At 70.6% G+C, this 110,628-nt stretch carries 115 protein-coding genes and 5 pseudogenes (2 of these 120 running past the window's edge); 72 read left to right on the forward strand and 48 right to left on the reverse strand.

Features of this window, described 5'->3' with window-relative positions; all coding sequences use genetic code 11:
- Nucleotides 1-509 carry the final stretch of a hypothetical protein gene (locus BS83_RS41725; protein ID WP_051942963.1) on the forward strand. Its footprint begins 871 nt before the window's first position, so only the last 509 of its 1,380 coding nucleotides appear in the window; the start codon falls outside the window, past its left edge; its stop codon occupies nucleotides 507-509.
- A gap of 67 nt (nucleotides 510-576) precedes the next feature.
- Complete coding sequence (locus BS83_RS12285) at nucleotides 577-1,296, forward strand: DUF5677 domain-containing protein (protein ID WP_037603775.1); 720 nt, start codon at nucleotides 577-579, stop codon at nucleotides 1,294-1,296.
- Between the two features lie 217 nt (nucleotides 1,297-1,513).
- On the opposite strand, the gene BS83_RS12290 is transcribed toward BS83_RS12285, so the two are convergent.
- Nucleotides 1,514-2,694 (reverse strand): IS3 family transposase gene (locus BS83_RS12290; protein WP_157596645.1). Its coding sequence is split into 2 segments (ribosomal slippage): nucleotides 1,514-2,424 and nucleotides 2,424-2,694, totalling 1,182 coding nucleotides; the frame shifts between segments, so codons are not numbered across the junction.
- Between the two features lie 69 nt (nucleotides 2,695-2,763).
- Between BS83_RS12290 and BS83_RS45365 the strand changes: the two genes are divergently transcribed.
- Nucleotides 2,764-3,018, forward strand: a complete 255-nt coding sequence (locus tag BS83_RS45365; protein ID WP_232248232.1) for a hypothetical protein — start codon at nucleotides 2,764-2,766, stop codon at nucleotides 3,016-3,018.
- A gap of 34 nt (nucleotides 3,019-3,052) precedes the next feature.
- Here BS83_RS45365 and BS83_RS48570 read toward each other — a convergent pair whose 3' ends face one another.
- From BS83_RS48570 to BS83_RS43835, 3 genes are all read right to left on the reverse strand, one after another.
- On the reverse strand, nucleotides 3,053-3,268 hold the full coding sequence (locus tag BS83_RS48570; protein WP_332262328.1) for a hypothetical protein: 216 nt from the start codon (nucleotides 3,266-3,268) through the stop codon (nucleotides 3,053-3,055).
- A gap of 40 nt (nucleotides 3,269-3,308) precedes the next feature.
- A complete protein-coding gene (locus tag BS83_RS48575) occupies nucleotides 3,309-3,491 on the reverse strand; it encodes a DUF6086 family protein (RefSeq protein ID WP_332262329.1) in 183 nt (60 codons plus the stop codon).
- A gap of 36 nt (nucleotides 3,492-3,527) precedes the next feature.
- Nucleotides 3,528-4,339, reverse strand: a protein-coding gene (locus BS83_RS43835) for an IS5 family transposase (RefSeq protein WP_157597147.1) whose coding sequence is annotated in 2 segments (ribosomal slippage) — nucleotides 3,528-3,997 and nucleotides 3,997-4,339 — 813 coding nt in all. Because the reading frame shifts where the segments join, the coding sequence is not laid out codon by codon here.
- A 275-nt stretch (nucleotides 4,340-4,614) separates the two neighbouring features.
- Here BS83_RS43835 and BS83_RS12320 point away from each other — a divergent pair.
- The 4 genes and pseudogenes from BS83_RS12320 to BS83_RS12330 all read left to right on the forward strand — a co-directional run bounded on the left by BS83_RS12320 (nucleotide 4,615) and on the right by BS83_RS12330 (nucleotide 6,855).
- Entirely contained in the window at nucleotides 4,615-5,484 is an 870-nt protein-coding gene (locus tag BS83_RS12320; protein ID WP_037603777.1) for an IS5 family transposase, read from the forward strand.
- Nucleotides 5,485-5,608: 124 nt separating this feature from the next.
- The gene (locus BS83_RS12325) at nucleotides 5,609-5,956 is read left to right on the forward strand and encodes a hypothetical protein (RefSeq protein ID WP_037603778.1); all 348 of its coding nucleotides are present in this window, start codon (nucleotides 5,609-5,611) and stop codon (nucleotides 5,954-5,956) included.
- Nucleotides 5,957-6,061: 105 nt separating this feature from the next.
- A pseudogene (locus BS83_RS43840) lies at nucleotides 6,062-6,184 on the forward strand (IS21-like element helper ATPase IstB); the annotation flags it as partial.
- An 86-nt stretch (nucleotides 6,185-6,270) separates the two neighbouring features.
- Nucleotides 6,271-6,855 (forward strand): SMI1/KNR4 family protein, encoded by a 585-nt coding sequence (locus BS83_RS12330; protein WP_037603779.1) that lies wholly within the window; start codon nucleotides 6,271-6,273, stop codon nucleotides 6,853-6,855.
- 173 nt (nucleotides 6,856-7,028) lie between these two features.
- Here the strand turns inward: BS83_RS12330 and BS83_RS12335 are convergent, their stop codons facing one another.
- Together BS83_RS12335 and BS83_RS12340 are read right to left on the reverse strand one after the other, a co-directional pair.
- On the reverse strand, nucleotides 7,029-7,343 hold the full coding sequence (locus BS83_RS12335; protein ID WP_037603780.1) for a hypothetical protein: 315 nt from the start codon (nucleotides 7,341-7,343) through the stop codon (nucleotides 7,029-7,031).
- Between the two features lie 146 nt (nucleotides 7,344-7,489).
- Entirely contained in the window at nucleotides 7,490-8,230 is a 741-nt protein-coding gene (locus BS83_RS12340) for an ArsR family transcriptional regulator (protein WP_232248234.1), read from the reverse strand.
- A gap of 263 nt (nucleotides 8,231-8,493) precedes the next feature.
- Between BS83_RS12340 and BS83_RS12345 the strand changes: the two genes are divergently transcribed.
- The 4 genes and pseudogenes from BS83_RS12345 (at nucleotide 8,494) to BS83_RS12360 (ending at nucleotide 14,981) form a co-directional block, all read left to right on the forward strand.
- Nucleotides 8,494-8,946, forward strand: coding sequence for a hypothetical protein (locus tag BS83_RS12345; protein ID WP_157597148.1), 453 nt, complete (start codon nucleotides 8,494-8,496; stop codon nucleotides 8,944-8,946).
- A 1,082-nt stretch (nucleotides 8,947-10,028) separates the two neighbouring features.
- Nucleotides 10,029-11,182: pseudogene (gene mobF / locus BS83_RS47435) on the forward strand (MobF family relaxase); the annotation flags it as partial.
- Nucleotides 11,183-11,242: 60 nt separating this feature from the next.
- On the forward strand, nucleotides 11,243-14,281 hold the full coding sequence (locus tag BS83_RS12355; RefSeq protein WP_232248689.1) for an AAA family ATPase: 3,039 nt from the start codon (nucleotides 11,243-11,245) through the stop codon (nucleotides 14,279-14,281).
- A gap of 301 nt (nucleotides 14,282-14,582) precedes the next feature.
- Nucleotides 14,583-14,981, forward strand: coding sequence for a hypothetical protein (locus tag BS83_RS12360; protein ID WP_037603784.1), 399 nt, complete (start codon nucleotides 14,583-14,585; stop codon nucleotides 14,979-14,981).
- 147 nt (nucleotides 14,982-15,128) lie between these two features.
- Here the strand turns inward: BS83_RS12360 and ku are convergent, their stop codons facing one another.
- The gene (ku, locus tag BS83_RS47440; protein ID WP_051942966.1) at nucleotides 15,129-17,138 is read right to left on the reverse strand and encodes a non-homologous end joining protein Ku; all 2,010 of its coding nucleotides are present in this window, start codon (nucleotides 17,136-17,138) and stop codon (nucleotides 15,129-15,131) included.
- A gap of 604 nt (nucleotides 17,139-17,742) precedes the next feature.
- On the opposite strand from ku, the gene BS83_RS12375 reads away from it, so the two are divergent.
- From BS83_RS12375 to BS83_RS12385, 3 genes are all read left to right on the forward strand, one after another.
- Entirely contained in the window at nucleotides 17,743-17,994 is a 252-nt protein-coding gene (locus BS83_RS12375) for a DUF5133 domain-containing protein (RefSeq protein WP_037608745.1), read from the forward strand.
- Nucleotides 17,995-18,140: 146 nt separating this feature from the next.
- Nucleotides 18,141-18,488: a PRC-barrel domain-containing protein gene (locus BS83_RS12380; RefSeq protein ID WP_037603786.1), complete on the forward strand. Its 348-nt coding sequence runs from the start codon at nucleotides 18,141-18,143 to the stop codon at nucleotides 18,486-18,488.
- Nucleotides 18,489-18,605: 117 nt separating this feature from the next.
- Nucleotides 18,606-19,322, forward strand: coding sequence for a DUF1345 domain-containing protein (locus BS83_RS12385; RefSeq protein ID WP_037603787.1), 717 nt, complete (start codon nucleotides 18,606-18,608; stop codon nucleotides 19,320-19,322).
- A gap of 111 nt (nucleotides 19,323-19,433) precedes the next feature.
- Here the strand turns inward: BS83_RS12385 and BS83_RS12390 are convergent, their stop codons facing one another.
- Nucleotides 19,434-20,603 (reverse strand): site-specific integrase, encoded by a 1,170-nt coding sequence (locus BS83_RS12390; protein WP_037603788.1) that lies wholly within the window; start codon nucleotides 20,601-20,603, stop codon nucleotides 19,434-19,436.
- 327 nt (nucleotides 20,604-20,930) lie between these two features.
- On the opposite strand from BS83_RS12390, the gene BS83_RS12395 reads away from it, so the two are divergent.
- The 3 genes from BS83_RS12395 (at nucleotide 20,931) to BS83_RS12405 (ending at nucleotide 23,407) form a co-directional block, all read left to right on the forward strand.
- Entirely contained in the window at nucleotides 20,931-22,334 is a 1,404-nt protein-coding gene (locus BS83_RS12395; RefSeq protein ID WP_232248235.1) for an APC family permease, read from the forward strand.
- Between the two features lie 177 nt (nucleotides 22,335-22,511).
- Nucleotides 22,512-22,874, forward strand: a complete 363-nt coding sequence (locus BS83_RS12400) for a hypothetical protein (RefSeq protein ID WP_037603789.1) — start codon at nucleotides 22,512-22,514, stop codon at nucleotides 22,872-22,874.
- A 62-nt stretch (nucleotides 22,875-22,936) separates the two neighbouring features.
- The gene (locus BS83_RS12405) at nucleotides 22,937-23,407 is read left to right on the forward strand and encodes a hypothetical protein (RefSeq protein ID WP_037603790.1); all 471 of its coding nucleotides are present in this window, start codon (nucleotides 22,937-22,939) and stop codon (nucleotides 23,405-23,407) included.
- Nucleotides 23,408-24,129: 722 nt separating this feature from the next.
- Here BS83_RS12405 and BS83_RS12410 read toward each other — a convergent pair.
- Nucleotides 24,130-25,923: a chloride channel protein gene (locus BS83_RS12410; protein ID WP_084713399.1), complete on the reverse strand. Its 1,794-nt coding sequence runs from the start codon at nucleotides 25,921-25,923 to the stop codon at nucleotides 24,130-24,132.
- A 149-nt stretch (nucleotides 25,924-26,072) separates the two neighbouring features.
- Between BS83_RS12410 and BS83_RS12415 the strand changes: the two genes are divergently transcribed.
- Together BS83_RS12415 and BS83_RS12420 are read left to right on the forward strand one after the other, a co-directional pair.
- Nucleotides 26,073-26,912, forward strand: coding sequence for a universal stress protein (locus BS83_RS12415; RefSeq protein WP_037603791.1), 840 nt, complete (start codon nucleotides 26,073-26,075; stop codon nucleotides 26,910-26,912).
- A 65-nt stretch (nucleotides 26,913-26,977) separates the two neighbouring features.
- Nucleotides 26,978-27,490: a MarR family winged helix-turn-helix transcriptional regulator gene (locus tag BS83_RS12420; protein ID WP_037603792.1), complete on the forward strand. Its 513-nt coding sequence runs from the start codon at nucleotides 26,978-26,980 to the stop codon at nucleotides 27,488-27,490.
- Nucleotides 27,491-27,518: 28 nt separating this feature from the next.
- On the opposite strand, the gene BS83_RS12425 is transcribed toward BS83_RS12420, so the two are convergent.
- The 7 genes from BS83_RS12425 to BS83_RS12455 all read right to left on the reverse strand — a co-directional run bounded on the left by BS83_RS12425 (nucleotide 27,519) and on the right by BS83_RS12455 (nucleotide 32,255).
- The gene (locus BS83_RS12425) at nucleotides 27,519-28,787 is read right to left on the reverse strand and encodes a polysaccharide deacetylase family protein (RefSeq protein ID WP_037603793.1); all 1,269 of its coding nucleotides are present in this window, start codon (nucleotides 28,785-28,787) and stop codon (nucleotides 27,519-27,521) included.
- A 340-nt stretch (nucleotides 28,788-29,127) separates the two neighbouring features.
- Complete coding sequence (locus BS83_RS12430) at nucleotides 29,128-29,694, reverse strand: nitroreductase family deazaflavin-dependent oxidoreductase (RefSeq protein ID WP_198035223.1); 567 nt, start codon at nucleotides 29,692-29,694, stop codon at nucleotides 29,128-29,130.
- A 328-nt stretch (nucleotides 29,695-30,022) separates the two neighbouring features.
- The gene (locus BS83_RS41740; RefSeq protein WP_051942968.1) at nucleotides 30,023-30,352 is read right to left on the reverse strand and encodes a J domain-containing protein; all 330 of its coding nucleotides are present in this window, start codon (nucleotides 30,350-30,352) and stop codon (nucleotides 30,023-30,025) included.
- Nucleotides 30,342-30,662, reverse strand: coding sequence for a hypothetical protein (locus tag BS83_RS12440; protein ID WP_037603796.1), 321 nt, complete (start codon nucleotides 30,660-30,662; stop codon nucleotides 30,342-30,344). Before BS83_RS12440 ends, BS83_RS41740 begins: the two co-directional genes overlap by 11 nt.
- A gap of 240 nt (nucleotides 30,663-30,902) precedes the next feature.
- Complete coding sequence (locus BS83_RS12445; RefSeq protein WP_037599706.1) at nucleotides 30,903-31,337, reverse strand: Hsp20/alpha crystallin family protein; 435 nt, start codon at nucleotides 31,335-31,337, stop codon at nucleotides 30,903-30,905.
- A gap of 118 nt (nucleotides 31,338-31,455) precedes the next feature.
- Entirely contained in the window at nucleotides 31,456-31,722 is a 267-nt protein-coding gene (locus tag BS83_RS12450; RefSeq protein ID WP_198035080.1) for an STAS domain-containing protein, read from the reverse strand.
- A gap of 89 nt (nucleotides 31,723-31,811) precedes the next feature.
- The gene (locus BS83_RS12455; RefSeq protein ID WP_084712994.1) at nucleotides 31,812-32,255 is read right to left on the reverse strand and encodes an Hsp20/alpha crystallin family protein; all 444 of its coding nucleotides are present in this window, start codon (nucleotides 32,253-32,255) and stop codon (nucleotides 31,812-31,814) included.
- A gap of 123 nt (nucleotides 32,256-32,378) precedes the next feature.
- Between BS83_RS12455 and BS83_RS12460 the strand changes: the two genes are divergently transcribed.
- The 5 genes from BS83_RS12460 to BS83_RS12480 all read left to right on the forward strand — a co-directional run bounded on the left by BS83_RS12460 (nucleotide 32,379) and on the right by BS83_RS12480 (nucleotide 36,781).
- On the forward strand, nucleotides 32,379-33,062 hold the full coding sequence (locus tag BS83_RS12460) for a hypothetical protein (protein ID WP_037603798.1): 684 nt from the start codon (nucleotides 32,379-32,381) through the stop codon (nucleotides 33,060-33,062).
- Entirely contained in the window at nucleotides 33,059-33,439 is a 381-nt protein-coding gene (locus BS83_RS12465) for a hypothetical protein (RefSeq protein ID WP_037603800.1), read from the forward strand. Before BS83_RS12460 ends, BS83_RS12465 begins: the two co-directional genes overlap by 4 nt.
- A gap of 49 nt (nucleotides 33,440-33,488) precedes the next feature.
- The gene (locus tag BS83_RS47445; RefSeq protein ID WP_037603802.1) at nucleotides 33,489-33,950 is read left to right on the forward strand and encodes a hypothetical protein; all 462 of its coding nucleotides are present in this window, start codon (nucleotides 33,489-33,491) and stop codon (nucleotides 33,948-33,950) included.
- Between the two features lie 49 nt (nucleotides 33,951-33,999).
- The gene (gene htpG / locus BS83_RS12475) at nucleotides 34,000-35,949 is read left to right on the forward strand and encodes a molecular chaperone HtpG (protein WP_037603804.1); all 1,950 of its coding nucleotides are present in this window, start codon (nucleotides 34,000-34,002) and stop codon (nucleotides 35,947-35,949) included.
- A gap of 190 nt (nucleotides 35,950-36,139) precedes the next feature.
- Nucleotides 36,140-36,781, forward strand: a complete 642-nt coding sequence (locus BS83_RS12480; protein WP_037603806.1) for a hypothetical protein — start codon at nucleotides 36,140-36,142, stop codon at nucleotides 36,779-36,781.
- Between the two features lie 235 nt (nucleotides 36,782-37,016).
- On the opposite strand, the gene BS83_RS12485 is transcribed toward BS83_RS12480, so the two are convergent.
- A complete protein-coding gene (locus BS83_RS12485; RefSeq protein ID WP_037603808.1) occupies nucleotides 37,017-37,355 on the reverse strand; it encodes an RNA polymerase-binding protein RbpA in 339 nt (112 codons plus the stop codon).
- 528 nt (nucleotides 37,356-37,883) lie between these two features.
- Between BS83_RS12485 and BS83_RS12490 the strand changes: the two genes are divergently transcribed.
- Together BS83_RS12490 and BS83_RS48290 are read left to right on the forward strand one after the other, a co-directional pair.
- Nucleotides 37,884-38,894: a DNA-directed RNA polymerase subunit alpha gene (locus BS83_RS12490; protein WP_037603810.1), complete on the forward strand. Its 1,011-nt coding sequence runs from the start codon at nucleotides 37,884-37,886 to the stop codon at nucleotides 38,892-38,894.
- A gap of 258 nt (nucleotides 38,895-39,152) precedes the next feature.
- On the forward strand, nucleotides 39,153-39,281 hold the full coding sequence (locus BS83_RS48290; protein ID WP_269664850.1) for a hypothetical protein: 129 nt from the start codon (nucleotides 39,153-39,155) through the stop codon (nucleotides 39,279-39,281).
- Nucleotides 39,282-39,305: 24 nt separating this feature from the next.
- On the opposite strand, the gene BS83_RS12495 is transcribed toward BS83_RS48290, so the two are convergent.
- Complete coding sequence (locus tag BS83_RS12495; RefSeq protein ID WP_157597150.1) at nucleotides 39,306-39,671, reverse strand: CBS domain-containing protein; 366 nt, start codon at nucleotides 39,669-39,671, stop codon at nucleotides 39,306-39,308.
- Between the two features lie 323 nt (nucleotides 39,672-39,994).
- Here BS83_RS12495 and BS83_RS12500 point away from each other — a divergent pair, with 323 nt between their 5' ends.
- Nucleotides 39,995-40,405, forward strand: a complete 411-nt coding sequence (locus BS83_RS12500; protein WP_084713405.1) for a DUF5994 family protein — start codon at nucleotides 39,995-39,997, stop codon at nucleotides 40,403-40,405.
- Nucleotides 40,406-40,484: 79 nt separating this feature from the next.
- On the opposite strand, the gene BS83_RS12505 is transcribed toward BS83_RS12500, so the two are convergent.
- The 10 genes from BS83_RS12505 to BS83_RS12550 all read right to left on the reverse strand — a co-directional run bounded on the left by BS83_RS12505 (nucleotide 40,485) and on the right by BS83_RS12550 (nucleotide 50,613).
- Nucleotides 40,485-40,745, reverse strand: coding sequence for a hypothetical protein (locus BS83_RS12505; protein ID WP_037603813.1), 261 nt, complete (start codon nucleotides 40,743-40,745; stop codon nucleotides 40,485-40,487).
- Between the two features lie 65 nt (nucleotides 40,746-40,810).
- Nucleotides 40,811-41,080 carry a hypothetical protein gene (locus BS83_RS12510; protein WP_037603815.1) on the reverse strand — a complete coding sequence of 90 codons (270 nt, stop codon included), beginning with the start codon at nucleotides 41,078-41,080 and terminating at the stop codon, nucleotides 40,811-40,813.
- Nucleotides 41,081-41,145: 65 nt separating this feature from the next.
- Nucleotides 41,146-41,454: a hypothetical protein gene (locus BS83_RS12515; RefSeq protein ID WP_157597151.1), complete on the reverse strand. Its 309-nt coding sequence runs from the start codon at nucleotides 41,452-41,454 to the stop codon at nucleotides 41,146-41,148.
- Between the two features lie 104 nt (nucleotides 41,455-41,558).
- Nucleotides 41,559-41,900, reverse strand: coding sequence for a CBS domain-containing protein (locus BS83_RS12520; protein WP_051942970.1), 342 nt, complete (start codon nucleotides 41,898-41,900; stop codon nucleotides 41,559-41,561).
- Nucleotides 41,901-42,026: 126 nt separating this feature from the next.
- Nucleotides 42,027-43,505, reverse strand: a complete 1,479-nt coding sequence (locus BS83_RS12525; RefSeq protein WP_084713407.1) for a DEAD/DEAH box helicase — start codon at nucleotides 43,503-43,505, stop codon at nucleotides 42,027-42,029.
- 361 nt (nucleotides 43,506-43,866) lie between these two features.
- Nucleotides 43,867-44,070 carry a cold-shock protein gene (locus BS83_RS12530; RefSeq protein WP_037603820.1) on the reverse strand — a complete coding sequence of 68 codons (204 nt, stop codon included), beginning with the start codon at nucleotides 44,068-44,070 and terminating at the stop codon, nucleotides 43,867-43,869.
- Nucleotides 44,071-44,996: 926 nt separating this feature from the next.
- The gene (locus tag BS83_RS46425; RefSeq protein ID WP_198035224.1) at nucleotides 44,997-45,953 is read right to left on the reverse strand and encodes a hypothetical protein; all 957 of its coding nucleotides are present in this window, start codon (nucleotides 45,951-45,953) and stop codon (nucleotides 44,997-44,999) included.
- A gap of 35 nt (nucleotides 45,954-45,988) precedes the next feature.
- Nucleotides 45,989-46,876: a replication-relaxation family protein gene (locus BS83_RS12540; protein ID WP_051942972.1), complete on the reverse strand. Its 888-nt coding sequence runs from the start codon at nucleotides 46,874-46,876 to the stop codon at nucleotides 45,989-45,991.
- Nucleotides 46,873-49,497, reverse strand: a complete 2,625-nt coding sequence (locus BS83_RS12545; RefSeq protein WP_051942973.1) for a P-loop NTPase family protein — start codon at nucleotides 49,495-49,497, stop codon at nucleotides 46,873-46,875. The genes BS83_RS12540 and BS83_RS12545 overlap by 4 nt, the downstream gene beginning before the upstream one ends.
- Nucleotides 49,498-50,064: 567 nt before the next feature.
- The gene (locus BS83_RS12550; RefSeq protein WP_198035225.1) at nucleotides 50,065-50,613 is read right to left on the reverse strand and encodes a hypothetical protein; all 549 of its coding nucleotides are present in this window, start codon (nucleotides 50,611-50,613) and stop codon (nucleotides 50,065-50,067) included.
- A gap of 526 nt (nucleotides 50,614-51,139) precedes the next feature.
- Between BS83_RS12550 and BS83_RS48885 the strand changes: the two are divergent.
- Nucleotides 51,140-51,355: pseudogene (locus tag BS83_RS48885) on the forward strand (ISKra4 family transposase); the annotation flags it as partial.
- A 1,023-nt stretch (nucleotides 51,356-52,378) separates the two neighbouring features.
- Here BS83_RS48885 and BS83_RS12555 read toward each other — a convergent pair.
- The 4 genes from BS83_RS12555 to BS83_RS12570 are packed head-to-tail and all read right to left on the reverse strand — an operon-like array spanning nucleotide 52,379 to nucleotide 55,678.
- Entirely contained in the window at nucleotides 52,379-52,600 is a 222-nt protein-coding gene (locus BS83_RS12555; protein WP_037603822.1) for a hypothetical protein, read from the reverse strand.
- Complete coding sequence (locus tag BS83_RS12560; protein ID WP_037603823.1) at nucleotides 52,597-53,814, reverse strand: glycosyltransferase family protein; 1,218 nt, start codon at nucleotides 53,812-53,814, stop codon at nucleotides 52,597-52,599. Before BS83_RS12560 ends, BS83_RS12555 begins: the two co-directional genes overlap by 4 nt.
- Nucleotides 53,811-54,512 (reverse strand): hypothetical protein, encoded by a 702-nt coding sequence (locus BS83_RS12565; protein WP_232248236.1) that lies wholly within the window; start codon nucleotides 54,510-54,512, stop codon nucleotides 53,811-53,813. The genes BS83_RS12560 and BS83_RS12565 overlap by 4 nt, the downstream gene beginning before the upstream one ends.
- Entirely contained in the window at nucleotides 54,509-55,678 is a 1,170-nt protein-coding gene (locus BS83_RS12570; protein WP_037603824.1) for a glycosyltransferase family protein, read from the reverse strand. Before BS83_RS12570 ends, BS83_RS12565 begins: the two co-directional genes overlap by 4 nt.
- 154 nt (nucleotides 55,679-55,832) lie before the next feature.
- On the opposite strand from BS83_RS12570, the gene BS83_RS12575 reads away from it, so the two are divergent.
- The 3 genes from BS83_RS12575 (at nucleotide 55,833) to BS83_RS41750 (ending at nucleotide 58,406) form a co-directional block, all read left to right on the forward strand.
- Nucleotides 55,833-56,810 (forward strand): helix-turn-helix domain-containing protein, encoded by a 978-nt coding sequence (locus BS83_RS12575; protein ID WP_037603825.1) that lies wholly within the window; start codon nucleotides 55,833-55,835, stop codon nucleotides 56,808-56,810.
- Nucleotides 56,807-57,376 (forward strand): peptide deformylase, encoded by a 570-nt coding sequence (locus BS83_RS12580; protein ID WP_157597154.1) that lies wholly within the window; start codon nucleotides 56,807-56,809, stop codon nucleotides 57,374-57,376. Before BS83_RS12575 ends, BS83_RS12580 begins: the two co-directional genes overlap by 4 nt.
- A gap of 310 nt (nucleotides 57,377-57,686) precedes the next feature.
- Nucleotides 57,687-58,406: a hypothetical protein gene (locus BS83_RS41750; RefSeq protein WP_051942974.1), complete on the forward strand. Its 720-nt coding sequence runs from the start codon at nucleotides 57,687-57,689 to the stop codon at nucleotides 58,404-58,406.
- Between the two features lie 214 nt (nucleotides 58,407-58,620).
- Here the strand turns inward: BS83_RS41750 and BS83_RS12590 are convergent, their stop codons facing one another.
- Nucleotides 58,621-58,938 (reverse strand): hypothetical protein, encoded by a 318-nt coding sequence (locus BS83_RS12590; protein ID WP_037603826.1) that lies wholly within the window; start codon nucleotides 58,936-58,938, stop codon nucleotides 58,621-58,623.
- A 325-nt stretch (nucleotides 58,939-59,263) separates the two neighbouring features.
- On the opposite strand from BS83_RS12590, the gene BS83_RS12595 reads away from it, so the two are divergent.
- The 12 genes from BS83_RS12595 to BS83_RS12650 all read left to right on the forward strand — a co-directional run bounded on the left by BS83_RS12595 (nucleotide 59,264) and on the right by BS83_RS12650 (nucleotide 70,932).
- Nucleotides 59,264-59,944: a hypothetical protein gene (locus BS83_RS12595; RefSeq protein WP_157597155.1), complete on the forward strand. Its 681-nt coding sequence runs from the start codon at nucleotides 59,264-59,266 to the stop codon at nucleotides 59,942-59,944.
- Between the two features lie 296 nt (nucleotides 59,945-60,240).
- Nucleotides 60,241-60,879: a hypothetical protein gene (locus tag BS83_RS12600; protein ID WP_051942975.1), complete on the forward strand. Its 639-nt coding sequence runs from the start codon at nucleotides 60,241-60,243 to the stop codon at nucleotides 60,877-60,879.
- Between the two features lie 26 nt (nucleotides 60,880-60,905).
- A complete protein-coding gene (locus BS83_RS12605) occupies nucleotides 60,906-61,562 on the forward strand; it encodes an SAF domain-containing protein (protein ID WP_037603829.1) in 657 nt (218 codons plus the stop codon).
- On the forward strand, nucleotides 61,562-62,410 hold the full coding sequence (locus tag BS83_RS12610) for a hypothetical protein (RefSeq protein ID WP_037603830.1): 849 nt from the start codon (nucleotides 61,562-61,564) through the stop codon (nucleotides 62,408-62,410). The genes BS83_RS12605 and BS83_RS12610 overlap by 1 nt, the downstream gene beginning before the upstream one ends.
- The gene (locus BS83_RS12615) at nucleotides 62,403-63,968 is read left to right on the forward strand and encodes a CpaF family protein (RefSeq protein WP_232248238.1); all 1,566 of its coding nucleotides are present in this window, start codon (nucleotides 62,403-62,405) and stop codon (nucleotides 63,966-63,968) included. The genes BS83_RS12610 and BS83_RS12615 overlap by 8 nt, the downstream gene beginning before the upstream one ends.
- Complete coding sequence (locus BS83_RS12620; protein ID WP_232248239.1) at nucleotides 63,965-64,927, forward strand: type II secretion system F family protein; 963 nt, start codon at nucleotides 63,965-63,967, stop codon at nucleotides 64,925-64,927. The genes BS83_RS12615 and BS83_RS12620 overlap by 4 nt, the downstream gene beginning before the upstream one ends.
- Complete coding sequence (locus BS83_RS12625; protein ID WP_051942978.1) at nucleotides 64,924-65,820, forward strand: type II secretion system F family protein; 897 nt, start codon at nucleotides 64,924-64,926, stop codon at nucleotides 65,818-65,820. The genes BS83_RS12620 and BS83_RS12625 overlap by 4 nt, the downstream gene beginning before the upstream one ends.
- Before the next feature lie 56 nt (nucleotides 65,821-65,876).
- Nucleotides 65,877-66,086 (forward strand): hypothetical protein, encoded by a 210-nt coding sequence (locus BS83_RS12630; protein ID WP_037603831.1) that lies wholly within the window; start codon nucleotides 65,877-65,879, stop codon nucleotides 66,084-66,086.
- A 51-nt stretch (nucleotides 66,087-66,137) separates the two neighbouring features.
- Nucleotides 66,138-66,605, forward strand: a complete 468-nt coding sequence (locus BS83_RS12635; RefSeq protein ID WP_051942979.1) for a TadE/TadG family type IV pilus assembly protein — start codon at nucleotides 66,138-66,140, stop codon at nucleotides 66,603-66,605.
- Nucleotides 66,602-67,162, forward strand: a complete 561-nt coding sequence (locus tag BS83_RS12640) for a TadE/TadG family type IV pilus assembly protein (protein ID WP_063774156.1) — start codon at nucleotides 66,602-66,604, stop codon at nucleotides 67,160-67,162. The genes BS83_RS12635 and BS83_RS12640 overlap by 4 nt, the downstream gene beginning before the upstream one ends.
- Nucleotides 67,143-67,589, forward strand: a complete 447-nt coding sequence (locus tag BS83_RS12645; protein ID WP_232248240.1) for a hypothetical protein — start codon at nucleotides 67,143-67,145, stop codon at nucleotides 67,587-67,589. Before BS83_RS12640 ends, BS83_RS12645 begins: the two co-directional genes overlap by 20 nt.
- A 1-nt stretch (nucleotide 67,590) precedes the next feature.
- Complete coding sequence (locus BS83_RS12650) at nucleotides 67,591-70,932, forward strand: LysM peptidoglycan-binding domain-containing protein (protein ID WP_037603832.1); 3,342 nt, start codon at nucleotides 67,591-67,593, stop codon at nucleotides 70,930-70,932.
- Between the two features lie 185 nt (nucleotides 70,933-71,117).
- Here BS83_RS12650 and BS83_RS12655 read toward each other — a convergent pair whose 3' ends face one another.
- Both BS83_RS12655 and BS83_RS12660 read right to left on the reverse strand, forming a co-directional pair.
- Nucleotides 71,118-72,389 (reverse strand): DUF2637 domain-containing protein, encoded by a 1,272-nt coding sequence (locus BS83_RS12655; protein ID WP_063774348.1) that lies wholly within the window; start codon nucleotides 72,387-72,389, stop codon nucleotides 71,118-71,120.
- A 174-nt stretch (nucleotides 72,390-72,563) separates the two neighbouring features.
- Nucleotides 72,564-73,376: a uracil-DNA glycosylase family protein gene (locus BS83_RS12660; protein WP_037603833.1), complete on the reverse strand. Its 813-nt coding sequence runs from the start codon at nucleotides 73,374-73,376 to the stop codon at nucleotides 72,564-72,566.
- A gap of 153 nt (nucleotides 73,377-73,529) precedes the next feature.
- On the opposite strand from BS83_RS12660, the gene BS83_RS12665 reads away from it, so the two are divergent.
- Nucleotides 73,530-75,164: an amidohydrolase family protein gene (locus BS83_RS12665; RefSeq protein ID WP_037603834.1), complete on the forward strand. Its 1,635-nt coding sequence runs from the start codon at nucleotides 73,530-73,532 to the stop codon at nucleotides 75,162-75,164.
- 660 nt (nucleotides 75,165-75,824) lie between these two features.
- The gene (locus tag BS83_RS12670) at nucleotides 75,825-76,832 is read left to right on the forward strand and encodes a DNA-directed RNA polymerase subunit alpha (RefSeq protein WP_037603835.1); all 1,008 of its coding nucleotides are present in this window, start codon (nucleotides 75,825-75,827) and stop codon (nucleotides 76,830-76,832) included.
- 432 nt (nucleotides 76,833-77,264) lie between these two features.
- On the opposite strand, the gene BS83_RS12675 is transcribed toward BS83_RS12670, so the two are convergent.
- Complete coding sequence (locus BS83_RS12675) at nucleotides 77,265-77,813, reverse strand: RICIN domain-containing protein (protein ID WP_157597156.1); 549 nt, start codon at nucleotides 77,811-77,813, stop codon at nucleotides 77,265-77,267.
- A 217-nt stretch (nucleotides 77,814-78,030) separates the two neighbouring features.
- On the reverse strand, nucleotides 78,031-78,231 hold the full coding sequence (locus BS83_RS48295) for a helix-turn-helix domain-containing protein (protein WP_456300478.1): 201 nt from the start codon (nucleotides 78,229-78,231) through the stop codon (nucleotides 78,031-78,033).
- A 117-nt stretch (nucleotides 78,232-78,348) separates the two neighbouring features.
- Here BS83_RS48295 and BS83_RS12680 point away from each other — a divergent pair, with 117 nt between their 5' ends.
- Nucleotides 78,349-78,723, forward strand: a complete 375-nt coding sequence (locus BS83_RS12680; RefSeq protein ID WP_037603837.1) for a hypothetical protein — start codon at nucleotides 78,349-78,351, stop codon at nucleotides 78,721-78,723.
- Nucleotides 78,724-78,994: 271 nt separating this feature from the next.
- Here BS83_RS12680 and BS83_RS12685 read toward each other — a convergent pair whose 3' ends face one another.
- The 6 genes from BS83_RS12685 to BS83_RS12710 all read right to left on the reverse strand — a co-directional run bounded on the left by BS83_RS12685 (nucleotide 78,995) and on the right by BS83_RS12710 (nucleotide 86,163).
- A complete protein-coding gene (locus tag BS83_RS12685; protein WP_037603838.1) occupies nucleotides 78,995-80,476 on the reverse strand; it encodes a hydrogenase large subunit in 1,482 nt (493 codons plus the stop codon).
- A gap of 2 nt (nucleotides 80,477-80,478) precedes the next feature.
- Nucleotides 80,479-81,978, reverse strand: coding sequence for a proton-conducting transporter transmembrane domain-containing protein (locus BS83_RS12690; protein WP_037603839.1), 1,500 nt, complete (start codon nucleotides 81,976-81,978; stop codon nucleotides 80,479-80,481).
- On the reverse strand, nucleotides 81,978-82,637 hold the full coding sequence (locus tag BS83_RS12695; protein ID WP_037603840.1) for a hypothetical protein: 660 nt from the start codon (nucleotides 82,635-82,637) through the stop codon (nucleotides 81,978-81,980). Before BS83_RS12695 ends, BS83_RS12690 begins: the two co-directional genes overlap by 1 nt.
- A 4-nt stretch (nucleotides 82,638-82,641) precedes the next feature.
- On the reverse strand, nucleotides 82,642-83,595 hold the full coding sequence (locus BS83_RS12700) for a respiratory chain complex I subunit 1 family protein (RefSeq protein ID WP_037603841.1): 954 nt from the start codon (nucleotides 83,593-83,595) through the stop codon (nucleotides 82,642-82,644).
- 121 nt (nucleotides 83,596-83,716) lie between these two features.
- Entirely contained in the window at nucleotides 83,717-85,747 is a 2,031-nt protein-coding gene (locus BS83_RS12705) for a proton-conducting transporter transmembrane domain-containing protein (RefSeq protein WP_037603842.1), read from the reverse strand.
- Nucleotides 85,744-86,163 (reverse strand): NADH-quinone oxidoreductase subunit B family protein, encoded by a 420-nt coding sequence (locus BS83_RS12710; RefSeq protein ID WP_232248241.1) that lies wholly within the window; start codon nucleotides 86,161-86,163, stop codon nucleotides 85,744-85,746. Before BS83_RS12710 ends, BS83_RS12705 begins: the two co-directional genes overlap by 4 nt.
- A 448-nt stretch (nucleotides 86,164-86,611) precedes the next feature.
- On the opposite strand from BS83_RS12710, the gene BS83_RS12715 reads away from it, so the two are divergent.
- From BS83_RS12715 to BS83_RS47450, 18 genes and pseudogenes are all read left to right on the forward strand, one after another.
- Entirely contained in the window at nucleotides 86,612-86,815 is a 204-nt protein-coding gene (locus BS83_RS12715) for a hypothetical protein (protein WP_037603845.1), read from the forward strand.
- 5 nt (nucleotides 86,816-86,820) lie between these two features.
- A complete protein-coding gene (locus BS83_RS12720) occupies nucleotides 86,821-87,171 on the forward strand; it encodes an ArsR/SmtB family transcription factor (RefSeq protein ID WP_037603847.1) in 351 nt (116 codons plus the stop codon).
- A gap of 65 nt (nucleotides 87,172-87,236) precedes the next feature.
- On the forward strand, nucleotides 87,237-88,889 hold the full coding sequence (locus tag BS83_RS12725; RefSeq protein WP_084714920.1) for a SulP family inorganic anion transporter: 1,653 nt from the start codon (nucleotides 87,237-87,239) through the stop codon (nucleotides 88,887-88,889).
- Nucleotides 88,886-89,317, forward strand: a complete 432-nt coding sequence (locus BS83_RS12730) for a pyridoxamine 5'-phosphate oxidase family protein (protein ID WP_051942981.1) — start codon at nucleotides 88,886-88,888, stop codon at nucleotides 89,315-89,317. Before BS83_RS12725 ends, BS83_RS12730 begins: the two co-directional genes overlap by 4 nt.
- Nucleotides 89,318-89,346: 29 nt before the next feature.
- On the forward strand, nucleotides 89,347-89,550 hold the full coding sequence (locus tag BS83_RS12735; protein WP_037603852.1) for a hypothetical protein: 204 nt from the start codon (nucleotides 89,347-89,349) through the stop codon (nucleotides 89,548-89,550).
- A complete protein-coding gene (locus BS83_RS12740; RefSeq protein WP_051942982.1) occupies nucleotides 89,547-90,032 on the forward strand; it encodes an ATP-binding protein in 486 nt (161 codons plus the stop codon). The genes BS83_RS12735 and BS83_RS12740 overlap by 4 nt, the downstream gene beginning before the upstream one ends.
- An 11-nt stretch (nucleotides 90,033-90,043) precedes the next feature.
- A complete protein-coding gene (locus tag BS83_RS45380; protein WP_157597158.1) occupies nucleotides 90,044-90,220 on the forward strand; it encodes a DUF6126 family protein in 177 nt (58 codons plus the stop codon).
- A gap of 21 nt (nucleotides 90,221-90,241) precedes the next feature.
- Nucleotides 90,242-90,637, forward strand: coding sequence for an STAS domain-containing protein (locus tag BS83_RS41755; RefSeq protein ID WP_051942983.1), 396 nt, complete (start codon nucleotides 90,242-90,244; stop codon nucleotides 90,635-90,637).
- Between the two features lie 294 nt (nucleotides 90,638-90,931).
- Nucleotides 90,932-91,264 (forward strand): hypothetical protein, encoded by a 333-nt coding sequence (locus BS83_RS12750; RefSeq protein WP_037603854.1) that lies wholly within the window; start codon nucleotides 90,932-90,934, stop codon nucleotides 91,262-91,264.
- Between the two features lie 892 nt (nucleotides 91,265-92,156).
- Nucleotides 92,157-92,615, forward strand: coding sequence for a pyridoxamine 5'-phosphate oxidase family protein (locus BS83_RS12755; RefSeq protein ID WP_037603856.1), 459 nt, complete (start codon nucleotides 92,157-92,159; stop codon nucleotides 92,613-92,615).
- Nucleotides 92,616-92,788: 173 nt separating this feature from the next.
- The gene (locus BS83_RS12760; protein ID WP_037603857.1) at nucleotides 92,789-93,091 is read left to right on the forward strand and encodes a hypothetical protein; all 303 of its coding nucleotides are present in this window, start codon (nucleotides 92,789-92,791) and stop codon (nucleotides 93,089-93,091) included.
- Between the two features lie 76 nt (nucleotides 93,092-93,167).
- Nucleotides 93,168-93,755: a carboxymuconolactone decarboxylase family protein gene (locus BS83_RS43855; RefSeq protein ID WP_198035226.1), complete on the forward strand. Its 588-nt coding sequence runs from the start codon at nucleotides 93,168-93,170 to the stop codon at nucleotides 93,753-93,755.
- A 5-nt stretch (nucleotides 93,756-93,760) separates the two neighbouring features.
- Nucleotides 93,761-93,952, forward strand: a complete 192-nt coding sequence (locus BS83_RS12770) for a hypothetical protein (RefSeq protein ID WP_037603859.1) — start codon at nucleotides 93,761-93,763, stop codon at nucleotides 93,950-93,952.
- Between the two features lie 11 nt (nucleotides 93,953-93,963).
- On the forward strand, nucleotides 93,964-94,098 hold the full coding sequence (locus tag BS83_RS48300) for a hypothetical protein (protein WP_269664851.1): 135 nt from the start codon (nucleotides 93,964-93,966) through the stop codon (nucleotides 94,096-94,098).
- Nucleotides 94,099-94,305: 207 nt separating this feature from the next.
- Complete coding sequence (locus tag BS83_RS12775) at nucleotides 94,306-95,280, forward strand: GlxA family transcriptional regulator (RefSeq protein WP_037603861.1); 975 nt, start codon at nucleotides 94,306-94,308, stop codon at nucleotides 95,278-95,280.
- Between the two features lie 106 nt (nucleotides 95,281-95,386).
- Nucleotides 95,387-96,133 (forward strand): MBL fold metallo-hydrolase, encoded by a 747-nt coding sequence (locus BS83_RS12780; RefSeq protein ID WP_037603862.1) that lies wholly within the window; start codon nucleotides 95,387-95,389, stop codon nucleotides 96,131-96,133.
- A 205-nt stretch (nucleotides 96,134-96,338) separates the two neighbouring features.
- Nucleotides 96,339-96,716: a cupin domain-containing protein gene (locus tag BS83_RS12785; RefSeq protein WP_051942986.1), complete on the forward strand. Its 378-nt coding sequence runs from the start codon at nucleotides 96,339-96,341 to the stop codon at nucleotides 96,714-96,716.
- A 63-nt stretch (nucleotides 96,717-96,779) separates the two neighbouring features.
- Nucleotides 96,780-96,926 (forward strand): annotated as a pseudogene (locus BS83_RS47450) (recombinase family protein); the annotation flags it as partial.
- Between the two features lie 54 nt (nucleotides 96,927-96,980).
- Here the strand turns inward: BS83_RS47450 and BS83_RS12790 are convergent.
- The 3 genes from BS83_RS12790 to BS83_RS12800 all read right to left on the reverse strand — a co-directional run bounded on the left by BS83_RS12790 (nucleotide 96,981) and on the right by BS83_RS12800 (nucleotide 100,912).
- A complete protein-coding gene (locus tag BS83_RS12790) occupies nucleotides 96,981-98,063 on the reverse strand; it encodes a LuxR C-terminal-related transcriptional regulator (protein ID WP_037603863.1) in 1,083 nt (360 codons plus the stop codon).
- A gap of 10 nt (nucleotides 98,064-98,073) precedes the next feature.
- Nucleotides 98,074-98,505 carry an ester cyclase gene (locus tag BS83_RS12795; RefSeq protein WP_037608785.1) on the reverse strand — a complete coding sequence of 144 codons (432 nt, stop codon included), beginning with the start codon at nucleotides 98,503-98,505 and terminating at the stop codon, nucleotides 98,074-98,076.
- Between the two features lie 253 nt (nucleotides 98,506-98,758).
- On the reverse strand, nucleotides 98,759-100,912 hold the full coding sequence (locus BS83_RS12800) for a SpoIIE family protein phosphatase (RefSeq protein ID WP_084713413.1): 2,154 nt from the start codon (nucleotides 100,910-100,912) through the stop codon (nucleotides 98,759-98,761).
- Between the two features lie 238 nt (nucleotides 100,913-101,150).
- Here BS83_RS12800 and BS83_RS47455 point away from each other — a divergent pair.
- From BS83_RS47455 to BS83_RS12810, 3 genes and pseudogenes are all read left to right on the forward strand, one after another.
- Nucleotides 101,151-101,464: pseudogene (locus BS83_RS47455) on the forward strand (NF041680 family putative transposase); the annotation flags it as partial.
- Nucleotides 101,465-101,568: 104 nt separating this feature from the next.
- Complete coding sequence (locus tag BS83_RS43870; RefSeq protein ID WP_232248248.1) at nucleotides 101,569-103,224, forward strand: serine/threonine-protein kinase; 1,656 nt, start codon at nucleotides 101,569-101,571, stop codon at nucleotides 103,222-103,224.
- Nucleotides 103,225-103,234: 10 nt separating this feature from the next.
- Nucleotides 103,235-103,450, forward strand: coding sequence for a hypothetical protein (locus BS83_RS12810; RefSeq protein WP_037603864.1), 216 nt, complete (start codon nucleotides 103,235-103,237; stop codon nucleotides 103,448-103,450).
- Nucleotides 103,451-103,669: 219 nt separating this feature from the next.
- On the opposite strand, the gene BS83_RS12815 is transcribed toward BS83_RS12810, so the two are convergent.
- A complete protein-coding gene (locus tag BS83_RS12815) occupies nucleotides 103,670-105,010 on the reverse strand; it encodes a cytochrome P450 (RefSeq protein ID WP_037603865.1) in 1,341 nt (446 codons plus the stop codon).
- Nucleotides 105,011-105,869: 859 nt separating this feature from the next.
- Here BS83_RS12815 and BS83_RS12820 point away from each other — a divergent pair.
- The 5 genes from BS83_RS12820 (at nucleotide 105,870) to BS83_RS12840 (ending at nucleotide 110,260) form a co-directional block, all read left to right on the forward strand.
- Nucleotides 105,870-106,967 (forward strand): tryptophan dimethylallyltransferase family protein, encoded by a 1,098-nt coding sequence (locus BS83_RS12820; RefSeq protein ID WP_269664890.1) that lies wholly within the window; start codon nucleotides 105,870-105,872, stop codon nucleotides 106,965-106,967.
- The gene (locus BS83_RS12825) at nucleotides 106,964-107,602 is read left to right on the forward strand and encodes a hypothetical protein (protein ID WP_198035227.1); all 639 of its coding nucleotides are present in this window, start codon (nucleotides 106,964-106,966) and stop codon (nucleotides 107,600-107,602) included. Before BS83_RS12820 ends, BS83_RS12825 begins: the two co-directional genes overlap by 4 nt.
- The gene (locus tag BS83_RS12830) at nucleotides 107,599-108,447 is read left to right on the forward strand and encodes a hypothetical protein (protein ID WP_157597159.1); all 849 of its coding nucleotides are present in this window, start codon (nucleotides 107,599-107,601) and stop codon (nucleotides 108,445-108,447) included. Before BS83_RS12825 ends, BS83_RS12830 begins: the two co-directional genes overlap by 4 nt.
- Before the next feature lie 571 nt (nucleotides 108,448-109,018).
- On the forward strand, nucleotides 109,019-109,219 hold the full coding sequence (locus tag BS83_RS12835; protein ID WP_037603866.1) for a hypothetical protein: 201 nt from the start codon (nucleotides 109,019-109,021) through the stop codon (nucleotides 109,217-109,219).
- A gap of 150 nt (nucleotides 109,220-109,369) precedes the next feature.
- Nucleotides 109,370-110,260, forward strand: a complete 891-nt coding sequence (locus BS83_RS12840; RefSeq protein ID WP_232248249.1) for a transposase — start codon at nucleotides 109,370-109,372, stop codon at nucleotides 110,258-110,260.
- 40 nt (nucleotides 110,261-110,300) lie between these two features.
- Here the strand turns inward: BS83_RS12840 and BS83_RS12845 are convergent, their stop codons facing one another.
- Nucleotides 110,301-110,628 carry the 3' portion of a GTP-binding protein gene (locus BS83_RS12845; protein ID WP_051942989.1) on the reverse strand. Its footprint extends 302 nt past the window's final position, so only the last 328 of its 630 coding nucleotides appear in the window; its start codon lies off the right edge, out of view — the gene reads right to left on this strand; its stop codon occupies nucleotides 110,301-110,303.

The following is a 110,628-nucleotide window of genomic DNA, read 5'->3' on the forward strand; positions in this document are numbered from 1 at the left end:
CGCTCCCATGGCGCTGCATTCACCACCCGTGCGGCCGTGAGGTCACGGCGCGGCTCGCCTCGGTCCGGCAGGGGCACGGCTGTCGCGCGGCGTGCGCTTCCTACGGCTTCGACACTGCCGCTCCGGCCGTCGTGTACGTCCTCCACGACCCGACGCTAGGCGTCGTGAAGGTGGGGATCACGGCCGCGACATCGGACCGCGTCGCCCGCTTCGTGAAGATGGGCTTCACGGTCGTCGGGACGCTGCCTTTTGGGGCCGGCCAGCACGCCCGGAATGTTGAGCAACAGGTTCTCCGGCACGTCCGCACGCAACTGGGCCTGACGCACGCGCTGACCGGAGCGGACACCGGAAGCATCGGCGGTTGGACCGAGACGTTCAGCGCCACCGACCTGCCACCGCTCAAGCTGTGGGAGCTGGTGACAGACGCTGGTGGGTCCATGGCCAATGCAGGGCAGCCTCGGGACCAGGCACGGACGCCCTCCGACTCGCTGGACGGGAAAAGGACGTGAGACCTGCGGGACTGCACGGGCAGAATCGACACCTCACCGCCCTACAACCGTCCAGCAAGGAATGCTCATGGCGAGTGTCAGCCGCCAGCAGTACCGCGCAGCCGTAGAGAAGATGCTGGCCAACTATCGCGACGCCGAGCCCATCGAAACAAAGCAGCGGCTGTACCGCCCCGTGCTCATCGCGCACGGATGGTGTGCTGAAGTGCACCGCCTCGCGGAAGCCGCGCTGAAGCTGCTCGACCTCGGCTACGGCCACGAAGCGACGATCCTCCTCCGCACGATGTTCGAGACCACCATCAGCCTTCATTGGCTCTACCAGAAGGGCGAGGCTGGAGCCGAAGGCGTGGTCACTGAGGGCGCCAGGCAGAACCGGGCAGCCGCGGAGGATATGGAGACCGCGTTCGCGCCGCCGCCAGACGTCATTGACGCGATCAAGAAGACGCCGGTCATCCAGACAGAGGAGAGCCGGACCTTCAGCAAGGTCATGAAGCAGTGCGATGCGATCGACCCGACGAAGGCGCTCTATTCCATCTACCGCTATCTCTGCCGCTTCGCCCATCCGACCGCAGCCAGCGCGGACGCGTTCATCGAGGAGAGTATGAACCCGCCCCACGTGCGGCCTACCCCGAAGGACCGCGAGTCCATGGTGGAAGTCACCTCCGCCATGTGCCTGCTTTGGGCCGGCCGGGCATTCGACGAGATGCTGAACGGCAAGCCACGGAAGCGGTTCCTGCGCGCCGTCGCCAAGGAAGTCCAGCTGGCGCCCATCCTGCCCTACATCCACTAATACGCCGTTTCATTTGGCGGTGACCATGGAGATGTCACCACCTGGAACGCATGTCAGATCGATGTGAGAGCCTCCCGGGCATGACCTACGACTTGGCTGTCTGGGAGGGCGATCGGCCGGCGGATGACACGACCGCCGGCCAAGTCTTCACCGAGCTCTACAACCGCTACATCGACGGGGAGGTGGGGCGTTTCCCCGGGTTCGTGGACACCGGTTGTCATGCGGCAACGACCAGCGTAGTTGATCGTTGTTCGTAGGTGACCGGGCTGATCTGGCCGAGGCTGGAGTGCCGCCGCCGGGTGTTGTAGCGGGTCACCCACCGGAAGACGGCGAGTCGGGCTTCGCGGGCCCCGTTCCACCGTTTCCGTCCCTGGAGCGTCTCGCGTTTCATGGTCGCGTTGAAGCTCTCCGCGGCGGCGTTGTCCGCGCTGGTGCCCACTGCGCCGCGCGATCTGGTCACGCCGAGCTCCGCGCAGACGTGCGCGAAGTCCCTGGACCCGTACTGGGCCCCGTTGTCGCTGTGGAAAATCGCCCCGCGCAGTCCGGCTGCGCCGCGGGCGGCCGCGGCGGCCCGCAGGGCGTCGGTCACCAGGGACGTGCGCATGTGGTCGGCGATCGACCAGCCCGCCAGCCGTTTCGAGCACAGGTCCAACACCGTGGCCAGGTAAAGGAACTGGCCGCCACCGATGGGCAGGTAGGTTATGTCGCCCACGTACCTGGTGTTCGGCCTGGCCGCGGTGAAGTCACGGTCCAGCAGGTCCGGCACCGGTGTCGCCGACGGCTCGGGGATCGTGGTGCGGACCTTCTTGCGCAGGTGCAGCCCGACGATGCCGAACGTGCGCATCACGCGTTCCACGCGCTTGTGGTTAATCCGGTCCCCGGCATCCCGCAGCTCGGCGGTGACGCGCGGAACCCCGTAGGTCCCGTCCGAGTCGGTGTGGATCCGGGCGATCCGCTCGGCAAGCTCCGCGTCCGCCCTCGCCCGTTCCATGCGCGCGTCCGCGCCGGCCAGCCACCGGTAGAACCCGGACCGCGAGACCTGCATCATCCGGCACAGCCGCTTCACGCCGTAGGCGTCCCGGTGATCCTCGACGAACTGAAAGCGGCTGCTCACCAGCTGGTCTCCCGGGCGAAATACTTCGCGGCCCTGCGCAGGATCTCCCGCTCGAGCTCGAGCTCCTTCACCCGCGCCCGCAGCTGCCGGTTCTCCTTCTCCATCGCGCTCGCCTCACCGGCCCCCGGCCGGGCAGCCGCCTCCGCATCACGCACCCAGATCCGCAGCGTCTCGTGGTTGACGCCCACGTCCTGGGCCACCGACGCGTACGTACCGCCCGGCGTGGCGTGGTACAGCGCGACGGCATCGGCCCTGAACTCAGGGCTGTACTTCGACGTCCCCAACGGGAACTCCTGTTCTACGGATCCTCGCGATCCAATGATCAGGGTGTCCACGACCTGGGGGAAGCGCCCGTGGACGTACCGCCGACGGAGCGGATTTCGGCCTACGTTGCAGCCCTTCTTGAGCGGTGGTGTGACATGACCGAGGATGTGGAGGACTCGTCGCCCTGGTCGACCGGCCCCCTGATCGACGAGGCCAGCGGACCGCTGATCTACTTCGCGATGCGGTGGAGCATGGCTGAGGAGGCTTCGGCTTATGCGGCTGACCTGGCGCGCTCAATGGACCTGGTCTGTTTCGATCCGCAGGGGGACCGGCTCAGGACCTGACCGATCTCGTCAGTCGCCTGTGGGGCGTGTCTGTTCAACGAACCATGAAGCGGCTCAGCTCGCGGGACTCAGCGCGGAGCCGGTTCGGTCGCGTGCGTGCGATGGCGGTGTCCGATGCAGGACTCGGCACCTGGACCTCCTTGTTGGTGTCCCAGGTCGCTGGGTTGCCAGCTGGCCAGGCGAGTTCGATGCCGGCCTGTTGGGTCAGGGCCAGCATGGTCGCAACGAAACCTTCGGAGAGGGCGATCATGACCGCATGGCTCGTTCGCAGGTGCTGCTCCAGCAGAGCCTCAAGGAAGGAACGTCTTCAGGGCCGCGGGGTCGATCTGGCACTCGTCATCGCGCATCTGACCGAGACCGGAGGGCAAGCCGAGTTCCGCCTCGAAGACAGAGACCTGCCTCAGGAACAGCCTGGCCGCCCCATTCGATGGGTTCCAGATGGTCTGCTCGCCCAGGTTGAAGTACTGGCTCACCGCTGCCTCTCCCTGCTGTACATGGCGGAATCGTAGTCAGGCTGCGGCGAGTCGCCGGAAGCAAATGAACGCGGCGGCGATACCGACGAAGCCGAGGAAGTGCTCGGCCTTGCGCTCGTAGCGGCGGTGGAGCCGTCGGCATCCGGCCAGCCAGGACACGGTTCGTTCCACCACCCAACGATGCCGGCCGAGTCTCTGGGAGGACTCGACTCCCTTCCGGGCGATCCGTGGAGTGATGCCACGGCTGCGAAGCCACCGCCGGAGGCCGTCGTAGTCGTATCCCTTGTCGGCGTGGAGCTTGCCGGGGCGTCGGCGTCGTGGTCCGCGGCGGGAGCGGATCGGTGGAATGCCTCGGATTAGCGGCTCCAGGGCCTGGCTGTCGTGCAGGTTTGCGCCGGAGATGCCCAGCGATAGAGGTAGCCCGTTTCTGTCTGTGACCAGGTGGATCTTCGATCCCAACTTTCCCCGGTCGGTCGGATTCGGTCCCGTCAGCTGCCCCCCTTTGCCGCTCGAAGGCTCACGGAGTCGATCGCGCATCTCGACCAGTCCAGCTGGCCGCGGGCACCCAGCTCGTCGAGGATCACCCTGTGGAGGCGAGCCCACACTCGATCGCGGCTCCACAGGGCGAAACGCCGGTAAACCGTCTGCCAGCACGGGCCGAACACTGGCGGCAGCTGCCGCCAGGTGCACCCGGACGTGGCCACGAAGATGATCGCGGTCAGTACCTCGCGGTCACCTGCACGACGTCGGCCGCCGCCCTGCGGGCGCACCACTTCCGTCGGTGGAACCACCCGGCGGAACAGTTCCCACAGTTCGTCAGGCACCAGATGCTCAGCAAGGCTCGCCACGTCCTGTCAACGAGCGCCACGACCAACAGAAACGACGTCTAAGAGGAGGTTTCAACCTCATTTAGCCTGGTGGAAGGCGGTTTTGAGGCCGCTCTGGCACGTCGCGCGAGTGACGGTCGAGGCGTAGGCGACCATGGTGGCGCCTGACGGGTAAATCGTGTCCGTCCGGTGCCGGATGCTCCTGTCTCAATCGAGGATGGGCGGACCTGAGCTGGTCTGTTCCGTGCTCCGGTGCGCCCCTGGTGGGGGATTCCGGAACGCGGTACGCCGAAGTCATGGCGGAACGCAAACCCTATCCCAGTGACCTGTCCGATGCCCGTTGGGCTTTGGTGGAGCCGGTGCTGACGGCATGGCGGGCCAAGCGCCGGGAGACGGCGATCGCGCACGGGCGCCCACCCGAGCACGCACTACGGGACCTGCTGGACGCGATCTTGTACGTGGACCGCACCGGCATCCCCTGGCGCTACCTGCCCCACGACTACCCGCCTGCGCAGAGCGTCTACCACTACTTCGCGTACTGGCGCGACGAGGGCATCTTCGAGCAGCTCAACGGACTGCTGCGCCGCCTGGTACGCACGCAGGCCGGACGGAACGAGGAGCCCAGTGCGGGCATCATCGATGCCCAGAGCGTGAAGACCGCCCACACCGTCCCGACTGCCGAACAGGGCATCGACGCGGCCAAGAAGATCGTCGGACGCAAGCGCAGCGTCCTGACCGACACCCTCGGCCTGCTGCTGTTGGTGCTGGTCACCGCCGCGAGCGTGCAGGATTCGGTCGCCGGCACCCAACTGCTCGACCAAGCCGCCGAGCGCCACCCCGGCCTGCGGAAGATCTGGGTCGACGGCGGCTACCGCCAATACGCGGTGGAGCACGCGGCGAGACTGGGGATCGACCTCGAGATCGTCCTCCGCAAGCCCGGGACCAGGGGCTTCTCCGTGATTCCACGCAGGTGGCCGGTGGAGCGGACCCTGGGTTGGTTCATGCTCCACCGGCGCCTGACCCGTGACTACGAGAGCCTCGCCACCAGTTCCGCGGCCATGATTCAGCTCGCGATGATCGACAACATGACCCGAAGACTCACCGGCGAATCCACCCCAACATGGCGAGACCCGACATCACAGGATCAGACACCACCCGCAGGATGAAGCCTCCTCTAAGGGACAGGGCAGAACAGAGAGCTAACGGAGCCTCCGACGGGCCACCCAAGGCGGAGCCCCAGCCATGTCATCGCGCCGTGACCGCGACCGCGACGTGATCGTTTCATCGGGTATGACCACCACCGCGAAGCGCGCCGCCGTGACGGCCGCCCTCCTCGCTGCCACCCTCGCCGCAGCAACGCCCGCCGCCAACGCCGACGCCCAGTCAGCCGACCGCGCCCAAGGCGCATCCAAGAGGTTCTTCGGGCCAGGCGGCCTCTTCGGGGGCGGCGGAATCGGGGGCGGCGCGGCCGATATCGTCGGAGGCGTTGCGAACAGCGCAGGAAACATCATCGACTGCGTCATCCCCATCTTCGGAGGCGGCTGCGGGGGGTACCGCAACCCGTTCATCGCGCCCCAGCCCCACCCCACCGTGATCGTCTACCCCCCGGGCCATCCGCTCCACAAGGGAAACCTCTAGGGCACAGCCCCGCCCACCCCGGCCGGCGCCACGCCGGCCGGGGAAGGCAAAGCGCCTCCGGCGGGCCCACCCAAGGAGATGGCCCCGGCCTGTGCCGAGCGTGACACCGACCCCCGCATCTGTGCGGGAATCGTCGACCGCCTCACCTTCAACGGCGCGAATATCCAGACCGGCACCGAGTCCTACCGCCTCGCCCACACCCGCGCACAAGCCGAACGCGCCAGCTGAGGAATGAGCGACTCGGGGCGGTCCTACTCGGTGGTCGAAACGCATCCTCACCGTTAGGCTTCGGGGCCGAACGAGAGAAGATCAGTATGGACCCCCGCCTGCCCCACCTGCGTCGGAAGCTCGCACAGATACCCTTCAGTCCTCTTCGCAGCTACTCCTTCGGCGAGGAGAAGCACCGCTTCCAGCTCGGACCGTCCGTCAGCCCGGCGACGCTCGACGCCTTCGAGACCGACCACGCAGTCGTGCTTCCGGCCCCGTACCGCGACTTCCTGACGTTCCTCGGCGCGACGGGAGCTGCCCCGTTCTACGGGCTTCTGCCCCTGAGCAGGTGCGAACTGTTCACGATGGACCCGAAAGGGCCAGATGACAGGGCTCCGCGCGGCTTCACCCCGGTCGAGGACCGGGCACGACCAGGCGACAGGTTCCTGCACATCATCGAAGCAGGATGCAGCGATGTGGTCCTGCTGGGACTCACGGGACCGCTGACCGGGCGCATCCTTACGGGCAACTCCGATGGGTTCTGGGGCCCCGCCCTCTCGCCGGCACCGGACTTCCTCGCCTGGTATGAACTCTGGCTGGACGAGATGGCGGCAGGCCACGACAACCGGGCACTCGAACTGACCTCTCCCGCCAGCCGCAGCGCTCAAAGGCGCGGGCGTCCCACCTCTTAGCTGCCCCGACGCATCCGAGCGACATCGGTTCTCACTGGCATTGATCAAGAAAATCGTGCGCCAGTGACTCCCGAAATCACTTCGGAACGACATCCACGACGAGTGACATAGCCACCCGCTCGCCGTCGTCTACTGGGTCAAACGCTACCGCGAGCGGCTACTCGTGATCGACATCAACCGGCGGTGCGAAGACCCAGGCCGACACCCCGCCGCCACCCGGCAAGACCGGCACCGGAGCGCCCTACCGCCACCGCCAGAACGTCCTCGCCTGGGATGCCCAGCGCCCCGCCGTCGGCGCCGCCCCCGGCCACGGCCGCCCCAAGGGCGCCGCCGACAAGAAGCCCCGCAACCTCGACACCGTCGAAGCCCACCAGACCGCCGAGCGCCGCCGCGCCCGAACCCGCGAACTCCTGCAGCAAGCCGCGCAGTCCGGAACCGACCTGCTCCCCGCACAGCTCGCGCTGGACCTGGAGGTGACGGTCCGCCACGCCGGACGCCTGATCGCAGAGGCCCGCGGGCAGGGCGGCGGCCGACCTGCGGAATAGCGCACGGTGACCAAGCAGTTCGCGCCCAGGCCGTGCGGCCAGTCATGCCCGGGGAAACGTAGCTGGGCGCAGTTCGCTTCGAGGGAGGTTCAGCACGGGCGTGCCTCCCAACTCGTTCCTTCCGGCTGCGTCAGGTGATAGCCCAGCGGCGTTGCGACGTGTTTGACGGCCTGCCCAATGCGCAGGCTCCGAATCAGACCGGCGCGCCGTAGCGCCGAGGCGCACCGACTGGCCGCTGCGTTCGATACGCCAAGCCGCGAGGCCAAATGCTGTCCGGTGATTCCTCCGGACATGACGATGGCATCGAGCGTCTCTGCTCTGCCGGCGCCCAGCAGGGACCGAAGTGCTGCCAGTTGGTCCGGCTCGACCCGCGGAGGAGTTCCGGCGGGGATCCGGATGGTCAGGTGGTCGTCGGCAGGCTCGGCCAGCGACACCCGTCGGTTGAGAGCTACTGCCTGGAGCCGAAGCGAGCGCTCGCCGAGTTCAAGGTCCGCATCGAAGACCGTCGGCACCTCCAGTACGCCGCGGCGGAGCCTGATGTCGTGTCCGAGTCCGTGGAGCATCGTCGAGGCTCCGCTATTGACGTAGATGTGTGAGAGGGCGGCCGCGCGGGCGGCGACCGCTGCGCGGATGCCCGAGAGGCGCGGCTCGATGGCGGTGCTGCGCAGGTGGTCGACGGACGCGGCCAGGACGCGGTGGGCTCGATCGTTTCCCTCAGCGAGGGCTTTGGTGAAGGGCGTGGGAGCGCGGCGGGCAAACAGGTGGGCGAGGTAGCGGTGGCTGACACCCTCGGCGAGATCCGGCGAGAGGCTCCGCGAGTAGAGCTGCACCAGAGGCTCGGTGGGTCGGCCGTCGTGGGCATGGGATGTCCCGGCCGCTGTCAGTTCGGAGTCGAAATCGGGGAGAGCAGAGATTCTCACATTGCCTAAGCCATCGGTCCCGAGATGAATGCGTATCAAAGATCGCCCCCCCTGGTCTTGACGCCCTCATCAGGGCTTTTGCGCCTACGTGACGAAAGCTACCCGTCTTCGGGCGGGGCCGAAAGGATGTGGACGCACAGGGGCCCGACCGCTGGGCCCCCAAGACCTCAACCATGGGAGATGCCGTGCGCCTACCCGGACGCAAAGCCCTCACCGCAATCACCCTCGCCGCCACGCTCAGCGTCGGCGTCATCACCGCCGCCGCCCCTGCACACGCGGCAAGTGGGGGCGGCTGCCGGGCCTGGTACGACTATCGCCCCGGCTACGACATCGACGTGCAGGTCAGGCCGTGCATCAGCGCCAGCGGCGACGCCATCAACGGCAGCGGCTACCTCCTGGGCGGCATCCCAGTGGACTTCGTCATAGTCCAGTTGCTCGAGGACGGCAATCCGGTGGACCCGCAGTACTTCGCGTGCGGCGATCTGCCGGCCGGAGAGTGCACGGTCGCCGACAACACGACGTTCGGGTCCTACTGGCCGAAGGGCCACCAGTGGTCCGTCGAGATGTTCGTCAACGTTGGAGGGGAGGACTACGGGCCGATCCAATCGCCGATCCTGTACCGCTGACCCGGGCTCGTCTGCAGCCTCAGGGCACTGCAAGTGAGGACCTCTGTCCGGCGGGCCGGACGCGCGACTGTCGCCGGCAGCGATCGGGGGAGCGCGTCCAGGCCCGGCCGATAACCGACCCCCGCCCCGATGACCGCCCGACGCGGCTTCGGCGGGCGTCGCAGCCGCGCCCGCCGAAGCCACGGGTAACCGTCCTTTCGCCGCCCGGCTGGCGGGACCGAGAGGGCGTCCAGGTCCCTGAAGGCCGCTCACGCCCCCGTCCTGGCAACTCAGGTGCCCGCCGCCACCGGTACGTCCTCTGCCTGCCCAGCCTGCTGCGGCACCTGAGCCGGCGCTGGCATCGGCACGTCCTGACCAGAGGAGGCGGCCGCTTCCACGACCCTTTCGCGCTCCCGCTTGGCCCGGCCGACCTCGGCCGCGGTGATTCCCAAAGCGTCCGGCCGCCTCCTGCTGGCTGACGCCCGTTGCCAGCAGCTCCACCACCAGGCCGTCCGCGCCCTGGCGCAGCTCCGACAGCGGAGCCTCCAGCTGGACCCGCAGCTCCTCGACCTTCTGCTCCAGCTTGGCCCGCTCGGCGGCCAGCCGCCGCTCGACCGCGGCCTCCCGGCCGGCGATGTCCTCGCGCGTCATCAGGAACCGCATCGCGATCTCCTGACGCTCACTCTCCCGCGCCGTGTACTGCGCTGCCCGCAGCCTGGCCTGCTCCCGCGCCGCGACCTGCCGCGACCCGCGGCGCTTCGTCTGCGCGCTGTCCTGATTGTCGGTCATCTATGAGGCTCCCTTCGTCGACGATCATTGTGACCTCCCGACGCCTCCGCCCCGAACCTGGCGGTTTCGGTTCAACCGGCCGTCCGGCCCTGGCCCGCCCCGCCGAGCGGGCGTGTACGGCTATCCACAGAGGTGCTCGGGGAGCACCGCTGTGGATAGCCGCCGACTACGTCGTGACTGTCTTGATCTTGACGTGGTGTCAGCCTGTCGCATACTTCGCTGCGCTCACTGACGCGACAGACTGACACCACGTCAAGATCAAGACAGTCCATCTCATGCATTACGAATGATCTCGGGGGTATCGTCGCTACATGATGACCATCCACAAGCTCAGCGCTGGGGATGGGTACCGCTATTACACGCGCGAGACAGCGACCGCCGACGTCGCCCGTCAAGGCGCCCGGGAGCTCGGCGACTACTACACCGCAGGCGGCAATCCGCCTGGCGTCTGGGTCGGCTCCGGTGCCCCGCTGCTGGGCGTTTCCGGCACCGTCGCCGAGTCCCAGTTGAAGGCCCTGTTCGGCGAAGGACTTCACCCTGACACCGAGCAGATCGTCGCCGAACGCCTCGCTGCCGGCGACAAACCCAAGCAGGCCCTTGCCGCCGCACGGCTGGGCCGCCGGTACTACCAGTACGAGGCCAAGGACGGCGAGTTCGGCCGCCGCCTGGGCGCGGCGATGGCCGACCTGGAGCGCCGCGAGCACCGCCCGGTCAGCCCCGAGGAGCAGACAGCACTGCGCGGCCGCGTCGGGGCACAGATGTTCCGCGAGCGCCACGGCCGCAATCCGATCAGCCGAGCTGAGCTCGGCCAGTTCATCACCGCCCAGGGCGGCAAGGGATCCGCGGCCGTCGCCGGATTCGACCTCGTCTTCTCCGCGCCCAAACCGTCTCGGTGCTATGGGGCCTGGGAGACGAAGCCACCCGGAACGCCGTCGAGCAGGCCCACGAGCAGGCCATCGCCGACACTCTCGGCTGGATCGAGCAGCACGCTCTCATGACCCGCACCGGCGTCAACGGCGTGGCCCAGGAGGACGTCCAGAGCGGAGGGATCGCCACCCGGTTCCGGCACTACGACAGCCGGGCCGGTGACCCGATGCTCCACGACCACGTCGTGGTCGCCAACAAGGTCAAAGGCGAGGACGACAAGTGGCGCTCCATCGACGGAACGCTGCTCATGCAGATGAACGTCCCGGCGTCCGAGTTCTACAACCAGCGCGTCATCGAGCACGTCGCCACGGCCCTGGACCTGGCCACCGAGGCCCGCGAGGTCACGCCCGGCAAGCGCCCCGTGATGGAGCTGGCCGGCGTCGACGCGGACCTGATCGAAGCCCACTCGCGGCGCTCCACCGACATCAACGCGCGCATGGACGAACTGCTACAGGCGTACATCGCCGAGCACGGCTACGAGCCCTCCGACAAGGCCAGGCTGCGACTCCTGCAGCAGGCCACCCTGGACACCCGTCCCGACAAGGAGCACGCGAAGTCCCTGGCCGAACTGCGGGCCGGATGGCGCGCGGACGCGGTCGCCATGTTCGGCACCGAGCGCGTCGAACAGCTGCTGCAGCGCGCCCAGGAAGCGGCCGCCCCGGCGCGCTCGGCTCGGACCACCGTGGACCTCGACCAGCTCGCCGGCACCGTCCTGGAGACCGTCTCCGACCACCGAGCAGTCTGGCACCGCAGCCACGTCCTGGCCGAGGCCCGCCGCCAGGTGACCGCCGCGACCAAGGGAGCCTGGCGCTCCGACGACCTGGCCGAGCAGATCACCGACCGGGCCCTCTCGCAGCTCAGCATCGACATCACCCCGCCCGACCCCAACCCCGTCTTCGCGCCGCTGACGCGCGCGGACGGCACGTCGGTCTACCGGCGCAAGGGCAGCGAGCTCTACACCTCCGCGGCCGTGCTGGCTGCCGAGGACACCGTCGTCGCCGCCGCGAAGACGGCCGCGATCCCCGCCGTCTCCGGCGACGTGTTCGACCAGGTCCTGGCCGCGCACACGGGCCCGCTCGACCCGGGACAGCAGCGCCTGGCCCGCGCGTTCGCCACCGGCGAGCAGCTGCTGGTCGCCGGCATCGGACCGGCCGGTGCGGGCAAGACCTCCGCCCTGCGCCTGGTCGCCGACGCCGTGCGCGCCCAAGGCGGTCGCGTAATCGGCCTGGGCCCCTCCGCGCGCGCCGCGCAGGTCATGTCCGCCGAGATCGGCACCGACGCGTTCACCGTCCACGAGTGGCTCGCCCAGCGCGAACGCGCCGCCGGAGCACGCGTCGAGGACCGCTACCGCCTGCACCCCGGAGACGTCGTCATCGTGGACGAGGCCGGGATGGCCGGCACCCGCCGCCTGGCCCACGTCGTCGACGAAGCCCGCCGCGCCGGTGCTCACGTCCGCCTGATCGGCGACCCCGCCCAGCTCGCCGCGATCGAGTCCGGCGGCGTGCTACGCCTGCTCGCCCAGCAGGGCCAGGTCGTCGAGCTGGAGAGCGTGCACCGCTTCCAGACCCCCGGCGAGAGCGCCGCGTCGCTGCTGCTGCGCGACGGCGACCCCGAACAGGCCTTCGCCTGGTACCGGCAGCACGGACGCATCGTCGGCGGCACCTACGAGCAGATGGTCGACCAGCTGTTCGCCCGCTGGCAGCTCGACACCGAGGCCGGGCAGGCCGCAATGATGATGGCCGAGGACAACATCACCGTCGCCGACCTCAACACCCGCGCCCAGGCCTGGCGCATGAGCCGCGGACAGCTCGACCCGGCACACGCCACGCCGCTGCGCGACGAACAGCACGCCTACGCGGGCGACCTGGTCGTCACCCGCCAGAACCGGCGCACGCTCACGCTGCGCGGCGGCAAGGACTTCGTCAAGAACGGCGACGTCTGGACCGTCGAAGCGGTCAACCGGGACGGCTCCGCGACGGTCCGGCACACCGACCACGGCGGCCGGATCCGCCTTGATGCCGCCTACCTGCGCGACCACGCCCAGCTCGGCTATGCCTCCACCGGACACCGGGGCCAGGGCGCCACCGTCGACGCCGGCGGCGGTCTCGCCTCGGGCCGGACCAGCCGCGAGAGCGCCTACGTCATGCTCACCCGCGGCCGCGGCGACAACCGGCTCTTCCTCGTCCTGGACAAGGGCGAGAGCGTCGACGACGCGCTGGCGCGGATCGCCCGCCACAGCCAGGCCTCCCGCTCCGCCCACGAGACCATCCGCGCCGAGCAGGACCGGGCCTGGGGCATCGGACAGCTCGCCGCCGAGTACACCGACGTCCACGCCCGCGCGCTCGGCCAGCGCTACCAGGCTCTGGCCCGCCACACGCTGGGCGACCAGCGCGCGGAGATGTTCATCGCCGCCGAGGCCTGGCCCGCCGTCGAACGCGCCCTGCACGACGCCGAACTCTTCGGCTTCGACCCCGCCACGATCCTCACCATCGCCGTCGGCGAGCGCGGCTTCACGGGCGCCGAGGACAACTCCGCCGTGCTGTCCTGGCGCATCGACCGCCGCGTCGAGGAAGGCGTCGAGGCGCGGCAGCGCGCCGCCGCGCAGGAGGCTGAACGGCCCGGCGCCAGGCCGCTGGCCGACTACGCGCCCGACCGGCTCGCCGAACTCGGCGACCAGACCCGCGCCCAGCGCGCGCAGGCCCTGCTGGCGCTGCAGCAGGCCGAGGCCCGCGTCGCCGGCCACCCGCGCCCGGTCACCGCGTTCGGCCTGCCGCACCCGGCCTGGCCCGACCGCCGCCACGGCGGCCTGACCCGCGCCGAGCTCGCCGACCAACTTGCCCACGCCCGACGCGACGCCCGCCGCCCCAGCGACGTCAACCAGACCCAAGACGCCGTCCGCCTAGCCGCCGAACTGCGCACCGAACAGCGGCTGCGCCGCGCCCTGCCCGCGCTCGACCGGGCCCCCGAGGACTGGCAGCGCGAAGTGTCCGCCGAGTCCTTCGAGATCCCCAAGCGAATCACCCAGCTCCACGACGTCGACCGCGCCCACGACGCCCTGCAGCGCGCCGAGGTGATCGCCGACCAGGTCGCCGCCGAGCAGCGGCTGCGCACCAAGCTGCCCGATCTCCCGGCCGACGCACCCGCGCTCCAGGCCGACCACACCGGACCGGTCCCGACCTGGCTCGCCCCCGTCCAGGCCCAGACCGACCCCCGTCACACGCCCGCCGACTGGCGCGACCACCTCGACCAGCGCCGCGACGTAATGGACGCGCGCCTGCGGCAGACCGGCCAGGCTCTCGCCGCCGACACCCCCACCTGGGCGCGGCCGCTCGGACCGGTGCCACCGGCCGACCACCCGCTGCGCGACCGCTGGCAGCACACCGCTGCCCTGGTCGACGCTTGGCGTGTGCGCTCCCAGACCCCCGCCACCACCGCAGGCCTCGGTGACGAGCCCGCCGACCCCCGCCAGGCTGAGGCCTGGCGCGCGCTGCAGGCCGAGGTCGACGACGTCGGCCGCCGCGCCCGCGGCATCGCCGCCGCGCAGCAGCGCCGCGACGGCCTCGACCCCGACCAGGTCCAGGCCGCCCCCGCACCCGAGGCCTCGGCGACTCCCGACGCCGCCGACGGCCCCGAGCAGTAGCCGGCCCGCACCGGCGGCTGGCGCTCCTTCGCGTCGGCCGCGCCCACGTCCACCACCGAGACGCCCGCCGGATCCTGGCGTACCGCTGGCCAGAACGCCCCGGAACGGGACCGAGAGCGCCGACGCCGCGACGACGAACAACAGCAGGACCACGACCAGGCTCCCGAACGCTGACCGTCCCGTTCGCAGCCGGGTTGTCCACAGGTCCCCGTTATCCACAGAACCGCAGCCGCCGGGTCCGCCGTCGACACAGTCGGTCGGCACACTGCCCGCAGCCGAACCCGCCCATCAGGAGGTCGCGATGAGCACCCTGGACAGCCTCGCCGCCGCGCTGCGGCAGCCCGCCCCGGCCGACGTCGAGCGCTTGGCCTGGGACACGCTGACCCTGGCCGCCGACCTCGCCGACGCCCTTGCCTGGACCGACGGTGTCAGCCCGGAGACCGCGATTGCCGCCTCCGGCGCCGCGATCGCCGGCCGGGACCTGCTCGCCATCCCAGCCGAAGGCCCCTCCCCGCTCCTACCCGAACCGGTCGCACGGTCTCAGGCCGGCCAGCTCGCCGATCTGCTGGACCGTGCCCGTCTCCTGCTCGACCAGGCCGGCCGCGCCACCGCCGACCCCGACCAGGTCCACCGACTCCACGCCTGCGCCGACCGCGCCGCAGAAGCCGCCGCGGGCCTGCGCCACCTGGACGCCCCGTGACGGCGACGCTGGCGGACTTCCTCGATCTGGCCCGTCACCGACTCGACCTCGCCCGGCGAGCGGTCCCCGACCGACGCCTGTCCCCCAGCGAGCGCACCGCGCTGATCGCGCTCGTTGATCCTGTACTGCGCGAGATCGACCGTCACCTCACCGACCACGGCACCGCAGGCCGCTTCGCCCACCTCGCCACCCCCGACGCCCAGCGGGCAGCCCTCGCCACCCGCCACAGCATCGACCCGCCACAGCATCGACCAGGCCCGCAGCGCACTGCGCCGCGCACCCCGATCCCAGGTATCCGCCCGCCCCCCAGCCGGCGCGAGCGCCACCGTCGACGACGCGGCCACCTACCTCACCGACGCCCGCCGCTTCCTCGCCGTGGCGCACGATCTGACGGCCACCCACCACAGCGGACCCGCCGGCCAGCCATCCAGCTCCTACGCCGCCGTGCTCGACGCGCCCGGCGGACAGCGCTACCTCACCGCGCAGATGGCAGACCTCACTGATCTGGTGCGCCGCTTCGTCGCGACCGTCGCCGAGCACGGCGATCCGAACGCCAGCTGACCACCGGCCGGAACCTCGCCGACGCCCAACAGCGCCTCGCCAAAGCCTGGCCACGGCGCGGCCAGTCTGAGGACCTCGACCCGGCTGTGACCTGGGTCGTTGTGCCGCCAAAGGCTCAGCAGGTGTTTGATGTCCGGCACTCAGGCCGCGTGCGACTTGGCCGTCCGGTTCGCTTTCCTCACTGCGTCGGCGAGCTGGTCGCGGGTCATGGTGGAGCGGTGCGCGATGTCGAGGTCCGTGGCGCGTTTGTACAGCTGGGCCTTGGTCAGGTCGTCGAGGTTCTCGCGCGCGATTGCGGTGCGCTTCTTCGCCGCCGGGGCCTTCTTGGCGGCCTGGCGTGAGGTGGCGGTCCCGGCGCCTGGTTTCGGCGACCGACTCGCCTTCGCGCCGGGTGCGGGCGGTGTCGATGCTGGCCTTGAGGGCGTCCATGAGGTCGACCACGTTGGTGGCCTGGGCGGGAGCTCCCTTGGAGACGGCGATCTCGCGGCCGGCGGCCTTGTCCTTGACCAGCCGGCGGACCTGTTCCTCGAAGGTGTCGTGGTACTGGCCAGGGTTCCAGTCGATGCCGAGCATCCCGATCAGCTGCTCGGCGGTGTCCCGTTCGGCCGTGCTGACCTTGGTCTTGCCGGTGGGCAGGTCGTCGATCTCGTCCCGGGGCTCGCGGATCTCGTCGGCGAAGTGCATGGTGTGCAGCTCCAGCAGCCCGTGCCGGGCGCGTACCGCGGTCAGGTATTCCTTGCCGCGCATCGCGAACAGGCAGATCCCGGCCCGGTCGGTGCGTTCCAGGGCCTCGGCGAGCAGTTTGTAGATCTTGGTGTACTCCTCGCCCTTGGGTCCGAGGTAGTAGGTGCGGTCGAAGAAGATCGGCTCGACCTGCGCGAGGTCGACGAAGCCGGCGATGTCGATGGTCTTGGAGCGCGAGGGGCTGATCTGGTCCAGCTCCTCGGGTTCGACCACCAGGTACTCGCCGGGCGCGATCTCGTAGCCCTTGACGATGTCGCCGTAGTCGACCTCTTTGCCGGTGCGTTCGTTGACGCGCTTGTTGCGGACCCGGTCGCCGGTGCCGCGCTGGAGCTGGTGGAAGCGCACCGTGTGGTCCTGCGTCGCCGTGTACAGGAGCGCCACGACGGTCAACACCTCCACCGCCTGGGTGGCCCCCGACACGGCGCTCTGCAGCAGCGTGGAGCGGTGCGCGCTGACGAACGAGCTGATCTTGGCCTGCAGGCCCGTCAGCGCCTCGGGCCGCACGTGCCAGGGGGCGCCCTCCAGCCAGCGCTCCAGGCGGCCGACGCCCGCGTCGAACTGTGAACCCACCTGGGGGGCCTGGTGCGCGATCAGGAACCCGAGCCCGGTTAGCAGTCCGCCGACCGCCATCACGACCAGTACGAAGGAGCACAGCACCGCCAGCGAACGCGGCATCACCGCCGAGCACAGGTCGGCCAGAGGCCGCAGCAGCGCGGTGACCACCAGGCCGAGGAACACGGCGACAACCACCGGCAGGAACCGGTCCAGCAAGGTGAATACCGCGTAGCCCACGACGCCCAGGACCAGCAGGCGCCACGACCACCCCGCGGCCGCCCGCAGCGAGGCGGGCACCCCGGCTCCGGGCGCGGGCCGCACCCGACGGTCGAACGTGGCCGGTAGCGCACCGCAGGCCGTGGGGTGGCCCGGCGGCGGCTTGCCCTGTTGGGCCGTGGTCCGCGTCGCGCCAGGCGCACCCGTGCAGCCACTTTCCGCGCCCGACGCCAACCCACCACCCGAAACACCTTCCTGTCCGGCCAGTCATCCTCGCGGCTTGCTCACATCCACCACGCCCCGCTCCCTGCGGGATGGAAAAACAGCGGCGTATCCGCATTCGCGCACGCCGCCTGTTCCTGCCACGACCACGCCCCCACCATCGCCCCGGGAAGGTCCGGCTTACGCCGCATCCGCTCCTGCCCCCTCCGCAGACCCACGCCGCTACATCCACGGCCCCGGACTCCCGTAGCCGGCGATCAGCGACCACTCCCGCCGCGCCACCATGGCCACGCCTCACACAGCACGCCTGCCCCGGACCCTGTGATCCACGCACCCTGTCGCTTGAGCCGATGGTGGGAACGATCAACCGACTGTGCATGTACACCACAGGGAGGGGGCATGCGCAGCGTGCGACACGGCAGGGTCGCTTCAAAGGCTTGAGGTGGGATACGAGGTGGTCGACGTGCTGATGGCGCATCCGACGGTGCTGAACAATCTGATCAAGGAGTACGCGGCCCTGGCCCTACTCGGGGCCGACCACGGGGACCAGCAGGCCCGCCGGCGCCTGGAGGACGTCACCTACACCCTGTGCGTGGCCACCGGCACCCGCGACATCGACAGCGCGCTGGCCGCCGCCCGCTACCGGCTGCCCGGGGCCCGCCCCCACGACGATTCCCTGCTCGCCCCCGAGCGTGCGGACCCAGCCGTCGCCTGACCGACGCCACGCTGCCCCGGTGTCCCGGTGGCTTCCGATGCCGGCGCATGGGCGCCGGGAGAGCGGTCAGGAGCTCACGGAGGGCCGGTTCGACCGTTCTTCGGTCGACGCCGGGTCGATTCCGTCTCCTGCGAAAGGGTGTTCTCGTGGACAACGGCATGTGGGGCTACCAGGCCGACTCCGGCTACCAGGCCGGTATCGACCTCACCGGCTACCGGGTCGAGGCGACCGACGGCCATATCGGGAAGGTCGACGAGCACTCCGCCGAGGTCGGCGCTCAGTACCTCGTCGTCGACACCGGGCCGTGGATCTTCGGGAAGCACGTCCTGCTCCCCGCCGGCACGATCATGTCCGTCGACGCCGTGAACCGGAGCGTCCAGGTCGGCCGCACCAAGGACGAGATCAAGGACTCCCCCGAGTACCACCAGGACAAGCACGCCGGCGACGCCGACTACCGCAACGACATCGGCGCCTACTACGGCCGCACGCTGTAAACCCGCTCCCCAGCACCGCATCGGGGTGGTCCGCGCAGGAGAACCGCGCGGACCACCCCGATGCCGTCCGGAAGCGCCCCCAGGGCACATCCTCGAGAACAGGAGACCGACAGCCCCATGGCCTCAAGCCGCGCGCAGGCCCGCACCCGGCACCCGCGCCACCAGCGGCGCGGCGAGGCCCGACTGCCCGCCGTCGCGGCCACGCTCGTGGCCGTCGCCCTGTACCTGCTGCTGCCGCAGAACCTGCTCCTGGGCCCGCGGTTCGTGCTACCCGCCCTGGAGGTGCTCCTCCTCGTCCCCCCGCTCGTGATCAACCCCCGGCGCATGACCCGCCAGAACCGGACCTCCAGGGCCCTCTCGCTGGTCCTGGTCGCCATCATCGCGGGCAGCAACCTGTTCGCCCTGGGACTGCTGGTCCACGACCTGGTCTCCGCCGGTATCAAGGACGGCGGCGCGCTGCTGGTGGCCGCCCTGCAGGTCTGGGCGACCAACATCATCGTGTTCGGGCTTGCCTACTGGGAACTGGACCGCGGCGGCCCCGTCGCCCGCACCCAGGCCGCGCGCGAGGAACTGCCCATGGCCGACTTCCGCTTCTCACAGGACGAGAACCACGGCGCAGTCCAGGAAGTCGCCGACGGCTCCAGCATCAACGCCGACTGGATCCCCACCCTGGCCGACTACCTCTACGTCTCGGTCACCAACTCCACCGCGTTCAGCCCGACCGACACCATGCCCCTGTCGACCCGCGCCAAGCTCATGATGAGCGTCCAGGCCATCGCCGCCCTCATCACCTCACTCCTGGTCATCGCCCGCGCCGTCAGCATCCTGCACTAACCTCCCCGCACCATCACCGCCCACCGCCGCGCAGGAGAAGGGGAGACAGACCGGGAGAGCGGAGGCCTGCTCGGCCCTGACTTCACCGTCGATCTCACCGTCCGGGATCGACTACTGACCCGCGCGAGGGAACACGGAGGCGAATGGGTCGGCCTCGTCGTCCTCGATCGGCCGCACGTACACGTTCTCCGGCACAGTCGACGTCTCACGCCAGCGTCCGGCCCGCCGCAGCGCCCGGCCGCCCGCACCGGCCTCGGCCAGATCGGTCGCGCCGCCCGCCCGGATCCCCTGCGAGGTGATCTTCGCGGGCTTGGAGACGCCGGCGCGCTCGGCCAGAACCTGGATCCGCTCCCCGACGGCCGCCGGGGACAGCCGCGCCTGCGGCCCGGCGGAGAGGGCGCGGGCGGTGAGCCGGTCGCCGGTGGACAGCTGCCGGAACAGCGGACCGGCGATGACTCCCTGGCCCTTGAGCCAGTCCCGCCAGGCCCGGACCCGGCGCACCGGCCGCAGGTCGGGCCGGTCGTGCAGCCGGATCAGCTCCAGCCCCTCCCCCGACTGGTGGTTCTTGTCGGCGGCGAGGTCGATGACGACCTGGTCGTGCAGCAGCTGGGTGTACTCGAGGTCGATGTCCGGGATCTCGCTGCGCCGGGCCAGCATCAGGTACATCACCGCCAGCAGCGCCGCGTCCCGCTTCCCGGTCGCGGTCGTCTCGTCGACGGCGGCGAGCATCGCCAGCACGTCGGGCAGACGCAGCGCCGGGGCCTGCCGCTTCCGGGAGGCGCGCGGGTTCTCCCGCCGGTAGGTCTCCAGCAGCTCCAGCGTCTCCAGCCGGTCCGGCCGCAGCCCGGCGGGCTGCCAGCGCCAGAGGTGGCCCAGGTAGATGCCGATGGTGTCGGGCTTGAGCCGCGGCTGCCGCCGCATCAGATGCCCGGCGTACTCCAGGTACGTGGCGTCGGTGCACGGCCGGGCGACCCGGCCCTCCCCCGCGCACCAGGCTTCGAACCGGCGGATCGTGGCGTCGCGGTTGATCCGGGTGTTGTCCGCCCCGGCGCGGGCGCGGCGCTGCGCGGTGTCCGCGCTGATCCGGAAGTCCGCCTCGGAGTAGCGGGGCAGCTCCTCCATGGTGGGTGGCATCTCCCCGGGACCGAGCACGGTGTGCCGGTCGACCAGGTAGCGCGGCCCGTGGCCGCGAGGCCGGGCCGGGACGAGCGCGGCGGACCAGTCGGGCCCGTCGTCGACGAGCTCGGCGTCGACGACGTCTGCGGCTGGTTCTCGGGTCACGGGGTACCCCCTGGGGGTGTGGCGGACAGAGGTCGGATTCCTTGATCGAATCTTCCCTCTATTACGGCACTGATCACGTAGCTGGACGCCGGCAGCTTGTCTCGCCACGGGTGCCTTGCACGTGATTCGGTGGTTCGCGGGGGGGCGGGCTGCCTCGCGCGGGTGCGTCCGGCCGCGGGCAGCCGTCTGGACGATGGCCGATCTTGACGAGTTCTTGACGTGCATCCAGCGGTTTCTTAGCTAGGCTCCGGATCTGGTGTGCCGGGAAGTCTGGTCGGCGGTGCAGTCCGTTCGTCCCCCTTCCCATGAGAAAGCAGCTCACGCCTCGTGACGACCCATATGACGCCTCAGCCCGCCGCAGGGCCCCCACGCTGGCGGTCGCTGCTGCACGCGCGGCCGGTGCTGCTGATCGCGTTCGCGTTCGCGGTGATGGCCGACCCGGTGTCCTCGGTCGCGTACGCGATCGAGGCCGCGTTGCGGGCTCTGCACGGGGACCTTGAGCTGCTGCCGACCATGGGCCTGGTCGTTGCACTGATCGCGCTGGTCATCGTCAACTACCACCAGCTCGTCGCCCGCTACCCGCAGGGCGGCGGAGCCGCGGCCGCCGCCGGTGACGCCTTCGGGGAGGCTGCGGCGTTCGTGCCGATCGGCGCGCTCATCGTCGACTTCGTCCTGACCATCGCGATCTCCTCTGCTGCGGGTGCATCGGCGATCATCGCTTACCTGCCCGCCGCCGCACCCTGGCGCATCCCCCTCGCGCTCGCGCTCACCGCGCTGGTGGCCGGGCTGACCTGGTTCGGGCACCTGGGCCGCGCCATCTTCGCGCTGATGACGCTCGTCTTCATCGGTGTCACCGTCGCCGTGCTGTGGGGCGGCCTGAGTGCCCCGGTGCATCCCAGCGGCACCATCAGCCACAGTGCGGGCCGCTGGGCTCCCCTCGCGGTCGCGGTCGCCTTTCCCGTCGCGATGGCACTGGCGACCGGGGTCGAGGCCCCCTCCTCCGCCATCGCGCAGCTCGGTCAGCTCGACGACGCCGGACGCCGCCGCTTCGGCCGTATCACCTTGTGGCTGACCCTGCTGCTGGTCGGCGGAATCACCCTGGGCCTGACGGCGGAGGCTGTCCACCTGCGCATCGGCATCCCCGCCCCGGACAGCACCCAGATCGCGGACCTCGCGCACGCCGCCGCGTCCGGCCCGCTGTACGCCCTGTTTCAACTGCTCACCGCGCTGCTGCTGCTCTCGGCCGCATCCTCGTCCTTCGCTGCGGGCCCTGGCCTGCTCAAGGCCCTCGCCCGGCACCAGTGCGCCGACGGCGGCGAGGCCGGCATCCTCCCGGCGCTGTGGGGCCGCACCAACAAGCACCACACGCCCTACTGGGGCGTCGTCCTATTCCTGGCCGTCTCTGCCCTGGTGATCGTCGCCGCTGGCGGAGACGATCAGCGGCTCGTGCTCTTCTACGCCGTATCGGTCTTCATGGCCTTCCTCGCCGGCCTGGTCGCTATGGCCCGCTTCTCGCTGAGCGAGCGGCAGTTCGGCCACGCCGTGGTGAACCTGGTCGGCGCGGTCGCCGTCACCTTCGTCTTGGTGGTCAATCTCTCCCGGGGCGAGCCGATCGCCTCGCTCGCTGCTGCGGTGCTCATCGCGGGCGGGCTGTACCGGATGTGGGTCAAGGCCGGACGCCCCCGGGGCATCCGCGACGTGGCAGCGGAGGCCGAGTCGGAATCCAGGTGACCCCGCCGCCGCGGCCATCGGTGACCGGGTGCGCCGTCCGGTCCCTGCTCCGCCTCGCTCGGCGGGCGCTTCGCCGCCTGGAGACCGCACCGCAGCTTTTTTGCATGGTGCAAATTTTGCTCTATGCTGGATATACGACGGCCGCCCCCGCGAGCCGCCTCCGAAAGGAGGGTCACCGTGCTGCCCCTGCACCACGAAACGGAGCTGACCAGCAACGCCGTTGACGCGCCGGCCGGTGGACATCACGCGCGTGCTGTCGCCCTCGCGTCGGTGCGGTCCGGTGGAGCACCTGCCCTGGCGCGACTGCTGCTGCACGTGAGGCCGGACAGCCCGGAAGCGGCTCTGGAGATGGGCGCACTGCTGCGTTCGCTCCCCGGCGTCGGACCGCTGGGTGCCAGGGACCTGCTGCGCCTTGCCCGGGTGAGGGACTCCGACACGTTGGGCCACCTCACGTCTGACCAACGCAGGAGGCTCTCGCCCGTGCTGGCGCACGTGCCGTACATCCTGGGCTCCAATACCGTCGGCACGCCGGGGCCCTGAGGCATTCGGTCAGCAGATCGTACGGTGGAACTGGGCCGACAGGCGGTCAGGAGAGATGGGCGATGGCGCGATGGATCATCCGGCCGGAGCGCGCGCTGCGCCGCATCGGAGTCGCCGTCTTGCTGCTCTGCATGGCCGAGATCGTCGCGCTCGTGGCCGTGTCCGGGCGGGAGCGGCCGATGGTCGCTGGTGCGCTGGCGGGCGCGGGCCTGACGCTGGCGATCATCGTGCGACTACGCCACATCGTGGATGCACGTACCGGCACGCCCGCTGACGGACCATGGGCGCAGCCATGGGTGCTGGCGGCCATGCTGGACGGGTTCCCTGTGGACCAGCTGCGCCCGGCGCTGCTGGCCGCACCGGAGGGGTCCGACCTGGACCTGCTTTACAGGGCTTGGGCGTGCGCCGTCATGGGACGTGACGCGGGATGGCTTGAGGCGCGGTTCGCACTGGACCCTTGGATCGCCGACCTGCTGGTGTCGGCGTCGGTGAGCAGCTCTTCTGGAGGCTCTGGTACCCGTCCCGAGGCGTGACCGGGGTTCCGGCGCCGCCGCCACCTTGGCCTTTTCGCGGCCACGGCAAGCCGCCCGCTCTTCGTTGTCATGCGCGGTCGGCGATTTAGGTCTTGGGGTCGTCCGGCGCGCCGTTCGCGTACTGATAGGCGGCGTCGAGCGCTTGGTAGCGGTCGGTGTGTCCGCGTACGTCGGTGATCTTTCCGTCGGTGATGCGGAAGATCTGGTAGAGGCGCGGCTTGGCTGCTTCATCGGCCGCGAGGCCGAGGACGACCGCGTCGGGGTAGGGGTGAAGACCTCGTCGAGGGCGGGTCGGGCCCGGTTCTCGCGTACCGCGGCGTACCAGGTCAAGACGGCGGCGCGGCCTGGCGTGCTGGGGTCAGCCCCGGGGGTGGGCGCCCAGGTGACGTCGGGGGCCAGCAGACCGAGCAGGAGACGGAGATCGTCGCCGTCCAAGGCAGCGCGCAGCGCGGAGGTGACCTGGGCCGGTGTCATCTGGTGCTGCATGCGGGCCTTTCAGTTCGACGCCCCCTGGGGGCTGGCGGGTTCAGGGGGATGGGTTGCCCCGGGGTGGCAGCCTCTGGAGCGGCTGCCGATGTGCGTGGCCGGGCGCGGGGACCAGGCCAGGCCGTGCAGGAGGACGAACGCGATCCGGCTCACTGGCATGGATAGCCACTTGGCGGAGGGGCAGTCCGGCGTCGTCGGGCCGCTGTTCGCGTCCCTGGTGGTGGACGCGTGCCCGGTCAGTGGGCTTGGGCCATGGCCTTCGGATGATTGGTTCGGGGCGGGTGGTGGAGGGCGTGGAGGATGGCGCTGTGGTCGAGCCAGCCGACTAGGACGCCGCCGGGGCGGTCCAGGACGGGCAGTCCGGTCGTGTGCGAGGAGGTGAGCAGGTCCCGTGCGGTGGCGAGCGTGGCGTCGGGTGTGGTGGTGGGCTGGGTGTCGTCGGCGAACTTGCCGATCGGTGCTTGCAGGTCGACGTCGTCCGCCAGTGCCCGGATGAGGTCGTGGGTGTGGACGGTGCCGCGGTACGCGCCGCCGGGGCCGGTGAGCGGGACCACGCCGTGGTGGTGGTGCGTCAGAGCCTTTGGCGCCTGGGCGATGGGGGTGGTGTCGCCGAGCGCGTGGGGTGGGGCGGTCATGGCCTGGGAGACGGTGAGGTTGTCGGCGGGGTCGACGGGGGCGTCGAGGTCGATGCCGCGGCGCATCAGCTTGGCGGTGTAGATGTTCTCGTAGCTGAGCAGGTGGCTTACGCCGGTGGCGAGGACGATGGCGGCCATGAGCGGCAGGATGATGCTGTATTCGCCGGTCAGCTCGAAGAGGATGACGACGGCGGTGATCGGGGCGCGGGCGGCTCCGGCGAAGACGGCTCCCATGCCGACGATGCCGTAGGCGGCGGCCGATCCGGCGATTGACGGCATGAGCTGGTGGGCGCCTTGGCCGAAGGCGGAGCCGAGCATGGCGCCGATGAACAGGCTGGGTGCGAACACGCCGCCGGAGCCGCCGATGCCGATGGTCAAGGAGGTGGCGATCATCTTGCCGGCGAGCAGGGCGAGCAGGAACAGCAGCGCGTAGCCGCCGGCCAGGGCGTGCTCCAGGACGGGGTAGCCGACGCCGTACATCTGCGGCAGGGCGAGCAGGAGCAGTCCGAGGAGCAGGCCGCCGACGGCGGGTCGGGCCCATTCGGGGCCGCGCCAGATCGCGTCGCAGGCGTCCTCGATCCGGTACAGCACCTTGTTGAAGCCGACCCCGACCACGCCCGCGAGCAGGCCCAGCACGGCGAACAGGGCGTACTGGGCGATGTGCTGCACTTGGAAGGCCGGCAGGGTGATGAAGGCGGTGTTGCCCAGGATCGAGCGGCCGATGACGGAGGCGGTGACGGAGGAGAGCACGACCATGCCGAAGGACTCGGCGGCGAAGTCGCGCAGGATCAGCTCCATCGCGAAGAAGACCCCGGCCAGCGGGGCGTTGAAGGTCGCGGCGATGCCCCCGGCCGCGCCGCACGCGACCAGCATCTTGATCCGCGACTCCGACAGCCTGGCTAGCTGGCCGAGGGTGGACCCGAGGGCGGAGCCGATCTGCACGATCGGGCCCTCGCGGCCGACCGAGCCGCCGCCGCCGATGCACAGCGCGGACGCGAGCGTCTTGACGCCCGCGACCTGGGGTGCGATGCGCCCGCCGCGGCGGGCGACGGCGTACATGACCTCGGGGACGCCATGACCGCGGGCCTCGCGGGCGAACCGCTGCACCAGCGGCCCGTACAGCAGTCCGGCGACGACCGGGGCAAGGAGCACGAACCAGGGGCCGAGGAAGGGCACGTGCGGGTTGGCGGCGTGCCCGGCGGCGGCGTAGTCCGTGTGCCCGGACAGGGCTTGCGTGAAGGTCTTGATCAGCCAGCGGAACACCACGGCCCCGAGCCCGGCGCCGGCGCCGATCACGAGCGCGAGGACGGCGAGTCCTCCCTTGGACGAGCGGAGGAACGTCGTCGCCCGCTGGACCGCGGAGGTCGGCGGGGCTGCGGCGAGCTGCGGATTCATACTTTGCATTATGCAATGCTTGCATCATACTAAAAAGAGTGGGATTGCCCACTGAGACGCCGCCCCCGTCCGCCGCTCCTAGTCGCGGACCCGCGGGCGGAACGTCGGGCAGCGCGCACAGGGCCTCGGACATTCCAAGAGGAGTTCGAATGACCAGTGACGGCATTCCCGCTGTGGCGGTGAGCGTCGACCGCCCGGCCGACCCCTGCCGCGCCCTGGACTGGGCCGCCCGAGAGGCAATGGTGCGCGACGCTCCGCTGCTCATAGTCACCGTCTCGACCGGGGTCGTAGGCTCCAGGAGGGACAAGGCGCACCTACTGCTTCAGCAGTGCGCGCAGCGCACAGAACGATCGCACCCCGGCCTGCGCGTGACCTGGGAGGTCATGGACGCCGAGGCTCGCCGGACGTTCGAGCGGCGCGGGCAGGACGTGCAACTGCTCGTCGTCGGCGCACGGAGCACCCATCGGCTCAACGAGCGCCTGTTCGGGTCGACCGCCGTACACACCGCCGCCGCAGCGGTATGTCCAGTCGTGGTCGTCCCCGAAAATCCGCAGGCCAGTTGGCCAGCGCGCGGCCAGGGACCGATTGTCCTCGGCCTGGACGAGGAGACCGACCACGCCCGTGCCGCGATGGCTTTCGCGTTCGAGGCGGCGGTGCGTGAGGACGCCGAACTGCGCGTGGTGCATGCCTGGCAGCGGTCCCTCACCGGCGCCGACGGCGCCACTGCGCTGATGATGGCCGCCGAGCAGGACATGCGCCTGCACCGGACGCTCGCTCCCTGGCGGGCACACTATCCCGAGGTGGATCTGCAGGCCGAAGCCGTGTACGGCGGTACCCGCCGATACCTGCAGGAGATGTCGCAACAGGCCGGCCTGGTCGTCGTTGGCCGCCGCGGTCGGCCAACGGGACCACTGGCCCGACTGCACTCCGTCGGCCAGAGCGTCCTGCGCCGTGCACGTTGCCCCGTCGCCGTCATCCCCGCGGCCTGAGCCGCACAGCCGCTGATAATCGCCGGATGTCAACGCCGAAGCGTTGAGACGGTAGAAAGGGACCTATGCCCGACGATCGCCGCTCCCCCCGAACCGCCGTCCCCGCTCCCACCGCCGAGGAGGAGGACCTGGTGACCGCCGTCCTGACCGCCTCCCGGGTCCTGGTGTCCATCTCCGCCCGCTCCCTGGGGACGGTCGCCGAGCAGCTGACCCTGCCTCAGTTCCGCATGCTCGTGCTGCTCCACTCCCGCGGCGCGATGAACCTGTCCCGGCTCGCCGAGCAGCTGGCCGTCAACCCATCCACCGCCATGCGGATGATCGACCGCCTCATCGCCGCCGGCATGGTGGTCCGCGAGACCAACGCGCAGGACCGGCGCGAGGTCGCCATCGAGCTGACCGGCAAGGGCGCGGGCACCGTCGTCGAGGCCACCGAGCGCCGCCGCGCCGACATCGCCGCGATCGTGGGCCAGATGCCGGCCGAGCAGCGCACCGGCCTGGTCCAGGCCCTTCGTGCCTTCACCGAGGCGAGCCAGGAGCCTGACGCGGTCCAGCGCCAGCTCGACCTGCTGGGCTGGTAGACCCGACGCTTCCACATGCCCGGGCGGGTCACGTCCGCGCGGGAGTCCTGGCGGGGGCGGGAGCGGTCGGCGTGCCGCCGGTGTAGTCCCGCCAGTCTCCCGGTGCCTGGCCGGGGGCCAGCGTGCGGAGTTTCGCGAGGACGGCCGGGTCCTGGGCCTCCAGCCACGCGACGAGCTGGCGGAAGGAGACCAGGCGCACGTCGGGCTTGGCGGCGATGTCGCGCAGCGCCTGTTCGACGGCCTTCATGTAGATGCCGCCGTTCCAGGACTCGAAGTGGTTGCCGACGAAGAACGGCGCGCGGTTGGTGGTGTAGGCGCGGTTGAAGCCCGCCATGTAGGACCCGTAGGCCTGCTGCTGCCAGTAGGGGCGCTTGGACGGGTCTCCCTTGGGTGTGCCTCCGGTCTGGTTGGCCAGCATGTTGTAGTCCATCGACAGCACCTGGAAGCTGTGCCCGGGGAACGGGATGGACTGCAGCGGGAAGTCCCACAGACCCAGCTTCTTGCCCGGCCACATCTGCAATCCGCCCGGGGAGCTGGCGTCGTACTTCCAGCCCATCGCCGCCGCGGTCGGCAGCAGCTGGTTCTGCCCGAGCAGGCAGGGCGTGCGGCCGCCGATCAGCTCCTTGCGGTAGTCGAACGGCAGCGGGTCCATGTCGTGGTAGCCGGTGTTGGTCTTCCACTTCTCCACGAAGCCGATCGCCTGCTCCAGCTCGCTGCGCCACTGCGCCGGCGTCCAGGTGCCCACTCCGGTGGTGGGGCTGCAGAAGTGGCCGTTGAAGTGCGTGCCGATCTCGTGGCCCTCCAGCCACGCGAGCCGCACCTGCTCCAGGGTCATCTTGACGTGATCGTCGGCGAGGTAGCCGATGTCGGAGGCTCCCGGTTCGTGGCCGGGCGGCAGGTAGAGGTCCTTCTTGCCCTCGGGCAGGACGTAAATCCCGGACAGGAAGAACGACATCGTTGCCTTCGTCTCCTGGGCGACGGCGCGGAAATGGGAGAACAGCTTCTTGCTGTCCTCCCCCGCACCGTCCCAGGAGAACACGACGAACTGAGGCGGACGCTGCCCCGGCTCCAGATGCTGCGGCGTCGGCTGGAACGGCTGCGCGCCGGTGTCCGCCATCGACCCGTCGCCGATCAACGCCGTCGGCCGGGCGGGCATCCGCCCCCTCGCGTCGCCGCCCGGGGCGCTGGGCCGCGCCGGCCGGGGAGGAGTCGCGGTCACCCCGCCGCATCCGGAGACCAGGGTCGTGGCGGCGGCAGCCGCGGCGGCCACCACTCCTCGGCGGGAGAAATGGGCCATGATGCTCCTTGCTTCGTTACCGGCGCGCGGGCATGACACACCGTCGGCCGGTCCGCCTGCGACGTCACGCCATGCCATCCTCATGCAAGGTTTGCATGGTGCAATGAACCTGGCAGGGTGAATTCCGCCAACCGGGCATCGCCCCAGGTCCTGGCCCCGCACGCTGACGAGTCGCCGAGCGGGCGGCGTGTCGCGGCGCCACGCCCCCATTGCTGGAGCGCCCATGCGGTCGCGACCGCTGGCCACCGTGCTCGCGCGATCAAGAGCTGGCCCCGGGCGCAGGGCGAGGGATCGGGGACAGGCCGCGCGGCCACGAGCTGCAGGTGGCCAAGGCCGCCCTTCAGATGAACCGCCGAACCACGCGCGGCTGCGAGTCGCCGTCGCGGTGGCCCGTTGGCCGCCGCAGCTCTCCCACCAGCGACGACCCCGTCGGCGTCAGCGCCACGAAGGGGATGAAGTCGTGGCCGACCTGATAGAACTCGGCCGCCGTGGCCTCCGCCTCAAGGCCGCACAGCCGCAGCAGTTGCAGCGCGGCGCGCGGGTGCCGCGACGCGTACAGCGCCATCGCCTGCCCCGACTCGTCCGGCGTGAACGGCCGGGCCAGCGCCTCACTGCTACGCCGCCCGACCCGCACGTGGACGCGGGCGTCGTGGCAGATGTTGCGGTACCACTGCGACGCCTGCCCGAATCCCGACGCGACGAGAATCGCCCCCGTCTCCGGGTCACGTCCCACCACCTCCAGCACCGTCTGCCGCGACAGTCCACTACTGCGGCCGGTGTGCGTGGGAAGGCAGAACCGGGACCCGAACAGCCAGCCCAGGTGCCACCGATACAGCTTCACCGGCGCACGGAACAGCACACGCCGCCACCCCGTCGGCCCGGCCGACGGGCGGACCCGCTTCGCCATGCGCCCTCCGTGGATCATCATTCTTTGGACAGTGCAATCTTTGTAGGACGCAATCTCAACTGTAAAGCGCCAGCTCCGGCCTCCAGCCGCCGTGGACGCCGGGATATGGCAGTGAAACGGCAGCCGTATGGCATACCCACGCCGGATTTTGCCGACGACTGTTCTTCCCCTCGTAGCGTGGAGTCGTGACCCAATAAGGAGTTGAGTGGCGCTGGACATCGAAGTCGACGCTCCACTGCCGCCAGCAGTGCCCGCAGGAGAACTCCACGCGCTCCACGGCGAGTTCGGTGATCGTATTTCTCACCTCCCGCCCCTGGGCGGGCTGTCCTCAGGTGGGGGAGGCGGGCCGGTGCACGCGCACTGGCCCCGCCACCACCGTCGCGCCCCGCGGCCGCGGTGGTCCGGGGGCCACACGAGTCGGCGGATCGTCACGGGCGGGTCCGCCCCGGTCGGCCGCGGGGGCGTCGTCGTGCTGCAACTGCCGGTAGGCGTCCACGACGCGGGCGAGGTGTTCGGGCGCGTCGGGACTGGGGTTGGTGTCCGGATGCCAGAGCCGGGCCAGAGCCCGGTAGGCGCTGGTGATCTGGGCCCGGCTGGCGTCCGGGCCGATCCCGAGGACCCGGTACGGGTCGGACGGTTTGGGCTTTTCACGCGTCATCACGGCCTCCGTCCCGTGCCAGGGGTGAGGTGGGCGGGCCGCGGACCGTGCCCGCCGCCACGGCCGGGACGCCACGCCCGCAACCGCGAATGCCTCGGCCCGCGATAGGAGGGGCCGACCGGTGCGCCCGCTGGGGGCCGCCGGATCCGGGTCGGTCCGCGGGCGGCAGACGCCGTCGGGGCGGACCTTCGGGTTCGGCGAGGGGGGCGAACTGGGCCGCGGCCAGCTCCGGATCGGCCAGGATGATGTCCCAGAACGTCTCGTCCACGGAAGCGGCGGCCTGGACGGCCTCGGTGGTCTGCGTGGTCATGGGAGTGCACCTCGCAGGTGATCGGGGTGCCGCGCGGCCCGGGGCCCCGGGGAGAAGCCCGCGGGTGCCGCGCGGCACCCGCCCCTCTTCCTTGCGTTCCAGACCCGAGTGCCTGGTCCGGGTCTGGAGCTCATGGCCCCGGCTGGGCGGGGCGGTTGTCGGGGTGCCGCGCGGGCGGCCGGGGGGAATGTGTTCCGTCCGCGCGGCACCGGTTCCTTCGGGGTACCAGGCCCGATGGGGTCAGGCCTGGAGTTCCTTGCGGTCGTCGCCGCCGCTGATCTGGATCTTGCGGGGCTTGGCGGTCTCGGCGACCGGGATCGTCAGGGTGAGTACGCCGGCCTCGTAGGCGGCGCTGATCTTGTCGGTGTCGAGGGTGTCGCCGAGGAACAGCTGCCGGGAGAACACTCCCAGCGGCCGTTCGGAGACCTGGACCTCGGCGCCGTCGCCGCGTTCGGCCGGGCGGCGTTCGGCCTTGACGGTCAGCACGTTCTGTTCAACGTCCAGGTCGATCGCGTCCGGGCTGATGCCAGGCAGGTCGAACTGGACGTAGAACGTGTCGCCGTCACGCCAGGCGTCCATCGGCATCGCGGACGGGCGCGACCAGGTGCCGGTGGTTCCGAACATCTGCTGGGTGATCCGGTCCAGCTCGCGGAAGGGGTCAGTGCGCATCAACATCGTCGAGCACCTCCTGATCGAATCAACGGGCGAGTATCGACGCGCTCACACATCCGTCATAACACGTAACCCTTTCAGCGACAAGTTCCACCTGTCGCCTATTGGGTGACTCGGATGGTCAGGCGTCCTGAGGGAACAGGGCATAAGTGCCGGTGGCCTTCAGGAGTCGGGTCACCGGGGGCGGGGTGCCGCGCAGCTTCAGCCGGCGCCCGAGTTCGGCGGCATGGTTGCGGGCGGCGATCAGCGTCCCGAGCGCGGCGCAGTCGGCGAACGTCACCCGCGTCAGGTCCACCACCACGCCGCCGGGATGCGACTCCAGCTCACGCTGTAGTCGGGCCCGCAGAGCAGGCGTGGTGGCCCAGTCGAGCTCACCTGCGGCGCGCACCACTCCCATCCCCGCGCCGCCGTTTGGTCGGCGGTTTCGGCGGGAGTGTGGGTCGAGGGAGCGCCGCCGGGGCATCGTTGCCTGGGGACTCATGCCGCTGCGGGAACGGCCTGGCCGGACTCGTCCGCCGCCCGGTGCGAGCGACTGTCCTGCCCGGCGTGGACGGTGATCGTGCGGCGGCGGGAGGCCTGGGCGATGGGGACGGTCAGGGTCAGGACGCCGTCGGCCAGGTGGGCCTGGATGCGGGACGCGTCCAGGGTGTCGGCCAGCTGGATCCGGCGTTCGAGCACCCCGTGCGGCCGCTCGGCGACCTGTGCGGGGGCTCCCTGCCCGCGCGGGGCGGGACGGCGCTGCGTCCGCACGGTCACCATCTGACCGTGCGCCTCGAGGTCGATCGCCTCGATCGGGATGCCGGGCAGGTCGAGGGCGATCACGAAGCGATCGGTCTCGCGCCAGGCGTCCATCGGGATCGGCCTCGGTCGTGCCCCGGATCCGGGGGGCGCCTGGTGGTTCACCGCAGTGCGCATGGACATCGTCGGACACCTCCGGTCCGGGCAGGTCTCTTTCGGGGTTCGCACCGGTGTGGTGCGGACGACAACTGTTGTAGCATGTCGTCTAGGCGATGACAAACACTGGGTCAGCGAAAGAGTGACGATATGGATGTGCAGGATCCCGACCGGGCCGCGGGGGTGGGCCCGGCTTCGTTCCTGGCCGCAGCTGCGGCGCTGGGCATGATGGACGCCGCCGCCCGAACCGCCCGCCACGCCCCCGCCGACACCAACACGCAGGACGACCCGCGGCAGGCACTGGCGGCGCTGATGACGCTGCGTCACGTGCGGGAAGAACTCGCGGGCTGGGAGACCGGACTGATCGAAACCGCCCGCACCGCAGGGGCCACCTGGGCCGACCTCGCCGAACCCCTGGGAGTCCAGAGCCGGCAGGCCGCAGAGCGCCGCTACCTGCGCCTGCGCCCCAACGCCGACGCGGGCACCGTTGCCGGCAGCACCGGCGAGCAACGCGTCCAGGCCGCCCGCGACCAGCGCGCCGCCGACCGCGCGGTCACCACCTGGGCCCGCGACAACGCCGCCGACCTGCGGCGCCTCGCCGGGCAGATCGGCGCCCTCGACGACCTCGGAGCCGGCGCCGCCCCCGCGATAGAGCGCCTGCTGGACGCCCTCGGTGACAACGACCCGGCCCGTCTCCTCGCTCCCCTCGCCGAAGCCCGCCCCCTCCTGGAAGCTGACCACCCGAGGATCGCCGACCGCCTCGACGAACTCACCGCCCGCACGGACCGACTGCGCGCCGACAGCGACCGCCAACGCCGCACCCCCACACCATGACCACCCCCACGACCGATGTGACCGGCGAAGCACTCCACACCGTGGACCCGTTCACCACCGGCAGCCTGACCGCGCTCACCTGGTTCCTGCGCGACCGCGTTCGCGACGCTCACGCGGCCGGGCACCCGGGCGCCCAGCAGTTGCAGGACAGCGTGGAGGACGCGGCGCGAGGCATCCTCACCTACGTCGACCAGGCGGCCCGTACCCCCGACCCGCAGGCGATCGCCCCCGCACGGGTCCGCGCCCACGCGTTGTGGACCGGGCTCGAGACCGCCGCAAGCTTCTGGCACGACCACCCCGCCCATCCCGCCCACGCTCGCCCCGCGGACCCGCGCAGCGCCTGGCGCGATCCCGCCCGCTACACCACCGCCCGCTGACAGCAACCAGTGCGACGACGCGTTGTCGTCCCCGACCCCCGCCGACGCCATGACTCCAGCCAACCTCCAGCAACTGCTCATCGAGCGTGCCCCGACCATTCCCCGCATCACCGACGCCGGCAAGCGCGACGACGACAGCCCCTACGGACTGACCGTCACCCTGGCCAGCGGCGGCCAGGTGTGGTGGGCCATCACCGGTGCCAGCGGACCCGCCCCTGCAGCAGATGCCGTCTCAGGGGAGGCGTTGGAGGTGCCGGATCTTACGGGTCCATCGGTCCCTGTGGCCCTGGTCGAGCAGGCATTGGTCGCCACGGCGGTCGGCGCCGACGACCCGACCGGCGGGGTACTGCGTGCCGACCGGTACAGCATCCGCCCGAACCCGCCCGCGGTCCGGTACGGCGCGACGCTCGAGTGCCGCGACGGCTGGAAACTCTTCCTGTCCTGCTACGGCACCGCGCGCCACGGCCACGCCCGCCCCGAAAAGCCCTACCAGCCCCTCAGCCACATCTGATCGCACCCCGCGACCCCGACAGCCCACCCTCACGAAGGAGACAGCCCCCGTGGCCGGTACGACCGAGACCCTGGAGTTCCAGGCGGAGACCCGCCAGCTCCTGCAACTGGTGATCCACTCGATCTACTCGAACAAGGACATCTTCCTGCGCGAGCTGATCTCCAACGCCTCCGACGCCCTCGACAAGCTCCGCCTGGAGTCCCTCACCCGCACCGACCTCGACGCATCCGACCTGCAGATCACCCTGGAAGTCGACCAAGATGCCCGCACCCTGACCGTCCGGGACAACGGCGTCGGCATGACAAGGGACGACGTCGTCGACCTCATCGGCACGATCGCCAAATCCGGCACCGCGAGCCTTCTCGCGAAGATCAAGGAAGCCAAGGACGCCGACGCGGCGCAGCATCTGATCGGGCAGTTCGGCGTCGGCTTCTACTCCGCGTTCATGGTCGCCGACAAGGTCACCCTGCACACCCGACGCGCCGGCACCGACCAGGGCACGATGTGGGAGTCCGACGGTGAGGGCACGTACACCATCGCCGACGCCGAGGGTCTGCCCGCCGGTACCGCCGTCACCCTTCACCTCAAGGCGGAGGACAGCGAGGACGGACTGGGTGACTACCTGGCCGCCTGGAAGATCCGCCAGATCGTCAAGCAGTACTCCGACTTCATCCGCTGGCCCATCCGCATGGCCACCGAACCCACCACCACCGAGGCGGCCGAAGTCGCCTCGGGCGCCGAGGGCGAGTCCCAGGCCAAGGCCGTGGGTGCGCTGGAAACGCTGAACTCGATGAAGGCGCTGTGGGCCCGGTCACGCAGCGAGGTGACCGAGGCCGAGTACAGCGAGTTCTACCAGCAGATCAGCCACGACTGGGAGCCCCCGGCCGAGACGATCCACATGCGGGCGGAGGGCACCTTCGAGTACGAGGCGCTGCTGTTCCTCCCGTCCCGCGCCCCGTTCGACCTGTTCTCCCGCGACACCAAGCGCGGTGTGCAGCTGTACGTCAAGCGGGTGTTCATCATGGACGACTGCGACGCGCTGATGCCGAACTACCTGCGCTTCGTCAAGGGCGTCGTCGACGCCCACGACCTGTCCCTGAACGTGTCGCGGGAGATCCTGCAGCACGATCGGCAGATCACCGCCGTGCGCCGGCGTCTGGTCAAGAAGGTCCTCGGCGCGGTCAAGGACATGCAGGCCACCCGGACTGAGGACTACACGAAGCTGTGGGAGCAGTTCGGGCGGGTGATCAAGGAAGGGCTGATCGAGGACCGCGACAACACCGACGCACTGCTGGAGCTGGTCTCCGCCGCTTCGACCAACGATCCGGTCGAGACGACCACGCTGCGCGACTACGTCTCCCGCATGAAGGACGGCCAGAACACCATCTACTACCTGACGGGCGAGAACCGGGCGACCGTGGAGCACTCCCCGCACATGGAGGCCTTCGCCGCCAGGGGCTACGAGGTCCTCATCCTCACCGACCCCGTGGACGAGGTCTGGACCGAGCAGGTCCCCTCCTTCGACGGCCACCGCTTCCAGTCCATCGCCAAGGGCCAGGTCGACCTCGACCAGACCGACGACGAGAGCGACGAAACGAAGGCGGCCAAGGCCCAGCAGGAGCAGGACTACGCCGCACTCCTCACCTGGCTGCAGACCACGCTCGCCGAGCACGTCAAGCAGGTCCGCCTCTCCACCCGCCTCACCACCTCCGCCGCCTGTCTGGTCGGCGACGCCCACGACCTGACCCCCACCCTGGAGAAGATGTACCGGGCCATGGGCCAGGACCTCCCGAGCGTGAAGCGGATCCTCGAAATCAACCCCACCCACCCGCTGGTCACCGGCCTTCGTGAGGCCCACGGCGCGAACCCGGACGATCCGGCGGTCGCCGAGGTTGCAGAACTGGTCCACGGCGGCGCACTCCTGGCCGAAGGCGGGGACCTGCCCGACCCCGCCCGCTTCACCCGTCTCCTCACCGACCACCTCACCAAAGCCCTGTAACCCACCGTCGGGTGCGGCCGGCCGCGGGGTTCGCCGGCCGGCCGCAACCGGCCCGACAAGCCACGACGGGCCGCCGGACCGTGTGCGCCGCGCCCGCTCCCACGCCGGCGCACACACAACCCAGCACTCGGCACCCTGAACGGAACCGGCCGCTGCCGACGGCCACCGACACCACCACGGAGAGCGAAACGTGTACCAGTACACCGACCGCAAGAACCGCACCCTGGCCGACCGCGTCGACGACGTGGCAGCGCGCCGCCCGAGCCACGGCACCGAGCAGGACAAGACGGCCGCAACCGCCCTGCTCGCGGACATGCTCCAGGCCGCCGCGAAGCACGGCATCAACCTGGACAACCTCGACATGGTCACCGACCTGCCGGGCGGCTGCTACCGTGCGGTCTCGAAGAACAACGATCTGGACGAACGCATCAACGCCGCCGCCGCCCGGCGCGCCGTCCCCGGCACCGAACAGGACAAGGCCGCTGCGACGGCTCTGCTCACCGACATGCTCCAGGCCGCCGCGAAGCACGGCATCACGCTCGACACCTTCGACTGGGTCACCGACCTCCCCGGAACCTGCTACCGCGCCGTCGCCCGGCACCGCGAACTGACCGCACGCATCAACGAAGCCGCCGAACGCCACAGCACCCCCAGCACCGAGGAAGACAAGGCCGCCGCGACGGCTCTGCTCGCGGACATGCTCCAGGCCGCCGCGAAGCACGGCATCAACCTCGACGCCTTCGACTGGGTCACCGACCTCCCCGGCGGCTGCTACGCCGCCGTCGCCGCCAGGCACCGGAACCGAGCCGTGCAATGGGCCACAGCCAGCTGAGCCGAGCGGTCGGCCGTCCACGCTCGCCGTGCACTGCCGCCTTTCGCCCCGCGACGCGCGGCCTGGCATGCGCGTCGGTGGGGAGTCCCGCTGCGCGGACCGAGCACCTCACACCGGACCGATCCTCCAGGTCAGGTGCGCGTCCAGCCTGCGGCCGCCCACCCTTGGGGCGCCCGGACTCGCTCATGCCGTCGACCGACGATGACGCACGCGCTCGCCACAGTCGCCCGATAGGTCAGCTGGTCCCGCGCAGCTTGGCCAGTGCCTCGTTCAGCAGGGTCTCGCCGTCTTCTTGGGAGCGGCGCTGCCGGACGTAGCCCATGTGAGTCATGTAGGGGGCGTGGCCTTCGGCGACGGGCACGTCGTCGCGGTCCCGCCCGGCGGGCAGTCCGCACCGCGGGCAGTCCCACGTCTGCGGGACCTCCGCCTCGATCGCGAAGTTCCGCTGCGTCTGGTGCCCGTTGCTGCACCAGAACGACACCGTCGTGCGCGGCGCGAGGTCACCGCGCTCCGGCTCGCCCAGCGGCCCGGACCCGATCCGCGCGCCCCTGATGTTGCTGCTTCCCCGCGCCACGATGCTCTCCCTCGGCCATGATGTCCACGCCTCGGATGTGCATGGGATAAGCCCAGCGTACGGGCACCCTCCGGTAGAGCATTCCCCGGCCAGCCCCTGCACACTCGACGGACCGCCCGGGACGGAAGCTCAGGTCACTCCGGCCGGGGGCAGCGGCACACCGGGTCCGGCGGTCAGGGCTCGGCCGGCGACTGGGAACGGCGGCTGCGAATACCGCGGTGAGCCCGGGCGCCACTGGGGACGGTCGTCGCGGTGATGGTCATACTGGACCGCCAGCAGGCGAAGCTGTTGCCCGGCGTTCCGGCCTCCCCAGGGTGCCCTAGGTACGGCCCGGATGGTGGAAGCGAGCAACTGCTCCACCGCCTCGTGCCCGCGCAGCTTCGACTCGCCGTGCTACAGCAGTGACTCCGGGCTGACATCGAGGCCGAGGCCGTCGGGCGGTGCGGGCCTCTTGTGACGTCGATTACCGATACCGTGCGGGTCTACGGCGTCAGATAGTGGGCGCCAAAATCTGGAGGCACCAGCCCCATGCTGATTGCTCAGCGTCCTTCGCTGACCGAAGAGGTCGTCGACGAGTTCCGCTCCCGGTTCGTGATCGAGCCGCTGGAGCCGGGCTTCGGCTACACCCTCGGCAACTCGCTCCGCCGTACGCTCCTCTCCTCGATCCCCGGCGCTGCTGTCACCAGCATCCGGATCGACGGTGTCCTGCACGAGTTCACCACCGTGCCGGGCGTCAAGGAGGACGTCACCGACCTCATCCTGAACATCAAGCAGCTGGTCGTCTCCTCGGAGCACGACGAGCCGGTCGTGATGTACCTGCGCAAGCAGGGTCCGGGTCTGGTCACCGCCGCCGACATCGCGCCCCCGGCCGGTGTCGAGGTGCACAACCCCGAGCTGGTCCTCGCCACGCTGAACGGCAAGGGCAAGCTGGAGATGGAGCTGACCGTCGAGCGCGGTCGCGGCTACGTCTCCGCCGTGCAGAACAAGCAGTCCGGCCAGGAGATCGGCCGTATCCCGGTCGACTCCATCTACTCGCCGGTGCTGAAGGTCACCTACAAGGTCGAGGCCACGCGTGTCGAGCAGCGCACCGACTTCGACAAGCTGATCGTCGACGTCGAGACCAAGCCCGCCATGCGTCCGCGCGACGCGATGGCGTCGGCCGGTAAGACCCTGGTCGAGCTGTTCGGTCTCGCGCGCGAGCTCAACGGCGACGCCGAGGGCATCGACATGGGCCCCACCCCGGCGGAAACCGCGTTCGCCGCCGACCTGGCATTGCCGATCGAGGAGCTGGAGCTCACGGTCCGCTCCTACAACTGCCTCAAGCGCGAGGGCATCCACACCGTGGGTGAGCTCGTGGCCCGCTCCGAGGCCGACCTGCTCGACATCCGCAACTTCGGTATGAAATCGATCGACGAGGTCAAGGCGAAGCTGGCTGACATGGGCATGGGCCTCAAGGACAGCCCTCCCGGATTCGACCCCATCGCCGCCGACGCCTTCGGCAATGCGGACGCGAATTTCCTCGAGACCGAACAGTACTGAACGCTGCGCCGGGTCGCGCGGTCCGGAAGACGCCTCCCGGACCGCACGACCAGGTTGCGGGAAAGACCACCCGCTCCAGGATCTCCGGCTAGGCCCAGAAGGTGACCGGCGACCGGAAGCTGCGCAAGGCAAGAAGAAGGCCCCGCCACCAGGCTGCCCGCCCTATACACCGCCGCACATGCCTGCCCCGACGGACACCTCGGTCACGCCCTGGACGACGGAGGCGACCTCCAGGCCGCCGCGTTCTGCTCCGTGCCCGTGGACCAGGTCGTCGAGCACATCGACGTCCTGGTCGCCTCCGGCTGGCTCACCGGTACCGCCATCCGCGACGGCCGCCTGTCTGGTCGGCTCACCGAACGCGTCTTGCTGCTTGGCGGGCTCCTGTAGTGCCTGCCGCAGGCACGGCAGGCACTACAGGTTCCTGCCACCGGTGCGGCGGGCGGTCAGAACACCCAGGAGGAGGCCGTCGTCGTCGACGACAGGCCATACCCGCAGGTGCTTGGATCGCATCGCTCGTGTGGCGAGTTCGAGATCCATGGCGGGCCGGGCGAAGGGCCCGCGCTGGTGGGTGATGTCGCGGATGGCGGTGCGCTCGGTGTACCGCGAGCGTGCCATGAAGACGTGGAGGTGCGACCGGCTGACCAGGCCTTCGCAGCGGCCAGCCTCGTCGTGGACCAGCAGGTACGCAACATGGGGGTCGTAGAAGAGGTCGCCTGCCTGGTCGAGGGTGGTGTCGTCGGCGACTTGGTTCGGATGCGGTGCCATGGCGTCGGCCACGGTGAGGAGCGTGCCTGCGGGGGGAGGTCGGCTGGCCACGATGGCACCTGAGCCCGTCCCCGAGCGGCTTTGCCGCCGCCCGGACCTTTGGTGATCCCAGGACGATGCCGGAACGAGGACCGGATACGAAGTGCCCTGGGCGCCTCCCAGGCTACTCCCGGTCGGGAGGGGGAGCTGCGGGCAGTTTGAGGCGTACTGTGGAGGTAGCCGAGTAAGCGTCTTCCCATCAGCACTTCGCTGGTGCCGCCCTGGGTCATCATAGGTTCGCTCGCGGACCGGACGGGCGGCCTGCCATGGCGCCGGCTCCTCTCTCCTTTCCTCCTATGCGCGTGGACGCGCTCGGCGCCCCGCTGTTGCCCCGACTGCTGCTGGAACCGACGATGTCGCGGACCGGGATGTTCGACGGCGCCTGGTGGCCGCACTCGAACCGGATCCGGGTCGAACTGCCGGACCTGATCACTGCCCTGACCGCCCACCTGGGCCCCATCGCGCGAGTGGGTCTGGACATCGTGCCTTGGGACGACGTTCCGCGCACCGTGATGGCCGACGGGCGCCTGATCCGGATCAGCTGGTTCGCCAGCAGTGACCGGACCATCAGCATCACCCGCGGCTTCCAGGACCACTTCCTGCTTTTGGTCATCCCACCCAGCACCGACGCGCGCACCGCCTCGGACGCCATGACCGCGGCCGCCGCACAGCACAACCACACCGCCGCCGGCGAACTACTGCCGTAGCGACCCGTGCGGCCATGTTGTCCGGCGCGTGGGCCACGCACCGGTAGGCGCTGGACCGGCGAGGCCCGCAAGCTGTTGATCACTGCGGGGCGGCAGCACAGGTCTCGGAGCAGAAGCGGTGGCGGGCACTGCTGCTCCAACGCTCGTGCGCGGTGCCGCAGCGAGGGCATCGGGTGACCCCGCCTACGGTGGGATCGATCAGGTCCAGAGTGTTGAGAAGGGCCCGGCAGTCCTCCGCGTTGTCCGCCTGCGAGGCCACGAGTAGGCGGGCCTGTTGGCGGGTGTGTCGGTCGTGAGCGGTGAAGAGGTCGTAGTCGCTCGAGCCGTGGGGTTTCTGCATGGTGGACCTTCCCTTGCGTGCTGCTGTCGGATCTTCGTTCACGAGTTCTCGCGTACAGGGCTCGCTCAGGGGGCCGCGGTGGGCCTCTGTGGTTGCGGCGTGCGGTCACCAGTCCCGGCGACCACGGGCAGCCAGTCCTGCCCGGGCTGATCGGCGGCGAGTGCGGTGGCGGCGGTGAGCGCGAGCGTGGCGTGAACCTGCGCTTTCAACAGGTCCGTCTGTGACGGTGCCCAGTGGTGTGTGCCGCCAGAGCCGCGGTCACGGTCTGCGGCGGTTTTCTGCGGGCCGGCGAGCAGGCGTTCAGCCGACAGGTAGTGCTCGGGGCCGGTGGCCACGGCGGGTCTCCTCGATGCTCGGTGCTTCGGGTTGTTGACTGTCCGGTTGCTCGTCCGACGCTGCTTCAGCGTGCGCCGTCGCGGATGTCCCAGCTGTCGCAGCCCGGCAGCTGGGGTGGCTTGAGCTTCTCCAGGTGAGCGCGCAGCCAGGCGATGCGGCGCTCGGCGCCTGCGCCGCGGATGCCGAAGGTGATGCTGTTTCGGCGTCCGCGGTTTCGGCATTCACGGTCGCCGGCAGCTTCGTCGAAGGTGTCGAGGACCCGCTCGTACAGCAGCGCGTCCTCGTTGCCGCACGGGGCCAGGTTGTCCACGGTCAGGAAGCGCCACCCTCGGGCGATGTCGCCGGCCTCCGCCGCGATGAGCTGCTCGGCCAAGCGCTGAGCGTCGTCCCGGCGGGTCACCGCGCTGCCGCCGTACGCCGGGCTGGCGGCGTTCCGGCCGCGTTGCGGCCTGCCTTCCCGTCGTGTGTCGGCCCAGGTCATGGCCGGCTCTGGAGGCGGAGGAGGCCGACGGCGTGGCCGTCGTGGTCGACAACCGGCCAGGAGGCCAGGCCGCGCGAGCGCATGTGGGCAGCGGCGGTGTCGGCTGCCATGTCGGTGGTGGCGAACGGGGCGCGGTCGAGTGGGGCGTTGCGGACCGGGGTGCGTTCGGTGTACCAGGAGCGGGACCGGAACGGCGTGAGGTGCTGGCGGGTCAGCAGCCCGGCGCATCGGCCTTCGTCGTCTCGGACCAGGACGTGGTCCGCTCCAGAGCTGTGCAGGATGTCCATCGCGGCATCGACGGTGACGTCGTCGCTGATCTGCAGGTCCGGGCGTGTCATGAGGTCGCCGACCGTGGCGGTGGTGGTGGGTTCGATGGTGAGGGAAATGGCGGGCTCCTTCGTGCTGTTGATTGATGACTCCTGCTCGGGGCGGTGCTGACCTTCGTGGCCGAGCGCCGGTCGTCGCTAGGCGGCGGGGGCGGTGCGTCTGGGCACTGCCGCGCTGCGGGAGGTGTTGGCGCTGTGCGGGTTGCGGCCGCGGTAGGCGGGGCGGCCCCAGCGGCTTCCGCTCGCGGACGGGTTGCGGCGGGGGCGTTCGATGACGGGCTCGGGGATCACGACGGGGATGCCGCTGGGGACGCGGGCTCCGGTGATGCGGACCAGTTCCGCGTCGTGGGAGCGGACCTTGGAGGAGGCGGGGGTGATGCCGGCGGTCGCCATCATGCGTTCCATCGCGCGGCGCTGGCTGGGCAAGACGAGGGTGACGACGGTGCCGGACTCCCCGGCTCGCGCGGTGCGGCCGCCGCGGTGCAGGTAGTCCTTGTGGCCGTTCGGTGGGTCCAGGTTGACGACAAGGTCGAGGCCGTCGATGTGGATGCCGCGGGCGGCGACGTTGGTCGCGACCAGCGCGGTCACCTGGCCTGTGCGGAACTGCTCCAGAGTGCGGGTGCGCTGGGGCTGGGACTTGCCGGCGTGCAGGGCCGCGGCCCTCACCCCGTTCGCGAGCAGGTTCTCCACCAGCTGGTCCGCGTCCTGCCGGGTGTCGATGAACATGATCACTTTGCCGTCGCGGGAGGCGATGCGGGTGATCGTGGCGTCCTTGTCCCTACGGTCCACGTGCAGGAGGTGGTGCTCCATCGTGCCGACCGTCGCCGTGGAGGGGTCCACCGAGTGCGTGACCGGATCCGTGAGGAAGCGCTCGACCAGGCGGTCGACGTTGCGGTCCAAGGTGGCGGAGAACAGCATCGTCTGGCCGCCTTCCGCGACCTGCTCGAGCAGTTCGGTCACCTGCGGCAGAAAGCCCATGTCGGCCATCTGGTCGGCCTCGTCCAGCACGGTGACCGAGACCGCACCGAGGTGGCAGTCGCCGCGCTGAATCAGATCCTTCAGACGTCCCGGCGTGGCGACCACGATCTCCGCGCCACGGGTCAGTTCCCGCGCCTGACGGTTGATCGACATCCCGCCCACCACGGTCGCCATCCGCAACCGCACCGCCTCCGCATACGGGGTGAGCGCCTCGGTGACCTGCTGCGCCAGCTCTCGCGTGGGCACCAGGACCAAGGCCAGCGGCCGACGCGGCCGGGCGCGGCGCCCGGCGGTGCGGGCCAGCACGGCGAGGCCGAACGCGATGGTCTTGCCCGAACCCGTCCGGCCACGGCCGAGCACGTCACGGCCGGCCAGCGCGCTGGGCAGCGTCGCGGCTTGGATCGGGAACGGCGAGACAACGTTATTGCGGGTCAGCACCGGCAGCAGTGCGCTCGGCATGTCCAACTCGTCGAACGAACCGACGGCCGGGAGGACCGGGGTGCTGCTGGCCGTGTTCGCGAACTCGCTTCGCAGCGACAGTCCCGAAGGCGCCTTCTGATCCGAGGGCCGGTCGTTGTAGTCCCCCATGCGCTGGCCCGAGACGGCGTGATGGTGAGCGGGGCGATCTGAACGATTCATGGGAAACCTTCCTCAGGGCCGGCACGTCACGAGGAAGGCACCGCGGCGCGGGCGCCGCCGAGGGCCACAGGGGTGCGGGCCGAAACAGTCACGGATGCAGCGTGGACGGTGGAACCGTGCGGTACGGCACCTGCGGCCGGCGCTCACCCCGATGGCCGGGAGCGAAGCAGAATCGTGGACCCGCGGCGGTCGGGGCGGTGAGACGCGGACGGGAAGCCGTGCGCCCGATGGGTACAGCCAATCGGGCAAACAGAAGGCCTGAACAGGCCGGATCATGCATGGCGCAATACCAAGGGGCCCGCACCGGGCATGAAACGCGGTGCGGGCCCCACGCTGCTAGGCGGGTGCCACGGCAGAAGAACTACAGCGGACGAATGTTCTCGGCCTGCGGGCCCTTCTGGCCCTGCGCGACGTCGAACTCGACCTTCTGGCCCTCGAGCAGCTCACGGAAGCCGTTGGCGTTGATGTTCGAGTAGTGGGCGAAGACGTCCGGGCCGCCACCCTCCTGCTCGATGAAGCCGAAGCCCTTTTCCGCGTTGAACCACTTCACAGTGCCATTAGCCATAAAAATAATCTCCTTCAAGGGGCTGTCCGCAGCGTGCACACTGCAGGCTACGAGTCGCCGCGATGAGCACCCATCCGGGCATCAAGCCGGGAAACAAAAATGCGCCTGCATACACGAGCAGGCGCACACAAAGTTCATGGGAACCACTACTGCAACTACTCACACCCTAACAGGCCGCAGGCCGTCCTGCCGGGAAATTTCACCTACCAATTTCCGCGAAGACCGCCCGCAGGCATGACTGCGGTGGCCATAAGCATGAAAACGCCTTGAAGCAAGGAGAGTTGGGGCGAGCTGCGCATCGTCCGCGTGACCAGCGGCCGCGCCCGCAGGGTGACGGAATCGGATCACCACCCGGGGCTCTCGGCTCCGGCCCGGACGCCCCCGGCACTCATATGTTCGGGCCATCTGAATTCGAGCCCTCCCGAACGCGGTCTGTGGTGGGCCGGTCAGGCCGAGGTGGCTGACCCAGTTGTGGAAGGGCGCACGGCGGATCCTGGCAAGCGGAGGCTGTGACGAACCCGGCCAGCCAGAACACGAGCGGGCCCAGGAGGATCAGAAGGCCATCGGCGCGGCTGGCGGCGTCCGAACGGATGATTTGCGAAGCGCCCTCTCTCCCTCGATGCGCGCCCGCCCCGCCCCTTCCCCTACTCCCTCCATAAGGCGAGGCGGGCGCGCAGAGGGGGATGTCATGACGTAAGAAGCACTCAGCAAGCCATGTGAGCACCTGTTTTACGCGGGACCGCCGGACGGGCCGGTCGCTGAGCGGCGGGGCGGACGGCGAGGCGCAGGGCCGACTTGACGACGCGGTGTGTGACGGGGCGTACGGCGGGACCTCGAAGAACCTCCGCCATTCGGCTGATCAAACAGGGCATTCGCGAATCTCGCTTGCCTCGGTACGCGGTCGCTCCCCGCCACGGTCAGCGGTCTCACTCGATCGGCGTGGCTTCGTGTTCGGCGCAGGTCCGGCACAGTGTCTGGCTGGTGCGCAGGGGGCGGCCGCACAGTCCGTCGTCTCCTGGGCATTCGTGGGCGACGGGCCGGTCGCGTTGGTGTTGTGGGTCGTGGGCGGTCGGGGTCGCGGCGGGTGTGGGGGTGGCCAGGAGGTCGTCGATGCGCCAGGTGATCACGCTGCGGGGGTGGGTGAGGCCGTCGGTGTCGACGGTCAGCGCGGTGGTCACGCGCCTGGGTGTCCAGCCGCGGCGGAGCAGTTCGTCCACTTTTCCACCGAGCGCGCGGACGGTGGCGGCGGGCAGGTTGATGGCCGGCACCGCGTCGCAGACCTGCCACAGCAGTTGCTGGCCGGCTGTTGCTTCACCGGGTGCTGCCGGAAGCGGTGGGTTCGCCTTCGTCCCGGTCTCCCCACCACTTCCTTTCCTGCTCGCGTCAGCAGACTGCGCCGGTTCCGGGGGCAGGAGGGGGGAGGTGGGGTTGGTGTTCTTCCGGCTGGTGTTCTTCTTCTTGTTGTTCTTAGGGGTGCGATTAACCGCGTGCGGATGAACCGCGTGCGGATATCCGGTAACCGGCTGCGACCTGCGGCTTTGTGCGTCCTCGCAGGTGGGGGCCGGTTGCGGGTTTTCGGCTACCGGTCCTGAGCTGGGGGTTTGCTCGATCGGCATGTCGGTGATCAGGTACTCGACCTGGCCCATGGTGCCGTCGGGGCGGCGCTGCTGGTCGCGCACGAGGTAGCCGAACTGCTCGAGTTCCTTCAGGCCGGCGCGGATGGCGGACAGGCCGTCGGTGGACTGGGCGGCCAGGCGGCGGGGGTTGATGCCGTAGCCGTCGCGGTGGGTGGAGATCAGTCCGAAGAGGCCCTTGGCCTTGAAGCTGATCCGCCCGTCGCGAAAGAGCCGGTTGGAGATCTGGGTGAAGGCGTCCGCGGCCATCGGGCCGCGGCGGATGGTGGCGTAGGCGGGCGCGGTCACAGCTCGGACCACCCTCGCCTCGTCAGGTCGTCTCCGGCCAGCGGCGTCCAGACCGGTGCCGACGGGCCCTGCTCTTGGAGGTCCTCAAGGATGGCTGCGCCGAGCGGGACGACTTGGGCCAGGCGGGCGGCCAGCGGGTTAGCGACGGCCATCGCCTGCAGGTCCGCAACCCGACGCTCCATCACGGTGCGCGAGGCACCGGTCAGCACGAACAGGACGCGCGGATAGACCGGGTAGGAGCGCTGCCAGACCGGGACCTGCGCGGCCGTGGTCTGGCGGCGGCGTGCCGCACCGACCGGGAGTGGGGCGTAGTCCAGGAAGCGCCCGTAGGCCATGAGTTTTGATGCGAGGCGTTCGCTGGACATGGTGGCGCGGTCGACTTCGACGAAGGCCCGCAGTTGTCGGCGTGAGCCGCTTGGGCCGTTGATGGTGTAGCGCATCAGCGCGTCCGCAATGACGGCGTCGGCGCGCTGGTCGGACAGGCGGTGGTAGACCTCGGGTTCCCAGTCCAGTGGCCCGTACTCGTCGCCGCGCTGGCGGGCCTCGGCCAGGAAGGCCAGGTGGGTGCGCAGGACGTCCAGGCTGTGGGGTGCGCGGCGGCGCAGATGGGTGCCCTGGACCAGGGGGTACTCGCGGCCGCGTACCTCGGGCATGGCCTGGCACAGGTCTCGGCCGGCGGCGGTGAGCAGCCACAGCTTGGTGCGGCCCGGCCCGGGAAGGTTGACCGAGATGACCAGCTCGTCAGCTGCCAGTTCGCGCAGCAGGCGGCGGGTGGCGGCTTGCTGGCGCGCGATGCCCACCAGGTGGTGCAGGTGCGCGGTGGTGGCCATGCGGTGCAGGTAGAGGCAGGCCAGCACCGTGTACGGGACGTCGATGTCGGTCATTCGAACTCCGTGGTCGTGGTGGGCTTGGCCAGCTCCACCCGGGCGGCCGTTTTAGTCGTGCGGGGTGTGGCCGTAGGGCGGCGGAGGAAGTCCGCGACCTTCTGGTCGTGCTGGTCGGCGATGCGGTGCAAGGTGGCCGCTGCACGGGCACCGAGGGCACGGGCGCTGGCCTGGGTGAGGTCGCCGAGGTGCTTGTCGCTGCGCAGGGCGGCGAAGACTTCTCCTGGTTGGGGGCCGCGCACGGTCAGCGGGCCGCGCTGTGTGCCGCCGGCAGTGAAGGAGAGGGCGTGGTGGTAGCGGGGCAGTTCGGCGACCTGCCGTACCGAGAGAGCGCCGTGCCACTGCTCGGTGACGGCCCGGACGGAGTCGAGGGAGCCCGCGGTGGTGGAGAGCATGGACGCGTTCTGCAGGAGAGAGGCGCGGGTGCCTGCGTTGATGCGCTCCAGCAGCTGGACCAGGACATGGAGGCGGATGCCGAACTTGCGCAGCTGCTCGGTGATGTCCGCGATGGTGGAGCCGGCGCCGGCCTGGTCGAGGGAGATCATCTCGTCCAGCCAGACGTGGAACGGCTTGCGCTTCGTCTCCGGCAGGTCGCCGCGGGAAAGGCCGGCGCGGAAGACGTCGCGCAGCAGGAGGTTGACCAGGAGGCGCTGAGTGGGGCCGGTGCCGCCCAGGCACAGCCACACAATCCGGCGGCGGTCCATGGCCGCACGCGCGTTCCATTTGCCGGTGGGGGCGCCGAGCAGGGCGCGGGCGACCGGGTCGGCGGCGAGGCGGTCCAGGGGGTTGAGGACCGGGGCGAGCGCGTCGTAACCGTAGCCGGTGAAGGTGGTGGTCCACCACGCCTTCGCCGCAGCAGGGAGCTTGGCGAGGACGGCTTCGCGGAACGCCGGGTCGGTGAGCAGGGTGCGGACCTGGAACACGGTGGCCTGCGCGGCCGGTTGCCCCGCTTGGGCGGCCAGCCGGTTGATCTCGACCAGTGCCTCGAGGGCTTTGAAGAAGATGGTGGTGGCGCGCGGTGCGGTGTGGTCGTCCCAGCCGAGGACGAGTCCGAAGGAGTCCACTGTTGCGCGCACCACTTCGTCGGCGCGTTGGCCGGCGTCCATGCCGAGTGGGTTCCACGAGGGCAGGCGGGCGGTGTCGTGGCGGCCGGTCAGGTCGATCCGCCATACCCGATCCCGCAGTTGGTCGTGGGCGAGGAAGGGTGCGGCTGCGGTCCAGGAGTCGGCGTGCGGGTCGACGAAGAAGACGCCGTCACCGGCGAGTGCGACGGCGATGGCCTGGACGACGGCGCGGGTGGTCTTGCCGTAGAAACTCTTGCCGACCGACACCGAGAACAGTGACTCCGAGAGCGGTGAGGCAATGAGCCGGGTGGTGCCGTCGGGGCTGCGGTACCAGCCCTGGGGCATCAGCGGCTCACCCAGTTGGTAGACCGGCAGGGCTGCGGCGGTCAGCGGTTGGCGGCAGTGGACGGTGGGGGGCTTGAGCCATCCGGCGAGTTCGTGGATGTTCAGCCAGGAGTCCGTGTGAGGGTGGAGCCGCCCGGTGTTCCAGCGGCGGTCGAAACCGCGGCGGCGCATGGTGTGGTTGGCGCTCCACTGCCACGGGCCCAGGCGGGTGCCGTCCACGCGCAGGCGGGAGCGTCCGGCGTAGAGGTCCATCGCAGCAGTCAAGGTTTTGAGGGCGCGTTCGGCGCGGCCCTTGTGGTCGGAGGCGCAGCGGACCAGGAGCTGGAGGCGGACCAGGCCGATGTCGTCGGCCAGGCGGCCCCAGACCTGGCGGGTGTCGACGGGGCGGGGCCGGACTGGCATCGTCAGGCGCCGAGCGGGAACGCCGGTGCCGAATCCGCTCTCGAGGAGGTGGGCGAGTTGGTAGGTGACCGAGTCCCTCGCCGTGTCGGTGTCCGCGATCGCACGCCGGGTGGCCTTGCGGGCCTGCGCTTGGGCGCGGGCCCGGGCTGCTGCGGCGAGCTGCCAGCGCTTGAGTCGCAGGCGCCAGTTCGGGACCGGCTGCAGGTCCAGGACGACCTCGGCCAGGTCGCCGAGGTCGGCGCGGACCGCGGCGACGGCATCGACGATCGGCTGCAGCGGGTCGGGCTGCAGCGGCACCTGGCGCAGCGTTGCGGCGGGATCGCCTGCCAGGGCGAACTCGGCGCGCAGGGTGTGCTGTCGCACCCGGTCCCGGACCGGGCGTCCCCGTTGGACGGTGACCTGGTCGTAGGGGGTGGTGGACAGCAGGTGCCGGGCGCTGACATGCCCTTCGACGCTGTAGGCGAGCGGGGCATCCGTGGTGCCGTCGGCGCGCATCCGGATCCGGACCGCCTTCGCGCACGCCGGCGCCCACCACGGTCCCGAGCGTGCGGCCCGCAGCAGCACTGCGGCACCGCGGATGATCTCCTCGGCGCAGGGGTCGAACGAGCGCGCGGGCTGGAGGATGTAGCGCACCCGGTGGTCGAGGATCTTGGCGGTGAGCCGCTCGCGCAGGAACCAGGCGGCGCTGACCAGTGGCAGCGCGCAGATGGTGATCACGACCAGGTGCCCGGACAGCCACGCGGGGGTGTGCCCCAGCAGGACCGCGAAGCGGATCAGCAGCCGGAACAGGTCCTTTGTCAGCCCGGTCACCGCGCACGCTCCCAGTTCGTGGGGGCGGTGACGGCATGGAGGGTTGAGTCGATGTGATGCACAGTCGCCTTCCAGGGAATCGGTGGGATCCGACACGGGAAGCAGACCCGGGCAGGGTCACCGCTACGGTCTCCAGAACCGCCCGGCCAGCTCACGACGCGATAACAACCACCGGTATCCAGGGGGGGCTGACGGGTCACCAGGGTGGCCTGGGCCGTGGCAGCGAAGGTGGACCGGTGGTCGGTGCTGATGGGCCCATCCGAGAGCAACGCCGCAGGCGCCTTCACCGGCGCCGGCCGGGAGACCAGGGAGCGGATCGAGGCCCTCACCGAGGAGATGGTGGTACCCGGGGTACCAGGTGCTCAGCAGGATGGGCTGGACGAGCGGGTCTTGCAGCTCGAGGCGATCGCCGCCGCGGTGAGGGCGGTCAACGACGGAGCGGGCATCGGGCTCGCAGGAGGGTGGCCACTCGGACAGCAAGGTGAACAGGTCCTCGCGAGGCAGTCGTGGCCAGGCAGCGCCAGCCAGAGCAACTCAGCGCTCACAATGCCGAGGTCACGACCCCCTCTACCGCCCACAGCTCGGCACACCTGTGCGCGCGAAGAGCCGGGTGAGCGAAGCGACTTGCAGCGCGGTGGCCGGGTGCGTCGTGCCAGCTGCGCGGACACCGGACCACAGGGCACGTGCCCGGTCGTAAGCCGCTCGCGCCTCCCAGTGCCCGGCGCCGAAGTTCTGTGCCCACCCGTGCGCGGCGCGCGCGTACAGCTGGACGGCTCGCACGTCGTCGCCGATCTCGTGGCACACGTGCGCAAGCAGTTCGGTGGCGTGCCACAGCTGGCTGCTGTTCGGCCCGAAGGCGCGTTCCGCGTCCCACAGCAACGTGCGGGCAGCCCAGGCCGCCTCCAGCAACCGGCGTTCACCGAGTGCGTCGACGACCCGGGCGGCGGCAGCCTGCGTCCAGTCTGGCTCTCTCCAGGCGGAATCCTCCTCGGCGCCGACCGTGGCCGTCTGCGCCAGGTACACCGGCGGGTCCAGCGCCTCCTCCTCGCAGCCCAGCACCGTGTGCAGGGGAAGCTGCGTGCGGACCGGGTTGCGCAGGGCTGAGCGCGAGCGCACGCGCTGCGCTTTCCAGCGCCTGGCTGCGGTCCAGGCCACAGGTGCCGGCCACAGGACGATGCCCGCGAAGACCGTCAGGGCCGCGAGAAGCACGCGGGCAGGTCCGGGTCCGAACCCGTCACGCCCAGGGTGGGCGAGGCGTTCTGGCAGTGGTGCCCCGGCCCGGGCGAGGAACAAGAGCCCACCGGACACGTAGAGGACGGTCCCCGCGAAAGGCAGGTCGGGGTGGGGTAGCAGCGGAAGGTCGGGCACATGTCCTCCTCCAGGGATGTGCCAGCAGCCAACGCCACACCGGTCACCGCCACGGTCTCCAGTTGCGCCGACGGTGGACTCAATGCCGTAACAGGCTCCGTCCGGCCGTGCGCTGAAGGGGTATCGGCGGGCACCTATCCCCGGGGTGACGTGGTGTGCATGGGGTGCTGGCCTGCGGTGGATACCTTTGCGGTGACCGGGTGCGAGGAGTAACCAGTCGGTCTGAAGGTGGGGTGCTCTCATGTTGTCCCCGCGGGCGTGCGAGCCTGCCGCCTGCCGCCGCACCTTGACCGGGCATCTCGACCAGCTCCGCTACGACACCGCCCTCGCCGGCGACTGGGCGATCCCACCGGCGCCGTTGCAGGCGCCTGCCGCCACTTGCCGACTGGCTCGACCTCACCGGGCCCGCGGGGGCCTTCCTGGGGCCGAAGCCGTCCTCCGCGCGGTCGTCGCCAACGGCGACTTCGACCTCTACTGGCGTCACTACGCGCGCGCATCCATGCCGACGGTTACTGCGCAATCGGTGCGCGCAGAACCGCTCTGCGCTGCGCGTGCGCATCGCTCCCTCCGCCGGTGGCCGAAGTGCGCGGCGATCTGGTGCGCACCCTTCAGTGCGCAGTCGGCGGTGATGCGCAGGAGCAGGGCGGCGCGCATGTCCTCTCGATCGGTGCGCGGTGGGCGAGCGCCGCGGCTCGTTGGCCGGGTTGCGTCGCGCGTGACGCAGGGGGTGCTCGGTGATGGACATGGCACTGCTGCAGCGTTGGTGACGGCCGATCGCATCGGGGTTGGGGTGGATCGCGTTGCCCTGGGTGGTGCCGGCTGGGCGGACGCAGCCGGCCAAGGCGGACTCCGCCAACACCTCGATCCGGCGGGCAGGCGACGGCAGGCGCCGTGCCGCGATGCCTGGCGCGCGGGCGGCAGGCGAGTGGATTGGGTCTCACTCAAGTGCGCCTGGGCGGACGGATGGTCGGGGTCTGGCGCGAGCTGCCTCGGGCGGGAGGAGTTACTGGTTACCCAGTCCACGCAAAGGTCACCAGAAAGGTCACCAGTGCGGGTCAACAGCTGTGTCGTGCCGTCAACCCGAGCTCGATGCCGGGTACTGGTTATTTCCGTCCGCGAAGTGCTGGTTACTGGTGACCTTCCTTTCGTGACGTTCTCGTGATCGCGCCGGGTGGATCTGGAGACCGTAGTGGTGACCCTCCCGGGGTTTGGTCTGGGCACAGGATCCGACCAAGTCCCGGAGGCAGACCCGATGTCCCGCTCCCCCGCGCCGACGCCCGACTTCGCCCATGACGACGTGAACGTGGTCGACCCGGCTGATGCCGGCCGTGCCTGGCGCCAGGGCCGGCTGCGCCGCCTCGCGGTGTGGGCCGCGCTCGCTGCCGGCCCGCTGGGGCTCTTCGCCTCCTGCGCCTCCGTTCGCACCCCGGCACACGCTCCCGCCCGAGTCGGGAGCGCCGCGGCGGCCCCAGTTGTCGCGCAGGACCCTTCCGGGTTTGCGCAGCTGTTCGTGTCACTGTGGCTGCGCACCGACGGCAGCGCTGACGATGCGCACCTGGCTGCGCTGCGCGCGCTCGCGCCGAACGTCCAACTGCGCACCGCGCATGATGCGCCCTCGGGCGGCACCGGACTGGTTGCGCAGTGCGCGTCCGTGCGCAGCACCCGGGTCCGGGAGCAGTTCGGGTTCGACGGGACCGATCACGGCGATCACCGGCGGGCTGGGCGGTGTGGTCATCGGGGCTCTCCGGGCTGGCGGTTGGTCAGGAACGCGACCTGGTCGGCCGCTGTGGGGATGCCGAGCAGGACGGCGGCGTCCGGACCGGGTGGCGGCAGCGGCTGGTCGGCGAGCTGGTCGAGCAGCGCGGCGAGCTGGGCGGGGTCGCCGACGGGGTAGGTGCGGGCCCACGGCTTGCCGGTGAGCTGGCGAGTGAGGTCGGGCCGGTGCTCGGAGCACAGCAGGGGGAGGCCGAAGCGGATCGCGTCGGCGACCAGGCCGGACTCCTTCCCGACGCCGCGGTGCCGGGAGACCAGGACGGCGTCGGCCGCCGCGTAGAGCTCGCGCACTTCCCGGTCGCTGGCCGGCCCTGGGATCAGGTGGACCCGAACACCGGGCAGGGCGTGCCACTGGTCGATCCGCTGGTGGTCCAGCGGGTAGCCGGTGACCAGCAGGTCGACCGGGCGGGTGAGCTGGGCCAGCGCCCGGTCCACGGTCAGCAGGTCCTTCTCGGGCCACCAGCCGCCGACCAGGGCGACGGCGGTGTGACGGCCGGTCAGCCCCCGGTCGGCGCGGGCCTTGGCCCGCTCGGTGGCGCTGACGCGGTCCGTGGGGTCGGCAACGGCGTAGGGGCGGACCTGTACCGGCAGGCCGGGGAAGCGTGCGGTGATGTCGTCCTTGACCGGGCTGGTGGGGGCCAGGACCAGCACCCTGGCCCGGCCTGGGCGGGCGAGATGGCCGATCAGGCGCAGCGGGAGGTCCTCGGTGGTGGTGATCTCGTGGACGAAGCGCAGGTGCCGGCCGCCGAGGAGGCCGACCAGGGCGTGAAGGCCGGGTGCGGCGGTGAGCACCACGACGGCCGTGCCGGGGCGCAGTCGGTGGGCGGTGCGGACGGCGGCGGCCTCGCGCAGGGCGGTGGCCAGCAGCGCCAGCTGGTGGGTGAGTCGGCGCATTCGGCGGGGCCAGCGCCGGGAGTGGAACAGCGCGCCGACCGCGGTGGCGGCGTCGGCCGTGTGGCGTGCCGCCGCGTGCAGCACGGCTGCGGCGGTGCCGTGTGGCCGAACCGCGACGTGGGCGCCAGCCGTCCCGAGCTGTTCGGCCAGGGCGGTGGGGGTGAGCGGTGGGAGGACCGCGAGGGCGTCGCCGTCGGCCTGGGCGAGCGCGAGCAGGGTGCGGGTGTAGTGCCCGTCGGTGCGGTCGGCCCGGGGCTCGACCAGGGCGAGTGCGGGGGTCATCCGACGACCGCCTGCTCGCCGTGGGCGGCCATGAACCGGGCCTGGAGCCAGTCGGGGTCATTGAGCTGGTCGAACTCGTGCGGGCAGCGGGCGAAGTCGGCGGCGAACGCGACCCCTTCACGGGCGCCGGATACGGCGTACTGGGCGAAGTCGCCCCGGTCGCAGCCCTTCCAGGCGGTGATGCGGTCGGCCTTGCCCTGGTCGCTCATGCCGTACTCGCTGCCGCGCGCGAGCATGGCGCACTCGCGGAACGCGGCCTTCCAGGCGTGGTACGGGCTCTGGTTGCAGCGGGTGGTGCCAGCGATCTCGCTGGTGAAGTCGACGCGGCCCGGCAGGGCGGCAAGCACGTCGATCGCGTGCCCGAGGTCGCGCAGCGCGGAGCGGCGGATCAGCTTGAGGCCGCCGTAGCCGTAGATGAGGCCGTTGAGTGGGTTCCTCGCCCGCCACACTCGCATGGAGACGTCGTCGGCGAGCGGCTCGACGGCGGTGATGTCGAACTCGGTGGCGATGACGAAGTCGCCGTCGGCGAGGAAGAACACCTCGCGGTCGACCAGTTCGGCCGAGAGCTGGTAGGCGCGGCGCATGCCGCGCACTCCGTGCAGGCGCTTGGCCTGGACGCCCAGGACGCGCTGCAGGCGGGCGTGGAGCTTGTCCGCAAGCGGTTCGTCGTAGGAGAGCATGACGGCGTCGGGAATCACGAGACGGCCTCCAGGTAGCGGGCGGCGACCAGGGCGGGGTGGAAGTCGGCGGTGGAGGCGAGGGCCCGCTTGGCGTGCTCCAGGTAGAAGACCGGGTCCGTGGCCAGGCGCTCGACCAGGGCGAGGGCCTGCGTGCTGGTGGAGAACAGCAGCTCGTCGTCGATGTGCTCGGCGAACCAGCCAGTCCGCGGGGCGATGACGGGCAGCCCCATGCCCTGGCAGTCGACCACCGACATCGCCCACGGGCAGCCCGGCCGGAACGGGGCGAGGGCGAAGTTCGAGGTGACCAGCAGGTTCCGGTAGGCGGTTCGGTCGCCGCCGTCGGTCAGGATGTCGACGCCGGGCGTGGCCGCGAGCTGGTCGCGCATCCGCTCGGGGCTGTCGTCCAGCGCGATCCGCTCCGGGCTGCGCTGCCCAAACAGGTCCATCACCCGCAGCCGCACCTGCACTTCGGCCTCGCTGGTGAGGCGGTCGGCGAGCTTGACGAAGCGAGCGGTGCCGTAGTGCGCGTACAGGCGGTGGTTGTACATGCCGGTGACCGGCTCGCCGGGGGCGGGTGCGGTGAGTTCGCCGGCGTCGCGGACCAGGCGCTCGTCCCTGGGCGCGGGCACGACCCGCAACCGCTCGGTGACGTCGGCGCCGGCGCGGGAGGCGGCGGCGCTGACCGAGGACGCGGCGGTCGCGGAATGCACCAGGACCCGGTCCAGCGCGGCGAGGCCGGCGGCGAAGGCGAGGTGGACCGGCAGGCCCAGGCCGCGGTCGTCCATCGCCGGATCGATCCGCAGCTGGCCGCCCTCGGCGAAGGAGAACGGCAGGTAGTGGCAGTAGCCGGCCAGCAGCGCGGGCGACTTGGCCTCCAGTAGTGCGGCCCGGATCGCGGGTGCGGCCTCGATCTGGTTGGCGACCACGACGTCCGGGTTCGTGCGGCGGATCACCCCGACCAGGTAGTCCATGCCCGGGTCGAAGCGGACCCGGTACTTCGACGCCGGCACGGGCATGCGCTGGAAGTGGGCGCGCTCGTCGGTGACGCGGGCGGGGGCCGCGACCACCAGCTCGGTGCCCTGGTCGATGAGCGCGGGGGCGAGCAGATCGGCGAACTGCCAGCCGGAGTCGGCGCTGAGCTGGCTCGGGTTGGAGATGTTCAGCAGGTACAGGATGCGGGGCACAGCACGGGTCCTTCCTCGTGTCGGCGACCCGCCGAACAGGAGGGTGAATCCGGGCCGCTGATGGAAGAAAAGCCCGCACAGGTGCCGTGACGGAGTGGTGAACTGGACTCACTCACGGTTCATTCATCCTCATCACGGGCGCGGGGGCAGGCAGGTGCACCAGCAGCAGCCGACGGACGAGCTCACCGTTGAACAGGCGCACGAGGACTTCGCCGCCGAGGTGTCCTACTGGCGCGAGGTGCGCGGCGACTCCAAGCGCGGACTCGCCCTCAAGATGGGCTTCGACCCGTCCTACGTCAGCCACATCGAGTCCGGCCGCCACAAGCCCACCGAGGAGTTCGCCCGGCAAGCCGACAAGCACCTGCAGGCGGGCAACGCGATCTGGCAGCGCTACCTCGCTTACGAGACCGCGCGCCGCACCGGCGGCGGCACCGCCCAGCCAGTCCCCGCCCAGCGGCACGACATGCCCTATGCGACCGGCTCCGCGCTGGTGGTCGAGCACGACCAGGCGCGCCTGGACTACGACGGCTCCAGCTACCGGGCCACCATGCGCCGTCGCCTGCGCAACACCGGCAGCGAGCCGATCACGCGGTACCTGATCCGCATCAGCGTCGACCGCTACCCCGGCGACCCCGAGCTGTCCAACGCCCACTACCGCGCCAACCCGCTGACCTGGGATGAACTCACACTCACGGCCACCTGCCGGGGCGAGGAGATGGTCTGGAGCGCGAAGCACGACCGCGACGCGTTCAAGGAGGTCTGGCTGGTCTTCGAGAACAGCCGCGGACGCTTCCCGCTCTATCCCGGCGAGAGCGTGTGGATCGAGTACGCCTACACCGTCTCGGACACCAAGTGGGGCTGCTGGTTCCAGCGCGCGGTCCGGCTGCCGACCCAGCACCTCCAGGTCCAGCTCGCCTTCCCCGCGCGCCTCGACCCGGTCGTGTGGGGCACCGAGACCTCGATGACCGCCGAGGCGTCACCGCTGCGGACCCCTCCGGTCCGCAGCGAGGAGGACGGGGCGAGGATCTTCACCTGGTCCACGGCTGCCCCCGCCCTGCACGCCCGCTACCGTCTGGAGTGGAGGTTCCGGGCCAGGCCCGAACCGCAGGAACAGGTGAGGGAGTTCGGGTGATCCAAGTGCAGCCCAGCCAGCAGATGCGCGACCTCGGCGTGGTCCAGTACGGCGAGGAGGTCCTCACCCGGCCCGCCCGCCCGTTCCGTCTGCCCGACGAGCGCGACCAGGCCGACACCGTCGTCGACCAACTCCTGGCCGCGATGGAACCGATCAGCCGAGTGCACTCCTTCGCCAAGGGCATGGGCATCGCCGCACCCCAGATCGGCATCGACCGCGCCGCCGCGGTGGTCCAGCCCGCCGAGGCCGGCGCGCCCGCCATCATCCTGCTGAACCCCCGCATCACCGACCACTCCCCCGACAGCGACGAACAGTACGAAGGTTGCCTCAGTTTCTTCGACGTTCGCGGCCTGGTCCCACGCCCGCTGGCCATCACCGTGGAGACCACCACGCTGGACGGCCAGACCATCTGCACCGTCTACGAGCGCGGCCTCGCGCGGCTGATCCACCACGAGATCGACCACCTCGACGGCCTGCTCTACCTGTCCCGGATGCGCCCGGGTGTCGAACCGCTGCCAGTGGAGCAGTACCGGCAGACCGGCCGGTCCTGGTCCTACGAGGCCTAATTGACATCACGATCCCCAGCCCCGGCCGCGTCCCGCCCCATGGGCGCGCCGGGTGTACCGTCTCAGATAAGTCGAGCCACCGCGACGCCGTGACCTGCGGTGGCCCAACTTGAGTGAGACGCGAACCAAAGCCGTCGTCTCGCACAAGCCGGGCCAACCCTCTCGCGCTTGACCCCGCTGCAGCGCCGCCAACTGCGACGTCTCAGTCAACGTGGACCACCAAGGGCGGATGATCCGGAACGCGTGAGACTGGCCCGACTTAGCTGAGACGGGACACCGGGGGCGGACCTGCGTCTTGCACCTCAAGCCCATGTCTATCGACTTCGACGGCATCGTCGCCCGGTACGGCGTGTCGCCGGAGCGGCTGCGTTGCATCGTGGCCCGTGCGTCGGAGACCGGGTTCCCCGCTCCGCGCTCGGATGAGCAGTGGGACGCGGAGGCCGTTGAGGCCTGGATGGGCGATCTGGTCCGAGCTTCCCACATCGCGGTGCTTCTTCAGCTGAAGCGCGAACAGACGGTGACGGCCTACGTCGCCAAGCCGGGCTACTTCCCGGAGCCTGACGAGCTCGAGGTCACGCCGGCCGGGTACAAGCGCAAGCAGTGGCGTCGGTCCGTTGTGCTGGCCTGGGACGCCGGACGCTCGGGGCGTGGCAACCGGGCGCCTGGCAGGGGGCGCTCCGTCCCGCAGGACACGGCCGGTGTCGACGTGAGTCAGCCGACGCTGACGTCCCGTGAGGTGGCCGCGGTCCTCGGTTTCGCGGACACCGCCAGTTTCGCCTCCGCTCACGCGCAGGGCCGGCTGGACGGCCTGGGTGAGCCGATCGAGCCTGCGGAGGCGAGCGGTCCTCCGCGCCCGAGCCGGCGGTGGGACACCGTCGCGGTGCTGGCGGAGGCCGAGCGGCGCCGCGGTGCCTCCGACGGGCACCGGGCGCGGGTCAGCGTTTGCCTGCGCGCACTGGAGGAGGCTGCCTGCGGGCCGGTATCGGCGGTCGCGCTGCAGGCCGGCGACGGGAGCGGCGCGCCGCTCTAGCAGTGGCAGTCCGCGCTGGCGCAGGCGCGCCGCCAGTCCAAGCGCGGCTGAACCGGCCGCACCACCCGCGGAAAGGGCAAGCGGCCGGTTCCACGTTCCCTCACGGGATCGTGGTGGGAGGTTGGCTTCCTCCCCCGGCCGCACTCTCCGGCCGACTGGGACCGCTGGACCCTTACCGGAGGTAGACCCACTCTACCGGGTTCCCTTCCTCGGGCTACGGCTTTTCGACGTGGTGCGCGGGTCCGGCGCAGGTGCGGCACAGGGTCTCGCCGACGGTGAGCGGGCGGCCGCACAGGCCGTCGTCGCCGGGGCATTCGCGGTGGACTCCTTGGTCGGCGGGACGCTGTGGCTTGGCTGCCGGGTGCACCGTCTCCTGCGGTACGGGTGTGGCGAGCAGGTCGTCGATGCGCCAGGCAAGCGCTCCTCGCGGATGGGTGAGATCGTCGGTGTCGGCGGTCAGCACGGTCAGCAGCCGGCTCCTGGACCAGCCCCGGTGCAGCAGCTCGTCGGCTTTCGGGGCCAGGCGGCGCACGGTGGCGCCGGTGAGGGTGAGGTGCGGGATACGGTCAGCGGCTTCCCACAGCAGGGCCTGACCCGGCGTCGGGGCCCGCGGCGAGGCGGTCGGTTCGGCTGTGTTCGGCTGCCGGGAGTTGACGCTGCGGTCTGGTGGTCCCCGATTGCAGGAATGGAGCAGGTGTGGCAGCAGCTCGGTTGCGGTATGGAACGCGCGCGAGGGGTGTCATGTGCCAAGAACGCTTGTCACCCGACAAGGTGATTTTGGCCAGCCGCGGGAACCGCCCACCAGGGCAGCCTGCTGAACACCAGCAGGCTGACAGCCCTGCACGACCCCGGGCCGATTGACCAACACACGACAATCAGTCACGCAAAAGCAGTACGATCCGTTCAAGATCGCTCGCTCCACGCTGAGTAAGGGGGACCCCACCGTGCAGCAGAATCAACCTCCGTTCGCACCCGCACGAGCCCGACACCGACACTTGGTCGCCTCCGCTGTCGCAGCGAGCTGCCTACTCCTCAGCGCATGCGGGACCTCGGCCAAGCACGTCGCCACATCGACCGACACCACCCTCCCGACCCCCAGCGCCTCCCCCTCGCCCAACGCCACAGACGCGGCAAGGACGAAGCTGCTCACGGCCTACCAGGGCTTCTGGAACATCCAGGTACAGGCCTACTCCACGGGAAGTCTGCAGGGCCTGCCAGTGAACACCTATGCACTCGGCCCGGCCTTCTACGACATCGAACAGACCCTGCAGTACTACAATTCGCAAAATCTCGTGATGCGTGGGCGTCCGCAGCTTTCCCCACAGGTCGTTGCGATCAGTCTCGCGAAGCAGCCTTTCACCGCAACGATCAATGACTGCATCGACACAACCAACTTCCTCCCCTACGACAAGTCAACCGGGAAGCCCGCCCCGCTCACGGATCAGGTCTTCCGTCACCCGTGGACGTTCACGGCATCCTTCGACAACGTTCAGTGGCGAATCACGGACGGGAAGATCAACCGGAACAAGACATGCTGAGGGGACGGGTCGCGGGAGCCTTAGCGGCCGCCGTGGCTCTGGCCATCTGCTTCCTCCCGAGCCGGGCAACCGCGGACGGTGGCGGAGGCGGGGGCGTCAGCTGCGGTCCCTATGCCGGCAACTGCCGCGTTTCCGCGAGCAGTTCCCCAGCGCCCGGAGGCGGAGGCAGCGGGGGTTCCGGTGGTGGCGGCTCAGGCCGAGGTTCCGCCTCGTGCTCGTTCCATGGACACTCATTCCCCTGCTACGACCAGCTGTTTGGCTGGTTCGACGAGCAGGACGGCTGCTACTACAAGCTGATGAGCCCCCAACCTGACGCCAGCAGCACCCTCTGGCAGGGCCACAAGCCGGGCGATGGAGCCGTCTACGCGGCCGAGTGCCCACTGATTTCGGGCACGGGCCTGGCTGGCGGCACCGCAAAGTGGTTCCAGAACCCTCCTCCCGGCTTCGGCGGGGCCGTGAACGTGCAGGCTCTGGCGCAGCAGGCGGTTTCGCAGATGGCGCTGGTGGGTCCTGCGGTCGGGATCGCTCCACCGCCCGGGTCGAAGGGCGTGGTGGGTCTGCCGGTGTGGTTGTGGGACAACGTTTCGCCAGCGACGTGGGGCCCGAACACGGCGGCGGCGTCGGCCGGGGGCGTGACGGTGACCGCGACGGGCTCGGCGACGCAGATCGTGTGGTCCATGGGCGACGGGTCGACGGTCACGTGCGACAACCCTGGGGTGGCCTACCAGGCCTCTTTCGGCGCGCAGGTGCCGGCGTGCGGTCACATCTACACGGCGACCTCCGACAAGGAGCCGGGCGGGAAGTACGCGATCACCGCGACGAGCACGTGGGTCGTGGACTGGACCGCGACCACCGGGCAGACCGGGCAGATCACCGTGACGCGGCAGTCCACCTCAGCCGTGGAGATCGGCGAGCTGCGCAGCGTGAACAACTAGACGACAAGCGGGATCGAGGACAGACGATGGTGACGAAACCGCGCACCGCGCCCGACTCCGGCGTGCTGCCGGTGCCGGGCCTGCCGGACGCCCCGCGCCGGGCGCGGCGGCCGGTGCTGATGGCGGCCGGGCTGGCGCTGGCCGCGGTCGGTGGTCTGGGCGCTTACGCGATGGTCAGTCAGGCCGGGGACCGGATGCCTGTGCTGGCGTTGGCCCACGCGGTGCCGAAGGGGCAGGTGATCGGCCGCTCGGATCTGGCAGTGGCGCAGGTCGCCCCGGACCCGGCGCTGGCGCCGATCGCGGTCGCCGATGACGGTGAAGTGCTGGGCAAGCAGGCCGCGATGGATCTGCCGGCGGGCTCGCTGATCACGCTGGCGTCGGTGACAAGCAAGGCACCCTCGAGCGCGGGGAAGACCGTGGTGGGGGTACTGGCGAAGCCGGGCCAGGTGCCCGCCGGGCTGCTGCAGCCCGGCGACAGCGTCACGGTCGTGGAGACCCCCGCGGCCGGTGCGACGAAGGTCAGCCCGGTCCCGGAGACGGTCACCGCGGTGGTCGTGTCCGTCGTGGGTCCGGACGCCAACGGCGCGCTCGTGGTGAACCTGGCCACCGATGCGGGCAGTGCTCCGCAGCTGGCCGAGTGGGCGGCACTGGGGCAGGTCGCGATCACCGTGCAGGGGCACTGATGACGGTCGTCGCGTTGGTGTCGGGAAAGTCCGGTGCGGTCACGGTCAGCGCCCTCGCGTTGGCGTTGGCGGCGCCGGCAAGGTCGGTGCTGGCTGAGCTGGACCCGTCGGGGGGAACGGTCCGCCCGGGGTTCCAGCAGGGATACGGTTCCACGGCCGCGATCGGGTTGCACCGGCTGGCGACCGCGGAGCGCTCGGGGACTCTGGGGCAGGTCTTCGACCAGCATCTGGTCCCGCTGCACGGTGGCGACATGTCCCGCCGGCTGCTGCCTGGGCTGACCGATCCGTCCCAGGCGTCGGCGATGGCCGGGGTGTGGGAGCAGCTGGTGCGCGCGTGGCCCGTGCTGGAGAGTGATGGCGCCGATGTGGTGGTCGACGCCGGCCGTGCGGTGGTGGACTCCGGCGAGCTGAGCGCGGTCCGCTCTCCCGCGGCAGTGCTGCGGCGGGCGGACGTGGTGCTGCTGGTGGTCCGTCAGACTCTCACGCACGTGGTCGCCTCCGCCCCGGTCGCCGCCCTGATGGCCAGGGATCTGCAGCAGCACGGAACGGGCGCCGACGCGCTCGGTTTACTGCTGGTGGGCGAGGAAAAAGCCCCGCCCGCCAGCGAGATCAGTCAGCATCTGCGCTTGCCGGTGCTGGCCCACTTCGACTGGGACCCCGCCACCGCCAGAGCCCTGGCGCACGGGCCCCGCTCCGGCCGTGAACTGTCCTCGCGTTCGACGCTGCTGCGGCAGGCGCGCTCCAGCTGGGACCAGATCGGTGCGCTGGCCAACTGGCGCCGGGTCCAGCTCGCCCCCGCCGCTGCCCCGTTCGGGTCGGTCTACCAGGGCGGGGGCTTCGGTGGCTGACACTCTGCCCCGCGGCACCGCCCCGAGGGACCCGAACGAGCACCTGCGGGCCCGCTTCGAGCAGGCGCTGCAGCAGTCGCGCCCGGCTCCCCCGCCCACTCTCCTCCCGCCACCGCCGGCCCGCTCGGGCACATCGGGGCCTGCGGCACTTCCCGTCGCCGCCCTCCCAACGGGCGGTGGGGCCGGGCTGTTACCGGTCGACTTCACTGTGATCGGGGAGCTGCGCGGGCAGGTCGCCACCCAGCTGGCGGCCCGCACGGCCGAGGCCGGTGCGCTGGAGGTCGAGGACCGTGAGCAGCTGGGCTGGCAGCTGGTGGTCGAGACGGTCGCGCGGTGGGGCACCGACTACGCGGCCACGACGAAGCCGCTGAGCAAGGCGCAGGAGAGCGAGGTCGCGCAGGCGGTCTTCGATGACCTGTTCCGCGCCGGCCGTTTGCAGCCGCTGCTGAACGACCCCGGGGTGGAGGACATCCGGATCTGCGGCAACGACCCGGTCGAGGTCATCTACCAGGACCGCCCCCGAGCTGTCCTGCCGCCGCTGGTGGCCACGGACGCCGACCTGGTCACGCTGATCAACCAGCTGGCGCGCACCCAGGGACAGGGCGAGCGGACCCTGTCACCGGCCGGTCCGACGTTGAACATGCGCCTGGTCGACGGCTCCCGGCTCGCGGCCGCCTACCTGGTCACCCCGCGACCGCAGGTCGTCATCCGCAAGCATCGCCTGCGCTCCACCCACCTGGGCGATCTGGTCGGCTGGGGCACCCTCGACAGCGTGCTGGCGCAGTTCCTGGCCTCCGCCGTCCGCGCTCGCAAGAACATCTTCGTGGTCGGCGGCCAGGGCGCGGGCAAGACGAGCCTGTTGCGCGCGATGTCCCGCGAGATCGCGCCCGGGGAACGTATCGGAACGCTGGAGTCGGAGTTCGAGCTGTGGCTGCACGAACTCGAAGGCGGCCCCCAGGTCGTCCCGTTCGAGGAACGCGAGGGCAACGGCGAACGCGACGCCCAGGGCCGGCTGCTGGGCCAGATCAGCATGGCCGACCTGTTCCCCCAGCTGCTGCGCATGTCGCTGCGCCGCGTCATCGTCGGCGAGGTCCGCTCGGTGGAGGTCGTGCCGATGCTGCACGCCATGAACGAGGGCGAGGGCGGGTCGATGTGCACGCTCCACGCCCGCACCGCCCGCTCCGCGATCGACCGCGTCGTCACCCTGTGCCTGGAATCCGGCATCGGGATGACCACCGAACTGGCCTACCGGCTCATCGCCCAGGCCGTCGACTTCATCGTCTACATCCGCCAAGTCGACGAGACCGAGATCGGCGGCGTCAAGCACCGCTTCGTCGAAGAGGTCCTGGAAGTGACAGGCATCGGCGAAGGCGGCCGCCCCGCCGTACAGCGGATCTTCGCACCCCGCGGCGACGGCGAGGCCCGCGACCCCCGCGGCGTCCCCCACACCACCCCGCTGTGCATCGACGACCTCGAACGCGCCGGCTTCAACCGCCAGTGGCTCCACAACCCGGCCGGCGCCTGGGGCCCGAAACCGCAGACAGTGAGGCCCCTGTGACTCCTTCGTTGATGGCCCTGATCGCCGCGGCCGCCGGCGGCGCGGGCGCGATCGGACTGCTGGTGGCCGTCGCCGCGTGGGCGGGATGGCTCGAGCCCGCTGCCCCCCGTCGGCGTGGCCGCGGCGAGAGGAAGCTGCGGGCTCTTGCCGGGGTGGACGGCGGCGCGGGACGAGCTGCCTGGTGGGCCGGCCGGCGCACCAGGGTGCTGACCGGCTCCCTGGTGCTGGTGGTGGTGTGGCTGGCGACGGGCTGGCCGATGGCCGGGCTGCTGTCGGGGATCGCCGCGGCAAACATCAGCTGGCTGTTCAATCCGGGCCGCGAGCACGCCGAGAAGATCAACCGGCTCGAGGGGCTGGAGGAGTGGGTGCGGCGCATGTCCGACATCCACACCGTCGGCCTCTCCCTCGAGGGTGCGGTCATCCGCTCGGTGGCCACGGTCCCGGATTCGATCGCCGCGCCGGTCCGGCTCCTGGCCGGAAGGCTGGGGGCCGGCTGGCCGCCCGATGGCGCCTACCGGGCCTTCGCGGACGACCTGGACGACGTCACCGCCGACATGATCGTCGCCCTGATGCTGCTGCACGTCCAAGACCGCGGCGCAGGCCTTGGCAAAGCCCTCAAGGACCTGTCCACGTCGGTGGCCGAGGAGGTACTGATGCGCCGCAAGGTCGAGGCCGACCGGGCCAAGCCGCGCGCCAACATGCGCTGGATCACCGTGTTCTGCCTGGTCGTGTTCGGGCTGTCGACGTTCTCCGGCGCCTACACCCGTCCCTACAGCAGCGTCGGCGGACAGCTCGCGATGATCGCCTTCGCGGTCGTGTTCGTGCTCCTGCTGGTGTGGATGCGCCGGATGGCGAACCTGCGCCCGGTACCGCGCTTCCTGTCCCGCGCCGACCGCACCCTCTCCCCCGCGGAACGCGCCCACGCCGCCGACGAGCGGACCGGAAGGAGCCGGAAGTGATCTCCGTTGTCCCGGCCGTTGTGGCCGGCACCGCCGCCGGGGCGGGTATCGCGATCGCGGTCGCGGCCGCGCTCCCCGGGCGTTCCGACCTGGGGGACGTCCTGGCCCGCCTGGACGCCTCCCGCCTGGACGTCATCGCCCCACCCACCCAGGCCAGCACCGCGCACGGGGTGTACGAGCGGATCGGCTCAACAGTCTTGGCCCGGTTCGGCACGCTCGGGCTGCCGCGGCGCGAGCTGGAGATCCTGCGCGAGTCGCCGGCCCTGTGGCTGGGCCGCAAAGTCGCCGTCGCCCTGTACGGGCTGATGCTCCCGCTGCTGGGCGGCGCGGTGCTGGCCGCCATGAACGAGCCGCTGTCCTTCACCGTCCCGGGAGCGGCGGGGCTGGTGTTCGCGGCGGTGTTCTGGTTCCTGATGGACGTCCGCATCCGGCAGCTCGCCGCCGAGGCCCGCCTGGAGTTCCGCGTCGCGGTCGCCTCCTACCTCGAGCTCGTCGGCCTCGAACGCGCCGCCGACGCCGGTCCCACCGAAGCCCTCAAACGCGCGGCTGCCGTCGGCGACGGCTGGGTGTTCGAACGGATCCGCGACGCCCTGCTGCGAGCCGAACTCGCCGGCATCGCCCCCTGGGACGGCCTGCGCCACCTCTCGCAGGAGATCGGCGTGCCCGAGCTCGGCGCCCCCGCGGACATCATCGCCGTGGCCGGCGAGGAGGGCGCCTCCGTCCACTCCACCCTGCAGGCCCAGGCCCGCTCGCTGCGCGGCGTGCTGCTGACCGATCAGCAGGCCCAGGCCAACACCGCCTCGGAAAAGATGGTCGTCCCCGTGGCAGCCCTCGTCATCCTCATGACCGTCTACATCGCCTACCCGGCCATCGCCCGCATCATCAACAGCTGACCCGCACCCACACGACCTCTTCCCCGTCTTCATCCACGCCGCCCGGGAGGCCCGACGTGTTCACCGACCCCGCCGTCCACGCCCTCGTCCACCTGCTCCGCATACGCGCCCGCCGCGTCCGGGCACTGCACGCGGATCCCGACCGGGACCGCGGTGCACTGTCGATCGAACTGGCGATCCTAGTGGCCGCGCTGGTCGTCATCGCCGGAATCATCGTCGTGATCGTGACGAACAAGGCCACCCAGAAGGGCAACGCCATCCCCTAGCCGCCCCAGCCGACGCCTTTCCCGTCGTCCTCACCGGAGCGCGCCTCACCCATGACCTCCTTCCCCTCTCCGAGATCCTGCGGCGGCGCCGCACGCCCGTGGCGTCTGCGGCGTGCCCACCAGCGGCTGCTGCGTGCGCATCGACGGCCGCAGAAGCGCACGGAGGCGGGGGCGCTGTCGCTGGAGCTGGCGATCCTGGCGCCGGTGGTCATGCTGCTGCTCTTCACCATCGTGCAGGCAGGGTTCTACTACTACGCCCGCGACGCGGCCCTTACCGCCGCCCAGCAAGGCGTTGAGACCGCCCGCCTGCGGGGCGCGACGCTCGCCGATGGGGAAACGCAGACCTGGGACCTGCTCAGTCGCACCGGCGGCAGCATCACCGGCCCGGCCGTGACCGGCAGCGACAGCGGCCAACTGGTCACCATCACCGTCACCGGACAGGTGCCCTGCTGGCTCCCCGGCGTCTCCTTCACGGTCAGTCAGACCGCCACGGCAGCGAAGGAGCAGCCCGGGCCATGACCGTTCACAGCCACCCCGCATCGACCGTACGCAGCCCACGCCGTGACGGCCCCTGCCGCTGCCGCGACGCTGGTGCGCTGTCGCTGGAGCTGGCGATCCTGGCGCCGGCCATCTTGATGTTCCTGGCGCTGATGGTCGTGTGCGGGCGGATCTACCTGACCGGCAGCACCGTGGACGACGCCGCGAGAGACGCCGCCCGAGCCGCGTCCCTGCAGAACAACCCGAGCGCCGCGCGGACCATCGCGCTGCAGGTTGCCAGCCAGTCGCTGGCCGCCCAGGGACTGCACTGCCTGGCCACCGACGTCCAGGTCCCCACCGCCGCGTTCGCCACGCCGCTCGGCCAGCCCGCCGCGGTAACTGTGACTGTCACCTGCCGGGTCAACCTGTCCGACGTCGGCTTCCCGGGCCTGCCCGGCAGCAAGGTCCTCACGGGCTCCTTCACCAGTTCCCTGGACGAGTTCAGGCCCAGGACCGCCCTTGGCCGCGGCACTCCCGGTACCTGCGGCATCCCGTCTCGCACCTCAGGAGGGGAAGCGGATGCGCCCGCCACGGCCTGACCGAAGCAGCAGCCGGCAGCGAGACCAACGCCGCCAGGAGCATGAGCGGGGCAGTCTCTCCCTGTTCACGGCGATCGTCATCCTCGCGGTCCTGGCCGTTCTGGCCCTGGTCGTCGACGGCGGCGGCCGGCTCCAGGCCCTGGCCAAGGCCGAAGGCACCGCGCAGGAAGCCGCCCGCACCGGAGCCCAGTCCCTCAACGCCGCAGGCGCGCTGACCGGGCACGGCTTCACCGTCGACAACACCGCAGCCGTCGCCGCTGCGAACGCCTACCTCAAGGCGGCCGGCGTGTCCGGCACCGTCACCACGGTCGGCAACCGCATCGAGGTCACCGTGACCGCCCCGTTCACACCGCTGTTCCCACTGCTGGGCGCCGGGACCGTCACCGGCCACGGCAGCGCCCTGCTCCTCTACCAGCCCGGAGGCTGAGATGGCTGCCACCAAACTCGTGCGCGCCGCGGCCGCCCTGGCCGCGATCGCGCTCCTGGAACTCGGCATCCCCACCGCCCTGCTGGCCGTCGGGGTCCTGCCGTCCTGGGCGCAGCTGACGGGGGCGCTGACCGGGCCGGACAACGGCACCCTGTTCCTGGGCGCGCTCACCCTCCTCGGCTGGGCTGCCTGGGCCGCGCTGACCCTAAGCTTCACTGTCGAGGCCGCGGCCGTGCTGCGGCACCGCAGCGCACCCCGGCTCCCGGTCCTCGGCGTCACCCAGCATCTGGCCGCGTCCCTGGTCGCCGCGATCGTCGTCCTGCTCCCCTCCACCGGCGCTCTTGCCAGCGCCGTACCCGCGACCGCGGCCACACTGCACCTTCCGCATGCCGCCGCGACGACACCGGAGCGGGCCGCAGCCAACGCCGCGAGAGCCGGCGCCGGATCGGCATCGCCGGACGAGGCGGGCGGTACCCACACGGTGGCCTCGAGCGACGAGACGCTGTGGGGCATCGCCGAGCACTACCTGGGCGACGGGCTGCGCTGGCGGGAGATCGCCGCCCTCAACCAGGGCGTCCCGCAGGCCGATGGACAGACCCTGACCGCCCACACCGTGCACCTGGCCCCGGGGTGGACGCTGCGGCTCCCCGCCGACTCCACGAACCATCCCCTCAGCCGGGACGGCAAATCCCCGCGGGGCAATGCAGGCAGCGATGATCAGGCCGGCGGCACCCGCGCAACCAGCAGCCACGCCCACCGGAGTACAGGAGGAGGCCACGAGCGCGTCCACGTCGTACGACCCGGCGAGACGCTGTCGCAGATCGCCGAAACCGACCTGGGCGACGCGGACGACTACCCCGCCATCTACGCAGCCAGCACCCACACCCTGCAGCCCGACGGCGCGCACCTGACCGACCCGGACCTCATCCTGCCCGGCTGGCGCCTGACCATCCCCCGCCCCGGCACCCCCATAACCACCGGCACAACCAGCACACCCGGCGCCCCAGGCACGGTCCACGCCGGCGGCACGCACGGCGGGTCCGGATCAGGCCACCACCCTGCCCCCGGCACCCCCACCGCCGACCCAACCCGGACCCCGCCCCCATCAGCCGTGACGACGGCACCCACCGGGACCCCGACCGGCACATCCACCACCGCGCCGACCGCAACCGCCACCACGCCCACCGCCTCCCCTCCTCCAATGACCAGCCCGCCCCCAAGCACGACGGCCGCGGCACCGGCACCGCCCGCCGCAGCGCACACAACCAGCGAGTCAGCGCCGGGCAGCGAACTGCGGATCGGCGCCGCGGTCGCCGCACTGCTCGCGGGCGGACTGCTCGGCGGATACGCCATCAAACGCGCCCTGCAGCAGCGCAACCGGCGCCCCGGCCAGACCATCGCCGTCCCGGCCCAGACCAGCAGCCTGGAGCAGGTCCTTGCCGCCCAGGCCGACGTCGCCAGCGCCGACCTCCTCGACCGAGCCCTACGCACCCTGGCCGCGCACCTGTCCGACGGGGAGCCGCTCCCCCAGCTCGACGCGGCCCGCGTCGGCCACACCGGCATCCAGCTCCGCGCCAGCGGGCCACCCCTCCCCCCGTTCACCGCCGGGCCCGCCGGCTGGTGGACATTGGACCCGGCCGCCACGGTGCTCGACCCCGCCGCCGCGGGCCAAATTCCCGCCCCCTATCCACTGTTGGCAACCCTGGGCGCCGAGGCAGACGGCACCCTCCTGCTGGTCAACCTCGCCGCCGCCGGCACCGTCCTCCTCGACGGCACCCCCGCCCAGGTCCGCGAAGTCGCCCGCGCGCTCGCGCTGGAGGCCGCCACCTGCCCGTGGGGACAGGAGCTGCAGGTCCTCAGCTCAGGACTGGTCGACACCACCCTGCCCGCCATGATGGCCACCGGTCGCCTGCGGCGCCTCGACACGATCAGCCACGCCGTCACCGACCTGGCCGACCAACTCCTGACGGCACACCAGGATCCCGACGCCGCCCTGCCCTGGATACTCGTCGCCAGCGACAGCATCGACCAGGACACCGCCTGGGAACTGGCCAACCTCATCCACCACTCCCCCGCCCCACCCATCGCGCTCGCCCTGCCCGGCCGCGACATCGGCCCTCTGTTCCCCCACGCGCTACGGCTCGACTGCTCCAGCACAGACCCGCAGACACTGCCCACAGGCGTCGCCCCGGTCCGACTCCAGCGCGTCACCGAGACCGAGTACCAGATCCTCAGCCGGGACCTGAGCATCACCGAGCAACCGGCCCACCCCGCCGCCGGCGCGTGGACCCACGTCCCAAGCGACACCGACTACCCGCCCCAGCCGACCACAGACCCTCCGATCCAGGACGCCGCCACCACCCCAAACACCCGCAAAGGACCGACAACGGCACCAGCCGGCGACCAGCCCGGACACCCCGTCACGCCGTTCCTGGCCTTCGCGGCGACCACAACCGATTCCGCACGACACAGCTCCACGTCCCTCCCGCGTCCCCTTCCAGCAGCGAACGCCCCCGGCCAGCCAGGCGCACCGGCCGCGCCCGCACAAACCCGCGACGATGCGCCCGCACAGGTGACGGCTCGGCCAGCACCGCTGCCCGACACCGCCGACCCCCACGCCCCGGAGATCCGCATCCTGGGACCCGTCGACGTGACCGGACTGGGCACCAGCGGCCGCGGCAAGCGCCTGGCCGAGGTCGCCGCCTACCTGTACCTGCGCCCCGGCCGCACCCGCGACGACCTCGCCTACGCCATGAACCCGAACCAGCCCTGGGGCGAACGCAGCGTCAAGCAGCGGCTGTCCGACCTACGCAGCCTCCTCGGACCGGCCCCGGACGGCACTCCCCGGCTCGCCCGAAGCGCCCGCAACGGAGCCCTGCCCACCCTCACGGGGGTGCGCAGCGACTGGGACCGTTTCCAAAAGCTCGCCGAACGCGGCCTCCTGGCCGGCCCCGCCGGGGTGGGCGACCTCGAAGCCGCCCTCGCACTCGTGCGAGGGCGCCCGTTCGCCGGCAGCACGGCCGCCTGGAGCATGCCCGACCACCAGGAGATGGTCTCCCGCATCGTCGACACCGCCCACACCCTCGCCCGCTACCGCACCGCAGCCGGCGATCTTCACCCCGCACGGGCGGCGATCGCCAAGGGGATCGATGTCCACCCCACCGCCGAGCTCCTGTACCGGGACTGGATCGCACTCGAGGCAGCACACGGCAGCCACTCCGAGGTCCAGCACGTCATCTCCCGCCTCCAGGACGCGCTCCGCACCCTGGACGTCGAGATGGAGCACGCCACCCGGACCCTCATCGAGGCCGTCTACCAGCGGGACCTGAAGGGCAGCGCCTGACCCCCGGTGGACAGCACGAAGCCCTCGGTCATCTGGACCGGGGGCCTCTTGTGTGTCCGGAGCCTGTCCGCCCTGGGCTGTGCTCGCCGTGTGCGAATTCGTCGAGCGTGCGGCACGTACCGCTGAGCCACCGTCGCATGCCCAGGGGAGGTGCGCATTCCGGCGGGACCGACTGAGCATCACAGTCAGGGCCGGCCGGGAGCAGAATCTTGACTGTCATTGAGAGGGAGACTACGGGCCGTGTGCTCGGCGTCCCACGCTTCCTTGAAGCCGGGGAGATAGCGGCGCAGGTGGCCGGAACTGAGAGCCTCGCCGGTCCTGCCGCCGACGCCGTGCTGCTCGAAGAGCCACTTGGCGAGTTGGTCGCCGTCGGGGAAGGTTCCGTGCTGCTCGGTGTAGTCGACGAACGCGGCCCGGTAGCGGTCCACCGCGCTCCCTTGCCGGGAGATCGCCTTCCTGGTCTCCCTCTGATTGGGGACGGGCGCCGGCTCTGATTCCTGGGTGCGTGGCCGGCCTTCCACCCGGGCGCGAGCTTCGCCTTCCTCCGCGGCCGCAGGTCTTGTCCGCGTCGCTTCATCGACAGGGGCAACAGGCTCAGCGACGCCGACGACGGTACCGGTGCCCTGCTCGGCCAGTTCTGCCAGCGCGGATAGCTCGCTCCCGTCCTCGGGCGCGACGACCAGGTCACCGCTGTGCTGCACGGTGGACGGCTCCTCGCGCGGGGCGGGGATGGCCGCCAGGACACCCGTGGGGTTCGGGATCGAGAATGTCGGGACGGGGAGGTCCGGAGCGCTCTCCAGCTTGAACTCGGGAAGCTGCTCGCCCAAGTTGGCCAGCTTGAGCAGCAGGAGGTAGTCGACCGGGGCACGATAGCGCCACAGGCGGCCGAAGGCCGCCCGCAGCCGGGCCCGGTAAACCAGACGGCGGCGTTCCATCTCCAGGGCTTCTTCGTAGGAGCGCAGTTCCCACAGCATCCGGCGGCGAAAGAGGCGGAGCGTGGCGATGGGCGCCCAGATCCAGCGTCCCAGGCGGGTGTTTTCGAAGAGCTGGTTGGCCTCGATCTGAGCCAGGCGGCCGACCGTGTGGCGGGCGGCCTCGATCGCGGCGACGAACAGCAGCGGGACGACGGCGTGCATGCCGCTGGAGAGCGGATTGGGCCAGGCGGAGGCGGCGTTGAAGACGATCGTGGCGCCGGTGAGCACCCAGGCGAGCTGCCGGAGGATGGGCAGCGGGATCCGCATCCAGGTCAGCAGCAGGTCCAGGGCGAGGAAAACGGTGATGCCGACATCGATGCCGATCGGCAGGAGGTAGGAGAACCAGCCGAAGCGGTTGCGCTGGGCCAGGCGGAGCACCGCGGTGTAGGAGCCGACAAAGCCGATCACCGCGATGACCACAGTGCCGAGCACCACCGTGACCACAAGCGCCTTCTGGCCCCGGCTGACCTCTCGGCGATCCATCGCCATCCCTCCGTGCCGTCGTCGTGTCCGTGTTCAAACAGAGGGCACCAGCTTCACACACTGCGGTGGGACCCGTCCCAGCCCTTCGCAACCTCTCCTCTCCTCGGTCTCGCGTTGCACGCCACGATCCCCCACCGCGTTGGGAGAACCGAGGGGAGGGTGTCGGCGCAGGGCTCAGAAGGGACGCTGGTCCGCGGGGATCTGCACGGTAATGGTGGCGCGCTTGTCTGCGGCGGTGGCGCCCTGTCGGCTGGCCCAGGGTTCATCGGAGCGCATCCAGGCGGGCAATCCTGGGGGGAGGTCGGCTTCGGGAATGGCGCCCAGGTCGGCCGGGTTCAGGTCGGCCCCGTAGTGGGCCAGGGGCACGGCCTGGTCGGGGGTGATGACGCCGTGGAGGGCGTCGAGGGCGGTGTTCCAGTTGGCGAGCATCTTGGCCATGGCCGTGGCGCGGTCCTGGCCCTGCGCAGCGGCGCTGTCGGGGTAGGTGGGGTGGAGGATGTGCTGGTACGCGCCGGTGTAGGCGGTGGCGGCCGCTGTCGCGTGCCAGGTCTGATAGGCCGTGTCGGCCAGTCCGCCCAGGGCGATGACGGCCTGGATCGAGTTGTGCGCGGTGAGCGTGTCGAGCCAGGAGTGGCGGTAGGCTGCGATGGCCGGGTCGTGGGCGTGGGCGGTGCCCGCCTGCTGGCCGTAGACGCTGTACAGATACGTGTTGATCATGGTGTAGCTGGTGGTGACGCCGAGCTTGTTCAGGAAGCCCTGGAAGCGGCGGCCGGCGGTGCCGATGAGGATGCGGCGGGCGATGTCCTCGTGTTCGGCGGGGTCCTGGCCGATGACCAGGATGCGGGCGGTGCCGTCGAGGCGGCCGCGGTGGAAGATCGGGCCCCATTCGGTGCGGAAGTCCGCGGCCGGGTAGGTCTCCGTGCCCGGGTAGTTGGCGACGAGCGCCGCATAGGGGGCTTGTCCGTAGCCGGGGTCGAAGTCGTGCATGCGCGGGTCCCCTTCGTCTACTCCATGCGGGCGGTCTCGCCCGCATGGGTGGCGTGCACACCGTCACGTAGAGGTCAGGATGAGTGGCGAAGCCGGTCCACGCCGCCAGGGCGGGGGCCGTGTCGCGTGAGTTGAGGCGAAGGGACCAAACCGATGCCCCCGACCGACCCCTCCCCCACCGGCCCGGCGTTCGCGCTGCGCGGCCGCATCGTCTCCATGGACCCCGCCGACACCGTGCTCGAGGACGGCGTCGTCTACGTCGACCCGAGCGGCACTATCAACGCGGTGCAGTCCGCCGCCGCCCCGCCCCCGCCGGGCTTCGACACCGTCGACGTCACCGACTCGGGCGGGACGGTGTATCCGGGGCTGATCGAGCTGCACAACCACCTGCCCTACGACGTACTGCAGCTGTGGCAGGTCCCCAAGAAGTACACAAACCGCTCCCAGTGGGGTAGCACCCCCGACTACCACCGCCTGGTCACCGGCCCCATGACGGTGCTGGGCCAGGATCCGCAGCTCATGCCCGCCGTGGTCCGCTACGTCGAGACCAAGGCCCTGGTCAACGGCACCACCACGAGCCAGGGCATCGCCTTGTTCAGCGACGCCGGAGCGCGGCGAATGTACCGGGGCCTGGTCCGCAACGTCGAAGCCACCGACGACTCCAACCTGCCCGAAGCCGCCACCCGGATCGCGGACGTCGAAGCTAGCGACGCCGCCCGCTTCCTGGCGCGCCTTCAGCAGCCGCACAAACTCATCCTCCACCTGGCCGAAGGCACCGACCCGGCCGCCCGAGCCCACTTCCAGGCCCTCCAGTACCAGCCCGGCCAGTGGGCCATCACCGACAACCTCGTCGGCATCCACTGCACCGCCCTGACCACCGAGGACTTCCAGGTCCTCGCCGACCACGGCGGCTCCATGGTCTGGTCACCCCTGTCCAACCTGCTCCTGTACGGACAGACCACCAACATCGCCGCCGCCAAGCAAGCAGGCGTGCCGATCGCGCTGGGCTCCGACTGGTCGGTATCCGGCAGCAAGGGCCTCCTCGGCGAGCTCAAGGCCGCCCGCCTCGCCTCCACCACCTCGCCAGCGGAAGCGGTTTTCAGCGACAAGGAACTCGTCGCCATGGCCACCCGCACACCCGCACTCATCCTGAAGTGGGACCAGAAACTCGGCTCCCTCCAGCCCGGCCGCTACGCCGACCTCCTCGTGATCGACGGCACCGCCGGCGACCCCTATACGACGCTCGTCGACGCCCGCGACACCGACATCACCCTTCTCGTCATCAGCGGCACCGCCCGATACGGCACCACCGCGCTCATGCACGCCCTCGCCCCCACGGCCGCACTGGAGAGCCCCGGCAGTGCAGCCCCCGCCGACCGACTGCTGAACCTCCACGACCCAGCCGCAGACCCCATCGTCGCCGGACTCACCCTCGCCGCAGCCACCGCCCGCCTCACCACCGCCCTGGCCAACCTCCCCACCCACAACGCACCGCCCCCGCCGGCCCATGCCGACACCGCGACGACCCCACGCTGGCGGCTCGCCCTCGACGAGATCCACCCCACCGGCGCGGAACTACGACCCCGCCTCCCACTCCCCGCCGGAGGCCGGCTCAGCGGACCGGTCATCCAACCGCCGACAACAGCCGCCCTCGCCGCAGAGACCACTCTGCCCCTCGCCCTGGACGGTCTCACAGCCACCCAGGACCCTGTCTTCGCCAAGACCCTGACCGCCGAGGCCAACCTGGCCGACGCCTATCGCACCACCCTGGCGCGCGACCTCACCTAGCCTCACGCACAGCGGCCGTGCACCCGGCGCGGGTGTTGTCGGTACCGCACCATACGGTGCTCGCCGCGCTATGTACGTCAGCCGACTGCGGTCTCCACAGCAGGCGGCAGCCGCCCATCTCCGCGAGCGTGATTCTTCCGCGGCGACTCCAATACGTGGCACACCTGCGCCGGGGCGCTCGACACCGTTGGGCTGCACAAGCCGAACCTGCTCTTAAAGGTGGCACGCCGCTTCGGCCCCCAGGTCGAGATCGGGGTCGTGCCGCCCGGCCTGAACAGACACAAGATCGAATACCGCTCCCCGGCGTCATCCAACCCCGCCGACTCGGGCACCGCATGGACCGAGGCATCGACGACATCAACAGCCCTGGCGCGGGAGCGCTCAACTACAGGTTGCTGGCCACCCTCACCGCGCAGTGGACCCGATCGGTCTCGACGAGGGCGACGTAGCAGGCCCGGTGGGCCTCTTCGTCTCGCCGGCGCGCCTGTCTGCGGCCTGACGGCAAAGGCGCCGAACTTCGAGCGACTCTGCTGTCCCCGTCGGCTGGGCTGGCCTCTGCCGGCGTCAGGGCGGTGCGAGCCTCGTGCCAGGTCGTATTGCCGGTACCGTGCGGGTCTACGGCGTCAGATAGCGGGCGCCAAAATCTGGAGGATTCATCTCATGCTGATTGCTCAGCGTCCTTCGCTGACCGAAGAGGTCGTTGACGAGTTCCGCTCCCGGTTCGTGATCGAGCCGCTGGAGCCGGGCTTCGGCTACACCCTCGGCAACTCGCTCCGCCGTACGCTCCTCTCCTCGATCCCCGGCGCTGCTGTCACCAGCATCCGGATCGACGGTGTCCTGCACGAGTTCACCACCGTGCCGGGCGTCAAGGAGGACGTCACCGACCTCATCCTGAACATCAAGCAGCTGGTCGTCTCCTCGGAGCACGACGAGCCGGTCGTGATGTACCTGCGCAAGCAGGGTCCGGGTCTGGTCACCGCCGCCGACATCGCGCCCCCGGCCGGTGTCGAGGTGCACAACCCCGAGCTGGTCCTCGCCACGCTGAACGGCAAGGGCAAGCTGGAGATGGAGCTGACCGTCGAGCGCGGTCGCGGCTACGTCTCCGCCGTGCAGAACAAGCAGTCCGGCCAGGAGATCGGCCGTATCCCGGTCGACTCCATCTACTCGCCGGTGCTGAAGGTCACCTACAAGGTCGAGGCCACGCGTGTCGAGCAGCGCACCGACTTCGACAAGCTGATCGTCGACGTCGAGACCAAGCCCGCCATGCGTCCGCGCGACGCGATGGCGTCGGCCGGTAAGACCCTGGTCGAGCTGTTCGGTCTCGCGCGCGAGCTGAACATCGACGCCGAGGGCATCGACATGGGCCCCACCCCGGCGGAAACCGCGTTCGCCGCCGACCTGGCATTGCCGATCGAGGAGCTGGAGCTCACCGTCCGCTCCTACAACTGCCTCAAGCGCGAGGGCATCCACACCGTGGGTGAGCTCGTGGCCCGCTCCGAGGCCGACCTGCTCGACATCCGCAACTTCGGCGCGAAGTCGATCGACGAGGTCAAGGCGAAGCTGGCCGACATGGGCATGGGCTTCAAAGACAGCCCGCCCGGATTCGACCCGACCACAGCCGCCTTCGGCGACGCCGACGCAAGCTTCCTCGAGACCCAACAGTACTGAACGCTGCGCCGGGTCGCACGGTCCGCAAGTCGCCTCCCGGACCGCGCGACCAGTGAGGCAAACGGCCACGTGAAGGCAGCCTGTTGCCGTCAGCCGAGGCCAGCGAAAAGCAGGCTCAGGTCCACGGTGCTACGGGGGTGGGGAAGCACTTCAGAACTTCGGAGCAGGTCGGGTCGGGAAGGGCTTCCGCGTAGCGGCGCACTGAGATGCAGCCGAGATGCCGTAGCCGGGCCACAGTAAGACCGGGTCTCCGGCGGTTGCGTACGCGAGCAGCTTCACGGCACCCGTGCCAGCCTGGTCTGGTGCGGGGAAACTGTCAGGAATTCGGACCGTACAGACCCGAGTGAGCGGTGCGGCCCACACCTGTCTGGCATGCTGCGGCCCCGCGTCCCGATAACGTGGGAGGCGGGGCCGCTGTGTGCCGTGATGGAGTTACAGCGGGAGGGACAGGACGTTCTCTTCCTGGACGTCGGCGCAGGGGTACAGGCGGGCCTGTGCACCCTGGTAGAGGCCGCCCCAGGAGTTGATGCAGTTGACGGATGCGACCTTCGGCTGAACCTGGAGGCCGTTGCCCTTGGTGACCCAGTTGAAGTACGTGTCGTTCGCGGAACCCGCGTTGCAGGGGTAGAGGGCCATGTGGTTGCCGGTGTGGTCGCCGCCCTCCCAGTTGTTCACGCACATGACGCGCTTTTGGGGGTCGTCGCTCCAGGAGGCCTGGATCTCGAAGTGGGTGGAGTCCTCCTGCCAGATCCACCACTGCTGGGCCTGGGTGCCGTTGCAGCCCCAGAACTGGAGCTGGGCCCCGTCGGTGAAGTGGCCACCGGGGACGTCGAGGCACAGTCCGTTACCGAACTTGATGGGGCCCCAGCTGGAGCCGGCGTGTGCGGTGCCGGAGCCGATGGTGATCGCGAGCAGTGACGCCGCCGCGACAGTGGCTACCTTGACCGTGCGCTTGAACATGGTGATCCCCCTGTTGATCAACGTATAACGGTGATGATCATAGCGGAATCACAGCTTGATCTTGATCTTTATTCCACGGCCGTGCCATGCCACCGTGGCTGACCGGACTGGCGCTGCCCTCACTGGTGAACGTGCTCGCCTTGGTGCTCAGGCTGTGACTTTGCACGTTGGGTGGCGTGCTTCTGGTGGAGATCTCTGACGTCACCGGACGGCATGTGGGGGATACCGCTGATGGGGTTCAACGGCGCAGGTAGGCGTACAGCGCGTACAGGGTCTCGCGGCTGATTCCGAACTCTGCAGGCAGCGCCGTTTTCGGCTCGCCGGAGGCTGCGCGTGTGCGTGGTTCGTGGGCTTGCTCGGGGGTGAGCGCCGGCTTGCGGCCGGTGTAGGCGCCGCGCCGCTTGGCCAGGGCAATGCCGTCACGCTGGCACTCCAGGATGAGGGCGCGTCAGAACTCGGCGATGGGTACCCAGACTGTACCGGGCGGGCGTTGTCGAGTTGCAGAGTTCTTCAATTCGTCAGTTGCGAATGCTGCAGTGGCTCTAGCGTCGGGGTCATGGCGAACACGGACACCGCATTGAAAGAGGCCATGGCGATCACCGGCGCGTTGGGGGTGGCCTTGGGGGACCTGGACAGTGGTATGAGCCTGGGGGCGCTGGCGTTGATGCCGGATCTGGATCTGGCGGTGGCGGCCGCTGGGCACACGGAGCTGGTGCGGGCGCAGCAGCGGACGCTGGAGATGCTGGGCGGTGAGGCGGGGGTGATCGAGGACATCTTGGTCACGTTGAGGGGTCAGTACCACGTGATCCGGCCGCTGACCTCGCACACCGGGGTGGGACTGTTCCTGGTTCTGGTGCTGGACCGCGGGCGGGCGAACCTGGCGATGGCCCGGCACCAGCTCAAGCAGATCGAGGCAGAACTCGACATGTAGTGGCCGTGGCCGCCGGGCGGGTGCGTGTGTGCGCCCCTCGATGTGGTCAGGGTGGGGTGAGTTTGAGGAAAGGAGGACGGCGCGGGCGAGCTGGCCGTCGACTGCGCCCAGCAGCATGGCGGGCTCGGACCGCCGGCGGCGGGGCCACCAGCGCCGGACAGCCCTCACCGGGGGCCTCCGGGCAGCCGCGCTGATGGCTGGCTGTCTCGGCGGGCAGGTTCTGACGGTATGGCTGAGCGCATGCCTGCGGAGCCGCCGACCTGGTGCTGCTTCACAGGTCGTTGCCGGCGTAGGAGAGGTTGAAGCTTTTGTTGGTTAGGGGGAAGTCGGGGACGATCGTGTCGGCCAGGGCGACGGGCAGGGCGGGCCAGTTGAAGAAGGACGGGTCGACGGGTTTCACGCGGGCCAGGGTGCCGTTGGCGGCGAGCTCGACGCGCGTGGTGATGGTGCCGCGCCAGCCCTCGACCATCCCGATCCCGGCGCCCGGCCCGTCAGAGCTGAGCGGGACCATGAAAGCCCCCGGTTCCAGGTGCGGGGTGAGCTGGTTCAGCAGGGCCAGGGAGACGTCGATCTCCTGGGCGCGGATCTGGAAGCGTGCGAGCACGTCCCCACTGTCCAGGGTCGGTACGTGGAGGGCGGGTCCGAGGTCGAGGGCGGGGTGCATGGTACGGGCGTCGAGGGCCAGGCCGCTGGCGCGGCCGACGTAGCCGAGGCATCCGAGCTCGCGGGCGGCCTGTTCCGGGAGCACGGCGGTGCCGGTGAACCGGTCCTTGACGACGGCGTGGCCGAGGGCGAGTCGGGTCAGGTCGCGGATGTCGTCCCCGGTTCGGCGCAACTGCGCGGGTGTGGGGAGGGCGAGCAGGCGGGCGCCGCCGGGAATCACGCCGCCGCGCAGCAGCCGGTGCCCGGTGATCTGCTGGCCCAGGCGCAGGAGTTGTTCGCGGATGCGCTGGGCGTGGGCGTTGAGGACGCCGTGGCCGACGTCGTTGCACAGGGCGCCGAGGTCGGTGACGTGGTTGTGGACGCGCTCCAGTTCGAGCAGCAGGGCCCGCGCCGCCCGTGCGGCCTCGGGGACCTGGGTGTTTGTGGCGTGTTCGATGGCTTGGCAGTAGGCCAGGGCGTGGCCGACGGCGGTGTCGCCGCTGATGCGTTCCGCCAGTGGCAGGCCGCGGTCGATGGCCCGGCCTTCGAAGAGTTTCTCGATGCCCTTGTGGACGAACCACAGCCGGGCCTTCAGTTTCAGGATGGTTTCCCCGACGACGGAGAAGCGGAAGTGTCCGGGTTCGGTGAGGCCGGCGTGGACGGGGCCGACGGGGATCTCGTAGACGCCGTCGCCTTCGACTTCCAGGAAGGGGTAGGGGCCCTCGGGTTCGGCGAACGGTGGTGGCGGTCCGGCGTCCGGGCGGCCGGGGTACCAGCCCTGGGGCCAGTGGTAGTGCCGCACCAGCCTGCGTGGCAGGGGGTGGCCGAGGAGTTCGACGCCGTGCAGGTCGTGCATCTCCCGCTCGAACCGTCCGGCCGGGAAGGACAGGTGCGCCAGCGTCGACAGCTGGGGTTTGGCCGGGTCGAGGCGGACGTGGAGTTCGGTGCGCCGGTCCGGGGGGCCTGCGACGAACAGGTAGACGATGCGGACGGCGTCGGCGTCGTGGTGCGCGGCGACCAGGGCGAGGCGTTCGCCCCGGGAGAGTCGCTCGGCTGCGGTGTCGGCGAGTTCTCCGACACCGACCTCGTACACGGTCGTGGTGGGGGTCATGGTCAGTGGCCTCCGATGAGCGCGGCGGCGGTGTCCAGCAGGTGGGTCAGCGGGCCGGTGGAGACACCGAGTGCCGTGCAGGCCAGCAGCCCTGCCAGCAGAGGGAATCCGGCGGTGGCGCCGATGCGGTGCGGGAGGGTGGCGGCGCCGGGACCTGGCTGTGGGGTGCCGAGGAGCATCCGTGCGGTGCGCGCGGCCAGGGCGGCGAACGCGGCCAGAACCAGCAGCAGGGCGGCGGTGACGGGCCAGCCCATCGCCGCGGTGAAGCCGGCCCGGGTGATGGCGATCTCGGAGGCGAAGAGGCTGAACGGCGGCATCCCCAGTAGCGCGATCACGGCGAGGCCGAAGGCGGCGCCAAGTCCTGGCGCTCGGACCAGGAGCGCGCGCAGGCGGCCGATGCGGCTGGTCTGCTGCCAGGCGAGGATCTGTCCGGCGGAGCAGAACGCCACGGATTTCGCGAGACCGTGGCCGGCGATGTGGAGCAGGACCGCCGCGATCGCCAGCCGGCTGCCGATCGCGGTGCCGAGCGCGATCAGGCTCATGTGCTCCATGCTCGAATAGGCCAGCATGCGTTTGTAGTCGCGCTGGCCGAGCAGGATCGCCGCCGCGAGCGCCAGGGTGAGCAGGGCGGCGATCGTCAGGAGCAGACGCAGGTAGTGGGGGCCGAGGGCGGCGTCGCAGATGGTCTTGTAGCGCAGCAGTGCGCTGAAGGCGACGGAGAGCAGGACGCCGGACATGAGGGCGGAGACGGGGGCGGGTGCCTGGCTGTGGGCGTCGGGTAGCCAGGCGTGCAGCGGGATGAGTCCGGCTTTGGCGCCGAAGCCGATGACGATCAGTCCGATGCCGATCCGTGTGACGTCGGGGTCCAGCCGGGACGCGTTCGCGGCCAGGGTGGGCCAGTCCAGGGCGGCGGCCTCGGAGAGGCCGGCGTGTCGGGCGGCGTAGTAGATCAGGACGGTGCCCAGGAACGCGAGGGCAATGCCGACGGAGCAGATGACGACGTACTTCCAGGCTGCCTCCACACTCGTGCGGGTGCGGCGGTGGCCGACCAGGAACGCGGTGACGATGGTGGTGGCCTCGATCGCGACCCACAGGATGCCGAGGTTCTCCGCCAGCACCCCCAGCGTCATCGCGGCCAGGAACCCCTGCACCAGGAGGCAGTAGCGGCGGGCCGTGCGCTCGCTGGCCCGTTCCGCGGTGCGTTCGGCGGCCAGGTAGGTGGGTGAGGCGGCCACGGCGATCAGCGCGACGGCGCCGACGACCAGCAGCAGCCACACCGTCAGGGCGTCCGCGCGCAGCAGATGCCCGGCCGCGCGCACGGGTCCGTGCACGGTGACGCGGGGCACCAGCAACACGGCACAGGTGAGGGTGACGGCGGGCGTGATGATCCCGGCCCAGTCGCCGAAGCGGCGGCGGTAGGGCAGCGGGAGGGCGTAGAAGGCGGCGCAGGCCAGCGGCGTGGCCACCGGGAGGACCAGCAGGAGCGAATCGGAAGAGGGCATCAGTCTCGGAGCTCCCGCATCGTGTCGAGGTCGGTGCCGCCGAAGGCTGCCTGGATGCGCAGCGCCAGGAGCTGCAGGACCAGGACGGCCAGGAGCAGGTCGAAGGAGACACCGAGTTCCAGGATCAGCGGGACGCCACTGGTGGCCAGCAGGGCTACGGCGGTGATGCCGTTGTCCAGGAGCAGGAAGCCGACCATCTGCGCGACCGCGCGGCGGCGGGTGATCAGGGTGAAGAACCCGATCAGGACCACGGCGAAGCCGACCGGGATCGCCTCGGCGGCCGGTCCCGGCTCCAGGGCGACCAGCGGCTGGGCCGACGCGTAGGCCAGCAGGGTCAGCACGGCCGCGAGCAACAGGGAGGCGGCGACGTTGACCAGGGGTTCGCTCTCGCGCTGCTGACCGGAGCGTTCCAGGGCGCGCCGCATCAGATACGGGAGGAGCCCGGCGCGCAGCGCCCCGATCCCGACCGCGACGCCGACGAGCACCCAGTGGTGCTGGCGGATGCCCAGGAGCACGCCGATACCGGCCAGGGCGACGCCCTGGAGGGCGAAGACGCGGACGATCGCACTCAGTTCGCGAAACCACAGCACCATGACCGCGGCGAGGAGGAACGCGCCGCAGGCCAGATCGAGGAACTGGGTGAACAGGGGCTGGTTCACAGGTTCAAGCTCCGGACAGGAAGTAGGAGGCGGTGACCGCCAGCAGCGCCAGCAGGAACGACCCGGCCAGCAGCTCCGGGACACGGAACAAGCGCACCTTGGCCCAGAACACCTCCGCCGCGGCCAGACCCGCCCCGAGCACGGTCACCTTGACCGCCAGCAGCACCAGCGCCAGGAGCAGGGCGGGCCAGGAGCTGGTGGTGGCGATCCCCCAGGGGACGGCGAGGGTGGCGAGCAGGCCAAGCAGCACCGTCAGCCGCAGCTGGGCGCCGAACTCGACCAGCGCCAGGTCGGGGCCCGCGTACTCCAGCACCATGGCCTCGTGAACCATCGTCAGCTCCAGGTGGGTGCTCGGGTTGTCCACCGGCAGGCGCCCCGCCTCAGCGATGGTCACCACGGCCAGCGCGACCAGGGCGAGGAGGCTGGAAGGGGAGGCGAGCCGGGCGGGCTCGTCGATCCGGCCCGCGACGATCGTGGCCAGGCCGGTGGACCCGGCCGGTATCGACAACGCGAGCACCGACAGCAGGATCGTCGGCTCCACCAGCGCGGCGATCGTCATCTCGCGAGAGGCGCCCATGCCGCCGAACGCGGTACCGGTGTCCAGTCCGGCCAGCGCGAGGGTGACCGTGCCCAGGGCCAGCAGCGCCACGACGACGATCAGGTCCCCGTGCGAGGCAGCCGGGGTCGTGACGGCCGCCAGAGGCAGCAGCGCCGCGACGAGCAGACCGGTCACGACCAGGACGAGCGGCGCGGTGCGGAACGCGGGCCCGCTGCCGGCCGGGGTGATGGGTTCCTTGCGCAGCAGCTTGCGCACGTCCCGCCACGGCTGCAGGACCCCGGCACCGGCGCGCCCCTCCATCCGGGCACGGACCTGCCGCATGACGCCGGTCAGCAGCGGCGCACCGGCCACCACCAGCAGCAGCTGCGCGGCCAGCGCGACCACGCCGAAACCACTCAACACCCCTCCTCCTTCGGCGGATCGGTCAGCACAAGGCATCCCCGTGGCGTTGTCCGGCCGTGACGCCGCCTGACCGCCACGCCGTCTGGCCGCACTGGATCTGCGGATGGCATCGCCGGGTTCACCTGAGCACCGTCAGCACGCCCAGGAGGGCGATGACGCCGACGAAGCCGTAGCCCAGGTACACGTGCACGCTGCCCGCCGCCAGCCTCCGCGCCCGCCAGCCGACCGCCTCGAACAGAGCGAGGACGGGCTCGTAGAGTCGGTGCTCGATCCGGTCCGGGACCCGCTGGGTGTAGCGCACCCGCTCGACCAGGTAGGCCGACTCGCGCACGTGGGTGACATCGAGGTCCTGTTCGGGGGCCAGGACGTCGTCGAAGACCCGTTGCAGGGGTTCGGCGAACGAGGTCGCGGTGTACGCCATCCGCGCGGTGGGCTGGCCGCCGCCGCAGTCCCACAGCTTCGCCGCAGGCCGCCTGGCCCGCCGCTTGAATGCCCGCACGCTTCCAGCCGCCAGGACAAGCCCGGCCAGCAGCGCCGCAACGATCCACAACGGGGAGTAGGCAGCGGACGTGTCGGTCAGCCGCAGCCGCAGCTCACCGCCGGTCAAGGGCTGAACGCTCGTCAGGCGGGAGGCGGCGACGGCGCGGGCCAGGCCGTCGGCCAGGACGCCCGGTACCAGGGCCAAGGCGATGCTGGCGGCGGCCAGCAGGCCCATCCCGGCGAGCATCAGCGCCGGGCTCTCGGTCGCTCTGGTCGCTTGGGGGCTGCGGGGGCGGGCGAAGAAGCCGACACCGAGGGCTTTGACGAACGCCGCGGCGGCCAGCCCGGCGGACAGGGCGATCGCCGCGACGGCGAGCGGGAGCACGATCGCGGTGGTCAGGCCGGGAACCGAGAAGCCGTGGATGAGGGATTGGAGCAGCAGCCATTCGCTGACGAAGCCGTTGCCTGGCGGCAGCGCCACCGCCCCCAGCGCCGCGAGAGCGAACAGGCCAGCGGTGGTGGGCATCTTGGCGCGCAGCCCGCCGAGCCGGTCCAGGTTCCGCTCCCCGGTCGCACGCAGCACCGACCCGGCCGCGGTGAACCCGAGAGCTTTGAAGGAGGCATGGTTGACCACGTGCAGCAGCGCAGCCGCCAGGGCCAGGCCCGCGAGTTCCGGGTTTCCGCCGGCGTGGAAGAGCCCTGCGGCGCCGACGCCGACGAAAACGAGTCCGAGGTTCTCGCAGGTCGAGTAGGCCAGCAGCCGCTTGAGGTCGGTCGCGAGGGTGGCCTGCAAGATCCCGAACACCGCCGAGACCGCGCCGGTCAGAAGCACCAGCAGCCACCACCAGCGCGACCCGCCACCGAGAAGGTCGAAGCCGACCCGCACGGTCCCGTACACGCCGAGGTTGACCATCGCGGCGCTCATCAAGGCGGAGACCTGGCTGGGTGCTTCGGGGTGAGCGCGCGGGAGCCAGGCGTGCAGCGGTACGGCCCCTGCCTTGGAGGCGAACGCCGTGAAGCACAGCACGAACACCAGCCCCCGCGCCGCTGGCGACAGGTTGTGTGCTCCCGCCCGCAGCGCGGCGAAGCTCTCGCCCCCGGCCTTCGCAGCGAACAGCGCGAGCCCCGCCAGCAGAAGGACCAGGCCGAGGTGGGTCATCACCGCGTACCAGACCCCAGCCGACCGAACGGTCGGACGCTGCCCGTGCTCGGTCAGGACCAGGAGCAGCGACGTGAGCGCCATGAGCTCCCACAGCAGCAGGAACGTGGACACCGACGACGACGCCGGGACCAGCACGAGGGTGGCGGCGAACAGTGGCAGCAACGCCTGCGCCGTGCGGGAGGCGACCGGGCCGTGCCCGCCGCGCGCGTAGCCGATCCCGTACACCGCGACCGCGACGACCACTGCGCCGGCCACGGCCATGAACAGCCCCGACAGGGCGTCCACCCGCAGCCGCACCCCGGCCAGCGGCAGTACGTGCGGGAAGGCCGCCGACCAGGTCCGGCCCGCCATCGCCAAGCCTCCCGCCGCCAGCCCGCCCACGCCGACCAGGGCGGTTGCGGTGCCCGCGACCAGCGGGCGCACCGTCACGGACAAGCCCAGACCCGCTGCCGCGCCCACGAGGGAAGCCAGACCGGCGGCGGCCAAAGCGGTGGCAATCGTGTTCACCGTCCGGTCACCTGTCGCAGTCCGGCGACGATCGCGGCCGGTTCGGGCGGGCAGCCGGGGATCCTCACATCCACCCGAACGAGGTCCTCGACCGCCCCGGTCTCGCTGATGAGTCCGTATCCGCCGGTGAACTCCCCGCATCCCAGCGCGCAGTCCCCGACCGCAACCACCAGGCGCGGCTCGGCCGCGGCGGCGACGGTCGCCTTCAGCGGTGCGGCCATGTTGCGGGTCACCGGGCCGGTCACCAGCAACACGTCCGCGTGCCGCGGGGAGGCCACCAGGCGGGCACCGTAGCGCTCGGCGTCGTAGACCGGGTTGAAGGCCATGCCGATCTCGATCTCGCAGGCGTTGCACGAGCCCGCGTCCACGCAGCGCACCTGCGCGGAGCCGCCCAGCTCCCGCGCCGCCGCAGGCATGGCCTCCTGTGGTCGCGCAGGTGCAGGTTCGGCGACGCGGCCGGTGTCACGGATCTTGCGAAGCAGGCCCACCAGAACCCTTCTCTCCACGCAACGTTGACGCCCGGGGAGATCCACAGGCGCACCCCTTCTCCCCGAGCGATCCACAGCATAGTCATGTGAAGAAGCCTTCAATCCAGCACACGAAAAACACAACATCCGACCAGTTCCGCTATGTAGTGAATTGAAGATTTCTTCAATTGCTGTCATAGTGACGCTTGCGTGGAGTGGGTTCGCCGCCCGACGGCTTGGATTGAGGGTGCCCGGTGCCGCTCCGCGCTGCCGGCCGTGCCTGTCGGGGGCGCGGCCGCACCCCATACCGCACGCGCCAGGGTGCCGGGCATCCGGCGAGGGACACCCGGACCACCCTGGCGTGTGTGCCGGACTAAACACTGCTTGGGAGGCTCCGATGGAGGGCGACGAATTCGCGGCCGCGCTGCTGGAACGCATCCGCCAGGCACGCAGCGCGCTCGCGGCCGCAGCCGCGTCGACGGACTCCATAGCGGTGGCCGAGTGCCTGGACGAGCTGGAGCGGGCGCTGCTGCTCGCGCGGGAGAACGGGATCGACGTCCCGGCCGTCATAAACGGTCCAGACGCAAGGGACGGGAGTTGAGAGCGATGCCGGTTCCCCTGTATCAGGCCAAGGCGGAGTTCTTCCGCATGCTCGGCCACCCCGTCCGCATCCGCGTGCTCGAGCTGCTGCAGGACGGACCGATGCCCGTGCGCGACCTGCTCGCCAGCATCGAGGTCGAACGCTCCAACCTGTCCCAGCAGCTCGCCGTCCTGCGCCGCTCCGGCATCGTCACCTCGGTGCGCGAGGCCGACACCGTCGTGTACTCCCTCGCGGGGCCCGACGTGGCCGAACTGCTGCGGGCAGCACGCCGGATCCTGACCGACCTGATCGCCGGCCAGCAGGACCTTCTGGCAGAACTGCGCGAGGCCGACACAGCCGGAGCGACCGCCCCGTGATCACCCGCTCCACCCTCAGCACCACAATCCTGGGCGTGCTGCCGAACCGGCACATCCTGGCCACGATGGGGCGCTCGCCGCGCAAGGACCTGATCGCCGGCCTGACCGTGGCGATCGTCGCCCTGCCGCTCGCGCTCGGCTTCGGGATCTCCTCCGGCATGGGCGCCCAGGCCGGCCTGGTCACCGCCGTCGTCGCAGGCGCTCTGGCAGCGGTATTCGGCGGCTCCAACCTCCAGGTCTCCGGACCCACCGGCGCCATGACCGTCGTCCTGGTCCCCATCGTGCACACCTACGGTGCGAACGGCGTCCTGACCGTCGGCCTGATCGCCGGCGGACTCCTGGTCCTCCTCGCATTGCTGCGCGCGGGCCGCTGGATGGCCTACCTCCCGGTCTCGGTGATCGAGGGCTTCACCCTCGGCATCGCCGCCGTGATCGGCCTGCAGCAGGTCCCAAACGCGCTCGGCGTCCACGCCCCCGTCGGCGCGAACCCCGCCGTCGTCGCTGCCAGGGCGGTGGGCGACTTCGCCGCGCACCCGCACTGGGCCACCATCGGGGTCGCCCTCGCCGTGGCCGCGGTGATGCTGGCCGGCGCGCGCCTGCGACCCGCAGTGCCGTTCTCGCTGCTGGCCGTGGTCGCCGCCACCTTGGCAGTCGCCGGCCTCTCCCTGCCGGTGACGACGATCGGCACGCTGCCATCCGGGCTCCCCGCCCCGTCGTTCGGGTTCTTCCAGGCCGGGCACCTGGGCGCGCTGCTGCCCTCCGCCCTGGCGGTCGCGGCGCTGGCGGCCTTGGAGTCGCTCATGTCGGCGTCTGCCGCCGACGCCATGAGCGTCTCGGAGCAGCACGACTCCAACCGGGAACTGTTCGGACAGGGCCTGGCCAACCTCGCCGCGCCGCTGTTCGGCGGCGTCGCCACGACCGGCGCGATCGCCCGCACCGCCGTCAACGTCCGCACCGGCGCCACCTCGCGCCTGGCGGCACTCGTGCACGCCGGCGTGCTGGCAGTGATCGTGTTCGCCACCGCCCCGCTGGTCGCCCACATCCCCATCGCCGCCCTGGCCGGGGTGCTGATCGCCACCGCGGTGCAGATGGTCGAGGTCGGCTCCCTCAAGGCGCTCGCCCGCTCCAGCCGCGGCGAAGCCCTCATACTCGCCCTCACTGCCGCAGCCACACTCGCGTTCACCCTCACCACCGCGGTGATCGTCGGGATGCTCACCGCCGGGATTCTGGCCCTGCGCCAGGTCGCCCGCGCGGCGCGCCTGGAGCAGGTGCCGCTCCACGCCGACCTTCCCCCGGCCGATCACCACGGCGAAGAGCAGGAGCTGCTGGCGGAGCACATCGTCGCCTACCGGATCGACGGACCGCTGCTGTTCGCCGCCGCCCACCGCTTCCTGCTGGAACTCACCGACGTCGCCGACGTCCGTGTGGTGATCCTGCGCATGTCCCGCATCTCGGCCCTGGACGCCTCCGGCGCGAAGGTCCTGGGCGACGCCATCGACAAGCTGACCGCCCGCGGCATCCTCGTCCTGGTCTCCGGCGTGCGCGAGAACCACCTGAACCGCCTCGACGCCCTCGGTGCACTCGACACCCTGCACGAGAACGGACGGATCTTCCCCTCCACCCCCGAGGCGATCGCCCACGCCCGCGCCCACCTCGGCGCCGTCGGACTGATCTCGCATCTGCCCCCGGCGGGCGAACTCACAGGAGCGAAGCGATGACCACGGACACCAACAGCACCCAGGTCCACCTCGCGCCGCTGACCCGCATGGAGGCCCTCTACCTCCTCGCGGGGATGCGAGTCGGACTACTGGTCTGCGCCGAGCAGGGCATGACGGTGGAGCGACCCGGCTTCCACACCGTCACCGGCAGCGAGCTGCTCGTGCGCACCGCGCTCGGCGCGCAGACCGCCGCCCGCCTGGACGAGGGCCCGCCGGTCACCTACCGGGCGGAGGCCCTGGACGGCGTCACGCTCAAGGGCTGGTACGCCACCGTCACCGGCACCGCCGAACCGGTCACCGACCCGGACGAGCGCCACCACTACCTCGCCACCCTGCCGGGCTTCGCCGCCTCGCACGGCAACCAGCTGCTGCGGATACGCCCGCACCTGATCACCGGCCACCGCTTCCAGAACCTCACCACCCGCTGACCCGATCCTTCGAAGGAGAGATCCAGGCCGTGCGATTCGACGTGACCGTCCCCACCCCTGGCTCCCCCACCCAGCACCGGGGGATCACCCCGGACCAGGTGGCCGAGCTGGTCGACCACGCCGCCACCCACGGCCTGCACCTGCGCATCCGCCCCCACCAGCCCCAAAGCGAGTCTCACGGCGCCCACGGACTGCACCCGGGCGGCGGATCAGACCGCGGAGCAGGGGAATGACGTCGCCCTGGGGGCCTCGCCGCCGGTGGCACCCCATCCCGGCCGAACCGGAGCCAGACACCCCCCGGGGCGGGTTCAAGAAGCACACGGTCACGCTGCCGGTCACCGCGGCCTCGGTCACCCTGGCGCGCCGCACCGCCCAGATGGCGTTCACCACCTTCGGCCTCGCCCCCTCGGCCAGCCTACTGGACGCCGCACTGCTGATCACCACCGAGCTGGTCGCCAACGCCGTCCGCCACGCCACCGCGTCCGGACACCTGAACCTCACCTTGGCCTTGAGCAGCCACGAGCTGACCATCGCCGTGCACGACGAGGACCCGGCACTGCCCCCATGGCCGCCCACCATCCGTCACGGCCCGGCCCGCCGCGGCCTGACCGTCGTGGCCGACCTCGTCGCCGGACACGACGGACGCCTGGACCTGCAGCCCGACTACGCCGCGCCCGGCAAGACGATCCGCGTCGTCCTGCCCCGCACCACCTGAGGGAGACCGAAGTGTCCGACCACACCACAGCCCTGCCCGTGCACGAGCCGGAGGACGACGGCTCCGAGGGCGGCGGCCGCCGTGCCAACCGGGGCGTGTGGATCCGCGCGTTCATCTACGTCATCGGGTTCCACATCTTCGCCGGCTTCGTGATGCTCATGTTCTACGTCGGCAGCCACCGCCACTAACCCGCAGAGAGCCGAGCCCCAATGACCATCCAGTGGCACCTGACCACCGGCCCGCACGTCGACGTCCTGCAGATCAGCGGCTACCTCGGCGACGACGCCGTCACCCGCTTCAACGGCGCGATCGGATGGGCCTTCGCCCGCGGCGAGCAGACCCTGCTCCTGGACTGCACCCGCCTCAAGGGCTGGTCCCCCGCAGGGCGGGACGCCATCACCACCGCCGCCCAGAGCCTGGCCCGCCAACAGCGCGCCCTGGAACTGATCACACCACCCACCTCCGTCGAGGGCATCCGAGCCCACACCGACCTCGACGCCGCCCTCGCCCACCACCAGGCCACGGCCGGAGAGCAGACCCCCGACCGCGAGCAGACCCCCGACGCCTGGCACAGCACCCGCTGGGACACCGACACCGCCCCGTGACCACCCCACCACCCCCACACTCGCCAGGACAGCCCCGCGACCTGCGCCGGACCGGCCGCTGCCCGGCCTGCGGTGCTGCAGACGGCCACCGCTGCACCGGGACGCCCGACCTTCGGCGGGCCGACCGGCCCAGGACTTTGTCCGGCCCGGGTGCCTAGCGTGGTTGCAGCAGGCCCGCATTTTGGGCTTCACCCGCTGGTGTGGGAAACACTGAGTGGCCACGGCGCACTACCCGGTAGGCGGTCAATGGTCCCGCCAGCATCCAGGCGCCAGACGCCCGAGGAGGGCAGTCGCATGACCGTCACCGCGAATTCTGCCGTCGCGTTCTCCCGTCGGCCCTCAACCGGACTCGCACCCATCGTCTGGGTCGGTATGGCCGTCACCGCGATGGGCGTGGCTCACGCGGCTGAGGGAGCTGTCCAGATCGCCCGGGAAATCTGGGGAACCAGCCCGAACGGCAAGAGCGCGGCCTCCGACACGGCGGCTCCTGGTTCCGCCACTAGGGCATCACACGAGATGGCCGGGTTCTTCCTCATCGCGGGATCGGCCTATGCCGCGAAGCTCCTTCACCAAGCGTTGGCAGATGTCGCGGATGTCGTCGGCGGTATCCGCGGATCCAGGCCATAGCCTGGCGTTCCGTACGCTGAGGCGTCGGCAGGTCAGCCTGCCAACGGTGTTGACGCGCCGTTGGCCGTGGGTTCCGCCTGGGTGAAGGGACACCGGCCGCCACCCACACCCACCCGGTTGAAGCGATCGCGATCTCGGCAGCCTGGCGCGTCGCGTCGCGCCGACTCGCTGCGCTCTGCCTACAGTGCATGCAGGAGCCACCGCTGAACGTGCAGGGAGTCCGGACGATGCCGGTTGGATCCTTCGATGTGCTCGTCCGGGCGATCGGCGGGCGTGTTGCCCGGGTTGTGCTGGCCGTGGATCCGTGCGGCGGACAGGCCCAGGCCCGCCGCAATGCCGGTGGTGCGGCGGCTGCGGCCAGCGCACAACGGCGCGAGCGCGAAGCGGCGGACCAAACGGCGCTGCCGCTGCGCGTCGGCCCGACCGCGGTGCCCCCGGCGGCCGGTCCATCAGGGACGAGGGACGGCGGGGGGTGGTAGCCGCCGGAGCGGGAAGCCACCCGGCGGCAGGGAGCAGGAGGCGGTGGTGAGTCGCTACCAGCTGCGGGCCGAGCGCCGTCCCGCCGCGCTGGGCGGGTGGACCGAAACCTGGCATGTCGTTCGCCGCGGCAGTCTGCTGGGGCTGTGTGGTCGGCTGCTGTCTCCGGCCGGCGAGGTGAGGCCGGTCGAGGACCTGCCTATGGTCTGCCCGCCCACAGCTGCCAGGATTGCTGGACCGCGTACCGCAGCCTGTCAGCGCCGGCCGCATGACGCGCGGAGAGCCGACCGGGGGCTCTTCCGTCGCCGGCCGAAGCATCGCCTGAACGCAGACGGTCACGCGCCCATCCTGATGCCAGGCGATCAGGGCCGGATGGCCCTGGACACGCGACAGGCGCAGGTCTGACATGCCCCACATGGATGACAGCGACCGGCAGAGCACCGGACAGCCGCGTGCGATGCGCCCCCTCGACCCCGCGGAGGCGATGGGCCTGCTCGGCAGCGTCGGTTTGGGCCGCGTGGTCTTCACCCGCGACGCCCTTCCCGCGATCCGGCCGGTCAACCACCTCGTCGAGGACGGCGACATCATCATCCGCACTCACGACGGCGCCGCGCTGACCACCGCCACCGGAGCCGACCAGGGCGGCGTCGTGGTCGCCTACGAAGCCGACCAGATCGACCCCGACACCCACACCGGCTGGAGCGTCATCGTCACCGGCTACGCCCACCGGGTCACCGACCCCGCCGAGAACGAGCGCTACCGCACGCTGCTGCGCCCCTGGGTCGACCGGGCGACAGACTGCGCCGTCCGCATCCACCCGGAACTGATCACCGGCTTCCAGCTCACCGGGACCCCGCCCTTCCCCACCGCCTGAATGCGCCCGCGCGGCGGGTGACGCGGAGTCCGCTGCCCGGCTGGCTCCGCTGCCCTGGGCTTTCGGGTGTGGGTGACCCGTCGACGCGAACGGAGTGCTCCGGCGTGCGGGGTGGTGCCCGGGGCGGTCTTCTGAGAGGGGCCGACAGGGCTCCTTGAAGGGAGATTCAGAACATGGCTGTTGTGATGACGATGCGCTGGGACGGTGTCACACCCGCGCAGTACGACCAGGTGCGTGACCTGGTCCGTTGTGAGCAGGACACGCCGGATGGTGCGCTCCTGCACGTCTGCTCTTTCGAGGGCGGTGCCTTGCACGTGACCGATGTGTGGGGCTCGCAGGAGGACTTCGAGCGGTTCTTCGCCGACCGGCTCGCCGCCGCGATCAAGGAGGCCGGTATCGAGGGCGAGCCGCAGACCGGCTTCCGGCCCCTGCACCGCCGCTTCATCGCCCCGGGCGTCACCGGCGCCGCAAGCTGAGCTGAAGGGCGGGTGGCCATGGCCCCCGCGCGTGGCTTCCTGCTGCCGTGACCGGGGCCGGTCACGGCAGCGGGGGTTGCCGGCTGCTCTTGGCGCGGGGCCTCGACTGGCGGGGTGTGCCGGAGTCTGCCCGGGGCGCGGGCATGCCGGGTCGTGCCTAGACTCGGGAGCGGGGCACGGGAATCACGGGTGTGCCCTCGTCGTCCGCAGTTGGTGCGGGCGGGCCCGCCCGGACGCCTCGGGCCTCTCGAGGGAGGTCACCGTCATAGTCACGGCCGTCCCGAATCGCGGGGACATCGAAGCCGACATCAAGGAGACGCTGGGCCTGGTCCCGCACTTCTTCCAGCGGATCCCCACCGAGCTTCTGGGCCCGGAGTGGGAGATCTTCAAGCGGATTGAGCTCGGCGAGACGCTCATCCCGAACAAGTACAAGGAACTCATCGGGGTGGGGCTGCACGCGGAGACCAAGTGCCACTACTGCAGTCTCTTCCACACCGAGGCCGCCAAGCTGTTCGGTGCCACCGAGGAGGAGATCCAGGAAGCCGTGCACTACGCCAAGGCCAGCCTGGGCTGGAGCGCCTACATCAACGGCATGCAGGAGGACTACGACCAGTTCAAGGCCGAGCTCGGCCAGGTCGTGGACTACGTGAAGTCGAAGGGCTGAAACCGATGGAACTGGAACGGCTGCGCCCCACCGTGCTGCGCGGCACGTTCCACGCCTACGAGCTGGCGGCACTGGTCGCGGCCGCCCGGTACGTGGTGACCACCGCCCCCGCGGACGTCCCCGCCGAGTCACTCGACCAGCTCCGCCAGCTCCTTGACGACTACGACCAGCAACTGCGCCAACTGGGACCGCCATGATCCTGATCGGCTTGCTGACCCGCTTGCTGCGCACCGTGTCCGGGCTGCTCGCGCCGGCCCAAGGCCGCGCCTGCCGCAACGCCGCCAGGGCCGCGGCACGGATCCGCGCGGAGCGCCGGGTCCGCCAGCGGACAGCACAGTGGTGAGGCCTGTCGCGGCGCGGCCCAGCGTCTGAGAACCTCCACGACCTGGGTATGACCTGGATCGTTGTGCCGTCAATCGGTCAGCGGTGTCTGACGTCCGGCGCTCGGGCCGGGTGCGACCTGGCCGTCCGCTTCGCTTCGCTCTCGATGGCCTGATCTGACAGATCCTGGTCATTGCAGCCATGTCCCGCCGGGCGGAATGATCAGGGCATGCCCCAACCGCACCGCGTCGTGATCGTTGCCTTCCCTGGCATCGAGCTGCTGGACGCCACCGGACCGGCCGAGGTGTTCTCCGTCGCCTCCCGGGTCGCCGGAGACGGCAGGCCCGGCTACCTCGTGCGGATCGCGACGGCCGACGGCGGCCCGGTGACCACCTCCAGCAGCGTGCGGCTCATGGCCGACCTGGCCCGCGACGACGTGACCGGCCCGATCGACACCCTGCTGGTGGCGGGGGCGATCAAGCTCGTCGACGACGGCGTGGAGCCGGTGATCGACCACGAGGTCACCGCCTGGCTGCGCCGCGCGGCGCCCCAGGCCCGGCGGATCGGATCGATCTGCGCGGGGGCGCACCTGCTGGCCGCCGCCGGGCTGCTGGAGGGCCGGCCAGCCACCACGCACTGGCTCACCGCGGCCAGGCTGGCCGCCGACCACCCAAGCGTCCGGGTCGATTCCGATCCGATTTTCATCCGGGACGGGCGGGTGTGGACCTGCGCCGGCGTCACCTCGGGGATGGACATGGCACTGGCCATGGTCGCCGAGGACCACGGTCAGGATCTCGCGCTCGCGACGGCCCGGATGATGGTGATGTACGTCAAACGCTCCGGCGGGCAGAGCCAGTTCAGCGTGCCGCTGTCCGTCCAGGGATCCGAGGACGACCGGATCGACGAGCTGCGCAGGTGGATCGCCGAACATCTCACCGCAGACCTTTCCCTCGAAGCCCTCGCGGCCCGTACGCACCTGAGCGTGCGCCACTTCACCCGGCTGTTCCACCAGCGCACCTCCACGACACCGGCCGCCTACGTGGAGGCGGCCAGGCTGGAGGCCGCCCGGCGACTGCTCGAGGACAGCGACCGCAGTCTGCCCGAGGTCGCCGCCGCCAGTGGCCTGGGCTCCGTGGAGACGCTGCACCGCGTCTTCCGGCGACGGCTGGGCACCACCCCGGCCGAGTACCGCCGCCGCTTCTGAACCACCCCACCCGCACCACTCACCGGCCGACGCGCGCACTGCTGCACCGGCCGAGTCTCGCTGTGCCCGCACGCGCAGCATGGCCAGCACCCCTCGAAGGAGAACCATGTCCCGCACGAAGGTCGTCCCGATCCCAGTCATGGGCCGACGCAACGTCAACGCCTATCTGCTGCTCGGCCGACGGCCGGTCATCGTCGACGCCGGAATCCCCGGCAGCGGCCAGAAGATCATCGAACGGATCACCGCCCACGGCATCGACCCCACCGACGTCTCGCTGATCGTCATCACCCACGGCCACATCGACCACTTCGGCTCCGCCGCCGAACTGCACCGGCTCACCGGCGCGCCCATCGCCGGCCACGTCGCCGACCTCGGGCCGTACCGCTCCGGCCAGGTCCGCGAACCGTACCTGCCCACCGGCCCGATGGGCCGCCTCATGGCCCGCAACCGCAAGCTCCACGTCCGGGCCGAACCCTTTGAACCGGCCGTGCTGATCCGCGGCGAGACGAGCCTGGAGGACTACGGGCTCGCGGCTCGCATCATGCCCACCCCGGGCCATACCGCCGGATCGGTCTCGGTCCTCACCGACGCCGGCGACCTCGTCGCCGGCGACCTGATCGCCGGCTCCTTCATGGGCCTGATCCCCGGCAAGCCCGCCAACCCGCCCTTCCACGACGACCCCCGGCAGAACCTCGCCAGCCTCCGCGAGATGCTCGCCCTCAACCCCACTACCCTGCACGTCGGCCACGGCACCCCGCTCGACCCCGACCGGGTACGGCAGTGGGCCGACCGGGAACACGACCGCCTCGCACGACTCGAAGCCACCGGACGCCTCACCACGCGTAGCGAGTGACGAGCCATTCCGCGGGTGCCTGACGCTGTGACAGCCCCTCGGCGGCGGCCAGGAACAGTGCATCACCGCGGGTCGTGCCCGCCGAACCGCTCTCGAAACGAGCCACCCGGCGCTGGCGGACTGATTTCGCGCTGCTCTGACCTCGTTTCACTCCGAAGGGTCTTCCAGCGAGTGGGGGCGCAGGATCTATGGTCTCGTCTCGACTATGCCGAAGATCTCCAAACTCACCGCATCCAAGGTGCAGCAGTTCGGTCCGGTGACCGACCGGCGCGAGGACATGGAGGGTTATACGGTCGAGTTCGTGTCCTTCGCGGCGGACGCCGACCTCGACGGTCCTCTCAAGGCTCTGCCTGGGGGTCAGTGCCCCTGCCCTCACTGGGGCTACGTCTTTGCCGGACATGTGCGCTTCGTCTTCGACGACCACGAGGAGGTCTACGAAGAAGGTGATGCGTTCTACACCCCGCCCGGTCACCGGCCCTACGTCGACGTCGGCACCGAACTTCTGCAATTCAGTCCAACCGAACAGCTCGCCGAACTTGAGCGGGCCATCGCGGAGTGGATGAGCCAGCAGCAAGGCGGTTGAGTGGCTGAGTGGCTGAGCAAAACCAGCTGAGTGCCCGCCGAGATCCTCATCGGCTACGCCCGGGTGTCCACCGGCGGGCACAAGCTCGACCGCCAGATCGACGCCCTCACTGCCGCCGGCTGCCGGCGCATCTTCGTCGACAAGAAGTCCGGCAAAGACGACCTGCGCCCGGAGCTCAAGGCGTGCCACGACTTCCTGCAGCCCGGCGACACCTTGGTGGTCCCGTCGCTGGACCGCTACGGCCGCTCGCCGACTGCTCTCTGCTCAGTCCTCCTGGCTCGGCCCGTGCGAGGAGAGGAGCGCGGCGATGAGCTCTCGTCGGCTGCGGACGCCGAATCGGGCGAAGACGGCTGTCAGATGCTCCTGGACGGTGTAGGCGGAGATGTGGAGCCGGGCGATGATCTCCCGGGTCGAGCAGCCCTCCAGAACCAGGGAGGTCACGCGAGTCTGCGCCGGAGTGAGGCCGTGAGCGGCCAGGATGAGGGACCCGATCTCGACTGCGGGGGCAGGCTCGACGACCACGGCGATCTGGTCCCCTGCGGCGCCGCGCAGATGGGTGGCGTGCAGGCACAGCCATTGACCGTCGCTGGTCCTCAGCCGGACGGCCCCGTGGCGGTCGCCGTCCGTACCTGGGACGGCGTCGGGTCCCGCCAGGTGCGCTGCCACGGAATACACGGGTACGGGGAGTCCCACGGTCCGGGGCCCCGGCAGCCGGGCGAGCCATTGTTCGGCGTCCGGGCTGATCGAGACGAGGGCGAGCCGCTGGTCAAGCACGATCACGCCTGGGGTGCCCGGCGTTTCGGGCCCTCGGTGGCTCAGCGCCCCCTTGACGACGGTGCGGCGCAGGCCTTCGGCCAGGTGTGGGGCTACCTGCCTCAGCGCACCGAGGTCCTGACTGGAGAAGCCGGCCTGCGCGTCGGCCCGGTGCAGGCACAGGACGCCCCAGCAGTCGTGCCCGGCGATCAGGGCAGCCCGGAGCTCGTCCCCCAGGCCCAGGCCGGCCATGATCTCCCGATAGCGGGCACTGTCGCAGCGGCGGCCCCGGGTAGCCCGGTCCAATGACGTGACGTTGTCGGGGCCTCGGGCGAGTGCGGTGAACTTGTTCACGTCGTCGCGCCCGTACTCGTTGTCCAGGAAGAGTGGACTGGCGCCGCCCAAGGGCTCCTGGGCCGTCGCCGAGGTGAACAGCAGGGTCGCCGGGTCGACAGCCGCGAAGAACACGGCTTCGACGGGGAGGATGCCCGGCAAGCGACGCAGTACCTCGCTGGTGAGCTCGGGCAGGTCCAGCCCCGCGTAGCAGGTGTCTATCAGTCGTTCGACACGTCGCTCCCGGATACCGGTGACCATGATGTCGACGCTACGCCGCTGTCGGCGTGGGCACGAGGCCGAGCTGGCGCAGCAGGCCGAGCTCGTCCAGTCGCCCCCAACGCTCCACGATCCGACCGTCTCGGACCCGGAAGATGTTGATCCCTCTGAGGACGACCGCACGCCCGTCCCCTGCGACGCCCATCACCTCGCCGCGCTGGGTGCCGCGGGCGGTGAACTCCTCGACGACCAGGTCCCCCTCGCCGACAAGGAGACCCAGGTCGGAGTGCCAGTCGGGAAACCCCTGGCGGAACAGCGCGCCTGCGGCGCGCATGCCCTCCCGGTCCGGGCCGACGCCGACCGGCGGGTCGTGGTTGATGAAGTCCTCCGCAAGGTAGGTCTCGACGGCCGACAGGTCGCCCCTGGTGAACAGCGCGTCGATGAAAGCGATCACGGTTTGCTTGTTCTGCTCAATAGTGTCCATACCGGACATCCTCGGGGCGCGGACCGCCGCTGGTAACCCCAACTCCTTGGGGTATCGCCGTGCGCTCGCCGGGGGCTTGTTCCAGCGCCCGGGTGCCCAGCCCCCAGGCCCCGCTCTACGGGCCTCACAGGTGCTCGCCCCGCCCAGGAGTGTCGGGCCCGGCTGCTGCCCTATCCGTGACCGCGCCGCCCCGCCGCACTTCGGCCCTCGCCGGGCTGCCCAGCCGAGTCTCCTCAAGTTGGCCTGTCCAGCCTCACTCGATGCTCCTGGCCGGTCCATGATCGTCTCCGATCCGTTCCGTAGGGGCATCGGTGCTCCTGGGGCGTTCAGCGTGCGGCTGGGCCTGGGCGATGAGGAGCGCGACGTCGTCGTGGTCGTCCGGGTGCCGCAGAGCGTCGACCAGCGACAGGCACGACTCGGCAAGGGGCCGCCACGGATGGTCGAGGGCGCGCAGCAGCGCGTCGAGGCGGGCGTCGATCGGATCGTGCCGGGTCTCGACGAGCCCGTCGGTGTACAGGACGAGCCGGTCCCCGGGGTGCAGGTCGAACGTGGTCGTCTCGAACGGGACGCCGCCGACGCCCAGTGGAGCGCCTGTGGGCAGGGTCAGCAGTTCCGGTGAGCCCTTGGCGGGGGCGAGGGCCGGGGGAAGATGGCCCGCGTTGGCTATCCGGCACTGGTGGCGGTGCGGGTCGTAGACGGCGTACTGGCAGGTGGCGATGTAGCGCTCGAGCCCGCCGGTGATCTTGTCGAGGTGGGTGAGGACCTCGTGAGGGTCAAGGTCGAGGTCGGCGAAGGCGCAGGTGGCGGTCCGCAGGCGACCCATAGTCGCGGCGGCGTCGATGCCGTTGCCCATGACATCCCCGACGACCAGGGCGGTGCGGTCGCCCGGCAGGGGGATGATGTCGTACCAGTCGCCGCCGACCTCGTGGGCGGCCTGAGCCGGCTGGTAGTGGGCGGCGACTTCCAGCCCCGGCAGGCGGGGCGGGGCCCCGGGGAGCAGGCTGCGCTGCAGGGTCTCCGCCACGTTGCGGACGCTCTGGTGCCAGCGGGCGTTGTCGATCGCGACCGCGGCGCGGGCGGCCAGCTCGCCCGCGAGCAGGACGTCGTCTGCGTCGAAGGGGGACGGGTTCCGGGCCCGCAGCATGTCGAACGCGCCCAGCACCTCGTTGCGGGCAATCAACGGGACGGCCAGATACGAGTGGGCGCCGGCGGACCGGAGCGTGGCGGCGGCCTCGCTGTCGCGGGCGATGCGCCGCATGTCCTCGGGACCGATACGGGTGACCAGGACCGGCCGCCCGGTCCGCACGCACCGGGTGATCAGGCGGTCGGCGCTGTACACGGCCGCTTCGCCCACCATGTCGGCCGCGGAGGCGGCGTCGGTCGGATAGGCGCTGGCGACCGCGAGCGCCCGGAACAGTTCCGGCCCATCCTCATCGGCCCGGCGGGCCGGCCGGAACTCCAGGAGCGCGTCCAGGACATCGACCGCCGCCAGGTCGGCAAGGTCGGGGACGGCAGCGTCGGCAAGTTCCTGGGCCGTCTGCTGCACCTCCAGCGTGGTGCCCACCCGGGTCGAGGCCTTCGCGATCAGCGCCAAGCGCCGGCGCGCGCGGTCCGCCTCGATACCGGCCTGGTGGCGCTCGCTCACGTCGATCACGGAGTTCGCCACCCCGATCACCCGGCCATCTGGGCCTTCCAGCCGGTAGTAGGACGCGGACCAGGCATGGTCGTGGTCGAGGTCCGCCCGGGTACGGCCGACGATGTACTGGTCCAGCATCGGCGCACCGGTCAGCAGCACGTGGCGCAGTCCCGATTCGATGGTGGCGCTGTCCAAGCGGGGCAGGATGTCCCGCGGCCGGCGGCCCAGGTGTTCGGCGGCCGAGAGACCGTTGATGCGCTCCAGCGCGGGATTGACCATCACGTACCGCAGCTCGGTGTCCAGCAGCGCCAGCCCGATCGGGGCCTGGGCGATCAGGCGCTGCGACAAGGCCAGGTCGGTCTCCACTCGCTGCAGGGTCGTGTGGTCGACGGCGATGCCCAAGGCGAACATCTCACCGTGGTCGTTGGTCAGCCGCATGTTGCGGAACTCCACCAGCCGACGACTGCCGTCCTTGTGCCGCACCGGGAACGCACCCGCCCATGACGACCCTGTGGCCATGACCTCGGCGAACAGAGCCATGATCAGCTCAAGGTCCTCGTCATCGACCAGGAGCCGAACCGCGGACCGGCCCAGCGCCTCACCGGCGGCGTACCCGAACACCTCCTCGGCCTGCGGGCTCCAGAACACGATTCGCCCGTTGCTGTCGAGGACCACGGCGGCCACGTGCAGCAGATCCAGCAGCGCGCCCGGCGGTATCGGCCCCGCGGCGCGCCCGCTGCCGCCTGGGGAACGCCCGTCGCCGCCCATCATGCTCCCTCCGGCCCGGGGCTTTCCCTCATGATCTCCTCACGCGGTGGCCCCCGCACGGTCAGGTTCTTGGCCCGCACACCACCAGGCGGTTCGTTCGGGAGAGTCGGGCCAGGGCCCGGTCAGCCGAAGTCTGGGATGGGGTCGTTGGGGACGAGGGCGGCAGCGATGCGCCGGGTGATGTCGTGGGCGATGTGGCCCTGGCCGCGTGGGGGCCGTTTGCGGTCGAGACGGCAATCTGTGGACCTGGCTCATCCTCGCGGCGCACACCCAGCTCCGCCGCGCCCGGCCCCTGGCTGAGGACCTGCACCGCCCCTGGGAGAGGCCCGCGCCACCGAACAAGCTCACGCCCGCCCGGGTGAGACGCGGGTTTCGCCACATCCACGCGAAGACACTCACCCCAGCCCGTGTGCCGCAACCGACACGCCCCGGCCCAGGCCGCCCACCCGGCAACGAAGAACCGTCGGCCGGCACCCCCGCTACGACGTCGGGAAGACCGTCAAACGCGAACTCACACTCGAAGCCCACCTCGCCAAGATCGCGGCAGCTCCATAAAAAATCAAGCTCGGAATCCGAGAGAGAATCGCCACCGTATTCATGTCGCACTCCCGGCATACTGTCGAGCAGTCAGACACATTCTGCAAACGGGGGCTTGTGCGGTGCAGGATCGGCTTCTCGGCGGCCGCTACCGGATGGTGCGACAGCTGGGCCAGGGCGGCATGGGGCAGGTCTGGGAGGCCCACGACACCACCAACCTGAGACGCTCGGTCGCAATCAAGATGATCACATCACTGGCCGGCGGTGAAGGGGAGGCCGACGAGGCGCGAGCTCGCTTCCTGCGCGAGGCGAGGATCACCAGCCACCTTCAGCACCCCAACATCGTCACGGTCCACGACCTCGTCGAGGTCGACGACGGGAGCAGCAAGGTCCTGCTGCTGGTGATGGAGCTGCTGCGGGGCGAGGGCCTTGACGCTGTGCTGCGCCGCGGGCCGGTCCCCCTGGCACGGGCGGCCGAGTGGGGCGCGCAGGTCTGCGACGCGCTCGCGGAGGCGCACCGCTCGGGGGTCCTGCACCGGGACATCAAGCCGTCCAACATCCAGATCCTGCCGTCGGGCGCGACGAAAATCCTGGACTTCGGTATCGCGCGGGCGGCCGACCCCGCCGCCACCGGAGACCGGCTCACGCAGACCGGCTTCATCGTCGGCACCCTCCCGTACATGTCGCCCGAGCAGCTGAACGGAAGGCCCGAGGCGCGCAGCGACCTCTATGCGCTGGGCTGCGTGCTCTTCGAGATGATCACCGGGCGGCTGCCCTTCCAGGCGCCTGACACCGTCGGTTACATCACGGCCCATGTCAGCCAGCGGCCTCCGGCCCCCAGCAGCATCAGGCCAGGTATCCCGCCAGCCTGGGACGAGCTCGTCCTGACACTGCTGAGCAAGGAGCCACGCCGCCGGTACTCCAGCGCGGTCGACACCGCCCGCGTTCTGCGCGGACTTGGCAGCGACGTCTGGCATCCGCCGACGATCCTGGATGCCCGAACGCCCGAGCCAGAGCCGACAGGGCGGGCCGAGGCCGTCCGTGGGGTCGCGGCACAGGCCACAGTGTCGGCCGCCCGGGCAGAGGAGGAAACCCCTCCTTCGGGGGAAGTACCGAGGAACGAACCGAACTGGGAGTGGGCGCGGAAGCCGCAGCCTCCCGGGCCGACCGGCCCGCCACTCATGGCGGTCCAACCGGCAGGATTTCCTCGACCGTTGAGTCGGCACGCCTACGGACTCCTCACGAAACTGCTCGTCAGCGCTGCCATCATTGCCATGTGGGCGACGAGCTACCACCTAACCCACAAGAACGACAGCCTCGCCCTCACCGGCCCGACCATGGTCGTGTTCGTCCTCGTCATCCTCGGATGCGTCGGCGCGCAGGCCATCCGCCTTGCGACGGACCGCAGGAAACCGCGGAGCCGGATCAGTCTCGACACCGACCGTCTGACCGTGGAACAGGAAGTCGACCAGGGGGGTCGCACGGTCGTCACCTCGTTCTCGATCAAGCGTTCCTCGATCGAGCGGATCGGGATCCAGGGGTTAGGACGCGAGGCCTGCGTCGTCGTCCGGTTCACAGCCGCCGATGCACCTTCCCCCGAGTGGCTGCGCCATAACGGCATCACCCACCGCCCCCTCAGGGGCGGCTACGTGCTGCGCCGACCGGCCCGCGTCGCCTTCGCGCTGTGGTCCGCCAACGCCATGCTGCGCCGACTACGCATCGAGTTCGCCGACTACGCTCAAGGGCACGTAGCAGGGGGCGATCGAGACCGACGCTAGGCTGACGCTCATGCAGCTGTTGGGCGTGAGCAGCGAGGACGAGATGATCGCCTGTCTCGCCCTCGGCGCCCCGACCCTGGGCCTGGTCATGTGGTGCGCCCAGTCCAACGGACACGGCCTGGTGACCGTCTACGGCTTCGTCCTCGGCGCCCTGGTCTGGGCAGCGCTCCACCGGGTACTGCACCCCGAACGCAGCCTGAGGCAGCCGCTCACCGCGACCGCCTGACCACCGCGCGGCGTCCGGAACGGACTCCCAATGCTGGGCACCAGCGGTGCGCCGTTGCGTTGGCCGGTGGCGGTGGTTCCGGTTCTGCTCGGTGCGGGGAGGCCTCGTACGCGGTCTGTCCGGCCGAGGCGGCTGAAGGCGGCAGTGATGCGGTGTGTGAGGCCGGGGACCGACTCGCGATCGTCGCCGCCGCCAGGAGTTGCCGAGGAGGTCGACCTGCTAACCCTTCATCCAGGCGAGGAACTGACTCCAGCGCCCTCCACGCTCGGCCTTGCCGGACTGAGGTGCCACCGGCCCGCTCGGTTCCGGATTCTGCACTACGGTGCTCCGGTGTGTGATTTCGACGGGCGTGAAGCGCGCCGGAAGGGACGCCAGCCCGCGGCTGAACGGTCCCGGACGCCACGTCAGGCTCTCCTCGGGCACGGCCAGGACGACGTCAGGCAGCTTGTTCAGCAGGTTCTCGATCGCGGTGACTGCGATCTGGCGGGCCGGCTCTTTGGACGGGCAGGCGTGGGGTCCGGCGCTCCACGACAGATGCGCCCGGCTGCCCGCCTGCCGTGCCGCGGCGAGGGCCGGGTTCGTGTTGGCGGCACCGATGCTGACGAGGAGCAGATCGCCGGCCCGGACGTACTGTCCGGCGAACTCCAGGTCGGTCGCCGGGTAGTGGGCCATGAAGTTCGCCATGGGCGGGTTCTCCCACAGCGTGTCGTCGATCGCTTCGTCGATCAGGCCGCCCTTGTTGGCGTACCCGTCGTCGGTGAGCACCCGGTGCAGGGTGTTGCCGATCAGGTTGCGCAGCGGCTCGGAGCCCGAGGCCAGCAGCAGCGCGAGCTGGTACACCATCTCCTCGTCGGTCAGCTTGGCGGGGTGCTGCAGCAGCCACGAGGTGACGTCGTCACCGGGACGGCTGCGCTTGAGGGCCACGAGTTCCCCGCAGGCGCCGAAGAGCACGCCGACCGCTTGCTCGGCGTTGACGCCTTCGAACATGCCGGAAGTGCCGAACATGACCCGGTCGCCGATGTCGGCGGGGCAGCCGAACAGTTCGTTGAAGACCATGAGGGACACCTGCTTGGCGTAGTCGCCGAGCAGGTCCGCGGAGCCGCGGACTCCGAAGTGGGCGATGAGGAAGTTCGAGACCTGCTCGGTGCTGCGGGCGAGGCGGTGCACGTCGATGCGGGCCATGGTGTCGGTGATGGCCTGGCGCAGCCGCATGTGCTCGGCGCCGTCGCTGAACAGGGCGTTCGGCCGGTAGGTCAGCGTCGGGACGACGGGGCTGTCCGCCGGCAGCCTGCCCTCCGCGAGATCGCGCCAGCGCCGTGAGTCCTTGCGGAAGTTCGCCGGGTCCTGCAGGAGGCGCAGGGCGGTCTGGTAGTCGGTGACCAGGGTGGCGGCGACGCCGGGTGCAAGCTCGACGGGGGCGGTGGGCCCGTAGTGCCGCAGGTAGGAGTAGTAGGCCTGCGGGTCGGCGGCGAACTCCGGTCCGTAGAGCGGCACACGGTCACCGAAGGAATGGGCCGGGCAGCCGGGCGGCGGTACGGGGGCGGAAGAGCGAACGTCCATGTCTGCCTGGGGCTCCTAAGACGGCGGGCCAGCAATAGCTGACGTGACTAGTCGCAGGGCTAGCTGCCGTGTCCCCGTACTTGGGGTGGACCCACCTGCTCCGCAAATCGGTGCGATCGTATCACCGGCTCACGAACCGTCCATTCCCGTTCCAGCAAGGCGCGTTGGGGATCGCTGCCCCCGCGTTCAGCAGGCGGAACCCCACGGGACATCGCTCCTGCGAGAGACTGACAGACGCTGGCCCACAGGCGCGATCGCGGGGCCTGACCGGCTGCGGCATCGGTCGTCGTCGGCTCGGACGGAGGAGGAGCACGGCTGCTTCTCGAGGTTGACGGCCCGTCCGGCATCGCAGTCCCGCTTCGGTTGTGCGACTCCGTTGCGGGCGGCTCCGGGATGAGTGGAGTGTCCGCCCTGGACTTGTGGCTCACCCCTGGCCCACCAAGATCGTCCCGTAGTACGGTGGTGCCGTCAGTGTCATGTACACCTTACAGGCAGAACGCACCCCGGCGATGCCAGATATGGGGGTTTACGGACGGCCTTCTTGGGCGCCAGGCATGTCGTGGGGATGGGGATGGCCCGGTGTGCTGCATGTCAGGCCACATGTCCGCTGCGTCGTCCCCTGAGGCGCCTGCCGTGATCTGTTTGTACTCATTCCGGTTGGGCATGCCTGCAGGGTTTGCTGATGGTGATCGCGCCGGTCTCGTCCTGCACATGCCCCCGGCACTGAGGGGCGCGACGGTGAGTCGATCACCGGAAGGAGAAGGGGCCGCGCACTGGGAGAACGGAGGGGTGGATGGACAGCATCTTCTCAAGTGAAGGGCGTTCCATCGGTGAGTTTCTGGCCGAGCGCTGGGCCGAAATGTGCCGCGGGCTCGGCCTGCGGCAACCCCTGAGCGGGCCGGCGACGGACCGGCTCCACGAGTATCTCCGGCCATGGGCCGATATACCCGTAGGACGCACAGCTCCGTTCCCCTCGTACGTCGCCAACGACGGGTTCCCCGCCGAGATGTCGGTGAAGTGGTCCGGGAGAAGACCGGAGCTGCGCATCCTGTTCGAGGCGTTGGGCGCCTCCAGGCCTGTCACCGCGCAATCCAACCGGACCGCCGCGGCAGCGCTGACGGAACGGCTGGCCGGCGAGCCACTGGTGAGCCTGGACCGGTACGGGAAGGTCGCCGACCTGTTCGCGCCTGATGCCGACCTGGCGGCGCCGCCCGTGCCCGTCTGGCACTCCCTGGCCTGGCGGCCAGGGCATCCACCGGCCTTCAAGGTCTACTTCGGATTGCACTCCCTGGCTCCGCAGAAACGTTACGCCATGGTGACCGAGGCGATGGAACGTCTGGCCATGGGCACCGCATGGGCCCACACCTCCGCGGGAGTCGCCGTAGGGACAGAGACCGACGGGGCCGAGCGCGAGCTGGAGTTCTTCGCCCTGGACCTGTACGGCGATCACCGAGCCCGGGCCAAGGTCTACTTCCGCAACCACACCAGCAGCGTCCGGACCCTGGAGCAGATGGCCTCGCTCGCGCGGGCCCATGACCCGGACCGGGCCCGCTCGGCCTTCCGGACGCTGCTCGGCGCGGCTCCCGACGCCGCCGGAGACACCCCGCTGACCTGCTTGGCCTTCCGGCCCGACGGCGACGGCGCCGACGAATCGACCACCTACTTCCGGGTGTCGAGTTTCACCGCGTCCGATGCCGAAGCCGCAGCCAGAATCGGCGCGCTGATGGCGCACGAGCGCATAGACCCGCAACGACACCACACCCTCCTCGAGGCCGTGGCACCACAGCCGCTGACGCGGATCCGCGGCCTCCAGGAGCTGGTCAGCTACCGCTCGCTCGGCCACAGCAGCGACGTGTCGGTCTACTTCAGGTTTCCGGTCTACGCCCCGCAGAACCCCCAGCCCGGTCCCCTGCCACTGCCGTCCCGACGAATCCCCCAGGAGGTCGAATCCGTATGACCACCATGACCGCGCCCCTTCAGGCAGTCGCCGACAGAAACGACCAGCATGTCCGCGCCTACAGCGGCAGCCGCCTGATCCTCCTGCTGGAGGACCCCACGACGCCGGCAGCCACCAAGGACGCCGTCCTGGCCCACCTGGCGCCGTGGTCCAACGCCTTCCAGCGGATGATCCGTGTTCGGGCCGCCTTCGAGACCGACCCCCAGCTCCGGGCACTCGCCCTTGAGCACCAGCAGGAAGAGATGGGCCACAACCAGATCCTGGCCGACAGCCACCACACCGGCCAGACCGCCGGTTGGGACCCCGTCGTCGAAGCCGGAGCCGCGTGGTTCGTCGACCAGCTCCGCACCCTGCCCGGCCTGCACCGCGTCGTCCTGGCCCACCTCGTGCTGGAGGCCGGCAGCCTCACCTTCAGCAACGCCGGTTCACGGGCCTTCCCCGGCAACGGCTACTTCGCCCTGCACGACGAAGCAGACCAGGAGCACATCGAGATGGGTTACCGCCTGCTCGCCGAGCGCCAGGACTGGGAGCTTCGCGCCGTCACCGACCTCCTCGACCGCGCCTGGCAGATCATCACCATGGTCTCCGACCGGATCGCCGAACTGGCCCTCCGCGACACGGCGGGCGCGGCATGAACACACTCCCCCAGGACGTCCTCGACTGCGGAGCCGCGACAGCGATCGGCCGACATTGCGCGGGCGTGTTCCACGAGGCCCTCGCCGACCGCCTCGTCGGCGCCTACGCCCTGGGCAGCCTCGCGCACGGGGGGTTCGCCCCCGCCGTCAGCGACATCGACCTCGCCCTCGTGCTGACCGACCGCCGCCCCGAGGACGACCAGACCATCGACCGCGTCACCCGGGGCCTCCACGAGTTGGGCGGCGACCACCGGCGTCTGTCGGTGTTCTGGAGCTCCCTGCCCGCGCTGCGCGCGAACCGGGAGGATGGCAGGTTCCCGGCTGTCGACCGGCTCGACCTGAAGATCAGCGGGCTGCTGCTCCTTGGTGACGACGTTCGCCCGCAGGTGGCACAGCCGGACACCGCGATGTTGTCGGCCGACAGCGTCCGCTTCGCGCTGGAGGTGCTCGCTTCGGACCCTGTCGTGGCCGAGTTCCGCAACCCCACGCATCTGGCGAGCGACATCAGGCGGTTCACCAAGGCGGTCCTGCTCCCCCTCAGGTTCCTCTACACCGCAGCGAACTCCGTTCCCGGATCCACCGACGATGCCATCCGCCACCACCTGGCGCAGCCCGCACCGGTGGCTGCGGAGCTCGTCCGTGCCGCGACGCGTGCGCGCCACGGACAGCCGGTTTCGGCGGAGCGCCTCACCGAACTCCTCCACGCGGAGCTCATTCCGCTCTATCTCTACTACGTCGACTGCTGTCTCCCTGGGCTGACGCCCGCAGACGGCGGCCTGGCGCAGGGCCTCGCCCGTTGGCGGACCCGACTCCTGGGCCTGCAGGAGACTCGCCCTTCACCGTGACCTCGGTGGGCTGGATTCGCCGGATCCGGGCCTTCGCGGACCGCGCGTGCCGAACGCGATCGACCGTGTTCGTGGCCCCGGAGGGCTGGCAGGAGCTGGAGGGACGGGCGTACCCCTGCCGGTCCCCGGTCAGCTCGCGGTGCCGGGTCACGCCGGGAGAACTGCATGCGTTCGAGGGGCGGCCCATCAGGACCGCCCGTCGAACGCAACTCCGCCCCACACGCCGCACGAACCCCTGGGCAGACGACACACCGGACTCTGCTGGCCAGGGGCTAACGGCGTGGTCCGCGATTGAGGTCGGGATGTGCTGGCCTGGCGGGTCGGCTGGTGGTTGATCAGCAGGCCGCCTGTCGGGCGAGCACAAGTTCGGTGCTCGGCTTGCGGTGGGTTGGGCGTAGGGAACGAGCGCGATCGGTACGCGACGCCGCCCGCCCTCTTGCCGGTCGGTCTATGGGCAGGAGGCTGCTCCCGATGCCCCGATCCACTCCGGGCAACTTCCTGCGTGTATCCCCGCTTGAGGTTCGGCTCGCGAAGTAGGCTGTGCGGCACAGCCTTTCAGGGGGGAGCCGCCATGGCGAAGGTCACCATCAGCCTTGACAGCGATCTGGCGATCGAGGTCATGCTGCTGTCCGGCACCAGAAGTCCTCAGGACGCGGTCGAGTTGATCGTCCGGGACTATCTCGCCACCAGGAGCCGCACTGAGGCTCGCACCGGCGACGCCGCCGACCAGCATCGCCTTACCGACCGGCCACTGCGCGCAGAGGAGGGCTAAGACCCCCTCCGCGGACGCTGCCGCACGGCCGTGACGTGACAGTGGCCGCACGGGTTCTTCGAGTGTGACCAAGAAGTGGGCCCGTGTGGCCTTGGCTCATCCTGCCTCTGCGGCGTCTCCCGTACACATCTCGGCGGTTTGATCGAAGAGTTGGCAGAACCGTGGCTGGCCCGGTGCGAGTCCACGCTGCACGAGCGGCGTGGCGCTGAGCGGCGGCGAGGGGCCGGTGCCGGGCCAAAGCACGACCTGGTCTTCACCGACCGGGTGCTGGTCACCCTGGTTCATCTGCGCACCGGGCTCCCGCATGCGGCACTGGCCGAGCTATACGGGACGGCCCGCTCCACGATCTCCCGTGCCATCGGCGAGATCCGCCCGCTGCTGGCGGCGCGCGGCTTCGCCGTCCCCGACCGCCCCGGCGTGCGGCTGCGCACCCTGGCAGACGTGTTCGCCTACGCCGAGGCGGAGGGCATCACGCTGCGGATCGACGGAGCCGAGACCCAGGTGCGCCGGCCCAGGGCCAACCGGCCGGGACGGCGGGCCTTCGTATCCGGCAAGAAGAAGCAGAACACCATCAAGACCACCACCGTCAGCGACGGGCAGGGCCGCCTGCTGTGGTCGGGCGCGGACCGGCCCGGCCGCATGCACGATCAGACCGCGATGCGCACCGAGGGCATCGCCGAGCAGTTCCGGCTCCACCCGCAGGGGGGAGCCGAGGTCGACGAGGGCTACCGGGGCCTGGCCAACGAGTTCCCCAACCAGGTCGGCACCCCGCCCAAGAAGCCGAAGGACGACGCGCCGCTCGGCGAGCGGTACGCCTGGCGGGAGATGCGCCGACGGCAGTCCTCGAACCGGATCTGCGTCGAGCACACCAATGCCGAGTTGCGGCAGTGGCGACCGCTCCAGCGCTACACCGGCCCGCGCGAGGACTACGCCGAGACCCACCGTGCGATCGCCTCGCTTGTCTCGGACCGCTTTGCCCGTCGGCCGACCTGCCGCAAGCCGAGCACCGAACTGGTGCTCGCCCGACGGGCGGCCTGCTGATCACCCACCAGCCAACCCGCCAGGCCGGCACGTCCCGACCTCAATCGCGGACCACCCCGTAACTTGCACGGTCCAGCAAGTAGCTGACGAGCGTGGTCAGGGCGGCGGCGGACGACTCCTCGTCGCGCGCGTCGCATGTGACGACGGGAGTGTCCTCGAGGAGGTCGAGAGCTTCCCGCAGTGCGGCCTCCGCGCGTACGGGGTTGCCGTCGAAGTTGTTGACCGCGATCGCGTAGCCGAGGCCGTACTGCTCGATCAGGTCGATCACGGCGAAGGAGTCGGCCAGCCGCTCCGGGTCGACCAGGACCAGTGCACCGAGCGCGCCCCGGGCCATGTCCTCCCACATCTGCACGAACCGCAACTGCCCG

It is taken from the genome of Streptacidiphilus rugosus AM-16 (assembly GCF_000744655.1).
Taxonomy (GTDB): domain Bacteria; phylum Actinomycetota; class Actinomycetes; order Streptomycetales; family Streptomycetaceae; genus Streptacidiphilus; species Streptacidiphilus rugosus.

What these genes read in the sequence shown, in the direction of transcription:
- BS83_RS12540 (WP_051942972.1), bottom strand. Translation starts at nt 46,876, where the DNA reads ATGACCGACATCGACGTCCCGTACACGGTGCTGGCCTGCCTCTACCTG.
- BS83_RS12640 (WP_063774156.1), top strand. Translation starts at nt 66,602, where the DNA reads ATGACCGTTCACAGCCACCCCGCATCGACCGTACGCAGCCCACGCCGT.
- BS83_RS12815 (WP_037603865.1), bottom strand. Translation starts at nt 105,010, where the DNA reads ATGGACGTTCGCTCTTCCGCCCCCGTACCGCCGCCCGGCTGCCCGGCC.
- BS83_RS12525 (WP_084713407.1), bottom strand. Translation starts at nt 43,505, where the DNA reads ATGAATCGTTCAGATCGCCCCGCTCACCATCACGCCGTCTCGGGCCAG.
- BS83_RS12430 (WP_198035223.1), bottom strand. Translation starts at nt 29,694, where the DNA reads ATGGCGAAGCGGGTCCGCCCGTCGGCCGGGCCGACGGGGTGGCGGCGT.
- BS83_RS12670 (WP_037603835.1), top strand. Translation starts at nt 75,825, where the DNA reads ATGCTGATTGCTCAGCGTCCTTCGCTGACCGAAGAGGTCGTTGACGAG.
- BS83_RS12425 (WP_037603793.1), bottom strand. Translation starts at nt 28,787, where the DNA reads ATGGCCCATTTCTCCCGCCGAGGAGTGGTGGCCGCCGCGGCTGCCGCC.
- BS83_RS12790 (WP_037603863.1), bottom strand. Translation starts at nt 98,063, where the DNA reads ATGGTCACCGGTATCCGGGAGCGACGTGTCGAACGACTGATAGACACC.
- BS83_RS12355 (WP_232248689.1), top strand. Translation starts at nt 11,243, where the DNA reads ATGTTCGGCACCGAGCGCGTCGAACAGCTGCTGCAGCGCGCCCAGGAA.
- BS83_RS12330 (WP_037603779.1), top strand. Translation starts at nt 6,271, where the DNA reads ATGGACCCCCGCCTGCCCCACCTGCGTCGGAAGCTCGCACAGATACCC.
- BS83_RS12600 (WP_051942975.1), top strand. Translation starts at nt 60,241, where the DNA reads ATGAGCCCCCAACCTGACGCCAGCAGCACCCTCTGGCAGGGCCACAAG.
- BS83_RS12835 (WP_037603866.1), top strand. Translation starts at nt 109,019, where the DNA reads ATGGCGAAGGTCACCATCAGCCTTGACAGCGATCTGGCGATCGAGGTC.
- BS83_RS12785 (WP_051942986.1), top strand. Translation starts at nt 96,339, where the DNA reads ATGCCGAAGATCTCCAAACTCACCGCATCCAAGGTGCAGCAGTTCGGT.
- BS83_RS12755 (WP_037603856.1), top strand. Translation starts at nt 92,157, where the DNA reads ATGGATGACAGCGACCGGCAGAGCACCGGACAGCCGCGTGCGATGCGC.
- BS83_RS12800 (WP_084713413.1), bottom strand. Translation starts at nt 100,912, where the DNA reads ATGATGGGCGGCGACGGGCGTTCCCCAGGCGGCAGCGGGCGCGCCGCG.
- BS83_RS12780 (WP_037603862.1), top strand. Translation starts at nt 95,387, where the DNA reads ATGTCCCGCACGAAGGTCGTCCCGATCCCAGTCATGGGCCGACGCAAC.
- BS83_RS12690 (WP_037603839.1), bottom strand. Translation starts at nt 81,978, where the DNA reads ATGCCCTCTTCCGATTCGCTCCTGCTGGTCCTCCCGGTGGCCACGCCG.
- BS83_RS12415 (WP_037603791.1), top strand. Translation starts at nt 26,073, where the DNA reads ATGACCAGTGACGGCATTCCCGCTGTGGCGGTGAGCGTCGACCGCCCG.
- BS83_RS12455 (WP_084712994.1), bottom strand. Translation starts at nt 32,255, where the DNA reads ATGTCCATGCGCACTGCGGTGAACCACCAGGCGCCCCCCGGATCCGGG.
- BS83_RS12710 (WP_232248241.1), bottom strand. Translation starts at nt 86,163, where the DNA reads ATGCCTGCGGCGGCGCGGGAGCTGGGCGGCTCCGCGCAGGTGCGCTGC.
- BS83_RS12605 (WP_037603829.1), top strand. Translation starts at nt 60,906, where the DNA reads ATGGTGACGAAACCGCGCACCGCGCCCGACTCCGGCGTGCTGCCGGTG.
- BS83_RS12650 (WP_037603832.1), top strand. Translation starts at nt 67,591, where the DNA reads ATGGCTGCCACCAAACTCGTGCGCGCCGCGGCCGCCCTGGCCGCGATC.
- BS83_RS12440 (WP_037603796.1), bottom strand. Translation starts at nt 30,662, where the DNA reads ATGACCACGCAGACCACCGAGGCCGTCCAGGCCGCCGCTTCCGTGGAC.
- BS83_RS12685 (WP_037603838.1), bottom strand. Translation starts at nt 80,476, where the DNA reads ATGACCCCCACCACGACCGTGTACGAGGTCGGTGTCGGAGAACTCGCC.
- BS83_RS12655 (WP_063774348.1), bottom strand. Translation starts at nt 72,389, where the DNA reads ATGGATCGCCGAGAGGTCAGCCGGGGCCAGAAGGCGCTTGTGGTCACG.
- BS83_RS12725 (WP_084714920.1), top strand. Translation starts at nt 87,237, where the DNA reads ATGGGGCGCTCGCCGCGCAAGGACCTGATCGCCGGCCTGACCGTGGCG.
- BS83_RS12740 (WP_051942982.1), top strand. Translation starts at nt 89,547, where the DNA reads ATGACGTCGCCCTGGGGGCCTCGCCGCCGGTGGCACCCCATCCCGGCC.
- BS83_RS12445 (WP_037599706.1), bottom strand. Translation starts at nt 31,337, where the DNA reads ATGTTGATGCGCACTGACCCCTTCCGCGAGCTGGACCGGATCACCCAG.
- BS83_RS12325 (WP_037603778.1), top strand. Translation starts at nt 5,609, where the DNA reads ATGACCACCACCGCGAAGCGCGCCGCCGTGACGGCCGCCCTCCTCGCT.
- BS83_RS12645 (WP_232248240.1), top strand. Translation starts at nt 67,143, where the DNA reads ATGCGCCCGCCACGGCCTGACCGAAGCAGCAGCCGGCAGCGAGACCAA.
- BS83_RS12320 (WP_037603777.1), top strand. Translation starts at nt 4,615, where the DNA reads ATGGCGGAACGCAAACCCTATCCCAGTGACCTGTCCGATGCCCGTTGG.
- BS83_RS12830 (WP_157597159.1), top strand. Translation starts at nt 107,599, where the DNA reads ATGAACACACTCCCCCAGGACGTCCTCGACTGCGGAGCCGCGACAGCG.
- BS83_RS12560 (WP_037603823.1), bottom strand. Translation starts at nt 53,814, where the DNA reads ATGACCCCCGCACTCGCCCTGGTCGAGCCCCGGGCCGACCGCACCGAC.
- BS83_RS41740 (WP_051942968.1), bottom strand. Translation starts at nt 30,352, where the DNA reads ATGACGCGTGAAAAGCCCAAACCGTCCGACCCGTACCGGGTCCTCGGG.
- BS83_RS12820 (WP_269664890.1), top strand. Translation starts at nt 105,870, where the DNA reads ATGTGCCGCGGGCTCGGCCTGCGGCAACCCCTGAGCGGGCCGGCGACG.
- BS83_RS12720 (WP_037603847.1), top strand. Translation starts at nt 86,821, where the DNA reads ATGCCGGTTCCCCTGTATCAGGCCAAGGCGGAGTTCTTCCGCATGCTC.
- BS83_RS12680 (WP_037603837.1), top strand. Translation starts at nt 78,349, where the DNA reads ATGGCGAACACGGACACCGCATTGAAAGAGGCCATGGCGATCACCGGC.
- BS83_RS46425 (WP_198035224.1), bottom strand. Translation starts at nt 45,953, where the DNA reads ATGGCCGCGGACGCCTTCACCCAGATCTCCAACCGGCTCTTTCGCGAC.
- BS83_RS41750 (WP_051942974.1), top strand. Translation starts at nt 57,687, where the DNA reads ATGTCTATCGACTTCGACGGCATCGTCGCCCGGTACGGCGTGTCGCCG.
- BS83_RS12405 (WP_037603790.1), top strand. Translation starts at nt 22,937, where the DNA reads ATGGCGCGATGGATCATCCGGCCGGAGCGCGCGCTGCGCCGCATCGGA.
- BS83_RS12715 (WP_037603845.1), top strand. Translation starts at nt 86,612, where the DNA reads ATGGAGGGCGACGAATTCGCGGCCGCGCTGCTGGAACGCATCCGCCAG.
- BS83_RS12775 (WP_037603861.1), top strand. Translation starts at nt 94,306, where the DNA reads ATGCCCCAACCGCACCGCGTCGTGATCGTTGCCTTCCCTGGCATCGAG.
- BS83_RS12490 (WP_037603810.1), top strand. Translation starts at nt 37,884, where the DNA reads ATGCTGATTGCTCAGCGTCCTTCGCTGACCGAAGAGGTCGTCGACGAG.
- BS83_RS12385 (WP_037603787.1), top strand. Translation starts at nt 18,606, where the DNA reads ATGGCCTCAAGCCGCGCGCAGGCCCGCACCCGGCACCCGCGCCACCAG.
- BS83_RS12285 (WP_037603775.1), top strand. Translation starts at nt 577, where the DNA reads ATGGCGAGTGTCAGCCGCCAGCAGTACCGCGCAGCCGTAGAGAAGATG.
- BS83_RS12410 (WP_084713399.1), bottom strand. Translation starts at nt 25,923, where the DNA reads ATGAATCCGCAGCTCGCCGCAGCCCCGCCGACCTCCGCGGTCCAGCGG.
- BS83_RS12760 (WP_037603857.1), top strand. Translation starts at nt 92,789, where the DNA reads ATGGCTGTTGTGATGACGATGCGCTGGGACGGTGTCACACCCGCGCAG.
- BS83_RS12730 (WP_051942981.1), top strand. Translation starts at nt 88,886, where the DNA reads ATGACCACGGACACCAACAGCACCCAGGTCCACCTCGCGCCGCTGACC.
- BS83_RS12505 (WP_037603813.1), bottom strand. Translation starts at nt 40,745, where the DNA reads ATGCAGAAACCCCACGGCTCGAGCGACTACGACCTCTTCACCGCTCAC.
- BS83_RS12500 (WP_084713405.1), top strand. Translation starts at nt 39,995, where the DNA reads ATGCGCGTGGACGCGCTCGGCGCCCCGCTGTTGCCCCGACTGCTGCTG.
- BS83_RS12555 (WP_037603822.1), bottom strand. Translation starts at nt 52,600, where the DNA reads ATGACCACACCGCCCAGCCCGCCGGTGATCGCCGTGATCGGTCCCGTC.
- BS83_RS12750 (WP_037603854.1), top strand. Translation starts at nt 90,932, where the DNA reads ATGACCGTCACCGCGAATTCTGCCGTCGCGTTCTCCCGTCGGCCCTCA.
- BS83_RS48570 (WP_332262328.1), bottom strand. Translation starts at nt 3,268, where the DNA reads ATGATCGCCCTCTCCGAAGGTTTCGTTGCGACCATGCTGGCCCTGACC.
- BS83_RS12530 (WP_037603820.1), bottom strand. Translation starts at nt 44,070, where the DNA reads ATGGCTAATGGCACTGTGAAGTGGTTCAACGCGGAAAAGGGCTTCGGC.
- BS83_RS41755 (WP_051942983.1), top strand. Translation starts at nt 90,242, where the DNA reads ATGACCATCCAGTGGCACCTGACCACCGGCCCGCACGTCGACGTCCTG.
- BS83_RS12360 (WP_037603784.1), top strand. Translation starts at nt 14,583, where the DNA reads ATGAGCACCCTGGACAGCCTCGCCGCCGCGCTGCGGCAGCCCGCCCCG.
- BS83_RS12635 (WP_051942979.1), top strand. Translation starts at nt 66,138, where the DNA reads ATGACCTCCTTCCCCTCTCCGAGATCCTGCGGCGGCGCCGCACGCCCG.
- BS83_RS12660 (WP_037603833.1), bottom strand. Translation starts at nt 73,376, where the DNA reads ATGCACGACTTCGACCCCGGCTACGGACAAGCCCCCTATGCGGCGCTC.
- BS83_RS12610 (WP_037603830.1), top strand. Translation starts at nt 61,562, where the DNA reads ATGACGGTCGTCGCGTTGGTGTCGGGAAAGTCCGGTGCGGTCACGGTC.
- BS83_RS12465 (WP_037603800.1), top strand. Translation starts at nt 33,059, where the DNA reads ATGACCACCCCCACGACCGATGTGACCGGCGAAGCACTCCACACCGTG.
- BS83_RS12460 (WP_037603798.1), top strand. Translation starts at nt 32,379, where the DNA reads ATGGATGTGCAGGATCCCGACCGGGCCGCGGGGGTGGGCCCGGCTTCG.
- BS83_RS47445 (WP_037603802.1), top strand. Translation starts at nt 33,489, where the DNA reads ATGACTCCAGCCAACCTCCAGCAACTGCTCATCGAGCGTGCCCCGACC.
- BS83_RS12825 (WP_198035227.1), top strand. Translation starts at nt 106,964, where the DNA reads ATGACCACCATGACCGCGCCCCTTCAGGCAGTCGCCGACAGAAACGAC.
- BS83_RS12345 (WP_157597148.1), top strand. Translation starts at nt 8,494, where the DNA reads ATGGGAGATGCCGTGCGCCTACCCGGACGCAAAGCCCTCACCGCAATC.
- BS83_RS12770 (WP_037603859.1), top strand. Translation starts at nt 93,761, where the DNA reads ATGGAACTGGAACGGCTGCGCCCCACCGTGCTGCGCGGCACGTTCCAC.
- BS83_RS12810 (WP_037603864.1), top strand. Translation starts at nt 103,235, where the DNA reads ATGCAGCTGTTGGGCGTGAGCAGCGAGGACGAGATGATCGCCTGTCTC.
- BS83_RS12795 (WP_037608785.1), bottom strand. Translation starts at nt 98,505, where the DNA reads ATGGACACTATTGAGCAGAACAAGCAAACCGTGATCGCTTTCATCGAC.
- BS83_RS12420 (WP_037603792.1), top strand. Translation starts at nt 26,978, where the DNA reads ATGCCCGACGATCGCCGCTCCCCCCGAACCGCCGTCCCCGCTCCCACC.
- BS83_RS12665 (WP_037603834.1), top strand. Translation starts at nt 73,530, where the DNA reads ATGCCCCCGACCGACCCCTCCCCCACCGGCCCGGCGTTCGCGCTGCGC.
- BS83_RS12520 (WP_051942970.1), bottom strand. Translation starts at nt 41,900, where the DNA reads ATGACACGCCCGGACCTGCAGATCAGCGACGACGTCACCGTCGATGCC.